General features: G+C 50.5%; 107 protein-coding genes (2 of these 107 only partly in view). 65 read left to right on the forward strand and 42 right to left on the reverse strand.

Features of this window, described 5'->3' with window-relative positions:
- Both AC2D8L_RS10790 and AC2D8L_RS10795 read right to left on the reverse strand, forming a co-directional pair.
- Positions 1 to 285: the start of an efflux RND transporter permease subunit gene (locus AC2D8L_RS10790; protein ID WP_484685487.1), read on the reverse strand. Its footprint begins 2832 nt before the window's first position; 285 of the gene's 3117 nt are visible here — the first part of the coding sequence; it begins with the start codon at positions 283 to 285; the stop codon falls past the left edge of the window.
- Between the two features lie 3 nt (positions 286 to 288).
- Entirely contained in the window at positions 289 to 1437 is a 1149-nt protein-coding gene (locus tag AC2D8L_RS10795) for an efflux RND transporter periplasmic adaptor subunit (RefSeq protein ID WP_484685488.1), read from the reverse strand.
- 482 nt (positions 1438 to 1919) lie between these two features.
- Here AC2D8L_RS10795 and AC2D8L_RS10800 point away from each other — a divergent pair, with 482 nt between their 5' ends.
- On the forward strand, positions 1920 to 3545 hold the full coding sequence (locus tag AC2D8L_RS10800; protein ID WP_484685489.1) for a GGDEF domain-containing protein: 1626 nt from the start codon (positions 1920 to 1922) through the stop codon (positions 3543 to 3545).
- A gap of 35 nt (positions 3546 to 3580) precedes the next feature.
- Here the strand turns inward: AC2D8L_RS10800 and AC2D8L_RS10805 are convergent, their stop codons facing one another.
- Together AC2D8L_RS10805 and AC2D8L_RS10810 are read right to left on the reverse strand one after the other, a co-directional pair.
- A complete protein-coding gene (locus AC2D8L_RS10805) occupies positions 3581 to 4498 on the reverse strand; it encodes an NAD(P)-dependent oxidoreductase (protein ID WP_484685490.1) in 918 nt (305 codons plus the stop codon).
- A 117-nt stretch (positions 4499 to 4615) separates the two neighbouring features.
- Positions 4616 to 5995: a CoA transferase gene (locus AC2D8L_RS10810; protein ID WP_484685491.1), complete on the reverse strand. Its 1380-nt coding sequence runs from the start codon at positions 5993 to 5995 to the stop codon at positions 4616 to 4618.
- A 73-nt stretch (positions 5996 to 6068) separates the two neighbouring features.
- Between AC2D8L_RS10810 and AC2D8L_RS10815 the strand changes: the two genes are divergently transcribed.
- Entirely contained in the window at positions 6069 to 7226 is a 1158-nt protein-coding gene (locus tag AC2D8L_RS10815; protein WP_484685492.1) for a citrate synthase, read from the forward strand.
- A gap of 61 nt (positions 7227 to 7287) precedes the next feature.
- Here AC2D8L_RS10815 and AC2D8L_RS10820 read toward each other — a convergent pair whose 3' ends face one another.
- Positions 7288 to 7662, reverse strand: coding sequence for a hypothetical protein (locus AC2D8L_RS10820; protein ID WP_484685493.1), 375 nt, complete (start codon positions 7660 to 7662; stop codon positions 7288 to 7290).
- Positions 7663 to 8124: 462 nt separating this feature from the next.
- Between AC2D8L_RS10820 and AC2D8L_RS10825 the strand changes: the two genes are divergently transcribed.
- The 5 genes from AC2D8L_RS10825 to AC2D8L_RS10845 are packed head-to-tail and all read left to right on the forward strand — an operon-like array spanning position 8125 to position 13386.
- Positions 8125 to 9726 (forward strand): ABC transporter substrate-binding protein, encoded by a 1602-nt coding sequence (locus AC2D8L_RS10825; protein WP_484685494.1) that lies wholly within the window; start codon positions 8125 to 8127, stop codon positions 9724 to 9726.
- A 17-nt stretch (positions 9727 to 9743) separates the two neighbouring features.
- On the forward strand, positions 9744 to 10808 hold the full coding sequence (locus AC2D8L_RS10830) for an ABC transporter permease (RefSeq protein ID WP_484685495.1): 1065 nt from the start codon (positions 9744 to 9746) through the stop codon (positions 10806 to 10808).
- A gap of 12 nt (positions 10809 to 10820) precedes the next feature.
- Positions 10821 to 11759: a nickel transporter permease gene (gene nikC, locus AC2D8L_RS10835; RefSeq protein ID WP_484685496.1), complete on the forward strand. Its 939-nt coding sequence runs from the start codon at positions 10821 to 10823 to the stop codon at positions 11757 to 11759.
- The gene (locus tag AC2D8L_RS10840; RefSeq protein ID WP_484685497.1) at positions 11756 to 12613 is read left to right on the forward strand and encodes an ABC transporter ATP-binding protein; all 858 of its coding nucleotides are present in this window, start codon (positions 11756 to 11758) and stop codon (positions 12611 to 12613) included. Before nikC ends, AC2D8L_RS10840 begins: the two co-directional genes overlap by 4 nt.
- The gene (locus AC2D8L_RS10845) at positions 12610 to 13386 is read left to right on the forward strand and encodes an ABC transporter ATP-binding protein (protein WP_484685498.1); all 777 of its coding nucleotides are present in this window, start codon (positions 12610 to 12612) and stop codon (positions 13384 to 13386) included. Before AC2D8L_RS10840 ends, AC2D8L_RS10845 begins: the two co-directional genes overlap by 4 nt.
- 10 nt (positions 13387 to 13396) lie before the next feature.
- On the opposite strand, the gene AC2D8L_RS10850 is transcribed toward AC2D8L_RS10845, so the two are convergent.
- The gene (locus tag AC2D8L_RS10850; protein WP_484685499.1) at positions 13397 to 13849 is read right to left on the reverse strand and encodes a MaoC/PaaZ C-terminal domain-containing protein; all 453 of its coding nucleotides are present in this window, start codon (positions 13847 to 13849) and stop codon (positions 13397 to 13399) included.
- A gap of 7 nt (positions 13850 to 13856) precedes the next feature.
- A complete protein-coding gene (locus tag AC2D8L_RS10855) occupies positions 13857 to 14753 on the reverse strand; it encodes a LysR family transcriptional regulator (RefSeq protein WP_484685500.1) in 897 nt (298 codons plus the stop codon).
- 136 nt (positions 14754 to 14889) lie between these two features.
- On the opposite strand from AC2D8L_RS10855, the gene AC2D8L_RS10860 reads away from it, so the two are divergent.
- From AC2D8L_RS10860 to AC2D8L_RS10895, 8 genes are read left to right on the forward strand one after another with little or no spacing between them, the layout of a single operon-like run.
- Positions 14890 to 16029 carry an acyl-CoA dehydrogenase family protein gene (locus AC2D8L_RS10860; protein ID WP_484685501.1) on the forward strand — a complete coding sequence of 380 codons (1140 nt, stop codon included), beginning with the start codon at positions 14890 to 14892 and terminating at the stop codon, positions 16027 to 16029.
- Positions 16030 to 16031: 2 nt separating this feature from the next.
- Complete coding sequence (locus AC2D8L_RS10865; RefSeq protein ID WP_484685502.1) at positions 16032 to 17069, forward strand: enoyl-CoA hydratase/isomerase family protein; 1038 nt, start codon at positions 16032 to 16034, stop codon at positions 17067 to 17069.
- A gap of 18 nt (positions 17070 to 17087) precedes the next feature.
- Positions 17088 to 17975, forward strand: a complete 888-nt coding sequence (gene mmsB, locus AC2D8L_RS10870; RefSeq protein ID WP_484685503.1) for a 3-hydroxyisobutyrate dehydrogenase — start codon at positions 17088 to 17090, stop codon at positions 17973 to 17975.
- A gap of 36 nt (positions 17976 to 18011) precedes the next feature.
- Positions 18012 to 18782 carry an enoyl-CoA hydratase gene (locus tag AC2D8L_RS10875; RefSeq protein ID WP_484685504.1) on the forward strand — a complete coding sequence of 257 codons (771 nt, stop codon included), beginning with the start codon at positions 18012 to 18014 and terminating at the stop codon, positions 18780 to 18782.
- A gap of 11 nt (positions 18783 to 18793) precedes the next feature.
- Positions 18794 to 19564 (forward strand): SDR family NAD(P)-dependent oxidoreductase, encoded by a 771-nt coding sequence (locus tag AC2D8L_RS10880; protein WP_484685505.1) that lies wholly within the window; start codon positions 18794 to 18796, stop codon positions 19562 to 19564.
- A gap of 9 nt (positions 19565 to 19573) precedes the next feature.
- A complete protein-coding gene (locus AC2D8L_RS10885) occupies positions 19574 to 20758 on the forward strand; it encodes an acetyl-CoA C-acyltransferase (protein ID WP_484685506.1) in 1185 nt (394 codons plus the stop codon).
- Positions 20759 to 20787: 29 nt separating this feature from the next.
- Positions 20788 to 21537, forward strand: a complete 750-nt coding sequence (locus AC2D8L_RS10890) for an electron transfer flavoprotein subunit beta/FixA family protein (protein ID WP_484685507.1) — start codon at positions 20788 to 20790, stop codon at positions 21535 to 21537.
- On the forward strand, positions 21537 to 22466 hold the full coding sequence (locus tag AC2D8L_RS10895; protein WP_484685508.1) for an electron transfer flavoprotein subunit alpha/FixB family protein: 930 nt from the start codon (positions 21537 to 21539) through the stop codon (positions 22464 to 22466). The genes AC2D8L_RS10890 and AC2D8L_RS10895 overlap by 1 nt, the downstream gene beginning before the upstream one ends.
- 55 nt (positions 22467 to 22521) lie before the next feature.
- Here the strand turns inward: AC2D8L_RS10895 and AC2D8L_RS10900 are convergent, their stop codons facing one another.
- The 6 genes from AC2D8L_RS10900 to AC2D8L_RS10925 form a co-directional block, all read right to left on the reverse strand.
- On the reverse strand, positions 22522 to 23307 hold the full coding sequence (locus tag AC2D8L_RS10900) for a crotonase/enoyl-CoA hydratase family protein (RefSeq protein ID WP_484685509.1): 786 nt from the start codon (positions 23305 to 23307) through the stop codon (positions 22522 to 22524).
- A 3-nt stretch (positions 23308 to 23310) separates the two neighbouring features.
- Complete coding sequence (locus tag AC2D8L_RS10905) at positions 23311 to 24162, reverse strand: hydroxymethylglutaryl-CoA lyase (protein WP_484685510.1); 852 nt, start codon at positions 24160 to 24162, stop codon at positions 23311 to 23313.
- Entirely contained in the window at positions 24155 to 26137 is a 1983-nt protein-coding gene (locus tag AC2D8L_RS10910; protein ID WP_484685511.1) for an acetyl/propionyl/methylcrotonyl-CoA carboxylase subunit alpha, read from the reverse strand. The genes AC2D8L_RS10905 and AC2D8L_RS10910 overlap by 8 nt, the downstream gene beginning before the upstream one ends.
- Positions 26138 to 26480: 343 nt before the next feature.
- The gene (locus AC2D8L_RS10915) at positions 26481 to 28088 is read right to left on the reverse strand and encodes a carboxyl transferase domain-containing protein (RefSeq protein ID WP_484685512.1); all 1608 of its coding nucleotides are present in this window, start codon (positions 28086 to 28088) and stop codon (positions 26481 to 26483) included.
- A 21-nt stretch (positions 28089 to 28109) separates the two neighbouring features.
- Entirely contained in the window at positions 28110 to 29258 is a 1149-nt protein-coding gene (locus tag AC2D8L_RS10920; RefSeq protein WP_484686392.1) for an isovaleryl-CoA dehydrogenase, read from the reverse strand.
- 17 nt (positions 29259 to 29275) lie between these two features.
- The gene (locus AC2D8L_RS10925) at positions 29276 to 29884 is read right to left on the reverse strand and encodes a TetR/AcrR family transcriptional regulator (protein ID WP_484685513.1); all 609 of its coding nucleotides are present in this window, start codon (positions 29882 to 29884) and stop codon (positions 29276 to 29278) included.
- A gap of 251 nt (positions 29885 to 30135) precedes the next feature.
- On the opposite strand from AC2D8L_RS10925, the gene AC2D8L_RS10930 reads away from it, so the two are divergent.
- A complete protein-coding gene (locus AC2D8L_RS10930) occupies positions 30136 to 30831 on the forward strand; it encodes a methyl-accepting chemotaxis protein (protein ID WP_484685514.1) in 696 nt (231 codons plus the stop codon).
- Between the two features lie 67 nt (positions 30832 to 30898).
- Here the strand turns inward: AC2D8L_RS10930 and AC2D8L_RS10935 are convergent, their stop codons facing one another.
- A complete protein-coding gene (locus AC2D8L_RS10935) occupies positions 30899 to 32740 on the reverse strand; it encodes a hypothetical protein (protein WP_484685515.1) in 1842 nt (613 codons plus the stop codon).
- A gap of 350 nt (positions 32741 to 33090) precedes the next feature.
- Between AC2D8L_RS10935 and AC2D8L_RS10940 the strand changes: the two genes are divergently transcribed.
- Genes AC2D8L_RS10940 through AC2D8L_RS10950 form a run of 3 tightly spaced genes read left to right on the forward strand, consistent with a single transcriptional unit; the run spans position 33091 to position 34393 of the window.
- On the forward strand, positions 33091 to 33477 hold the full coding sequence (locus tag AC2D8L_RS10940; RefSeq protein WP_484685516.1) for an ArsR/SmtB family transcription factor: 387 nt from the start codon (positions 33091 to 33093) through the stop codon (positions 33475 to 33477).
- Positions 33467 to 33922, forward strand: coding sequence for an SRPBCC domain-containing protein (locus AC2D8L_RS10945; protein ID WP_484685517.1), 456 nt, complete (start codon positions 33467 to 33469; stop codon positions 33920 to 33922). The genes AC2D8L_RS10940 and AC2D8L_RS10945 overlap by 11 nt, the downstream gene beginning before the upstream one ends.
- A gap of 57 nt (positions 33923 to 33979) precedes the next feature.
- Positions 33980 to 34393, forward strand: a complete 414-nt coding sequence (locus tag AC2D8L_RS10950; RefSeq protein WP_484685518.1) for a DUF1761 domain-containing protein — start codon at positions 33980 to 33982, stop codon at positions 34391 to 34393.
- 64 nt (positions 34394 to 34457) lie between these two features.
- Here the strand turns inward: AC2D8L_RS10950 and AC2D8L_RS10955 are convergent, their stop codons facing one another.
- On the reverse strand, positions 34458 to 34919 hold the full coding sequence (locus AC2D8L_RS10955) for an Lrp/AsnC family transcriptional regulator (RefSeq protein WP_484685519.1): 462 nt from the start codon (positions 34917 to 34919) through the stop codon (positions 34458 to 34460).
- A 130-nt stretch (positions 34920 to 35049) separates the two neighbouring features.
- On the opposite strand from AC2D8L_RS10955, the gene AC2D8L_RS10960 reads away from it, so the two are divergent.
- The 9 genes from AC2D8L_RS10960 (at position 35050) to ade (ending at position 46306) form a co-directional block, all read left to right on the forward strand.
- On the forward strand, positions 35050 to 36318 hold the full coding sequence (locus AC2D8L_RS10960; protein ID WP_484685520.1) for a thiamine pyrophosphate-dependent enzyme: 1269 nt from the start codon (positions 35050 to 35052) through the stop codon (positions 36316 to 36318).
- Between the two features lie 3 nt (positions 36319 to 36321).
- Positions 36322 to 37353, forward strand: a complete 1032-nt coding sequence (locus tag AC2D8L_RS10965) for an alpha-ketoacid dehydrogenase subunit beta (RefSeq protein WP_484685521.1) — start codon at positions 36322 to 36324, stop codon at positions 37351 to 37353.
- Positions 37353 to 38600, forward strand: coding sequence for a dihydrolipoamide acetyltransferase family protein (locus tag AC2D8L_RS10970; protein ID WP_484685522.1), 1248 nt, complete (start codon positions 37353 to 37355; stop codon positions 38598 to 38600). Before AC2D8L_RS10965 ends, AC2D8L_RS10970 begins: the two co-directional genes overlap by 1 nt.
- Before the next feature lie 102 nt (positions 38601 to 38702).
- Positions 38703 to 39599 carry a methyl-accepting chemotaxis protein gene (locus AC2D8L_RS10975; protein WP_484685523.1) on the forward strand — a complete coding sequence of 299 codons (897 nt, stop codon included), beginning with the start codon at positions 38703 to 38705 and terminating at the stop codon, positions 39597 to 39599.
- 164 nt (positions 39600 to 39763) lie between these two features.
- Complete coding sequence (locus AC2D8L_RS10980) at positions 39764 to 41287, forward strand: ABC transporter ATP-binding protein (protein ID WP_484685524.1); 1524 nt, start codon at positions 39764 to 39766, stop codon at positions 41285 to 41287.
- A 41-nt stretch (positions 41288 to 41328) separates the two neighbouring features.
- Complete coding sequence (locus AC2D8L_RS10985; protein ID WP_484685525.1) at positions 41329 to 42420, forward strand: ABC transporter permease; 1092 nt, start codon at positions 41329 to 41331, stop codon at positions 42418 to 42420.
- A complete protein-coding gene (locus AC2D8L_RS10990) occupies positions 42420 to 43340 on the forward strand; it encodes an ABC transporter permease (RefSeq protein WP_484685526.1) in 921 nt (306 codons plus the stop codon). Before AC2D8L_RS10985 ends, AC2D8L_RS10990 begins: the two co-directional genes overlap by 1 nt.
- Before the next feature lie 45 nt (positions 43341 to 43385).
- Positions 43386 to 44456, forward strand: a complete 1071-nt coding sequence (locus AC2D8L_RS10995; protein WP_484685527.1) for a BMP family ABC transporter substrate-binding protein — start codon at positions 43386 to 43388, stop codon at positions 44454 to 44456.
- A gap of 128 nt (positions 44457 to 44584) precedes the next feature.
- Positions 44585 to 46306, forward strand: a complete 1722-nt coding sequence (gene ade / locus AC2D8L_RS11000) for an adenine deaminase (protein WP_484685528.1) — start codon at positions 44585 to 44587, stop codon at positions 46304 to 46306.
- A gap of 3 nt (positions 46307 to 46309) precedes the next feature.
- On the opposite strand, the gene guaD is transcribed toward ade, so the two are convergent.
- The 6 genes from guaD to uraH are packed head-to-tail and all read right to left on the reverse strand — an operon-like array spanning position 46310 to position 53852.
- Positions 46310 to 47617 (reverse strand): guanine deaminase, encoded by a 1308-nt coding sequence (guaD, locus tag AC2D8L_RS11005; RefSeq protein ID WP_484685529.1) that lies wholly within the window; start codon positions 47615 to 47617, stop codon positions 46310 to 46312.
- 1 nt (position 47618) lies between these two features.
- Entirely contained in the window at positions 47619 to 48848 is a 1230-nt protein-coding gene (locus AC2D8L_RS11010) for a urate hydroxylase PuuD (protein WP_484685530.1), read from the reverse strand.
- Entirely contained in the window at positions 48838 to 49680 is an 843-nt protein-coding gene (xdhC, locus tag AC2D8L_RS11015; RefSeq protein ID WP_484685531.1) for a xanthine dehydrogenase accessory protein XdhC, read from the reverse strand. The genes AC2D8L_RS11010 and xdhC overlap by 11 nt, the downstream gene beginning before the upstream one ends.
- A gap of 3 nt (positions 49681 to 49683) precedes the next feature.
- On the reverse strand, positions 49684 to 51993 hold the full coding sequence (xdhB, locus tag AC2D8L_RS11020) for a xanthine dehydrogenase molybdopterin binding subunit (protein WP_484685532.1): 2310 nt from the start codon (positions 51991 to 51993) through the stop codon (positions 49684 to 49686).
- The gene (xdhA, locus tag AC2D8L_RS11025) at positions 51990 to 53477 is read right to left on the reverse strand and encodes a xanthine dehydrogenase small subunit (RefSeq protein ID WP_484685533.1); all 1488 of its coding nucleotides are present in this window, start codon (positions 53475 to 53477) and stop codon (positions 51990 to 51992) included. Before xdhA ends, xdhB begins: the two co-directional genes overlap by 4 nt.
- 3 nt (positions 53478 to 53480) lie before the next feature.
- Positions 53481 to 53852 carry a hydroxyisourate hydrolase gene (gene uraH / locus AC2D8L_RS11030; protein ID WP_484685534.1) on the reverse strand — a complete coding sequence of 124 codons (372 nt, stop codon included), beginning with the start codon at positions 53850 to 53852 and terminating at the stop codon, positions 53481 to 53483.
- Between the two features lie 212 nt (positions 53853 to 54064).
- On the opposite strand from uraH, the gene puuE reads away from it, so the two are divergent.
- Genes puuE through AC2D8L_RS11045 form a run of 3 tightly spaced genes read left to right on the forward strand, consistent with a single transcriptional unit; the run spans position 54065 to position 56833 of the window.
- Positions 54065 to 55486, forward strand: a complete 1422-nt coding sequence (gene puuE, locus AC2D8L_RS11035) for an allantoinase PuuE (protein ID WP_484686393.1) — start codon at positions 54065 to 54067, stop codon at positions 55484 to 55486.
- Between the two features lie 2 nt (positions 55487 to 55488).
- Entirely contained in the window at positions 55489 to 56319 is an 831-nt protein-coding gene (locus AC2D8L_RS11040; RefSeq protein ID WP_484685535.1) for a bifunctional allantoicase/(S)-ureidoglycine aminohydrolase, read from the forward strand.
- Between the two features lie 4 nt (positions 56320 to 56323).
- Positions 56324 to 56833: an ureidoglycolate lyase gene (locus AC2D8L_RS11045; RefSeq protein WP_484685536.1), complete on the forward strand. Its 510-nt coding sequence runs from the start codon at positions 56324 to 56326 to the stop codon at positions 56831 to 56833.
- A 66-nt stretch (positions 56834 to 56899) separates the two neighbouring features.
- Here the strand turns inward: AC2D8L_RS11045 and AC2D8L_RS11050 are convergent, their stop codons facing one another.
- Complete coding sequence (locus tag AC2D8L_RS11050) at positions 56900 to 57346, reverse strand: Lrp/AsnC family transcriptional regulator (RefSeq protein WP_484685537.1); 447 nt, start codon at positions 57344 to 57346, stop codon at positions 56900 to 56902.
- A 235-nt stretch (positions 57347 to 57581) separates the two neighbouring features.
- Between AC2D8L_RS11050 and AC2D8L_RS11055 the strand changes: the two genes are divergently transcribed.
- The 10 genes from AC2D8L_RS11055 to AC2D8L_RS11100 all read left to right on the forward strand — a co-directional run bounded on the left by AC2D8L_RS11055 (position 57582) and on the right by AC2D8L_RS11100 (position 66325).
- On the forward strand, positions 57582 to 58697 hold the full coding sequence (locus AC2D8L_RS11055; RefSeq protein WP_484685538.1) for a saccharopine dehydrogenase family protein: 1116 nt from the start codon (positions 57582 to 57584) through the stop codon (positions 58695 to 58697).
- A gap of 451 nt (positions 58698 to 59148) precedes the next feature.
- Positions 59149 to 59940 (forward strand): ABC transporter ATP-binding protein, encoded by a 792-nt coding sequence (locus AC2D8L_RS11060; RefSeq protein ID WP_484685539.1) that lies wholly within the window; start codon positions 59149 to 59151, stop codon positions 59938 to 59940.
- A gap of 49 nt (positions 59941 to 59989) precedes the next feature.
- Entirely contained in the window at positions 59990 to 60712 is a 723-nt protein-coding gene (locus AC2D8L_RS11065) for a transporter substrate-binding domain-containing protein (protein ID WP_484685540.1), read from the forward strand.
- A gap of 63 nt (positions 60713 to 60775) precedes the next feature.
- Positions 60776 to 61660, forward strand: coding sequence for an ABC transporter permease (locus tag AC2D8L_RS11070; protein WP_484685541.1), 885 nt, complete (start codon positions 60776 to 60778; stop codon positions 61658 to 61660).
- Positions 61657 to 62499, forward strand: coding sequence for an ABC transporter permease (locus AC2D8L_RS11075; protein WP_484685542.1), 843 nt, complete (start codon positions 61657 to 61659; stop codon positions 62497 to 62499). The genes AC2D8L_RS11070 and AC2D8L_RS11075 overlap by 4 nt, the downstream gene beginning before the upstream one ends.
- A 234-nt stretch (positions 62500 to 62733) precedes the next feature.
- A complete protein-coding gene (locus tag AC2D8L_RS11080; RefSeq protein WP_484685543.1) occupies positions 62734 to 63372 on the forward strand; it encodes a TetR/AcrR family transcriptional regulator in 639 nt (212 codons plus the stop codon).
- Positions 63369 to 63785 carry a hypothetical protein gene (locus AC2D8L_RS11085; protein ID WP_484685544.1) on the forward strand — a complete coding sequence of 139 codons (417 nt, stop codon included), beginning with the start codon at positions 63369 to 63371 and terminating at the stop codon, positions 63783 to 63785. The genes AC2D8L_RS11080 and AC2D8L_RS11085 overlap by 4 nt, the downstream gene beginning before the upstream one ends.
- The gene (locus AC2D8L_RS11090; protein WP_484685545.1) at positions 63785 to 64132 is read left to right on the forward strand and encodes a hypothetical protein; all 348 of its coding nucleotides are present in this window, start codon (positions 63785 to 63787) and stop codon (positions 64130 to 64132) included. Before AC2D8L_RS11085 ends, AC2D8L_RS11090 begins: the two co-directional genes overlap by 1 nt.
- Positions 64133 to 64228: 96 nt before the next feature.
- Entirely contained in the window at positions 64229 to 65116 is an 888-nt protein-coding gene (locus tag AC2D8L_RS11095; RefSeq protein WP_484685546.1) for a LysR family transcriptional regulator, read from the forward strand.
- 180 nt (positions 65117 to 65296) lie between these two features.
- Positions 65297 to 66325: a zinc-binding dehydrogenase gene (locus AC2D8L_RS11100; RefSeq protein ID WP_484685547.1), complete on the forward strand. Its 1029-nt coding sequence runs from the start codon at positions 65297 to 65299 to the stop codon at positions 66323 to 66325.
- Positions 66326 to 66466: 141 nt separating this feature from the next.
- On the opposite strand, the gene AC2D8L_RS11105 is transcribed toward AC2D8L_RS11100, so the two are convergent.
- Both AC2D8L_RS11105 and amaB read right to left on the reverse strand, forming a co-directional pair.
- A complete protein-coding gene (locus tag AC2D8L_RS11105; RefSeq protein ID WP_484685548.1) occupies positions 66467 to 67696 on the reverse strand; it encodes a pyridoxal phosphate-dependent aminotransferase in 1230 nt (409 codons plus the stop codon).
- A gap of 44 nt (positions 67697 to 67740) precedes the next feature.
- Positions 67741 to 69255: an L-piperidine-6-carboxylate dehydrogenase gene (amaB, locus tag AC2D8L_RS11110; RefSeq protein ID WP_484685549.1), complete on the reverse strand. Its 1515-nt coding sequence runs from the start codon at positions 69253 to 69255 to the stop codon at positions 67741 to 67743.
- Between amaB and AC2D8L_RS11115 the strand changes: the two genes are divergently transcribed.
- Positions 69254 to 69508, forward strand: a complete 255-nt coding sequence (locus tag AC2D8L_RS11115; RefSeq protein ID WP_484685550.1) for a hypothetical protein — start codon at positions 69254 to 69256, stop codon at positions 69506 to 69508. The genes amaB and AC2D8L_RS11115 overlap by 2 nt on opposite strands.
- On the forward strand, positions 69456 to 70373 hold the full coding sequence (locus tag AC2D8L_RS11120) for a LysR family transcriptional regulator (protein WP_484685551.1): 918 nt from the start codon (positions 69456 to 69458) through the stop codon (positions 70371 to 70373). Before AC2D8L_RS11115 ends, AC2D8L_RS11120 begins: the two co-directional genes overlap by 53 nt.
- A 35-nt stretch (positions 70374 to 70408) precedes the next feature.
- Here AC2D8L_RS11120 and AC2D8L_RS11125 read toward each other — a convergent pair whose 3' ends face one another.
- Both AC2D8L_RS11125 and AC2D8L_RS11130 read right to left on the reverse strand, forming a co-directional pair.
- Positions 70409 to 70777: a hypothetical protein gene (locus tag AC2D8L_RS11125; RefSeq protein ID WP_484685552.1), complete on the reverse strand. Its 369-nt coding sequence runs from the start codon at positions 70775 to 70777 to the stop codon at positions 70409 to 70411.
- A gap of 73 nt (positions 70778 to 70850) precedes the next feature.
- Entirely contained in the window at positions 70851 to 71444 is a 594-nt protein-coding gene (locus AC2D8L_RS11130) for a LuxR C-terminal-related transcriptional regulator (RefSeq protein WP_484685553.1), read from the reverse strand.
- Between the two features lie 81 nt (positions 71445 to 71525).
- Here AC2D8L_RS11130 and AC2D8L_RS11135 point away from each other — a divergent pair, with 81 nt between their 5' ends.
- Genes AC2D8L_RS11135 through AC2D8L_RS11145 form a run of 3 tightly spaced genes read left to right on the forward strand, consistent with a single transcriptional unit; the run spans position 71526 to position 74061 of the window.
- A complete protein-coding gene (locus AC2D8L_RS11135) occupies positions 71526 to 72704 on the forward strand; it encodes an acetyl-CoA C-acetyltransferase (RefSeq protein WP_484685554.1) in 1179 nt (392 codons plus the stop codon).
- 30 nt (positions 72705 to 72734) lie between these two features.
- Complete coding sequence (locus AC2D8L_RS11140; protein ID WP_484685555.1) at positions 72735 to 73430, forward strand: CoA transferase subunit A; 696 nt, start codon at positions 72735 to 72737, stop codon at positions 73428 to 73430.
- Between the two features lies 1 nt (position 73431).
- Entirely contained in the window at positions 73432 to 74061 is a 630-nt protein-coding gene (locus AC2D8L_RS11145) for a 3-oxoacid CoA-transferase subunit B (protein ID WP_484685556.1), read from the forward strand.
- Between the two features lie 253 nt (positions 74062 to 74314).
- Here the strand turns inward: AC2D8L_RS11145 and AC2D8L_RS11150 are convergent, their stop codons facing one another.
- Positions 74315 to 75409 carry a M24 family metallopeptidase gene (locus AC2D8L_RS11150; RefSeq protein ID WP_484685557.1) on the reverse strand — a complete coding sequence of 365 codons (1095 nt, stop codon included), beginning with the start codon at positions 75407 to 75409 and terminating at the stop codon, positions 74315 to 74317.
- 192 nt (positions 75410 to 75601) lie between these two features.
- Between AC2D8L_RS11150 and AC2D8L_RS11155 the strand changes: the two genes are divergently transcribed.
- Positions 75602 to 75787: a hypothetical protein gene (locus AC2D8L_RS11155; RefSeq protein WP_484685558.1), complete on the forward strand. Its 186-nt coding sequence runs from the start codon at positions 75602 to 75604 to the stop codon at positions 75785 to 75787.
- Between the two features lie 10 nt (positions 75788 to 75797).
- Here AC2D8L_RS11155 and AC2D8L_RS11160 read toward each other — a convergent pair whose 3' ends face one another.
- From AC2D8L_RS11160 to hutI, 5 genes are all read right to left on the reverse strand, one after another.
- Positions 75798 to 78236, reverse strand: a complete 2439-nt coding sequence (locus tag AC2D8L_RS11160; protein ID WP_484685559.1) for a hypothetical protein — start codon at positions 78234 to 78236, stop codon at positions 75798 to 75800.
- 138 nt (positions 78237 to 78374) lie between these two features.
- Positions 78375 to 80045: a urocanate hydratase gene (gene hutU / locus AC2D8L_RS11165; protein ID WP_484685560.1), complete on the reverse strand. Its 1671-nt coding sequence runs from the start codon at positions 80043 to 80045 to the stop codon at positions 78375 to 78377.
- Complete coding sequence (hutG, locus tag AC2D8L_RS11170; protein WP_484685561.1) at positions 80038 to 80871, reverse strand: N-formylglutamate deformylase; 834 nt, start codon at positions 80869 to 80871, stop codon at positions 80038 to 80040. Before hutG ends, hutU begins: the two co-directional genes overlap by 8 nt.
- The gene (gene hutH, locus AC2D8L_RS11175) at positions 80871 to 82400 is read right to left on the reverse strand and encodes a histidine ammonia-lyase (protein WP_484686394.1); all 1530 of its coding nucleotides are present in this window, start codon (positions 82398 to 82400) and stop codon (positions 80871 to 80873) included. The genes hutG and hutH overlap by 1 nt, the downstream gene beginning before the upstream one ends.
- A complete protein-coding gene (gene hutI / locus AC2D8L_RS11180; RefSeq protein ID WP_484685562.1) occupies positions 82397 to 83623 on the reverse strand; it encodes an imidazolonepropionase in 1227 nt (408 codons plus the stop codon). The genes hutH and hutI overlap by 4 nt, the downstream gene beginning before the upstream one ends.
- A gap of 109 nt (positions 83624 to 83732) precedes the next feature.
- Here hutI and AC2D8L_RS11185 point away from each other — a divergent pair, with 109 nt between their 5' ends.
- From AC2D8L_RS11185 to AC2D8L_RS11210, 6 genes are all read left to right on the forward strand, one after another.
- Positions 83733 to 85103, forward strand: coding sequence for a formimidoylglutamate deiminase (locus AC2D8L_RS11185; protein WP_484685563.1), 1371 nt, complete (start codon positions 83733 to 83735; stop codon positions 85101 to 85103).
- 1 nt (position 85104) lies between these two features.
- Positions 85105 to 85830, forward strand: a complete 726-nt coding sequence (locus AC2D8L_RS11190) for a UTRA domain-containing protein (RefSeq protein WP_484685564.1) — start codon at positions 85105 to 85107, stop codon at positions 85828 to 85830.
- A 93-nt stretch (positions 85831 to 85923) separates the two neighbouring features.
- A complete protein-coding gene (locus AC2D8L_RS11195) occupies positions 85924 to 86541 on the forward strand; it encodes a hypothetical protein (RefSeq protein WP_484685565.1) in 618 nt (205 codons plus the stop codon).
- A gap of 100 nt (positions 86542 to 86641) precedes the next feature.
- Entirely contained in the window at positions 86642 to 88792 is a 2151-nt protein-coding gene (locus tag AC2D8L_RS11200; RefSeq protein WP_484685566.1) for a methyl-accepting chemotaxis protein, read from the forward strand.
- Positions 88793 to 88915: 123 nt separating this feature from the next.
- Positions 88916 to 90088 carry an MFS transporter gene (locus AC2D8L_RS11205; protein ID WP_484685567.1) on the forward strand — a complete coding sequence of 391 codons (1173 nt, stop codon included), beginning with the start codon at positions 88916 to 88918 and terminating at the stop codon, positions 90086 to 90088.
- Positions 90085 to 90564, forward strand: a complete 480-nt coding sequence (locus tag AC2D8L_RS11210; RefSeq protein WP_484685568.1) for an MmcB family DNA repair protein — start codon at positions 90085 to 90087, stop codon at positions 90562 to 90564. Before AC2D8L_RS11205 ends, AC2D8L_RS11210 begins: the two co-directional genes overlap by 4 nt.
- Here AC2D8L_RS11210 and AC2D8L_RS11215 read toward each other — a convergent pair.
- From AC2D8L_RS11215 to AC2D8L_RS11225, 3 genes are all read right to left on the reverse strand, one after another.
- On the reverse strand, positions 90561 to 92150 hold the full coding sequence (locus AC2D8L_RS11215) for an MBL fold metallo-hydrolase (protein ID WP_484685569.1): 1590 nt from the start codon (positions 92148 to 92150) through the stop codon (positions 90561 to 90563). The two genes, AC2D8L_RS11210 and AC2D8L_RS11215, sit on opposite strands and share 4 nt — an antisense overlap.
- A 112-nt stretch (positions 92151 to 92262) precedes the next feature.
- Entirely contained in the window at positions 92263 to 92817 is a 555-nt protein-coding gene (locus AC2D8L_RS11220; protein WP_484685570.1) for an ActR/PrrA/RegA family redox response regulator transcription factor, read from the reverse strand.
- A gap of 52 nt (positions 92818 to 92869) precedes the next feature.
- Positions 92870 to 94207, reverse strand: coding sequence for an ActS/PrrB/RegB family redox-sensitive histidine kinase (locus AC2D8L_RS11225; protein ID WP_484685571.1), 1338 nt, complete (start codon positions 94205 to 94207; stop codon positions 92870 to 92872).
- 188 nt (positions 94208 to 94395) lie between these two features.
- Between AC2D8L_RS11225 and AC2D8L_RS11230 the strand changes: the two genes are divergently transcribed.
- From AC2D8L_RS11230 to AC2D8L_RS11245, 4 genes are all read left to right on the forward strand, one after another.
- Positions 94396 to 94851 (forward strand): DUF2852 domain-containing protein, encoded by a 456-nt coding sequence (locus AC2D8L_RS11230; protein ID WP_484685572.1) that lies wholly within the window; start codon positions 94396 to 94398, stop codon positions 94849 to 94851.
- Positions 94852 to 95016: 165 nt separating this feature from the next.
- Positions 95017 to 95748 (forward strand): M48 family metallopeptidase, encoded by a 732-nt coding sequence (locus tag AC2D8L_RS11235; RefSeq protein WP_484685573.1) that lies wholly within the window; start codon positions 95017 to 95019, stop codon positions 95746 to 95748.
- Between the two features lie 264 nt (positions 95749 to 96012).
- Positions 96013 to 96558 (forward strand): TetR/AcrR family transcriptional regulator, encoded by a 546-nt coding sequence (locus AC2D8L_RS11240; RefSeq protein ID WP_484685574.1) that lies wholly within the window; start codon positions 96013 to 96015, stop codon positions 96556 to 96558.
- Positions 96559 to 97248, forward strand: coding sequence for a DUF1295 domain-containing protein (locus AC2D8L_RS11245; protein WP_484685575.1), 690 nt, complete (start codon positions 96559 to 96561; stop codon positions 97246 to 97248).
- 2 nt (positions 97249 to 97250) lie between these two features.
- On the opposite strand, the gene AC2D8L_RS11250 is transcribed toward AC2D8L_RS11245, so the two are convergent.
- A complete protein-coding gene (locus AC2D8L_RS11250; protein ID WP_484685576.1) occupies positions 97251 to 99311 on the reverse strand; it encodes a transglycosylase domain-containing protein in 2061 nt (686 codons plus the stop codon).
- 631 nt (positions 99312 to 99942) lie between these two features.
- Here AC2D8L_RS11250 and AC2D8L_RS11255 point away from each other — a divergent pair.
- The gene (locus AC2D8L_RS11255; RefSeq protein ID WP_484685577.1) at positions 99943 to 100410 is read left to right on the forward strand and encodes a GNAT family N-acetyltransferase; all 468 of its coding nucleotides are present in this window, start codon (positions 99943 to 99945) and stop codon (positions 100408 to 100410) included.
- A 446-nt stretch (positions 100411 to 100856) separates the two neighbouring features.
- Here the strand turns inward: AC2D8L_RS11255 and gyrB are convergent, their stop codons facing one another.
- From gyrB to dnaN, 3 genes are all read right to left on the reverse strand, one after another.
- Entirely contained in the window at positions 100857 to 103286 is a 2430-nt protein-coding gene (gyrB, locus tag AC2D8L_RS11260; RefSeq protein WP_484685578.1) for a DNA topoisomerase (ATP-hydrolyzing) subunit B, read from the reverse strand.
- Positions 103287 to 103404: 118 nt separating this feature from the next.
- Complete coding sequence (gene recF / locus AC2D8L_RS11265) at positions 103405 to 104544, reverse strand: DNA replication/repair protein RecF (RefSeq protein ID WP_484685579.1); 1140 nt, start codon at positions 104542 to 104544, stop codon at positions 103405 to 103407.
- Positions 104545 to 104564: 20 nt separating this feature from the next.
- Complete coding sequence (dnaN, locus tag AC2D8L_RS11270) at positions 104565 to 105686, reverse strand: DNA polymerase III subunit beta (protein WP_484685580.1); 1122 nt, start codon at positions 105684 to 105686, stop codon at positions 104565 to 104567.
- Between the two features lie 228 nt (positions 105687 to 105914).
- Between dnaN and AC2D8L_RS11275 the strand changes: the two genes are divergently transcribed.
- Positions 105915 to 106796: an SPFH domain-containing protein gene (locus AC2D8L_RS11275; protein ID WP_484685581.1), complete on the forward strand. Its 882-nt coding sequence runs from the start codon at positions 105915 to 105917 to the stop codon at positions 106794 to 106796.
- Between the two features lie 9 nt (positions 106797 to 106805).
- On the forward strand, positions 106806 to 107000 hold the full coding sequence (locus AC2D8L_RS11280; RefSeq protein WP_484685582.1) for a type II toxin-antitoxin system antitoxin: 195 nt from the start codon (positions 106806 to 106808) through the stop codon (positions 106998 to 107000).
- A 63-nt stretch (positions 107001 to 107063) separates the two neighbouring features.
- Here AC2D8L_RS11280 and dnaA read toward each other — a convergent pair whose 3' ends face one another.
- The 3 genes from dnaA to mutM all read right to left on the reverse strand — a co-directional run bounded on the left by dnaA (position 107064) and on the right by mutM (position 110735).
- The gene (dnaA, locus tag AC2D8L_RS11285) at positions 107064 to 108500 is read right to left on the reverse strand and encodes a chromosomal replication initiator protein DnaA (protein WP_484686395.1); all 1437 of its coding nucleotides are present in this window, start codon (positions 108498 to 108500) and stop codon (positions 107064 to 107066) included.
- A gap of 896 nt (positions 108501 to 109396) precedes the next feature.
- A complete protein-coding gene (gene rpsT, locus AC2D8L_RS11290) occupies positions 109397 to 109663 on the reverse strand; it encodes a 30S ribosomal protein S20 (protein WP_484685583.1) in 267 nt (88 codons plus the stop codon).
- Between the two features lie 190 nt (positions 109664 to 109853).
- Positions 109854 to 110735: a bifunctional DNA-formamidopyrimidine glycosylase/DNA-(apurinic or apyrimidinic site) lyase gene (mutM, locus tag AC2D8L_RS11295; RefSeq protein ID WP_484686396.1), complete on the reverse strand. Its 882-nt coding sequence runs from the start codon at positions 110733 to 110735 to the stop codon at positions 109854 to 109856.
- 157 nt (positions 110736 to 110892) lie between these two features.
- On the opposite strand from mutM, the gene ubiE reads away from it, so the two are divergent.
- The 5 genes in view from ubiE to AC2D8L_RS11320 are tightly spaced (at most 50 nt apart) and all read left to right on the forward strand, a layout consistent with a single transcriptional unit that may run on beyond the window.
- Positions 110893 to 111660, forward strand: a complete 768-nt coding sequence (gene ubiE / locus AC2D8L_RS11300; RefSeq protein ID WP_484685584.1) for a bifunctional demethylmenaquinone methyltransferase/2-methoxy-6-polyprenyl-1,4-benzoquinol methylase UbiE — start codon at positions 110893 to 110895, stop codon at positions 111658 to 111660.
- Positions 111661 to 111669: 9 nt separating this feature from the next.
- Complete coding sequence (ubiB, locus tag AC2D8L_RS11305; protein ID WP_484685585.1) at positions 111670 to 113205, forward strand: 2-polyprenylphenol 6-hydroxylase; 1536 nt, start codon at positions 111670 to 111672, stop codon at positions 113203 to 113205.
- A 50-nt stretch (positions 113206 to 113255) separates the two neighbouring features.
- A complete protein-coding gene (gene coaBC / locus AC2D8L_RS11310; protein ID WP_484685586.1) occupies positions 113256 to 114476 on the forward strand; it encodes a bifunctional phosphopantothenoylcysteine decarboxylase/phosphopantothenate--cysteine ligase CoaBC in 1221 nt (406 codons plus the stop codon).
- Positions 114477 to 114479: 3 nt separating this feature from the next.
- The gene (dut, locus tag AC2D8L_RS11315; protein WP_484685587.1) at positions 114480 to 114944 is read left to right on the forward strand and encodes a dUTP diphosphatase; all 465 of its coding nucleotides are present in this window, start codon (positions 114480 to 114482) and stop codon (positions 114942 to 114944) included.
- A gap of 17 nt (positions 114945 to 114961) precedes the next feature.
- On the forward strand, positions 114962 to 115343 hold the 5' portion of the coding sequence (locus tag AC2D8L_RS11320; protein WP_484685588.1) for a DUF2259 domain-containing protein. 344 nt of this gene lie beyond the right edge of the window; the window shows 382 of its 726 coding nt (coding positions 1–382); its start codon is at positions 114962 to 114964; its stop codon lies beyond the right edge, outside the window.

Genomic DNA, 115343 nt, shown 5'->3' on the forward strand with positions numbered 1-115343 from the left:
GCGTACGGCGATGTGCGCATAGCCGTTTCCAGACTGGGCGCTAACCGACTTCACGCCTCTTAGCCCTTCAAGGGCCTGTTCAACCTTTTGCGTAACAAGTTCGTCGACCTGCTTTGCGGTAGCGCCAGGATATTCAATCGTAATTTGTACATTTTCAGCCGGGATGCGCGGAAACCCCTCAATACGCATCGAAAATACTGTTTGAATGCCCAAAAAGAGGACTAAAACCATCAGCAAGTTTGCGGCAACTGGGTTTCTAATGAACCACGCGGTAAGAGTGTGCATGACTTAGTCTTCCCGCTGCTTTGGTGAAACCGCCTGCCCGGGCAAGAACGATGCAAGCGGGGTCTTGACGATGCTTATGGGTCCATCAAACAGGGGCGGCTTAATTGAAATTTTGCCGTTGTGTCTGAATAGGATTGTTGGCTGCTCGCGCAACAGGCGATCATTGATATCGACAAACCAAATATCGCCTGACCGGGTTAAAACGGATTCGGGCACGGTCAATACATTGTCAAAGATGCGGCCGCTCAACTCGACACGCAAGTAATCCCCGGTCATCAACTCATGTTTGGGGTTTGTCATATCGAGAAAAATTTGTACTTGGCGTGTCTTGGGATTTAGAAAACCGCCGCCATGTCTAATTTTTGCCGTCCCGATGCTTTCCCCGCTTCGATGGAAAACTTGAGCAGAACGGCCGGCGACTGGAAGTTCCAATAGGTTCCAATCTGCCTCGCTCAACGCAACCTGAAGCTCAAATTGCGTGTCATCAGAAAGCGCCACCAATGGCTCACCCGCGGAAATGGTTTGGCCCAGACTAGCCAGGCGTGCGGTCACATAACCCGAAAACGGCGCTTTGACGATTGTATCGTCAAGTAGTTGCTGTGACGCAGCGAGCTGCGCTTGTGCAGCCGTTACCGCGTGCGTGGCAATGTGCAGTTCGGGCAAATGAACAGCAAGATCACTTGGTGCGACCACGCCATCTTGCTCAAATTGACGGCGCGTGATTTGAACTTTGTGTTCCGCGCGACGTTCAGCAAGACGAGCTTGCTCAAGGGCAAGCTGAGCACTTGCCACATCACTTTCATACCGCGCGCGCTCAATTTCAAATAGAGGGGTATTTTTGGCCACACGACTGCCTGCCAATGCGGCGTCATGCACTTTCAGAATACGGCCAGAAACCGACGCTTTAATTTCCGCATTCCAGCGGGCCTTGAGTTCCGAGAAAACAGATATCTGTGCTTTGGTGGATTGTTTGGACACGTTTAGCACGGTTACCGGTTGAGCTAGAGGTTTGGTTTTTGTCGGCTTCACATCTACCGTGTCCTCAGCCAACAACACCACACCAATACAGATTGCTAAAGCGGAAACGGCCGCAAATATCCATAGCCAACGTCTTTTTGGCATTTCGCTACCCGCTGTTTTGCTATCCGACATTGCAACCTCTTAGTTCTCTTAGAATGAGCAAATCACCCCCTTGGGCGACAAAGCTTCGTACATATATAAAGAGAATGATCGTTCTATCAATAGAGAATTGATATTTAATGAAGACGCCAACAGCGCAGCTTTAGGTGGAGCATTGCGATTTGGAACGAAAAATGAAGAGCCGCAGCGACTTGTGAAGTCTATGCAACCTGATGGGGCAAAGCGAAGCGGTGACTCAGGGTTCAACTGTCTTTTGCAACGGCGATAGCGCACAAATCTCTAGTTGCACTGGCATTGTATCGCGGATGCCCAATGGCACGGATGCTTGGTTCGATGGGGAAATTTTGTTAATTTTCCGGACGCCGTAACCCGGAGATTTGAACCCCATATTTGGGTAAAGACATACGTAAATCATGCAGAATTTGGCCACATACCATTAACCAAATTTCGCTAGACTGCCGAAATTGTTGGGTCCACATGACATTGGATACTTAATGTCGACACGGGAAAAAATTGAATCCTTGATGAATGACGCATACCAATTTTATTTGGGTGCTGAGTTCAAAAAGGCGCTTCAGCACAATTTGAAGGCGTTGGAATTAGCTAAAGGGCTAGGCCACGCCCAATTGATTGCGCGTGCTGAAGTTTCAGTGTCCCGCTCTTACCGCTGGATGCATAAACCACAATTGGCGCTGGAACACATTCACAATGGATTGGCCCTTTTCGCTCAATTCAAAGACGCCAAATTATTGGCATTTGCCCGCCTCATCCACGGTCGTATTCTAAACCAACTCGGTCTATCCGATGATTCTTACAATGAACTCGTCAAAGTCCTCGAATGGGCCGAAAAGAATGGCGAATATGAGTTGGTTGCTCGAGCGCTTGATTGGCAGGCCATGCTTTTTGTTCGGGCTGCCAATTTTGAAAAAGCGCAAGAAATGCTTGAGCAAGCAAATGCGCTACAAGACGAACATGACTTCCCTTCATTGCGTTCCGTGTTGCCACTTCATCGCGGCTTTTTCCATACAAGGGCCGGTGATCATGCATTTGAGCAGGGCGACAAGCAGGCTCATTTGGATCATTTCCAAATCGGCCTCATCTGGACGGAAATCGCAATAAAGGCGGCAGTTGAAAGTGGTGACGCTTGGCATCAGTTCATCGGGAATTGCAATGCAGCTGAATGCGCTGCTGTGCTCGAACAGTTTGAGATGGCAGACCGGTTTTTAGCCCAAGCTGACGAATTGCCATCTGGGGTCCTGGAGGTTGGTGCAGTGCATTACCTTTATACAAAAAGTGAGGTCGCAAACCGACGTGGCAACAGTGAAATTGCGATCCAGTACGGACTTGATGCCCTAGATGCTTGCGAAGCCAATCCAGACGCCGACAATGTCATGAATGCCCATCGGCGCGTTGCAGAGGCATACGAAACAGCCGAGCAATTTGAAAACGCATTGAAGGCATATAAAGAATATCACGCCCAATATCGAAACTCTCTCGCACGAAAAGCCTATCTGCAAGACAGAATGGCTGCATATAAGGCGAAGGTGAAGGACATGCGTGACCAGCTTGAACAAGCCAATGTACACGCGGAACGCATGACCGAAGAAGCGTATAAGGATGCGTTGACCGGCCTTTGCAACCGCCGAGCATTTGATCAGGCATTGATGCAATATGATGCTGACCGAAATGCCAAATATGCAATTGCCGTCCTAGATTTGGACCACTTCAAAAAGATCAATGACAATTATTCCCATTTGGTGGGGGATGATGTGTTGCGATTTGTGGCCGACATTATGGAAGAACACACCCGTTCAACGGATATTGTTGCGCGTATTGGCGGTGAAGAATTTGCCATTCTAATGCCCAACACAAACCAAGATGCAGCTATAATTGTGTGCGAGCGCATTCGCAAACATATCAAATCTTGGGATTGGCAATCTATCGAGCCAGACCTAAAGGTTTCCACAAGCGGTGGCATCGCTTTATCGCACGAAGGTCGCGGGTCGCACGATGTATATGCGATCGCGGATACGAGACTGTATCACGCCAAAACACATGGCCGAAATCAAGTGGAAGCCTATGCGCTATCCGCTGGAAGTACTGCAACACACTGGTCCTAAGCCAAAACCGCAGGCCGGCCACTATTCAGCGGCAACTACTTATCTCTTGTAAGACGACGCATCAGGCTAGAGGTATCCCAACGGTTTCCGCCCATGCCTTGCACATCTTTGTAGAATTGATCGACCAACGCCGTCATTGGCAGCGAAGCATTGTTTTGATCCGCCTCAGCCAGGCACATGCCCAAATCCTTACGCATCCAGTCAACCGCAAATCCGAACTCAAATTCGTCCGCGAGCATTGTTTTGCCGCGGTTTTCCATCTGCCAAGACCCCGCCGCACCTTTCGAGATCACGTCAAGCACCGCTTCCCCGTCGAGCCCTGCACGTTGGGCAAAATTCATGCCTTCGGCCAGACCTTGAACGACACCCGCGATACAGATTTGATTGACCATTTTCGTCAGTTGGCCAGCGCCAGCTGGACCCAATAATTTGCAGGAACGGGCGAAGGCATCAATGAGCGGCAGTGATTGATCAAAGACATCCTGATCGCCACCACACATCACCGTTAGGATGCCGTTTTCTGCGCCCGCTTGGCCACCGGATACAGGCGCATCTATGAACCCGATTTCTAGTGACTTTGCATTTTCATAAAGCTCACGGGCAACGCTTGCACTAGCTGTTGTGTGATCAACAAAGATCGCGCCCTTCGGCATTGATTGGAACGCACCATTTTCACCGATGGTTACCGCGCGCAAATCATCATCATTGCCGACACAGGCAAATACAAAATCGCAATCCTTTGCGGCCTCAGCTGGCGTTGTCGCAAACTCACCGCCGTTGGCATCGACCCAGTTTTGAGCACGCGAAATTGTCCGATTGTAGACCGTAACATCATGCCCAGCCTTTTTCAGGTACGCAGCCATTGGAGCGCCCATGACGCCCAAGCCAATCCATGCAATTTTGCTCATAAAAACCCCTCGCGCACGCACAAACTTGCGTGGATCATCTATCATTTCAATTTGAAAAGAAGGCAGGAACAGCCCGCACTCTGCTTCGCATTTTTCGAACCATCTCATTTTCGCTGAAAGAGGTCAAACCACTATTTGTCATGTGCAAACATCAATTGATGATCAAATTTCTGGCCAATTTGGTGGGGCTGCTCGCAACGGCCCTGCCTGTTTTTCCCAAGAAAAATCGACACCATTTATTTTTAACGGAAACCTCAATCGCTTCGCAGCGCCAAGGTGGGTTTGCTCTCGCCGGGTAGTAAAATCTTCGTCGGCGAGCTGGGCAATGCCACCACCAATATGATGACGACTAGTTCGGGCGAGCAAAAGGGCGACGCGTGCGAGGGAAAGACGTGCCGAATAGGCGTGGCCGTCCAATTTGGATTGGGCTAGGGCCGATAAAACAGAAGCTGCGACCAAGTATCCGGTCGCATGGTCCAGCGCCTGCACCGGCAATGGCGTCGGCTTAGCGTGACGTGCCATCTTCATGCCAAAATCCGCGATACCGGTGCTCATTTGAACCAAGCTGTCAAAACCTCGTCTGTTCGCCCACGGTCCGGTCCACCCAAACGCATTGTGGGCGACATCGATCAGGGCAGGGTTTAATTCTCGAAGTTGTTCAGTTGAAAATCCAAGCTTTTCCAATGCATCTGCACGTAATCCATAAACAAGGACATCTGCCCTTCTCAAAAGGGCTGTGAATTGGTCGCGGCCTCTGCGTTGAGAAAGATCAAGGTGCGCGCATGTTTTGCCAATCGTCATTTCCTCATAAAGACCGGGTTCGTCCCACCAAATCGGGTCTATGCGCAATATTGTCGCCCCAAGCCCCGCGAGCGTTCTTGTGGCCACTGGACCGGCAATCACGCGGGTGAGATCAAGCACTTTGAGGCCTTTCAGGGGTCTTTTGGAATTCTGCAGCGTGAAATTTAAAGGTTGCGATGTCTTGTGTTTTTCCCAAGCTACTAAAGGTTCTGAACTGAGGGCAATCCCTTGTGGACGCATCGCCCAATCATCCAAAGATCGCATTTGTGCAGCGCACCCACCAGCCCCCACAATTGCTGTTTCAAGCGCCAATGCATCCCAGTTTTGAACTGCATTTTCAACTTTCTCTCTAGTCCCTTCGACGCCCAGCACCTGTAGGGCCACCTTTTTATGGTGAGGTGCATTTGTGTGAAGTCTGATCCACCCTGTTTTTGCGTGATAATCCCCTGCGACTTCATCCCAAACCTCAGGTTGTTCGTTATCCGTCAGGTATAGGCTTTGGGCAAACCAATGTGAGGCAAGGCGTTGATCTACACTCATTGTGGGGGCCAACTCACCAAGATGTGTTGACATGAATGATCTCAACGCCTCGCCAACGCCGAGGAACGAAGCTGACGCGAGGCCGGATACATCAAACCAACTTGGCAGTTCCTCTCGATTTTGAAGCATGCGATCCAGTTGCCCCGCACCGGCGCCAAGGCGAAGGCTTGAAATAATTTCAGGTAAAAATGGATTGGTCATTGCACATACTCCAGTGTTGGTCGGAGAAAATCAGTGCTTTACGTCGCGGTCAATCTTGATCAAGGTAATCAATATGAAAATCCATGACGATGAAAAACAATATTCTGCCGACGCAATGACGGTTTGTCAGCAGGTCGGCATTTCAGCGGATACACTTTATGCCTATGTAAGTCGGGGTCTCATTCGAAAAATCCCCCACCCTCAAGATGGTCGGAAAAGCTTATATCATCAGGGTGATCTAGAGATTCTAAGAACTCGAAAAACCAAAGGCCGTTCGCGCAAAGATGTGGCTGCTTCCACCATTAATTGGGGAGAGCCTGTGTTGCAGTCTGCCATCACGGAAATCCGGGACCAGCAAATATTTTACCGTGGGCACAATTCCACTATCCTTTCCAAAAACCACAAATTTGAAGATGTTTTTGAATTGCTGGTTGGGGAGAAGTTTCGGGGTGCAGCACCGACGGCTCAAGTAGGCGATCCAACATTCTACAATAACGAGACACCAATCCAGCGCCTCATCATGATGCTCGCCTTAGAATGCGGGAAAGTGGGCTCTAAGGGCGGTTTACAGACCGCTCGGCGCTTGTTACGTCAGGCCGCCTTGGTTATCGCCAACGTCGACAAGGATGACGAACGGCACTCAATTGCTCAGATTGTCTCAGGCACTTGGAGTTCACACTCTGAAGCAACAAACATTATTCAACAGGCCCTCATTCTTTGCGCGGACCACGAATTGAACGCCTCAACTTATGCAGCCCGCGTCGCCGCTTCTGCCGGCGCAAATCTCCCTGCCGCCTTGCTCGCTGGGGCAACCACATTGTCTGGCAACGCCCATGGTGGCATGACGAATAGCACGCGTGATTGGGTAGAGCAATTTACTTCAGCGGCGCAAATAGAACGCGTCAATTTAGTGCCAGACAATATTGCACCACCCGGATTTGGGCACCCATTTTACACAAATGGAGACCCCCGCGCGTTGGCCCTCATTAAGGCTTGTGACATACCCGACAGCTGGGCAAATGTCGCAAACTTTGTTCAAGACAGAACAGGCACTACCCCGACGTTGGATTTTGGATTGGCGATGGTTGAGGAACACCTAGATCTGCCGCGCGGTTCCGGTTTGGGCATTTTTGCACTTGGTCGAATAGCAGGTTGGATTGCTCATATATTTGAGCAACGTAAAAAGGGAAAACTCATACGCCCACGCGCTGTGTTTTCTGGTCAAAAATAGTCGTCCTAAAACCGAGTGCAATTGGGCATACTTGATGTTGGTGAATTGACCCAGTGCATTGTCAACTTTGACGATTGCGGTGAACCCACAATAATACACTGATGACGGTTGGTATGATGAAGCCGCGCAACAAAGATGGATCAAAACCAGAAGTTGGTACCATTTCCGTCGATCCCACATATTGCAGAACAACTAATCCGACAATTGATCCCCACATTGCCCAAATAGCGTGCGACATACCTTTGATGAGCGCGAAAAGGCTAGCAACAATTGCCAAACGCAACAGCGATTGACCATGTGTGGGGACACTCAAACCTTGGGCGCCAAAATATAGACTGACCAATTTTGACATGTGATAGAGGATCAAAAATCCCGCAAGCCCAAAGATTATCAGTTTGATTGGCGACTTCAGGAAAGATGAAATTTTGTGTCGCATGAAAGCTCTTTCCAATCCCGTAATTCTTCAAATTACTGCAAAAATTATTGCTCAAATACCTGATCGCAAACCCCTAGCGACCGAACGTTGATCAAACGGTTGAGATGATCAAAATGTGCAAAACGCAATTAACCTGATCTGGCCTATGCGAGCAAGCACAGTGTTGTTGTCATAGCGCACACGTATATCATATCCAAAAAATCACATTTGTTTTAATGTTTTATTTCAATAACTTAGCAAGTTATCTTTCAAACAATTCTCCAAATTACGCAGTGTCAGACTATTTGCGATTGACAAATTGTTGGAACCAACAGCACACTTAGTAAAAAAATTATGATGGACTTTGGGGATACGTAAACAGCTCTAGTTTTTCGACCATGATGGTCGCAAATTCATCACTGCGCGAAAAGACAAAAATTGTGGTGGCGAACTAACAATTGTAAAACCTTGAGGGAGGGAATGATGAAATTCAACCATTCAATCAAAGGGCTAACGCTTGCAGCGGCGCTCTTAGCTTCAACCGCGATACCGGTTTTTGCCGACACGCCGGGTGATACATTTGTAATTGCCCGAAACACGGCTGACGTTATTACGCTTGATCCTGCCGAGACTTTTGAGTTTACGGGCGGCCGCATTGTTGCCAATGTTTACGAACGCGTGATGATGTTTGAGCCTGACGATTTGACCAAATTGGTTGGCGGCGCGACAGACAGCTATTCGTTTTCTGACGATGGAAAAATGATCACGCTTAAACTGCGTGAAGGCATGACATTCCACTCCGGCAACCCTGTGACGGCCGCTGACGTGGCATATTCACTTGGACGTGTGATCAAGCTGAACAAAACGCCGTCCTTTATCTTCAAGCAAATCGGCTGGACAGAAGAAAATGTTGATGGTGCCGTACGGGCCATCGATGATTTGACCGTTGAAATCGATATTTTGGCAGACCTATCGCCTGCATTGGTGCTTAATCTTTTGTCGGCCAATGTCGGCTCCGTTGTTGATATGAAATTGGTTCAAGAGCACGAAGTTGATGGGGATATGGGCTATGGATGGCTCAAAGATCACTCTGCAGGTTCTGGCCCCTATATGCTGAAATCCTGGAAGGCTAACGAGCTGATTATGCTTGAAGCCAATGCAAATGATCGCCATGGCGCGCCGAGTATGAAACGTGTGGTAATCCGGCACGTTCCTGAAGCTTCAGCCCAAAGATTGTTGCTGGAAAAAGGCGATGTTGATGCGGCGATGGATTTGACAACCGATCAAATCAAAGGTCTCGCGGGCAAAGATGGTGTTGAAATTGATACCTATCCGCAAGGCACGGTGATGTATCTTGCCACCAACATGGATAACGCAATTCTGTCCGATCCAAATGTCAGCCAAGCACTGCGTTATGTTGTAGATTATGAAGGTATGGCTGGCTCATTCCTTGATGGCCAGTTTAAGGTTCATCAATCATTCTGGCCAACAGGCATGTGGGCTGCAAGCGCAGAAATCCCGTTCACCCGTGACATTGCAAAAGCCAAGGAATTGGTTGCCAAAGCTGGTTTGGCACCTGACGCCAAGATAACCATCGACACATTGAACCAATCGCCGTTCAAAGAAGTTGCACAATCTGTGCAAGCTGGTTTGAGCGAAATTGGCATCAATTCAGAAATCGTGTTGTCGGACGGTGCCACTTTATGGCCAAAATACCGGGCACGTAAACACGATCTAATTGTCGCTTATTGGGGACCAGATTATTCTGATCCACACTCAAATGCTGACGCATTTGCCCACAACCCGGACAATAGCTTTGAAAGTCAACTAACGGGTAAGCTGACGTGGCGGAATGCATGGGACGCTGGCGACCTCACCGCGTTGACCAATGCGGCGGCTGCGGAATCCGATCCTGAAAAACGCTATGAGATCTATCAGGAACTGCAAAAACATGTACGTGAAGACTCTCCATTCACCGTCATGTTCCAAGGCATTGGGCAGTTGGGTCGCCGTGATAACATTGTTGGCTTCATCAATGGCGTTACGTCCGATCAAGCGTTCTACCGCACTGTTGTCAAAAAATAACCAACAGGACAGTTTGAATGTCTGAAACGTCTCAAACAGCTAAGCGGGCGGCCAGTGATTGGTCGCCCCTTTGGCATAGATTAGGCCAAGTTGGCGGTGTGCTGGCGATGCTCGCACTCACCATAGTGGGCCTAACCGCGGTTACATTTGTCATTGGCCGCATAATGCCCAATGATCCCGTGATTGCCATTGTTGGCCAACGCGCGTCCCAAGACGTTTATGACGCAATGTTTTTGCAGCTAGGGCTCGATAAGCCAATTTGGCAGCAATATTTCATTTTCCTAGGCGATATTCTTCAGGGCAATTTTGGCACCTCAGTGATGACATCACGCCCGGTGATGGAAGATATTTTGCGCTTCTTCCCCGCCACGTTGGAATTGGCAACGATCGGCACAATAAGTGGTATTCTCTTGGGCGTTCCAATGGGAGTTCTGGCTGCAGTTAATCAAGGCAAATGGATCGACCATGTGGTTCGTGTGGTTGGATTGCTCGGCCATTCAATCCCCGTATTTTGGTTAGGCATGGTTGCCCTTTTGGTGTTCTACGCCAAGCTAGATTGGCTCCCCGGCCCTGGGCGACTTGATTTCTATTTTGATGGCATCGTCGAACCAATCACCGGCATCATTATGATCGATGCAATTATTGCAGGGGAATGGGATGTCTTTAGCAACGCTTTCAGCCACACCATATTGCCTGCCTCCATGCTCACCGTTTATTCGCTGGCATATTTATCGCGCATGACCCGTTCCTTCATGCTGGATCAGCTTAATCAAGAATATATTTTGACCGCACGGGTTAAAGGATTGAGTGAGGGCGAAGTGATCTGGTCACACGCGTTTAGAAACGTTCTTGTGCAACTGATCACCATCATTGGTCTGACCTATGCAAGTCTTTTGGAAGGCTCCGTGCTAACGGAAACCATTTTCGCTTGGCCCGGCATTGGCCAATATATCACCAACTCGCTGTTCAATGCAGACATGAATGCGGTGATCGGTGGAACACTGGTGATTGGGATCAGTTTTGTGGGGATCAATATGCTGTCCGATCTTTTATATCGACTTGTCGATCCACGTGCGAAATAGGGGAAAGAAAATATGAGCGAGAATTCGTCTTCCCCAACCGCTACGCCACAAGGATTGCGCGCATGGCTATTGTCAGACCGCCCCGATAGCGCATTTCAAGCGCGATGCCAACGTGCCTACATTGGCTGGTTGAGCTTTAAGACCAACCCCATTGCAATGCTCGGGCTGATCATCGTTGCCAGCCTAATTTTGATTGCAGCGTTTGCGCCGATTATCACATCTGACGACGGGTCCACACAAAATTTGGCCAACCGACTGAAACCGCCGACGTGGGAACATTGGTTCGGCACCGACGAGTTGGGCCGTGATGTTTTTGACCGGATCATTTGGGGATCCCAAGTCACTCTTTATATCGTGTTCTTAGTGTCAGTCATTGTAATGCCCATTGGTTTGATTATTGGCACCACTGCCGGGCTTTTCGGTGGTTGGATTGATCGCATCTTGATGCGCATTACCGATATCTTCTTAGCCTTCCCGCGTTTAATTCTGGCACTCGCCTTTGTCGCGGTTTTGGGGCCGGGTTTAGAAAACGCCGTGCTCGCCATCGCAATGACGTCATGGTCTCCCTATGCGCGGCTTGCCCGGGCTGAAACGCTAACGGTGCGCAATTCAGAATACATTATGGCGGCTGAAATTCAGGGGGCGTCCAAGTTTCGCATTCTGATGTCTCACGTCATGCCCATGTGCCTATCCTCGACCGTCGTCCGGCTGACTTTGGATATGGCTGGCATTATTCTAACCGCTGCTGGCCTTGGCTTTTTAGGCCTTGGCGCGCAACCGCCCCTAGCGGAGTGGGGAGCGATGATCTCAACTGGGCGCGATTTCTTGCTCGATCAGTGGTGGGTGCCAACCATTCCTGGCGTTGCCATTTTGGTCGTGTCCCTCGGCTTCAACCTATTGGGTGACGGGTTGCGCGATGTATTAGACCCACGCAGTGGAGGCGGTGAATGAGCGAAGAACCTCTAATTTCCGTCCAGAACCTAAATGTACATTTCTCGACACCGCGCGGCGATGTCCATGCGGTTAAAAATGTCAGCTTTGATTTGAAGCGTGAACGGTTAGGCATTGTTGGTGAAAGTGGGTCCGGCAAATCCCAAACTGGCCGCGCGCTGTTGCGCCTTACCGCGGGGAACGGCCGAATTAGCGCTGACAAGATGATGTTCGGCGACAAAGACTTGATGACCGCTTCAACCCGCGAGATGCGCAAGATACGCGGCAGTCAAATCTCGATGATTATGCAGGATCCGAAATATTCGCTGAACCCAGTGGTATGTGTCGGCAAGCAAATAGCTGAAGCATGTCGGGTACATGAGAAAATTTCTAAATCTGAAGCCCAACAACGCGCCCTGAAAATGCTAGATGTGGTTCGCATTCGCGAGCCAGAAAAAGTCTATAGTCTTTATCCCCACCAAGTATCTGGTGGCATGGGTCAACGCATTATGATCGCGATGATGCTGATCACCGACCCAGAAGTCATGATCGCCGACGAACCGACTTCGGCGCTTGATGTGACCGTGCAAATGCAGGTGCTCGCATTGCTAGACGATATGGTGCGCGAACGGGGCATGGGCCTTGTGTTAATCAGCCATGACTTGAACCTTGTCTCTTCATTCTGCGACCGCGTTTTGGTGATGTATGGCGGGCGGATTTTGGAGATCTTGGACGCCAAAGACTTACACAATGCCAAGCATCCTTACACTAAGGGGTTATTGAATTGCTTGCCAAAAATGGATGGACACCATGGCGAGTTACCCATTCTGAACCGTGATCCGAATTGGCTGAATGAAGGTGGAATATTGTCATGATCAAGGTTGATGATCTCAATATCCATTTTGGCAGCAAGGGCAGCGCCATCCATGCTGTGAAATCTGTGTCGTTTGATGTCGTGGAAGGCGAGAGTTACGGTCTTGTTGGCGAAAGTGGTTCCGGTAAATCAACGGTTTTGCGGGCCATTGTTGGCTTGGTGCCAGACTGGACCGGCAAAATTGAAGTTGATGGTACGACCATTGTTGGCAAACGCAGCAAAAGCCAACGCAAAATGATGCAGATGGTTTTTCAGGACCCATATGGCTCCTTGCACCCGCGCCGCACTGTGAATGACACGCTTAGAGAACCACTGGCTATCCACGGCTTTGATAACCAAGAACAGCGCATAATTGATGCTTTGGACGAGGTTGGGCTTGGCGCCGAGTTTCGTTTTCGCTATCCGCATCAAGTTTCTGGCGGACAACGACAAAGGGTGGCGATAGCGCGTGCGCTTATTTTGGAGCCAAAAATCATTTTGTTGGATGAGCCAACATCTGCGCTAGATGTTTCCGTTCAAGCCGAAATTCTGAACTTGCTGGGCCGCATCCAAAAATCACGCGGACTGACCTACATTATGGTCAGTCATGATTTGGCCGTTGTCGGGCACCTATGCAGTCGAATTGCGGTTATGAACCGTGGTGTGATCATAGAAGAAATAACTGACGGCCAATTGCGCTCCGGCGAGGTTGGGCACGCTTATACCAAACAGCTTTGGACCGCGTCAAAAGGCTATGACCGAGCAGCATTGGAACAGTTTGAGGAATTCACTTAAAACTGGAACTTCACGCAGATCTACAGGGCAGCAGGCAGGTCCATTTTTGGGTGACGACCAGCTCATCATTTTGTTCCAATTTCGTCTCTAGCCGAATGCCAACATAGCCGCGCTCGCCATTGCGTGATTTCTTGAGGTCGATGACTTCGGCGTCAACAAAAACTGCTGTATTTGGATATACCGGTTTGGCGAATTTCAACTCATCTATTCGCATACCGATCAACGGGTTCTCGCCGAACGGCTTTTCAAGCGCCATCAAACGCATGGTGGCGCCAAGGGTTTGCCAACCCGAAGCAATAATCCCGCCAAATGGGCCGTCTTTTGCGCCCTCTTCGTCTATATGAATGAATTGCGGATCATAGATTGAAGCGAATTCATCAATGTTTTTTGTTGTCAGTTCAAATGTTCCGGTACGGAATTTTTCACCAACCGATAAATCTTCAAAAAATCGCGTTTTACTCATGCTGTCCTCATATGCTGGCGATTGCTTTTAAACGCGACACAATATCTTGGGTGATGAAATCAGCGACTGATTTTATGCGCGTTAGGTGTGCAATGTCTTCATGGATGGTCAGCCAGAGGTCCCGTGTCAACTTCACCTCATCGGCCAAAACTGGAACCAATGTAGGATGATCCCGCGCGACATAATCGGGCAATATGCAAACGCCCGCGCCGCCCAATGCCATTTGCAATTGCACATGCAGACTATTGGACGTCAGGTGCGCTTTAAGGCTTGGATCCACACTTGGGATGTAATCCAACTCTTTATCAAAAATCATATCAGGAATGTAACCGATGCCCCGTACCTTCCGTAGGTCTTTGCAGCTTTTGATGGGTGCTTGCCCTTCCAAATATGAAGCCGCGCCATAAATGTGGAGCACATAGGAAGCAATTTTTTTTATCTTTACGCGACCAGATTGAGGGCGCGATCCCGTGATGACGAAATCTGCTTCACGTTTGGATAGGCTGAAAGATCGTGGCACCGTGAGAAGCTGGACTTCAAGCAGTGGATGCTTTCGGCAAATCTGCGCCGCCCCCTCTGCGAGCAAAAATGAGGCAACACCCTCATGGGCTCCGATACATACCGGGCCCGATAAATCAGCATGGTGATCGCTAAGCTCGTCAATGGCGCGCATCGCATCGCTTTCCACCTGCTCGGCAATTGGCATCATTTTATGCCCAGCGTCGGTGAGTGCATACCCTTGGGGTGAACGATTAAACAACGCTGTGCCAAGACTTTCTTCTAACGCCGTGATCCGCCGACCAACGGTGGCGTGGTCAACACCAATATGATTGCCAGCCCCTGACAATGTGCCGTGGCGTGCTACTGCAAGAAAATATCGAAAATCATCCCAATTGGTGCGCATGAGGATATTTATAGCGAATTATGCTAACATAAGACTAGTGCAATATTGCACAATAGTTTTGCTTATTCGATTATTGATATTGCGTTTGTGCACAATATGATGTGCGATAAATCATGCTGATATTGGAGCGACGGGAATGGATTTTGCGCTAAGTGAAGAACAAGCCGCCATTTTTGAAATGGCGCGCGAATTTTCGATGGAAAACATTACGCCCCATGCTGTGGAGTGGGACCAAACTAGGCACTTCCCATTAGATGTGATCAAACAGACCGCAGAACTGGGCATGGCAGGCATCTACACACGTGATGATATTGGCGGATCAGATTTAACGCGGCTTGATGCCGCTTTGATTTTTGAAGCCTTGTCGCATGGCTGCCCGGCAACCGCTTCGTTCCTATCAATCCACAATATGTGCTCTTGGATGATTGATCGATTTGGGTCTGAGGAACTGCGCCAGCATTGGGGACCAAAGCTAACAAGCATGGAAAGCGTTGCAAGTTATTGCCTTACAGAACCCGGTTCTGGATCGGACGCGGCGGCACTTCAAACCGTCGCCAAGCGTGATGGCGACAATTACATATTAAAGGGCACGAAGAGCTTTATCTCAGGCGGCGGCATTTCAGATCTTTATATCGTGATGGCACGTACTGGCGCGCCAGGCCCAAAGGGCATCTCAGCATTCCTTGTTGAAAAAGGCACAGCGGGCCTTTCATTTGGTGCAAACGAAAAGAAAATGGGCTGGCATATTCAGCCGACCACCGAAGTCATCTTCGACGATGTGATTATCCCTACATCAAACCTTCTCGGGAAAGAAGGCGATGGCTTCAAGTATGCCATGAAAGGCCTTGATGGCGGGCGATTAAACATTGCCGCAAGCGCATTGGGCGCAGCCCAAGCCGCACTTGATAAAACGCTAAATTATATGGCGGAGCGTAAAGCTTTCGGCAAATCCATCAACCAATTCCAAGCCTTGCAATTCCGTCTTGCAGATATGGAAATCGAACTGCAAGCCGCACGGGTGTTTTTGTATAAAGCCGCATGGACCTATGATCAGGGATTGCCGGACGCAACAAAATATTGCGCGATGGCGAAACGATTTGTGACCGATACGGCATTCGACGTCGCCAACCAAGCCCTGCAATTGCACGGTGGATACGGTTATTTAGCGGATTATGGCATTGAGAAAATTGTACGCGATTTGCGGGTGCACCAGATTTTGGAAGGCACCAACGAGATCATGCGCCTCATTGTTTCACGCCAATTATTGAGTGATTGAACATGAACGACTTAATAGTTCAAAAACATGGTGACGTGGGCGTTATCACTCTAAATCGTCCAAAAAGCTTGAATGCACTTAGCCATGAAATGGTGAATGGCATGCGCGACGCGCTCGCCGATTGGGCAAAGGGCGATAGCATTCGGTGTGTGCTTATCGAGGGCGCTGGCGATCGTGCGTTTTGTGCAGGCGGCGATATCCAAACGATATACGAGAACGGCCCCAAAGATCCCGTTGGCTCACTCAAGTTCTGGCGCGACGAATATCAACTCAACGCCATGATCGCGAACTATGAAAAACCATACATCGCACTTATGCATGGGTTCACCATGGGTGGCGGCGTTGGTGTTTCAGCGCATGGCTCACATCGCATAGTTACGGATGGCTCAACCGTATCAATGCCCGAAGTTGGCATTGGGTTTTTGCCCGATGTTGGCGGCACGTGGTTGCTGAGCAAGGCGCCAAAGGGCGTGGGCGCATATTATGGCATTTCAGGTGCACGGATGGACCCAGACGATGCGATATTCATGGGCTTTGCAGATGTATATGTGCCGAAAGAGGCCTTTAGCAAACTCAAAGACCGTTTGATCGGCGGCGCGGACATTGACGATTTGCTTGCCCAAATTTCAGCAAAACCGATACAGGGCAAAGCCCGAACTCACGCGCGCCAAATTGCTAATTGGTTTAGTGGCGAAACCGTCGAGCGAGTGATGACCAATATTGAAGCCGATGAAAGTGAATTCGCCCAAGGTGCGCTGAAACTATTGAAGCGGCAATGCCCTTTGAGCGTCAAATCTACCTTTTACGCATTGGGCGAAGTCGAACAGTTTTCCCGCGTTGAGCAAAGCTTGCAACTAGAACTCAGATTTTGTGCCGCAAGTCTAAAAGGCAAGAACTTTTACGAAGGTATACGAGCCGCGGTGATCGACAAAGACCGCAACCCAAAATGGGAGCCTGATACTTTGGCTGCCGTGAGCGATCAGATGGCCAAAGACATGTTCACGCCACTGGGCGACGATGAACTTACATTTGCAGGCTAGATCAAAAAGGAATTCGATATGGATATTTCATTTATCGGGCTTGGTAACATGGGTGGTCCCATGGCCGCTAATCTGGTTAAGGCGGGTCACAATGTTCTCGGGTTTGATCTTTCCAAAGAGAATGCCGACAAGGCGAAAGCGAACAACGTGAAGCTGGCGGCGAGTGCTGAAGAAGCCGTTGCCAATGCTGAAGCTGTGATCACCATGTTGCCCAACGGGCAAATTGTGCTTTCTGTGTTTGAGCAACTGCTCAATAAAGCCCCAAAAGGATGCGTGTTTGTTGATTGCTCAACAATCGATGTAGCAAGTGCCCGCATGGCGCACGAGATGGCGCAAGCCAATAACATGCTCAGTTTGGACGCGCCGGTCTCTGGCGGCGTGGGCGGCGCAGCTGCTGGCACGTTGACCTTTATGGTCGGGGGCAGCGATGCGGCGTTTGAGAAAATCGAGCCCCTATTTGACATTATGGGGCAAAAAGCCGTGCATTGTGGCGCAGATGGTGCGGGGCAAGCTGCGAAGATTTGCAACAACATGTTGTTGGGCATTTCAATGATCGGCACCGCCGAAGCGTTCAATTTAGCCGATGCATTAGGTCTCGATAAATCCGCATTATTTGATGTTGTTTCGACATCAAGTGGGTCTTGTTGGTCTGTAAACACCTATTGCCCAGTGACGGGCGTAGGGCCGCAAAGCCCTGCTGACAATGGTTATTTGCCTGGTTTCGACGCCGCGCTTATGCTCAAAGATCTAAAATTGTCTCAAGACGCGGCTGACCAATCTGGCGCGCTGACCCCTCTTGGCGAACACGCCACAAAGTTGTATGACGCCTATGTCGAGAAGAATGGCGTGGGGCACGACTTTTCAGACATCATAAATGAACTTAAAGAGCGTTCCCGCTCTTCATGAATGAACGATCGTGCCCAAACTAAAAGGCCATTCAGTATGACAAAGAACATTCTGGTCGAAAAAATCGGCCGCGTGGTCCATATCACCCTTAATCGCCCCGAAGCGCTTAACGCGCTCAATCTGGCGATTATGGATGAGGTGACCATAACCCTTGAACAATATGACGCAGACCCCGACGTTGGGTGTTTTGTCATTTCTGGATCACCAAAAGCGTTTGCGGCAGGTGCCGACATCAAAGAAATGCAATCCCAAACCTATACCGACATGGCCAAAGCCAATTGGTTTGCTGGTTGGGACAAGTTGAGTGCAACGCGCACGCCAATATTGGCGGCTGTTAATGGTTATGCCCTTGGCGGCGGGTGCGAATTGGCGATGATGTGTGATGTGATTTATGCAGGTGATCGCGCTAAATTCGGCCAACCTGAAATTAAGCTCGGCGTTATTCCCGGTATGGGCGGATCGCAGCGCCTCACCAAACTGGTTGGCAAATCTAAAGCGATGGATATGGTCCTGACAGGCCGAATGATGGACGCTGAGGAGGCTGAACGCTCCGGCCTAGCAGCGCGGATTTTTCCGACTGACGAGTTGGTCGATGAAGTGCTCAAAATCGCTGCGGAGATTGCAGGCTTTGGCAAGCTGGCGACCCAAACAGCAAAAGAGGCTGTAAACCAAGCCGAAGAGCTGAGCATTAGCCAAGGTGTTCTCTTTGAGCGCCGCACTTTCCATTCGTTATTTGGCACCCATGACCAGCAAGAGGGCATGGCAGCCTTCAGTGAAAAACGCGACCCAAAATTTAAAGGCGAATAGGACCTCATTTCATGCAAATTAATTCTGAATTGTCTGCTGTGATTACAGGTGGTGCATCTGGTTTAGGCGAAGGCGTTGCAAGGCATTTGGCAGCAAAGGGCGTCAAGGTTGGCCTTTTCGATCTGAACGAAGAACGCGGCGAAACGATTGCCACAGAACTGGGCGGCACATTCGCTAAAGTTGACGTTTCCGATGCGACCAGTGTCGCAGCGGGCTTTGAAAAAGTACGTACTGCAAATGGTCAAGAACGTGTTGTAGTCAATTGCGCGGGCATTGCGCCGGGCGCGAAAACGATTGACCGCGAAGGCAACCCACACGACCCTGCAATGTTTGCCAAAACCATTGGCGTCAATTTAATTGGAACGTTCCACTGTGCCTCCATGGGTGCAGCTGGAATGGCGAAACTTGACACGGTAAGTGATGATCTTGAGCGCGGGCTGATCATCAACACCGCATCTGTCGCCGCCTATGAGGGGCAAGTGGGGCAAATCGCCTATTCCGCTTCAAAAGGCGGCGTTGTCGGCATGATGTTGCCGATGGCGCGTGACCTGGCGCGGGACGGTATTCGTGTGGTCACCATCGCGCCAGGTATCTTCATGACGCCGATGATGGCAGGCTTTAGCGAAGAGGTGCAAGATTCTTTGGCCGCAAATACACCATTCCCTAAACGGTTGGGCACCCCGGCTGATTATGCTTCCCTCGCTGAAGAGATCATCACCAACTCGATGATCAATGGCGAAACCATCCGCATAGATGGCGCTGTACGTTTGCAGCCACGATAGGAGACATTTATGAGCAATGACCCAATTGTAATTGTTGGCGCTGCCCGCACCCCGATGGGTGGGTTCCAAGGTGAACTGGGCGCTGTCGCTGCACCAGCACTTGGTGCAACTGCAATTAAGGCGGCACTGAATGGTGCCGGAATTGGCGGCCAAGATGTATCCGAAGTTTTGATGGGCAATGTATTGTCCGCTGGGCTCGGGCAAGCCCCCGCTCGACAGGCAACGCTTGGCGCCGACTTGCCGCTTGGCACACCGTCCACAACCATATCAAAAGTCTGTGGTTCCGGCATGAAGGCGGTGATGATGGCCCATGATCAGCTTAAGGCTGGCAATGGTGACATCTTGGTGGCTGGTGGCATGGAAAGCATGACCAACGCGCCATATCTGTTGCCCAAAATGCGCGGCGGTGCACGTATGGGGCACGCAGAAACGCTTGACCATATGTTCTTTGACGGCTTGCAAAACGCCTATGACGGCCACGAACTGATGGGCAATTTTGCCGAAAACTGCGCCGGGAAATATGAATTTTCTCGTGAAGCGCAAGATGAGTTTGCAATTGGCTCACTCAACAAGGCACTTAAGGCGCAAAGTTCGGGTGCTTTTGAAGCTGAAATCGCGCCGGTGACGATAAAGTCCCGTAAGGGCGAAATTGTGATTTCTGAAGACGAGCAACCCAAAAATGCACGGCCTGATAAAATCCCAACTCTACGCCCAGCATTTGCCAAAGACGGCACGGTAACCGCTGCCAATGCATCCTCCATTTCGGACGGTGCTGCCGCTTTGGTTTTGATGCGGGAAAGCAATGCGAACGCAAAAGGCCTAAACATCCGCGCGCGCATTGTGGGCCATCAAAGCCATGCCCATGAACCAGGCTGGTTCACGACTGCACCTGTTCCAGCCATGCAAAGGTTGGTCGACAAAATCGGTTGGAACATTGCCGATGTCGACCTTTGGGAAATCAATGAAGCGTTTGCTGTCGTCACCATGGCCGCTCAAAAAGCCCTGAATATTGATGCTGAGAAAATCAACATTCATGGCGGCGCGTGCGCTCTAGGTCATCCAATTGGCGCGTCGGGTGCACGAATTTTAGTGACCCTGTTGCATGCGCTTGAACGCACCTCTAAAACACGTGGTATCGCATCACTTTGTATTGGTGGCGGAGAAGCCACCGCTATCGCGATTGAGATCGCTTAGACTATTCCATTTCAGGAGTTGATTGGAACATGAAAATCCTCGTCCCCGTTAAACGGGTAGTTGACTATAACGTCAAAATTCGCGTGAAGGCCGATGGCTCTGGCGTTGATCTAAACAACGTCAAAATGAGCATGAATCCATTTGACGAAATCGCGGTGGAAGAAGCACTTAAGCTCAAAGAAGCGGGCAATGCTGAAGAAGTGATTGTCGTTTCAATTGGCCCGGACAAAGCGCAGGAAACTTTGCGTACCGGCCTCGCCATGGGTGCTGACCGCGCGATCCACGTCAAACATGACGACATTGTCGAGCCGCTTGATGTGGCAAAAATCCTTAAAGGTGTTGTTGAAGCTGAAGAGCCACAGTTGGTGATTTTGGGCAAGCAAGCCATTGATGATGATGCCAACCAAACCGGGCAGATGCTAGGCGCATTGCTTGGTTGGGGCCAAGGCACATTCGCCTTTAAAGTTGAACTCAGCGAAGATACTGTTGATGTGACCCGCGAGGTCGACGGCGGCCTGCAAACGGTCCAGCTAAACCTGCCTGCAATCATTACAACTGATCTTCGGTTGAACCAGCCGCGTTACGCGTCTTTGCCCAATATTATGAAGGCAAAGAAGAAGCCATTGGACACCAAGACCCCTGGCGATTTTGGGGTTGAAGTGAATAATCGATTGACCGTTTTGGAGACAACGGAGCCCGCTCCGCGTGCCGCAGGCATTAAAGTTGGCTCGGTGGCTGAATTGGTCGACAAATTGAAAAACGAAGCAGGAGCGATCTAATGAGCACACTTCTTCTTGCAGAACATGATAATGAAAATTTGAATGAGGCGACATTGCGCGCTGCGAATGCGGCGAGCCAGTTGGGCGCTGAAATACACGTGTTGGTCGCCGGTCAAGACTGCGCCAGCGTTGGCGAAGCGGCTGCAAAAATTTCGGGTATCTCAAAAGTGCTCGTCGCTGATGATGCCGCTTTTGCAAACCAATTGGCTGAGCCTGTGGCGGATCTAATCGTTTCGTTGGCTGACCAATATGACGCCTTCGTTGCGCCTGCCACATCAAACGGTAAAAACACCATGCCGCGGATTGCGGCATTGTTAGACGTGATGCAAATTTCTGACGTCACCGAAGTGGTTTCAGGTGACACATTTGTTCGCCCTATTTATGCGGGCAATGCTTTTCAGAAAGTGCAAACATCAGACGTCAAAAAGGTACTGACCGTGCGCACCACAACATTTGATGCGGTTGGCCTTGATGGCGCGGCAAGTGTTGAACCTCTTGGCCAAAGCGTTGGCAATGGACTGTCTAGCTTTGTCGGTGCTGAACTCGCGGGCGGAGACCGCGTTGAACTTGCGTCAGCGAAAATCGTTATTTCTGGCGGACGGGCGCTTGGTTCGATGGAAAAGTTCAACGAGCTACTTGAACCACTTGCTGATAAACTCGGTGCTGCGCTCGGCGCGTCACGCGCTGCAGTTGATGCGGGCTATGCGCCAAACGATTGGCAAGTTGGGCAGACGGGCAAAGTGGTGGCACCAGACCTATATATCGCAGTTGGTATTTCGGGAGCGATCCAGCATTTGGCGGGCATGAAAGACAGCACAACCATCGTTGCGATCAATACCGATGAAGACGCGCCAATTTTCCAGATTGCGGATTATGGCTTGGTCGCCGATCTGTTTGAAGCGGTGCCGGAACTTACGGCATCTGTCTAGAGAATTGGAGGTCGCGGCTTTAAAAAAACCGCGACCTTATTCGTTTCGTTATTTGCTACTCAACCCAACTCGGATTTCGCTTCTCAAAGAAGGCCGAGATGCCTTCATGTGCTTCGGGATTTTCCCAACAATCTGCAAGTTGATTGACGGTAAAATCAATCACGCCTTCATCAATTGTAGGACCTAAGGAACGGACCAACTGTTTCGCGCGGGTCACTGCGCCCGGAGCGGTTTGCAAATAGGGTGCAACTTGTTGTTCAACCGCATCAGAAAGCTGGTCGGCGGTCACAAGAATTGACACCAAATTAAGAGACACCGCTTCCTGCGCACCAAACCCCCGCCCGGACATAAACACACGCCGCGCCTTGTCCTCGCCCATTCGCGCAAGCACATAGGGGCTGATGGTTGCCGGGATCAGACCCAGCTTTGTTTCCGTCAAACCAAACTTCGCGCCTTGAACGGCAACAACAACATCACATACCGACATGAGGCCAACGCCGCCGCCGAATGCATTGCCCTGCACTTTGCCGATCAGCGGTTTTTCCAGCGTGTTGAGGGCAAACAGCATGTTGGCAAGTCGTTTAGCCTCAGCAATGCGCACATCACGCGTGGCGTTAAATTGCTGGCGCATCCAGTTGAGATCGCCGCCAGCACAAAAACTCTTCCCGTTCGCGGCCAGCACAACAGCTCGGATGGATTTGTCTTTATTGATCGCTGCGACGGCTAAGCTAATCTCATCACACATCTCAGCATTGAGCGCATTATGCTTGTCCGCGTGCTCCAAAGTCAGGGTCGCGACGCCACGATCATCTGTTTCAAGGCGAATATATTGATAGGCCATCTTCTATCCCTTCAAACTCAGCGCAAAGGCGCTGGCAGTTGCCAGCATATTTTGGTCGATACCTGCTTCAAATCCCAAATCATGCAATTTAGCCACGACACTTTCAGTTGCGACATTGCCTTTTGCGCCGGGTGCGTAGGGGCAGCCGCCCAACCCACCGACTGACGCATCAAAGGTGCGCAATCCGTGGTCTAGACAGACACCAATATTATCCAGCGCACGGCCTTTTGTGTCGTGAAAATGCCCAGCCAATTTCCCCGATGGCACCGCACTTAACACGGCTTCGAGCATAGCCAATGTCGTTTCTGGCGTCGCGGCGCCAATAGTGTCGCCTAGGCTGATTTCATAACATCCCAAATCAGATAATTGTGCAGCCACTTTCGCCACAGATGCTGGTGCCATCGGGCCATCATAGGGGCAATCTGTGATACAGGACACATATCCGCGCACCGGGACGCCATCCGATTTGGCTACTTCCAGCAAAGGTTTAAACCGCTCGATGCTCTCTTTAATCGAACAGTTTATGTTCTTCTGGCTGAAGCCTTCTGACGCGGAAGCAAAGATCGCGACTTCGTCGGCGCTTGCAGCGCGCGCACCTTCATAGCCGCGCAAGTTAGGTGTTAGCGCTGCATAGGCAATACCATCGCGCCGATCTATACCGCCAAGAACTTCTCGCGCATCGGCCATTTGTGGCACCCATTTTGGTGACACAAAACTGGTCGCTTCAATTTTTGCAAATCCACAATCTGAGAGCAGATTGATCAGTTTAATTTTGTCTGCCGTAGCAATTTGTTGCTTTTCATTTTGCAACCCGTCCCGAGGCCCAACTTCGAAAATTGTGACGTGATCAGTCATCTAGCGGCTCCAATTGAATCAGCAAACCGCCATCTTCTACTTGATCTCCAAGACTAACAAACACCGCTTCAATCACTCCATCACGCGGCGCCAGCAATGCGTGTTCCATTTTCATGGCTTCAACCGCAACAAGCTTATCGCCTTGGCTGACCTTGTCGCCAACCTTCGCACTAAGCGCCACAACAGCGCCGGGCATCGGTGAAAGAACAGCGTCGCTGGACTGCTCTGCATCACCAGCTAGAACCAATTTCACACGGTCGAAGGTGAAGGTTTCAACGCCAGTGAAAATCGCAATGAAGTCTTCATTCGCAGAGAAGCGCAGTTGATGTCGCTGGCCATCTATGAAAAGCGCAATTTCGCTTTCGCTAAACGTCAGCAACTCAGCTTCCAATTTCATATCATCGTCAGAAATGAAAAAGCTTCGACCAGCGCCGAGCTTCACTTCAAATTTTAACCGATTGCCATCGTGATCAAACTCGATATTGTCAGACTCTCCGGGCCACGCGCGCCAACCGGGCAAGTGATCCCAAGGATCGTCAGAAGTGTCAAAGCGAGCCAAATCCAACCCGATCAAAACAGCTGCCGCGATTGCCGAATTGGTTGGTTTTGGCACCCCAACAAGTTGGTCTAAATCTCGCTCGATGAGGCCAGTATCAACGTCTCCATTGGCAAATGTTTGATGGTCGCAAAGTGCTTTCAGGAACGCACGGTTCGTCACCGAGCCCGAGATTTCGGCTTTCCCCAATGCTGACGCAAGTGCATTCAATGCTTCATTTCGGGTCTCACCATGAACCGTAATCTTGGCGATCATCGGATCGTAAAACGGCGAAATGACATCGCCTTCAACCACCCCGGAATCAATACGGGCGCAATCTTGTGGCAATTTCAGATGCGCGAGGGTGCCAGTTGCGGGCAAAAATCCTTTTGGCACATCCTCTGCATATAACCGCGCTTCAAATGCCCAGCCATTGATCGCCAATTGGGTTTGGGTTTTCGGCAATGTTCCGCCACTCGCCACCCGCAATTGCCATGCCACCAGATCTTGCCCGGTAACCATTTCTGTGACCGGGTGCTCAACCTGCAGTCGCGTGTTCATTTCCATAAAGTAAAACCCGTTTGGGTTTAACCCATTCGCAGCATCAACAATGAATTCGATGGTGCCAGCACCCGAATAATTGATCGCTTTCGCAGCCTTTACCGCCGCTTCGCCCATGGACTTGCGCATCTCTTGAGTCATGCCGGGCGCGGGGGCTTCTTCGATCACCTTTTGATGGCGACGTTGCAAGGAGCAATCGCGCTCGAACAAATGCACCACATTACCGTGGTCATCACCGAACACCTGAATTTCGATGTGGCGCGGGGTAGTGATATATTTTTCGATCAATATCTGCCCGTCGCCAAAACTCGACAGTCCCTCGCGAGACGCACTTTCCAATGCTGACTTAAACTCGGCTGGATCATCTACGCGGCGCATGCCTTTGCCACCGCCGCCAGCCCGCGCTTTGATCAAGACGGGGTAGCCGATTTCAGCGGCCTGATTGGCCAGAAATTCTGCATCTTGATTGTCGCCGTGATAGCCCGGCACCACCGGTACATTGGCTTTTTCCATCAGCGCTTTGGCCGCATCTTTAAGTCCCATCGCTCGGATGGCGTCTGCAGATGGGCCGATAAAGCGAACGCCCACCTTGTCGAGTTCATCAACAAAGTCTGGATTTTCAGAAAGGAAGCCATAGCCCGGATGCACAGCTTCGGCACCAGACAATTTAATCGCCTCAAGGATTTTATCGACCCGCAAATAACTCTCAGCAACAGGTGCAGGGCCAAGCCGATACGCTTCGTCTGCCATCTTAACGTGCTGCGCATTCGCATCAGCGTCCGAGTATACAGCGACACATTTCACGCCCAAGGATTGCGCCGTGCGCATGATCCGGCAGGCGATTTCACCACGATTGGCAATGAGGATTTTCTTGAACATTATTCGACCCTACTCAATCCGGTTTCGCGTTGTAACGAGGTCATAGATTTTCCTCCTCCACCCATTGATCACGCAATCCTATTGCGTCTACATCGCTTTTGTTCCAGTCAACGCAGATTGATCCGTATGCGGGTACGGGGTGCCCTGTCAGACAACTCCGATGTGAAACTACATTGCCATCGGTTGAGTTGCGTCCGAGTTCGATGATTTTCCGGATTTCCCCAAAAAAACTCACATGCATACCGATCTTCGGCAGTCCTTCAATTTTGATTAGCGATAGAACTAGGCCCTTGCGCTCAAGGAGCATAAAGGCGTCTTGAATTTGCCCGCGAAATCGCATGATTTACATCCTGAAGATGCCGAATTGCGTGTCAGCAATTGAGGCGTTTAGGGTTGCGGATAATGACAGGCCAAGTTGATCCCGGGTGCGGGCTGGATGGATGATGCCATCGTCCCAAAGCCGCGCGGACGCATATAGCGGGTGCGATTGAGTTTCGAATTGATCGATGATTGGTTGTTTGAAGGCGGTCTCATCTTTTTGGGACCAGTTCTCGCCTTTGCGCTCGTAGCCATCGCGTTTAACTGTAGCGAGCACGCCAGCCGCTTGTTCGCCACCCATCACTGAAATGCGTGAATTTGGCCATGTCCACAAAAAACGCGGCGAGTATGCGCGGCCGCACATGCCATAATTTCCAGCGCCAAAGGAGCCGCCTACCAGCACGGTAATTTTTGGCACAGACGTTGTTGCGACGGCGGTGACCAGCTTAGCGCCATGTTTGGCGATGCCTTCATTTTCGTATTTTTTGCCCACCATGAAGCCGGTGATGTTTTGCAAAAACACCAATGGGATTTTGCGTTGCGAGCACAGTTCAACAAAGTGAGCGCCTTTTTGCGCACTTTCGGAAAATAGGACGCCATTGTTGGCGATAATGCCCACCGGCATGCCGTGAATGTGGGCGAACCCGCATACGAGCGTTACGCCGAACCGAGCCTTAAATTCTTCAAATCGCGACCCGTCGACCACCCGGGCGATCACTTCGCGGATGTCATATGGTGTTTTTAAATCGCCCGGCACAACGCCAATGATCTCATCTGGGTCATAAAGTGGTGCTTCTGATGGTTGCATGAGCAACTGGTTGGGTTTTTGACGGTTGAGGTGCGCGACGGCTTTGCGTGCTAGTTCCAGCGCATGTTGATCGTTTTCAGCCAAATGGTCTGCAACGCCTGATAGTCTTGTGTGAACATCGCCGCCACCCAAATCTTGCGCACTTACTACTTCGCCTGTAGCCGCTTTAACTAATGGCGGGCCGGCTAGAAAAATTGTGCCCTGCTCTTTGACGATGATCGTTTCGTCCGACATGGCGGGCACATAAGCGCCGCCTGCAGTGCATGATCCCATCACGACCGCGATCTGTGGAATGCCACGTGCCGACATATTGGCTTGATTGAAAAAGATCCGCCCAAAATGATCGCGATCAGCAAAGACCTCGTCTTGATTGGGCAAGTTCGCCCCGCCACTATCCACCAGATAGACGCAGGGCAAATTGTTCTCCAATGCAATCTCTTGCGCGCGAAGGTGTTTTTTCACCGTCATCGGATAGTAGGTGCCGCCCTTAACCGTGGCGTCATTGCACACCACCATCACTTCTTGGCCCTCAACCCGTCCGATTCCAGTGATCAAACCTGCGCCCGGTGCCGCCCCGTCATAAAGACCGTGCGCGGCGGTTGGGCCGACTTCCAAAAATGGTGAACCTGGGTCCAACAGTTTTGTTACCCGATCTCTAGGTAAGAGTTTGCCGCGCGAAAGATGTCGTTTTCGCGAGCGTTCGCCGCCACCCAGCCGCGCCATTTCTGTCGCAGCGGCAATATCAGCCATTTGGCTTTCCAACGCTTGTTTGTTGGCAACGAACTGATCTGATTTTGTCGATATTTGCGACTTGATGACAGGCATTGGATGCTCCTTGGCAATCAGCTATTTGGTTTCGCCGAACATTTCGCGACCGATCAACATGCGGCGGATTTCGCTGGTTCCAGCACCAATTTCGTATAGCTTCGCGTCCCGCAACAAACGACCGGTTGGATATTCGTTGATGTAGCCATTACCCCCCAGCAGCTGGATGCCGTCTAGCGCGCATTGAGTCGCTTTTTCGGCAGAATATAGAATGCAACCAGCAGCATCTTTTCGTGTTGTTTCACCACGGTCACATGCTTGCGCCACTGCGTAGACATAAGCACGCGAAGCGTTCATCGTTGTGTAAATGTCAGCGAGTTTACCCTGCACCAATTGGAATTCGCCAATGGCTTGTCCGAACTGTTTTCGCTCATGCACATAGGGCACGACAACATCCAATACGGCATGCATGATACCGACAGGGCCAGCGGCGAGCACAACACGCTCATAGTCCAAACCAGACATTAAAACCCGCACGCCCTTGCCGACTTCGCCGAGCACATTTTCTTCCGGGACGAAACAATTTTCAAACACCAACTCGCAGGTGTTGGAGCCCCGCATGCCCAGTTTGTCGAGTTTTTGCGCAGTTGAGAAACCATCATAGTCTTTTTGAACAATAAAGGCTGTCATGCCTTTTGATCCGGCATCCGGGTCCGTTTTTGCATAGACGACCAATGTGTCAGCGTCTGGCCCATTGGTGATCCACATCTTATTGCCGTTGAGCAGATACCCGCCCTGTGCAGCCTCTGCTTTGAGTTGCATTGAAACTACATCAGACCCAGCGCCAGGCTCAGACATGGCCAGCGCACCAACATGTTCGCCAGAGATAAGTTTGGGCAAATATTTTGCTTTTTGTTCATCGTTACCGTTGCGGAAAATTTGGTTCACGCACAGATTAGAGTGAGCGCCATATGAAAGACCGACTGAGGCTGATGCACGGCTAAGTTCTTCAACAATGATACATTGGGCGAGATAGCCCATATTTGCCCCGCCATATTGCTCTGAAACGGTCACCCCCAAAAGGCCAAGCTCGCCAAACTCGGACCAAAGTTCATTTGGAAATTGGTTGGTCTCGTCAATTTGAGCCGCCATCGGCGCAATGCGGTCCTGGGCAAACCGATGCACCATATCGCGCAACGCTTCTAAATCTTCGCCAAGGGTAAAATTCATTCCGGTGGTGAACATGGCTAAATTTCCTTCGATGGTTGTACGCCAACGCTTTGGCACACAAGCTGAATGTAAATGTCTTCGATCTTTGATTGGCTGAGCCGTCCTTTGGCACGGTACCAAGTGGTCACCCCGGTTAGTTGCGCCAAAATGGCCATGGCGGTGACGTGAACGTCGGCAATATTGAAACTCTTGTCCTTTTGCCCACGCTCAAGAATTGACTTTAGTTCTGCCTCATATTGGTGACGCAGGCGTTCAATTTTCTTGAAATTTTCCGGCTCAAGGTTGCGCAACTCCATATAGGAGATGAACACATGATCAGGTCGCGACACGTGATAGCGAATGTGGAACAAGACGAAAGCCTCAAGAGCTTTGCGGGGCGACAGCTTGTCCGCCTTTTCTTTACCCCAAGCCAATAGTAACTCATCCATGTGCTCGCTCATCAGGCGGGCGAGCAGGTCCTGTTTGTTGGGGCTGTAATTATAGAGCGCACCAGCTTGCACGCCGACTTCTTTGCCGATTTCACGCATGGAGACGGCGGCATAGCCTTTTTGGGCGAAGAGGCTCAGCGCTACATCGTCAATACGTGATGCCGTTTCTTGCCCGTTTGAACCCGCAGTTCGCGCCATATTAGATCAACACCCTTTTGTAACAAGATAGAATTAAATGAACGTTCGTTTATTTAACGCAAATGGTCAGCCTCGTCAAATTTCTCTCTCGCTGCATTCTGCCTGCACCATGCTTCAATTTCCCCTGGGTTCAGTAACGATAAACCCGTCACTGGAAAAACTCTGGTTAACGAAAAATAAAGACGAATTGGCCAACCTGAACCAAATGTGGATGTGCCGGCGCGTTAATCTCGGAAGAGTTTCAGCCAAAAATGGCAATCGCCAACATCCAACTCAAAGCTTCAACCCGCATGGGGGCACTGCGATATATGACACTGGATGATGTCGATCATATAGCATTCACCGCGGTAGGGCCCTGTCGAATAGCGGCCCTGTCTTTCGCTGCATTGGCGCGCTGTCCTGACCAATCCGAAATCGACCACGAAATTGTTGAGACCTCAATCTCGCGCACCAACAGCGCCGTGCAAATGTTGGATATGGAAATATTGGAAATGCTGGAAAAATGTTCTTTCCCGCTACCTGAGCAGCTTGAAACGCTACGAAAAGATGCACTTGATGTGCTTTTGCCCATCAGTCAAGAAATTCAACAAAATGCCGACGCAACGTTGAAACATTTCAAGGCCAAACCAGACTTAATTGATCACTGCCTCTATAATGTTGGCGGGCCCGTAACAAAATTTTTAGACAGATTGGGCGAGGTTCTAAAGCAAGAACAAACAGCTCGGATCCAGGAACATCAATCCAAGATATTGGATGTGGTAGGCAAGGTAGACACGGTTGGGCGTCACATTCAATTGGTGTCAATAAACGCTTCAATTGAAGCTGCGCGGGCAGGCGAAAAAGGTCGCGAATTCGCCGCCATTGCCGTTGAAATCCAAGAACTGTCAAAGAAGACACAGGATTTCTTGCAAGAAGTCGGACAGCTAATGGGCCAAGACCGACACTAATTTGAAAAATTTTAGGTGAGAAAAGTCGCCAACCACCCCCAAATAGGGGGTGGTTGACCTTTTTGAGTTACTGAGCGCTTGCTTCAATATCTACCAACTCAAGAACTTGAGTTGGGTCAGCTTGCAATGCCATTGCTTGGGGCATGCCAACACCACTTGCAGATTTCGAAGTGACTTTGATGCTCACCTCTTTAGCATCACCAGAAAGGAAGCCAGAGACTGCCTCGCCAAGATCAACTGCTTGATCAACACCGCCAAGCAAGCCAACGATCATGCCTTTTGCAAGCGCAGAGACTTGAGTTTGGAATGCATCAACAGGCGCGCCCTGCTCCGCAGCAGCTTGTGCAAGAGCAATATCAAGGAACCCTTGGTTGTCCATATTGATGTCCAACTCGGTAATGCCAAGACCCATTGCTGCAATCATTGCCATTTGAGGATCAGTTGCGAACAACTCTTTGCTTGCGCCGACCAATTCGCCAGACACATCAATTGTACCCAGTTGCTCACCAGTGATCATAAGCCTTGCTAGGTCGATAACCTCAGTTGCCTCATCCCAGCTTAGCGTGAAATCGTAACCTAAGTTAAGACGTTCAATGCCCAAAGCGCGAAGTTGCTGAACACCTGGCTCGCTTGAGTTTTCCGGCAGATCGGCTTGCACACCTGATGCAGAAAGCGAAATATCCGCAGGAATACCATTCACATAATTGCCTAGGCTTACGTCAAAGTCCGCCATTTCGACAACCATTTGCTCGCCTGAATCTTTGTCTGGGACGCCTGCGAAGAAGCCTGAGATAGAGAAACCTTCAAATGCAGGGATGAATGAACGGAAGTTTTCCGCAAACCATTCTTCGTCAATTGCAGTGATGTCTTCAATGGCTTCGTATGCCGCAACGGTTGGTGCGAAATCAATCTGCTTGATGGTGAAGTTGCCAAGCTTGAAATCAACGTTTTCTTCGCCTGAAACTTTCACTTCAAGATCGCTAATTGAGATCTCAGGATAAATGCCATCACCCATGGCGCCCATCACAGTTTCACCCAATTTGATGTCGACTGCCGTGCCATCTTTTTCGCCAGCACATGTCAAACCATCAAAAGTTATTGGTGAAGATTCGAATGCATAAAGCATGTCTGCATAGAAATCTAAGAGTTTCACAACTTGGCTAGGTGATGGCTCGCCATTGCTGGTTTCCATTTCCGTTGCCAATGCCATAAGTTCTGGATAGGACACTTTCATGGCCCGCGCACGGTATTCACCAGACTGGTATTTGCCGATGTCGCAATGGAGTGGCCCCGCATCCAATGTGCCGCCAGCAACAATATAGTCTTGGTATACAGTGACCATTTCATTGCTGCTTGGGGTAATTAGACCATAAGCATTAAGCAGGGCGCCAAGATTGAATTGCGTGATCGTTGACTGGCCAAAACTAAATTTGACCTCTTCGCCCATACCATTTTCCATGCCAGCTTTTGTTGGTTCAATCGTACCCAAAACTGTTTCCATGGAAGCTGTTTGTGCCACACCGTCTTTGATGTTTGTTAGTGCGATATTCTTAAAGGTGAAAACGCTGTTTGTCGCTTCGCCATCAACTTCAACTTCATAAGTCAGTTTGATTTCTGGAATGAAGATGCTCTTTGCGGTCAAACCCGCCAAAGCTTGTGCATTTTCAACCAATTCACCTGAAATCACATTGCGAATTGTAAGCGCGTCAACGTTTGACTCAACAGCGTCAATTGCGCCAACTTCAAGGTTGAACTTTATTGCCGAAGAGGAAACTGTTTCCATTTCCGTCGTTGTCGACGTGGCACTATCTTGCGCCAAAGTAACATTTGCCCCCAGAGCTAGGGTTGCAACCCCGGCCAGCAGGATGGTTTTGAGCCCACGGGCCCCGCGAGTTTTAGTATTTTGCATGATTTACGGCTTCCCAAATTCAAATTGCGCTGGCGATGTTAAAAGACCAAACGACTTGACCGTGTTTAGATCAGCGCTTCCTAACAATCAATTGTGACAAATAGTTGGCGGATCTGATCGCTTGAACAGTTGCAAAGATTATGTGGCATTGTGGGGGTAAGAGTCAATTTTCTCTCACGGTCCGCTACGCATAATTCTGATACTGTATTGGTGTGTTATATATGCACTACACCTATCAATTCAAGCAAAATCTACAATTTTCTGAAAATCATGTTCCTACCTCGCCCGCAAGACGCTTGACATGTTCAGGTAAGTTGGTAACTTCAAAGTAACGGTAACTTTGAAATTACGTGACATCATCCACCAAATCGGACCATTTGCTCACCATGCCAAATGCCATACCTCAGCACAAAACAGCTCAAACACTTGCATTGGACGCCATTGGAAACCCCGTACGGCGGGAGATTATTGAGATGCTGCTGGCCCAACCACACACGGCGGGCGACCTTGCAAAACAACTCCCAATCAGCCGCCCGGCAGTGTCAAAACATTTGAGGTTACTCAAGGATGCGGGCCTAGTGATTTATGAAACCAAGGGCGCGCAGAACATCTATCAACTTGACGCAACGGGTTTTGAGCATGCCCATCTTTGGCTAGATCGCTTTTGGACAGAAGCCCTTGGTCGGTTTCGAATGGTCGCAGAAAATCTTCATAAAACGGACAATCATGAGCAATAAAAATTTTGAAAAAACAGTTCACATTAACTGTCCGGTTGAACATGCATTTGATGTATTTACCACTTTTGTCGATATGTGGTGGCCACCAAGTCACAAGCGATTTCCAAATTCAAAACTGCAACTCGAGGCCCATGTGGGCGGACGGTTTTTTGAACGAAGTGAAACCGGCGACGAAGCGATTTTGGGTGAAGTTCTTGCCTACCAGCCACCCAATTGCATTCGCTACACTTGGAACCCGGGCAAAATTAGCGCGCCGACCATGGTTGAGGTGAATTTTGTCGCGAACGGCGAACAAACCGTAGTGAACGTTATTCACTCAGAAGCAGATAGTGCCTTGGGCGACAAGTGGCCTGAAAAGGTCGCGCTTTTTGAGCGCGGCTGGAATGCGGTGTTCACAGCTTTTGAGAATTATTTGAACGAAAACAGCGAGATAGATTCGCCATAAATCCGCGCCGCTAGCCTAGTTAGGCGCCAAATCAAACTTTTATCTAGAGGAATTCTAATGGACTTCAATCTAACAAATTTAAACTGGTTCGCAATTTTGGCATGTATTGTCGTTGGGCAGGCGTTTTTGACCGTGTGGTTTCTTGTGCTTTTTGGCGAGCCTTGGGCCCGCGCCTATGGCGTTGCTGACAAGCAGCAACATGCAAAAGAAATTCCAGGCTATACATATGGCATCGGACTGGTCTGCGTTATTGGCCTCACGTTAGGCCTTGCCACCTTGCAGCGTAGCCTTGGTATTAACTCACTTACAGGCGGCCTTCAATTTGGCATTTTCATCGCCGCATTTTTCTGTATTGCCACAGCCTTGCCGGGCTATGCCTTTTTGCGCCGCTGGTCGGCAGCAAGCATGGCTATTGGCAGTCAAGCAACCCTCATCGTCATCCTTTCCGTGATTTTGGCGCTTTGGCAGTAGGCTGCAATCCAAACAATTTTTTCATGTCAGCTGTCACCGAATAGCTGGCATGGCCCATAGCGTATCAGGAGACGACAGGTAGCCGGTTGCGTTTAACGATCCGGCGAAGGGCAAAGCGAGACCTGATCATCCGAATGCCGGGCACCCTCGTCAGTTTGTCCTGCAAAAACTGCTCATATGATGCGAGATCTGCGGCGACCACCCGCATCAAAAAATCTTGCGAACCGGTCATGATGAAACATTCCATCACTTCTTCAAACGAAACCACTTCGCTCTCAAATTTCGCCAGCGCGTCAGCCCCCTGATTTTCAAGCTCCACCGACACAAAAATCGAAATTGGAAGTCCCAACCGGTCTTGATTGACGGTCGCCGTATAGCCGGTGATGACGCCTTCTTCTTCAAGTTTGACGACCCGGCGCGCGCACGGTGTTGGGGAAAGACCAACCTTTTGTGCCAAATCAATCGTGCGAATCCGCCCCTCCTGCTGAAGAATAGAGATTATCTTTCTATCAAGCTCATCCAGCATAGATTTATTCCTGTTTTATGGGCCAATATTAGTGATTATACCCAAAAATGGCCATTTGTCTGCTGAACTTTAGTGGAAAAACGCTTTCGCACTGCGCGATAATGCATTTGTGGCAGTCTTGGAGGGAATAATGGCGGATCACGACGATAAGGGGGCTAAAGGCCCACTCAGCATTCACATACCCGAACCTCCGGGGCGTCCGGGTGACAAACCTGACTTCTCTCATATTCACATTCCACGCGCCGGGGAAACGCGATGCCCCAACATTGACACAGATGCTGAAGATATGCGCGACATGGCTTACTCCATTGTCCGCGTGCTGGACCGGAATGGTGCCGCCGTTGGACCTTGGGCAGACTATCTGGGCGATGATCTAACTGATGAAAACCTTATGCGTGGCTTAAAAGACATGATGATCACCCGCGCATTTGACCAACGAATGCAAACTGCGCAACGGCAGGGCAAGACGTCTTTTTACGTGCAATGTACCGGCGAAGAAGCCATCGCCACCGGGTTCCAACGTATGTTGAAACCCGGCGACATGAACTTCCCAACATACCGACAACAAGGCCTGCTGATTGCAGCTGAGGCACCCATGTTTGACATGATGTGCCAAATCTACTCGAACGAAAAAGATGGGTTGGATGGCCATCAATTGCCCGGTCTTTATTCGTTTAAGGAACATGGGTTTTTCACCATTTCGGGCAATTTGGGCACCCAATATATTCAAGCAGTGGGCTGGGCTATGGCGTCTGCTATTTCAGGCGACGACAAAATCGCTTCCGCTTGGATTGGCGACGGTTCAACCGCAGAAACAGACTTTCACTCGGGCATGTTGTTTGCCTCGGTTTACAAGCCACCGGTTGTACTAAACGTTGTAAACAACCAATGGGCGATCTCTTCCTCCAACTCGATTGCCGGCAGTCAAAACACCACCTTTGCCGCCCGCGCACTTGGTTATGGCTTCCCCTCCATTCGAGTTGATGGCAACGATTATTTGGCCGTGCTGGCCGCTTCAAAATGGGCCACTGAACGCGCCCGCAAAAATCTTGGACCGACCTTAATCGAATGGGTGACTTATCGAGTTGCCGCACACTCAACCTCAGATGACCCTAGCGCCTACAGACCGCAAACAGAGTCAGACGCTTGGCCATTGGGCGATCCGATTGAACGGCTAAAACTTCATCTGATTGAAAACTCAGATTGGACAGAAGAACGCTTTGTGCAAGCTCAGGCCGAGATTGAAAGCGAAATCATCAAGATCCAGAAGGAAGCCGAAAAATACGGCACGCTCCACAAGGGGCAAGGACCTGATCCTGAGAAAATGTTTGAGGGCGTTTATAAAACCATGCCCGAACATCTGGTGCGCCAGCGCATTGAATTTGAAAGGCAGGGCTAGATCATGGCACGCATGACAATGATTGAAGCCATCCGCGATGCGATGGATGTCAAAATGGACCAAGACCAAGATGTCGTGGTTTTCGGCGAAGATGTTGGATATTTCGGCGGCGTGTTCCGCTGCACCCAAGGATTGCAAGAAAAATACGGCAAAGAACGGTGCTTCGACGCCCCAATTAATGAAAGCGCCATTGTCGGCGCCGGCATTGGCATGGCGACCTATGGCAAACGCCCCTGCATTGAAATCCAATTCGCCGACTATGTTTTACCCGCTTATGATCAAATTGTGTCCGAAGCTGCCCGCATGCGACACCGCTCAAACGGCGAGTTTACCTGCCCGATGGTTATACGCATGCCAACTGGCGGCGGCATTTTTGGCGGGCAAACCCACTCGCAAAGCCCTGAGGCGATTTTCACCCATGTCAGTGGATTAAAAACCGTTATCCCTTCAAACCCATTTGATGCCAAAGGCATGTTGATCGCGGCGATTGAAGATGATGATCCTGTAATCTTTTTGGAACCGAAACGGCTTTATAATGGCCCGTTTGATGGCCACCACGAAGAAGCCGTCACCCCTTGGACCAAGCATGAAATGGGCGAAGTGCCTGAAGGGCACTACAGCGTGCCAATCGGCAAGGCAAATGTTGTAAAGTCTGGAACGGACGTCACCATTTTGACTTATGGCACCATGGTCTTTGTTGCGGAAGCGGCGGCCAAAGAACAAGATATCAATGCAGAAATCATCGATCTGCGCAGCCTTTTGCCGCTCGACCTTGAGACCATCAAAATGTCCGTCGAAAAAACCGGTCGCTGTGTTGTCGTACACGAAGCGACGCTGACCTCAGGCTTTGGCGCTGAACTTTGTGCCCTTGTGCAACAGCATTGTTTTTATTCGCTTGAAGCACCCGTTAAACGGGTTGCGGGGTGGGACACGCCCTATCCTCACGCCCAAGAGTGGGATTATTTCCCCGGACCCGATCGCGTCGGTAAGGCGCTTAAAGCAACACTAAATGCAGAAACTGGGGAGGCAAAATAATGGGCACACATGTTATTAAATTGCCTGACGTGGGCGAAGGTGTTGCAGAAGCTGAGTTGGTTGAATGGAATGTTGAAGTTGGCGATGTCATCGCCGAAGACGATGTGATCGGTGCGGTGATGACCGACAAGGCCACGGTCGAAATTCCCTCTCCCGTGCAAGGCACGATTTCATGGCTAGGGGCTCAAACCGGGGATACGGTTATGGTGGGTGCTGATCTCATCAAAATTACTGTTCTTGGTGACGACAACGGTGAAGCGACAGAACCTGAGGTTCAACCTGAAGCCAAAACAGAAGAAGATGAGATTGTCATCATCGACGACAAGGACGAAGCAGCGATTTCGCGTGCTAGCGAAATTTCTACTCCAACAGGAAAGTTTCTGGCTTCGCCTGCTGTGCGCAAACGCGGCACATTTTTGAACATTGATCTTTCAACGCTTAATGGCTCTGGCCCAAATGGGATCGTCACACACGAAGATCTTGATCGACATTTGCTGGGTCTGCAATCAACCAGCGCTTTGGCACCTGTGCCCTACAACAAGCCAACTGACGCCAAAACCAATGAAGTTAAGGTCATCGGCCTGAGGCGAAAAATCGCCGAACAGATGAGCATCGCCAAATCTCGCATTCCCCATATCACCTATGTGGAAGAGATTGATGTGACGGAGCTGGAATCCCTGCGCCAAAATCTGAATGGTTCGCGTGAAGAACATCAAGAAAAGCTCAGTCTGTTGCCGTTTCTCATGCGGGCCATGGTGTTGGCCATTGAAGACCAGCCCGGGTTAAACGCGCATTATGATGATGAAAATGGGATTATCCATCAGCATCATGGGGTCAATATTGGCATCGCGGCCCAAACGGACAATGGATTGATGGTGCCGGTGGTGAAAGACGCCCAGTCGCTGGGACTTTGGGCAAGTGCAAGCGAAGTTTCACGGCTCGCGCAGGCCGCGCGAGACAATAGCGCTAAGCGCGAGGAACTCACGGGATCAACGATCACCATCACTTCGCTTGGCAAAATGGGTGGCGTGGTGACAACGCCAGTGATTAATCATCCAGAAGTCGCGATCATCGGCGTCAACAAGATGGAAATCAAACCCCACTGGGATGGCGACAAATTTGTGCCACGCAACAAAATGAATCTGTCATCCAGTTTTGACCACCGTGTGGTGGATGGTTGGGACGCGGCGGTGTTCATCCAACGCATCAAATCGCTCTTAGAAAAGCCTTTGATGATCTTTTCTTGAGGTATTCAACGATCGTGATGGGAAAATCCGGTCCCATTTCAAAACGTAAACGATTTATTACCTATATTGGGACACTGTCCGACAAAGGTTGGAGAACCCAGTATGCAAAACCGTCTATCCCAAGATCAAGATGACCGCGCGAACGACAAATTCGGCGCGCTAAATATGCACGCATCTCGGCTGAACGCACAAGTTGGCGAGGTGAAGGCGAGCATCGGCGATCTGGGCGAAATTGGGAAAGCACAGACCAAGCACATGCGTGCAGCTGTTGAAGCGTCGCGCCATATTGACCAAACCAACCAGAAACTTACGTCTTGCATGGCTGAAACAAAACAGTCTGCGCAAGAAGCCCGCGATATCTTGTCTGATAGCGGCGAGAGAATTTCATCCTGCGTCGACTCTAGCGCCGAAAAGTTGGGCCAACTCAGCAAAAATGCCCTTGGGTTCAAAGATACGCTGAGTTCAATCGATGAAACCGTGAAAAAAGTGCAAGTGACGTCCGTTTCGATATCGCAAATTGCGCGGGAAACTCAATTGCTGTCGCTAAATGCTAGTGTTGAAGCCGCACGGGCCGGCGAAAAGGGCAAAGGTTTTGCCATTATCGCGACCGCGGTGAAAACACTTGCCGATGAAATCCAAGGCTTTGCAGCGCAAAACTCTGAAAATCTTGAAACGCTTGCGGAAATTCTAACCAATCTGGAAGCCAGTAGTGGCGAAAGTGGAGAGCTGGCAAAGCGCGTCATGGACGATCGCGAACAAACAACCAATACCAGCGCGCAATTGAACGCATTGGTCCGCACGGTCAGCAAATTGGTCAAAGATATTGAGACCATGGACGCTCCTGTTGCGCAAAACCAGCAGGCCGCGCAGTCCGTCAGCAGCGAATTATCAAACTTGAACTCTTCAATGAAGTCGAGCCAGGAGCAGCTAGAACTTGCCCACCACCGCTCGAACAACATCTTAGGTACGAGCAACGAATTGCTCAATATGTGTCGCTAACATGTGCGAAATTCGCCAAACTTCAAGTATACAGATCTCTTGAAAAGTTAAAATTTTTGACTTTTTGATAAAAAAGTCTTGCTTGAACGCTAAACTTCCCTTGCTACTTTAAATCATTGCCGACATACTTTACCTCATATTCGGGAGGAATGTGGAGTACTGCTTTGGCTGAGGGGGAGGTCCTTCTAAATCTAGAAGGCATTTCAAAATACTACGGATCATTTAAGGCTAATGACCAAATTTCACTGGCGATCGAAGCCGGTGAAATTCACGCCCTATTGGGGGAAAATGGCGCGGGGAAATCCACGCTGGTTAAGATGCTTTATGGCAGTCTACAGCCTGATGAAGGCCGTGTTGTTTGGCAAGGAAAAGCCGTGCATATTCCAAACCCAGCCGCTGCGCGGGATTTGGGCATTGGCATGGTGTTTCAGCATTTTTCTTTGTTCGATGCGCTAACCGTTGCGGAAAATGTGGCATTGGCATTGCCACCGGGCAAGTCCTTGCGCCAAGTCAGCAAAGAGCTCGAAGAAATATCAGCATCGTATGGCCTACCGCTTAAGGCCGATGCACGCATTCACGATCTGTCGGTTGGCGAGCGCCAGCGAGTTGAAATTGTGCGTTGCCTTTTGCAACAGCCCAAATTGATCATCATGGATGAGCCAACTTCCGTTCTGACACCGCAAGAAGCCGAAGACCTGTTCAAGGTGCTGCGTCGTTTATCGGATGAAGGCAAAGCGATCCTTTATATCTCACACAAATTGGCCGAAGTGCAGGCTCTTTGCCAGAACGCAACTATTTTGCGCCACGGCAAGGTCGTTGGTGAATGTGCGCCAGCGGATGAAACCCCGATCAGTCTTGCCAAAATGATGGTTGGTTCCGACATTCATGAAATCTCGCCACGCGACGTTGCCGTGGCGAACGGCGAGGTCATGCTTCAGGTGAAAAAGCTTAACCTTGCGGGTTTCACAGGATTTGAAACCGACCTCAAAGACATCAACCTCATGCTGCATGCCGGTGAAATATCCGGTATCGCGGGGATTGCGGGGAATGGGCAAAACGAACTTTTTGACGCCATATCCGGCGAACGACTGAGCTTACCCGAAAATGTCCTCATCAAAGGCGAAGAAGTCGGCGATATTGGCATTCAAAACCGCCGCAAAATGGGCGCCATGTATATATCCGAGGAACGGCTGGGCCATGCCGCTGTTCCAGAGTTTTCGTTGAGTGAAAATGTCATTCTAACCCGCCATGGGTTACAGAAAAATTTGAACAATGGGCCCTTCGTGTCCCGCGGCAAAGCACGCAAAGTCAAAGATGAAATTGTCGCGCATTTTGACGTGCGCAAAGGATCTGCAGACCCGGCAGCGCAGTCACTATCTGGTGGGAATTTGCAAAAATTCGTCTTGGGCCGCGAAGTGATGGGCATCGCCGAAATCATCGTGGTCAACCAGCCCACATGGGGTGTTGACGCTGGCTCGGCTGCGCATATTCGCCAGACCTTGGTCGACTTAGCCGCAAAGGGCGCGGCGGTTTTGGTGATCTCACAAGATTTGGACGAGCTTTTTGAAGTGTCCGACGCCATTGCAACGCTAAGCGAAGGCAAATTATCGCCGTTTGTGCCGACACGTTCGACAGACCGACACAAAATTGGACTACAAATGACAGGTGGAGAGCTGGAACCGGCCTAGCAAAAAGGCCAACGGCATTTCATTGAGGGGAAGGGAATAAGTTGAGGCTGGAACTTACAAAGCGAAGCGCACCATCGCGCTTGATGACTTATCTATCGCCGCTAATCGGGCTCGCGCTAGCGTTGGTTGCTGGGGCGATTATGTTTTCAATTCTTGGCAAGCCGCCTTTGCAAGCGCTTTACGCCTATTTCATTGAACCCATCAGCGAAATGTGGAGCGTGCATGAATTGTTGATCAAAGCCGCGCCGCTCATATTGATGGGGGCCGGGCTTTGCATTTGCTATCAGTCCAACAATTGGAACATTGGCGCTGAAGGGCAAATGATCATTGGCGGTATGGCCGGATCAATTCTGCCGGTGATGCTACCGCAATTTTCCGGCCCTTTTGTTCTGCCTTTAATGATCATCATGGGCGCTTTGGGGGGTATGGCATATGCAGGCATTCCTGCATTGCTCAAAACCAAATTTAAGACCAACGAAATTCTGACCAGCTTGATGTTGGTCTATATCGCGCAGCTGTTTCTTGATTGGATGGTACGCGGCCCATGGCGCAATCCTGAAGGTCTAAACTTTCCCGAAACCCGGCGATTTGATGCCTTTGCCCGTATCCCAGAAATGATCCCCGCGGATGGTCGCGCAAACTTTGGCTTTGTCATTGCCATCATCGTCGCGCTCATCATTTGGGTGATGATGGCGAAAACCATGAAGGGCTTTCAAGTCAAGGTTATTGGTGCAAGCCCACGGGCCGCGCGTTTTGCTGGGTTTGACGCCAACAAAATGGTGTTCTTTGCGTTTTTGGTTGCTGGGGCCACCGCAGGCCTTGCCGGGATCGTTGAAGTTGCCGGCGCAACGGGGCAATTGCGGCCCACCATATCGCCGGGCTATGGCTTTACAGCCATCATTGTTGCTTTTCTTGGTCGCTTGAACCCAATTGGTGCGATCATAGCGGGGTTGGTCCTTGCGCTCACATTTCTTGGCGGCGAAGCGGCGCAAATTTCCCTTGGGGTTTCGGATAAGGTGGCTCGGGTGTTTCAGGGGTTAATCCTGTTCTTCGTGCTCGCTTGTGACACGCTCATCCTTTACCGCATTCGACTGATCGGCGCGAAACCCACTCCAGCAAAAGGAGCCGCATGATGGATATTACAACTGCTATCATTTTCACGATCGCAACCGCGGCCACACCACTTTTGATTGCCGCTATTGGCGAGCTGGTTGTCGAGCGTTCCGGCGTTTTGAACCTTGGGGTTGAGGGCATGATGATCATGGGTGCGGTCGGCGGATTTGCTGCGGCAAACCTTACAGGCAATCCATGGTTGGGCATATTGGCGGCCATTGCCTTTGGCGCGATAACATCGTTGGCCTTTGCAGTGCTCACCTTGTCCCTAGCGGCCAATCAGGTCGCAACAGGCTTGGCGCTGACGATTTTGGGCCTTGGGCTTTCAGGGCTTTTGGGCGAACCGTTCGTTGGGCAAGCAGGCGTTAAACTGACAAACATCTCGATCCCAGGTCTGTCCGAACTGCCATTTGTTGGGCCATTATTGTTTGGGCAAGATCCAATTTTTTACATGTCCATAATTTTGGTTGTCGCGGTGAGTTGGTTTTTGTTTAACAGTCGCGCGGGGCTAACGTTGCGTTCAATTGGCGACAATCACATCTCCGCCCATGCCTTGGGCATTCCAGTATTGCGGTATCGTTATTTGGCAGTGATGTTTGGCGGCGCATGTGCGGGTCTGGCAGGCGGGCACTTATCTCTGGTTTATGTACCGCAATGGACGGAAAATATGAGTGCGGGGCGGGGCTGGATCGCGCTAGCCTTGGTGGTGTTTGCTTCTTGGCGACCAGCGCGAGTTTTGGCTGGGGCTTATTTGTTTGGCGCCGTTTCCATTGGCCAGCTCCATGCCCAAGCGCTGGGTGTTGCCGTTCCGCCGCAGCTTTTGACTGCGCTGCCTTATATCGCGACGATTGTGGTGCTTGTGCTGATTTCTCAGAATACGCGCCTCACACTAATCAATACGCCAGCCATGCTGGGTAGACCATTTGTACCAGACCGATAGAATCGTCTATTGGCTAAAGAAAATATCTAACAGGAGAGAAAAGTCATGAAAAAACTAATGATCGGGCTTGCTGGCGTTGCAGCAATGACCGTTGGCATGGCCTCCGCCGCTTTTGCTGACGCAACCAAAGTTTGCTTTGTTTATGTTGGTTCAAAGACGGATGGTGGCTGGACACAAGCACACGACATTGGCCGCCAAGAGCTTCAAACCCATTTTGGCGACAAGATCGAAACACCATTTATCGAGAACGTAGCTGAAGGTCCTCAGGCCACAGCGGTTATCGAGCGTTTCGCACGTTCTGGCTGTAAGATGATCTTTACGACAAGCTTTGGCTTTATGGACCCAACAATCGAAGTCGCGGCCAAATTCCCAGACGTAAAATTTGAACACGCAACGGGCTACAAAACATCAGAAAACGTAACGAGCTATAATTCACGTTTCTATCAGGGCCGTTACATTCAAGGCCAAATCGCTGCGAAGATGTCTGAAAAAGGCGTTGCAGGCTATATCGCCTCATTCCCAATTCCAGAAGTTGTGCAGGGCATTAACGCCTTCACATTGGGGGCTCAAAGCGTAAACCCGGACTTCAAACTAAAAGTTGTTTGGGTGAATTCATGGTTTGATGCGGGTAAAGAAGCTGATGCTGCAAAAGCGCTGATCGACCAAGGTGTTGACATTTTGACACAGCACACCGACTCCACTGGCCCAATGCAAGTTGCAGAAGAACGCGGCATCAAAGCATTTGGTCAAGCCTCCGATATGATTTCTGCAGGTCCTAAAACCCAATTGACCGCGATCATCGATACTTGGGGCGCTTACTATATCAAGCGTACACAAGATTTAATGGACGGCACTTGGGCAACCCAATCGACTTGGGATGGTCTGGAAGAAGGCATCTTGCAGATGGCTGAATATACCAATATGCCAGATGATGTGAAAGATATGGCGATCGCAACGGAAGCGGCTGTAAGTTCAGGCGAGCTTCACCCGTTCACAGGCCCAGTTATGAAACAAGACGGTTCTGTTTGGCTGACCGACGGCGAAATTGCTGAAGATGGCGTATTGCTCGGTTTGAACTTCTATGTTGAAGGCGTAGACGATCAATTGCCACAATAAGCAAATCAAATTTTTAAGTTAAGGCGGTCTTCAGGCCGCCTTTTCTTTTGCCCAAATTATTTGATTAAACGGTCAAGAGCCTTGGTCTAGACTCTAGAAATTGATCCGCATTCAGTTTATATTTGCGCATGACAAATTCATTGATTGATAAAGCCACCCTTTCCCGCATGATTAAAGCCGGCGCGAACAAAGTGCCCGCTGATCTCGTCATCAAAAATGTGCGTCTTTTGGACGTCATGACCGGGGAAATCGCAACATCCGATATTGCCATCGTCGCTGACCGCATTGTGGGCACACACTCGACCTATGAGGGCGAAAAAGAGATTGATGGGGTGGGGCGGTTTTGCGTGCCTGGATTTATCGACACCCACTTGCATATTGAAAGTTCGCTCGTCACACCGCTAGAGTTTGATCGTTGCGTTTTGCCCTATGGGGTGACCACCGCGATCTGTGATCCACATGAAATCGCGAACGTACTGGGCAAAGAGGGCATCGAATATTTCCTCGCCAGTTCCGAGCGAAGCGTGATGGATATCAAAATCAATCTTTCTTCATGCGTGCCTGCGACAGCGTTTGAAACGTCTGGCGCGGAATTGCTGATCGAAGATTTACTGCCCTACCGCGATCATCCAAGCGTTATTGGGCTAGCCGAATTTATGAACTTTCCCGGCGTTCTCGCTACGGCACCTGAAGTGATCGACAAACTGCACGCATTCCAAGATGGCCACATCGACGGACATGCACCGCTTTTATCGGGCGATGACCTTAATGGCTATTTGGCGGCTGCCATCCGCACAGACCATGAAGCGACCAGCGCGACTGAAGCCCGCGAGAAACTGAAAAAGGGTATGGCGATTTTGATCCGTGAAGGATCCGTTTCCAAAGACCTTAATGCCCTCGCCGAAGTGCTCGACGAGAACACGTCCAGCTTCATGGCGCTTTGCACCGATGATCGCAATCCGCTCGATATTCACGAAGAAGGCCATTTGGACAGTCTTATCCGACGCCTCATCGCCAATGGTTGCCCGGCCCACCATGTCTATCGCGCCGCAAGCACGTCAGCTGCCCGTATCTTCGGTCTCAAGGATAGAGGCATGGTCGCACCGGGGTGGAAAGCCGATTTTGCACTATTGGACAATTTGGAAACCTGCGCGGTTTCCGACGTGATCATGTCCGGCGCGTTAGTGACAGAAGAACGTTTTGCACAGCGTGGGCATGTCGAGCCAGTCGGATTGCAATCCATGAAAGCTCAACGCCAATCCGCTGAAAATTTCAAAGTGCCGGTTAAGCCAGGGCGCAATCTCACCCCGATGATGGGCGTAAAGCCGGGCTTGATCTTAACCTTCCGCGAAGAAGGGGTTTTGCCCGTTGAGAACGGCGTTCTTTTCCCTGATGTGAAGCAGGATGCAGTGCAGGTGTCCGTTGTGGAGCGGCATGGCAAAAACGGCAATATCGGGCATGGGTTTGTAAAAGGCTTTGGTCTTCAACGGGGCGCAATAGGCTCTTCGGTTGGCCATGACAGCCATAATATCACCGTGATCGGTGCAACCCACGAAGACATGGCTGTTGCCACCAACCGGATAATTGAAATGCGCGGCGGTTTTGTTGTTGCCGACAAGGGCGAAGTGATCGCCGAATTGGCACTCCCCATTGCCGGATTGATGAGCGAACTCGCATTTGAAGATGTGGCCCATGAACTGGAAAAACTACGCACTGCCGCCCATGATCTTGGCTGCGTATTGCCCGAACCATTTCTGCAAGTGGCCTTCCTCGCCCTCCCCGTGATCCCCCATCTCAAGATGACAGATCGCGGTCTGTTTGACGTGGACGCGTTTGACTTTGTGGATTAGCTATTAGAGCGCCGACTTCATGGCCTCACCGGCCACATATGTCTCTACAATTGCCCGATCGTCGCCCACCGTCTGCATGAGGAACAGTTCCTCTTCCAAGGTCGTGACGGTTTCCATTCGAACTTGCATTGCGGGTGTTGCATTGGCGTTGAGCACCACAATGTCTGCATCGGTGCCCACATCCAAAGTACCAATTTGGTCTTGCAGCGAAACCGCGCGGGCATTGCCCAATGTGATTTGATAGAAAGACGTGAGCGGGTTCATGCGTTGGCCCTGCAAGTTGAGGATTTTATAACCCTCATCGAGCGTTCTAAGCATTGAATAATTGGTGCCGCCACCAACGTCTGTTGCGAGGGCAATACGCCCTATGCCCTCAGGTCCAGCCACCCGCTCCCAATCAAAAAGACCCGAGCCGATGAACAGGTTTGATGTCGGGCAGAATACTGCTACTGAACCTGTTTCACTCATCGCGTCCCGCTCTCGGTCTTCAAGGTGAATGCAGTGCCCAAACAGCGACTTTTCACCCGCCAGCCCATAGTGCTGATAAATACCGAAATAGTCACCAGCATCCGGGTAAAGCGAATTGGTGAATTCAATCTCTGCTTTGTTTTCGCTCAAATGGGTTTGGATATGCAGGTCAGGATGCTCGCCTGCCAATGCTTGCGCCATTTCCATTTGGGCGGGCGTTGAGGTGATGGCAAATCGGGGGGTGATCGCATAGTGCGCGCGGCCTTTGCCGTGCCATTTTTCGATCAGTTCTTTCGTGTCATCATAGCTTGATTGCGGGGTATCAGTCAGCAGCTCCGGCGCTTCGCGATCCATCATCACCTTGCCGCCAATCATCAACATATTGCGCTTTTCTGCTTCTTCAAAAAACGCATCTACTGACTGCGGATGAACCGAACAATAGGCGGCAGCGCTTGTTGTGCCGTGACGTACCAATTCATCATAAAAACTCGCGCCAATTTTGCGGGCATGAGCAAGGTCGCCGAACCGTTGCTCTTCGACGAATGTGTAGGTGTTTAGCCATTCCAAAAGCGAGCCCGCATAGGACGCCAACACCTGCATTTGCGGAAAATGAATGTGCGTGTCGATGAAGCCCGCCATCAATATATATGGACGATGATCGATGATTTCGACGTCGGTTGCAGCGCCATTTCTAACGTCGGCAAATTCGCCACGGGCAGTAATTTTGCCATGCTCAATCAGCAAGGCGCCATCTTCAATATAGGTGTAGCAATCTTTGTCATCGCGCGCTTTTGGCGCGTCGTTGAAGCTCAAGACGCGGCCACGCAAAATTCTTGCTGTCATTTTAAGTGCCCTTATTTGCGCTTTCAAACCAAGTAACAAGCAATTGGCGTTCTTCTTGGCTAATATCGGTTACATTGCCCGGCGGCATAGCGTGGGAGCGCCCGGCCTGAATGTAAATCTCATGGGCGTTGGCTGCGATGGCAATATCGCTGTCGAGCAGCACATTTTTTGGCGCTTGGTTTAAGCCCTCCCAAACCGGTTCGACCGTATGGCACATGGAACAACGTCCCATCACCGTGTCTCGCGCCTCTTCAAAATGTGCTGAGGCCATATGAATTTGTGCTTCCGCACTTGCCACATCACCTTCAGACATGCCGCCAACTTTTGGACTTGTGGAAAGCCACATGATCATGATGAAGAGAACTGCAGACAAAAACCAGGGCCACAAAAGGCTTTCGCCTTTTAGGTGCTTGGTGTTGAAGTGATGCCGGATTAGCACGCCGATCAAGAAAATCAGTGCAGCGATCACCCAATTGTATTCGGTGGCAAACGCGAGCGGATAATGGGTGGAGAGCATCAAGAACAGAACCGGCAATGTCAGGTAATTGTTGTGCACTGAGCGCTGTTTGGATTGCAAGCCCAAAGCCGGGTCTGGCGACTTTCCTGCCTTTAAGTCAGCAACGATGATTTTTTGGTTCGGAATGATGATGAAGAACACGTTTGCCGACATAATCGTCGCGGTGAACGCACCTAAATGCAACAAAGCCGCACGGCCGGTGAACAGTTGGGTGTAGCCCCAGGCCATCGCCACCAAGGTGATGAACAAAAACACCATCAAGCCGATATCAGATTTGCCCAATTTTGATTTACAGAGCTGATCGTAAATCAGCCAACCAAGGCCAATCGAAGCGACTGAAATGGCGATGCCGACGGGAGCAGAGACGTCCAAGACATTGCGGTCGATCAGATAAAGGTCAGCGCCGACATAATAGACAATGGCGAGCATGGCAAAACCTGAAAGCCACGTCGTGTAGGCTTCCCATTTAAACCAAATGAGATGTTCGGGCATATTAGCCGGCGCGACCATATATTTTTGAATATGGTAGAAGCCGCCGCCATGCACTTGCCATTCTTCACCCTGCACGCCTTTGGGCAATTGATCATGCTTGCGCAACCCCAAATCAAGCGCAATGAAATAAAAGCTAGAACCGATCCAGGCGATACCAGTGATGACGTGCAGCCACCGAACACCAAAGCTGAGCCATTCAAACATAATCGCGCTATTTGGCATGTTGCGCTCCCTCTAATTCAATTTGCTTGCCGGATTTCGCATACGCATCCAATGAACTCAAAACTTCGGCCACCACGTGTGCGGCAATCACTTCTGGTCGTTTGTCTTTCGACGCACTTCCACCAATCGGACAGGTCAACCCATCTGCCAAGATGCTGGCATCATATGCATCACGCAACCAATTTGAAAAGACTGCACGTTTTGTCTTTGAACCAATCATGCCCACATAGGCAAAGTCGCCACTTGCCAGTGCCTCACCAGATATCAAAAAGTCCAGCGCATGATCATGGGTCAACACGACAATTGCGCTTCCCGGCTTTGCGCTACGAATTTCAGCTTCGGGCAATGGGGAAAGTCGAGTTTCGACGTTCTCGTAACTTGGCAGCTCGTGCGCTCGTTGATCGATGAGGATTGGTTTTACCGGGAGAAGCGCCAATGCCTTGGCCAGCGCTTTGCCCACATGACCTGCGCCGAAAATCAGTACCTCAGGTTCGCAAGCTTGTTCACTTTCAAGCCGTGCAAGAACGCTATTTTCATCTAAGACTTGTGATAGAGACAATTCAACTTGTCCGCCACAGCACTGACCAATTTCAGGCCCCAATGGCACCGTCAGCGTCTTTTGAGAAGTATGGTGACGCAGCATTTTTCGCGCTTCATCGATCATCATGTATTCGAGCTGACCACCGCCGATGGTCCCGACCATCGCACTTTCGTTCACCAGCATCCACGCACCAATTTCGCGTGGCGTGGAACCTTTAACGTTCGCAATTTGAACGTCAATCGAGGGTCCATCTTGGATGAAGCTCTGTATTTGATCGGTGGTTAGGCGCATTTACTACGCACCTTTGAGCCGTTGCACGGCCATCAACACGCGTTCAGGAGTTGCTGGCGCATCAAGCCTTGGGCATGTCTTGTAATCCGCAACTGATGCCACCGCCATCGACAGCGCTTCGAGCACCGAGATCGCCAACATAAAGGGCGGTTCGCCCACGGCTTTAGAGCGCCGAATGGTGCGTGCTTTGTTCTCTGACCAATTGACCAGATTGACGTTGAACTGGCGCGGCCGGTCTGAGGCGAGTGGAATTTTATATGTCGATGGTGCGTGGGTTTTCAACTGACCATCTTTTGACCACCAGAGTTCTTCGGTCGTGAGCCAGCCCATGCCTTGCACGAACGCGCCTTCAACTTGGCCTTTATCTATGGCTTCATTGATCGAGCGCCCCACATCATGCAACACATCCACCCGCTCGACGAAATATTCACCCGTTAGGGTATCAATCACGACTTCCGAAACAGCTGCCCCATAGGCGAAATAATAGAAAGGCTTGCCTTTGCCTTCATCACGGTTCCAGTGAATTTCTGGCGTTTTGTAAAACCCGGCCGCTGAGAGTTGCACACGGTTCATATAGGCGTCTTTGACGAAACTATCAAAAGCGATGCGGTTTTCGCCAATCACCACATGATTGTTGTCAAAACTCACTTCGTCGGCGCTAACGCCATGTTTCTCGACAGCGAAATCTACAAATCTCTGTTTGATCTGCTGTGCGGCATTTGCGGCAGCCATTCCGTTTAAGTCAGTGCCTGACGACGCAGCGGTGGCCGACGTGTTCGGCACCTTGTCGGTACGGGTTGCCGAAACTTTTATGCGCGATAAATCGACTTGAAACTCATCGGCGACCACTTGGGCCACTTTAGTGTAAAGGCCTTGGCCCATCTCGGTGCCGCCGTGGTTGAGTTGGATCGATCCATCTGAATAAACATGCACCAATGCCCCAGCTTGGTTGTACCAAGTGGCCGTAAATGAGATGCCAAACTTAACAGGCGTCAGAGAAATGCCGCGTTTTAGAATGCGGTTGGATTTGTTGAATTCAATAGCTGCCTGGCGGCGTTCCTGATAGTCAGAACTTTCTTCAAGCTCATCAACAATCCGCTCGATAATGCTGTCATCAACGACTTGATGATAAGGCGTTAGGTTTTCGCCTTCACCACCGTAGAAATTTGCACGGCGAATTTCCAACGGGTCCTTGCCCAATGCATATGCGATTTCTTCAATCACCCGCTCGCCACCAATCATGCCCTGCGGCCCGCCAAAGCCTCGAAAGGCTGTATTGGAAACGGTGTTCGTCTTTAGCGGTTTTGATCGCAATTCAACATCTGGAATGAAATAGCAATTATCCGCATGGAACAATGCCCGGTCCGTAACTGGTCCGGACAGGTCGGCAGAAAAGCCGCAACGGGCGGCGAAATCTGCGTCGAGCGCCAGAATTTTTCCCTGTTCATCAAAGCCAACATCGTAGCTGGCAACAAAATCATGCCGCTTGCCGGTGGCCACCATATCATCGTCTCGGTCAGGGCGAATTTTGACCGCGCAATTGTGCTTTTTTGCTGCAAGCGCCGCAACGGCCGCGAACAAGCTGCCTTGGGTTTCTTTACCGCCAAAGCCACCACCCATGCGCCGTATATTCACAGTCACTGCGTTGGATGGCACGCCCAACACATGGCCGACCATATGCTGAATTTCAGTTGGGTGCTGGGTCGATGAAAACACGGTCACTTCATCATCTTCACCCGGAATGGCCATTGCAATATGGCCTTCAAGATAGAAGTGATCTTGGCCGCCGATTTCCATTTCACCCTGAATACGCAAAGGGGCGGTTTTAAGTGCTGGTTTGGGGTCGCCACGTTTCAATTTAAGTGGTTTGGTGACCATTTCCCCACCCGCTTTATCAGCGGATTTCACATCCAAATGCGCCTCAAGCGCTTCATATTGAACATCGGCTTTGTGCGCGGCACGTCGAGCTTGTTCGCGGGTTTTGGCAATCACCGCAAATATCGGTTGACCATAAAAATGGACTTTACCCTTCGCAAATACTGGCTCGTCATTCAGCCCCGTCGGGCTGACGTCATTTGTGTCAGGAATGTCATGCTCTGTTAGAACATCAACAACACCTTCCGCTGCGCGAACAGCATCTAAATCAATCGAAGTGATGTTGCCGTGCGCACAAGTTGAAAGCCCAAGATAGGCGTGTAGTGTGCCTGCCGGTTCAGCCATATCATCAAGATATTCTGCCCGGCCCGCCACGTGCTTGCGTGCTGATTCATGTTCAACAGATTGGTGGGTGCCGCCTTTAATAGTCTCACTCATAGCACTGCCTCCAAAGTCGCAGCACGCGCCAGATCGTCGAGGCTGAAAGAGTTTTCATCAGCATGTTCAACGTAAAAGCGTTCCAAAAGGTTCTGCGCAACCGAAAGGCGGTAGTCGGCGGACGCACGCCAATCTGAAAGTGGTTTGAAGTCATTTGCAAAGAACTGTTTCGCGTCCATGACGGAGCGTTCCGACCATGGTGCACCCACTAGGGCACTTTCCACCGCGCTGGCACGTTTGGGTGTTGCGGCCATCCCGCCAAAAGCGATGCGAATGTCCTTAATCCGCCCATCATCAATTGTCGCGCTGAACGCTGCGCAGACTGCAGAAATATCTTCATCCCGCCGTTTTGAAATTTTATAGGCAGCAAAAATTTGATCTTCGGCTGGGAGCGGAATTTCAATGGTGTCAACAAACTCGCCTTTTTCGCGATCTTGTTTGCCATAGTCGACAAAAAATTTCTCTAAATCAATCGTGCGGCGCTCATCGCCTTTGCGCAGCGTCACTGTCGCGCCCAACGCGATCAGTGGCGGCGGTGTGTCGCCAATCGGCGATCCATTGGCAATGTTGCCGCCGACTGTGCCCATATTGCGCACTTGTTCGCCACCAATACGGCGCCAGAATTGAGACAGTTGAGGCAGATAGTCGTCTATCGTTTCTAGCATATCTGTATAGCTTGCACCGCCGTCGATTTTGATGGACTTGTCACCAACTTCTATATTTCGGAAATCGCTGAGGCGTGACGTAAAAATCACCGGCGAAATTTCGCGCATGAGCTTGGTGACCCAAAGTCCAACGTCTGTCGATCCGGCTACAATCGTTGCTTCAGGGTTCGCGGCGTAAATGGAGGCGAATTGATCCCGTGTTGCTGGAGAGAAAAACTGCTCTTTGCCATCAGAAATTTCAACCATTTGTTTGTCTTGAATTTCAGATAGCTGCGCCGCAATGCTTTCGCGCTCTGCAACTAGATAATCATCTTCAAGCTTGCCGTTCGCTGTAATATCGAGCGCAGCATTTACGATTGGAGCGTATCCAGTGCATCGACATAGATTGCCCTGCAAGTATCGCTCCACCAGCGCCACATCTGGGTCAATTTCATTCATCCACATGGCATAAAGCGACATCACAAATCCCGGCGTGCAAAATCCGCACTGGGAACCATGATGGGTAACCATCGCTTGCTGGATTGGGTGCAGTTCACCACCTTTGCCCTTTAGGTGCTCGATCGTCACGATGTGACACCCGTCAAGCGAAGCGACAAACCGAATACACGAATTTACGCTTTCATATTTCACGCGGCCATTATCAAGCCGCCCGACAAGCACCGAACACGCCCCACAGTCGCCTTCTGCGCACCCTTCTTTGGTGCCACGCAATGTGCGTTCCAAGCGAAGATAATCGAGAAGCGTTTGGGTTGCTGGAACATTTTCAAGTTCAAGCATTTGGTCGTTGAGCAAAAACTTCAGCTGCTGGCGCGTCGTCACATCTTAGCTCCCGCGATAGGTGGAAAAGCCGTAAGGCGAGACCAAAAGTGGCACGTGATAATGAGTGGTTTCATCAGAAACGACGAACTGGATTGGCACCACATCAAGAAATTGGCCACTTTCCAACGTCACATTATGTGCTGTGAAATAGTCACTCACGTAAAACCGCAGCTCGTAGCGACCTTTACGCAAATTGCTTGCATCGCGCATGGGGCCATCACATCTACCGTCTTCATTGGTAATTGCCGTCACCAACGGCGCCGCGTCGCCCGTTTCAAGATCATATAGTTCGATTTTAAGCCCTGATGCTGGGCAGCCACGTGCTGTGTCCAAAACGTGGGTCGTCAGTTTACCACTGCCGTCTTTGTTGGTCATGAACTCCCCCTTGTTCATTCTTTTTCCTTCAAATTTGGGTTTGAAGTCAAGAAATTTTAACAAATGGTCAAAAATTTAGATTTGTAATATGCTCAACCATCTATTGCGCGATTGACCAAATCAAATGCGCGCTTCATCTTAGCAAACACAAACAGGTTTGACTCAAAATTCCTGAAACCGGAAATAACGGACGAACAGAAGTGACAAAATCAATTCGATATGACCGCGATATGGTTGGTTACGGCGCTAATCCGCCAAAGGCAAATTGGCCCAATAACGCGAAAATCGCGGTGCAATTTGTCCTCAATTACGAAGAAGGCGGCGAAAATTGCGTGCTGCATGGGGATGCTGCATCCGAAGCCTTTCTGTCTGAAATTGTTGGCGCACAACAATGGCCGAGCCAACGCCATTGGAACATGGAAAGCATCTATGAATATGGATCGCGTGCCGGATTTTGGCGGCTGCATCGCCTGTTCACAGAGCTGGAAGTCCCGGTTACCGTTTATGGTGTGGCGACAGCCCTTGCCCGTTCACCCGAACAAGTCGCCGCCATGCAAGACGCGGACTGGGAAATTGCCTCCCACGGCTTAAAATGGATTGAATATAAAGACTTCACTCGGGATGAAGAAGAGGCGCACATGCGCCGCGCAATCCAGTTGCATTATGAAGTCACGGGAGACGCGCCAAAAGGTTGGTACACGGGCCGTTGTTCATCCAACACAGTTGATCTGGCGGCACAGGTCGGCGAGTTTGCCTATGTGTCAGACAGCTATGCTGATGACCTGCCATATTGGTATGAGGGCGCAGAAAAGCCCCAACTGGTCATCCCTTATACGCTTGATACCAACGATATGCGCTTTGCCGCCATTCAAGGCTTTAATTCCGGAGACCAATTCTTTTGCTACTTAAAAGACAGTTTTGACAGTCTTTACGCGGAAGGCACTGCAGGCAGCCCAAAAATGCTCAATATCGGTTTGCATTGCCGATTGGTTGGCCGACCTGGCCGGATCGCGGCGCTAAAACGGTTCATTGAATATGTGCTAAGCCATGATGATGTTTGGATCGCCAAACGCATTGAAATTGCAGAACATTGGGCAAAAGCCCACCCCTTCCAACATGAAACAAACCGTCCTTCAATCTTGACCAAACCAAAGTTCGTTGAGCAGTTTGGTGGCGTGTTTGAACATTCGCCTTGGATTGCGGAACGTGCGTTTGAGCGTGAAATGGGCCCAGCGCACGATGGCGCAGTTGGTGTTCATTCGTTGCTCGCCGCTGAGTTTAGAAAAGCCAGCGAAAATGAGCGGTTGGGCGTCTTAAACGCCCACCCGGACTTGGCCGGAAAACTTGCCGCCGCGAAGCGGCTGACAAAAGAATCAACTGCCGAACAGGCTTCAGCGGGGCTGGACGCGCTCACCGATGAAGAACGTGCACGCTTCAGCGAGTTGAATAAGGCCTATGTTGAAAAACACGGGTTCCCGTTCATCATCGCGGTGAAGGGGTTGAGCAAGGATCAAATTCTTGCGCAGTTCGAAGCGCGTATTCACAATGAACGTAGCATTGAGTTTACAACAGCCTGCAAACAAGTGGAGCGCATTGCGTTTTTACGGCTCAAAGACATGTTGGATGAGGAGTGAGCATGCCAAACAGCACTTATTATGCACCTACCGGTGGTTTGCCGCCTCAAAACCAACTAATGACCGGTCGGGCCATTTTCACTGACGCATACGCCGTCATTCCTAGGGGCGTGATGGGAGATATTGTCACGTCCTATTTGCCCCATTGGGCCGGAACACGCGCTTGGATCATCGCGCGTCCTTTATCTGGATTTGCCGAGACATTTTCCCAATATATCGTTGAGGTCGCACCAGGTGGTGGGTCGGACAGCCCAGAACCTGATGCACACGCGCAAGGCGTGTTGTTTGTCGTGGAAGGCGAATTGGATATCGAATTGGATGGCCAACCGCATCGTATGGCAGAAGGTGGCTATGCCTATATCGCAGCGTCCACAGCTTGGACCGCGCATAACCGCACCGACCATCCCGTAAAATTCCATTGGATCCGAAAACAATATGAAGCTGTGGAAGGTGTTGAGCACCCAACTTCGTTTGTAACCAACGAAAAACTTACGCCCGAAAACCCGATGCCAGACACAGACGGGGCATGGGCCACAACGCGTTTTGTGCAGCCCGATGATTTACGCCACGACATGCATGTCAACATCGTTACCTTTCAGCCGGGCGGCGTAATCCCGTTTGAAGAAACTCATGTGATGGAACACGGGCTTTACGTGCTTGAGGGCAAAGCGGTTTATAAACTCAACAGCGACTGGGTCGAGGTGGAAGCTGGCGACTTTATGTGGCTCAGGGCGTTCTGTCCGCAAGCCTGTTATGCGGGTGGGCCGGGCAAGTTCCGCTATCTGCTCTATAAGGACGTCAATCGACACCCCAAACTTCATATTGGGCGCTAGACAGATGAATATCCACGAATTGGAACGTATTGATATTGTTCCACTAACGGCCACAGCATTTGCGCCATTTGGCGAAATAATTGACCTCGCAGAGGCAGAAAAATTCCCGATTAATAACGGCATGTGTACCCGTTTCAACGACCTGGCGACCGTCGAGTTGGATGGCGAAGGTGCCCGTCCGCTCGTTAATATTTTTCGCGGCAAACCATATGATTTACCGCTCCACCTGAAAATGGTCGAACGTCACCCATTGGGCTCACAAGCCTTCATCCCGATGTCAAAACGCCCCTTTTTGGTAATTGTCGCTCCAGACAATGACGGCGTGCCCCACTCGCCAAAAGCGTTCCTGACCCGCACAGGCCAAGGCATCAATATCGGCCAAAATATCTGGCACGGCGTACTGACAACGTTAGGTGAGGTTAGCGATTTTGTTGTGGTTGATCGGGGTGGGGCGGGCAATAATCTGCAAGAGCATTTCTTTGATGAGGGCTATATTGTCGACTTTCCGGGATGACGGTTTTTCACGGGTCGCAAATTCAAACTACAAAACCGCAAGAGCACTTTTGTTGAACTTGCTAAGTTACCGCCGGTCCAGTTTCCGCCCTAAAACCAAAGATGTCTGCGTTCGGCGCACGCCCGGGATCAGCGCGATTTCATCGATCACAGCATCTATATCTTCAAGTTGCGGTGCCTCTACTGAGACGAGCAAATCAAACTCGCCGCTGATCGCCAAACTCAACTTTACCTCTGGGAAACTGGCAAGCTTTTCGTTTATTTGCTTGTTTTGCTGTTGCAGCACCTCGATCAACACAAATGCCTCAACCGTTTGCTGGCCGGGATCCTGGGCCAGCCGAACCGTATAGCCTGTCACATAACCAATACGCTCAAGCCGCGTGATACGCTCGTGCACCGTCGTGCGGGCAATGCCCAGTTTCTTGGCAATTTCAGACGTTTGGGCGCGCGCATTTGATTTGAGTAACGCCACTAATTCCCGGTCCAGATCATCTCGCAATGGTCGATCAACCATGTTTTCTCCCGGCTCTATGTGTCAGTATTCCGACATTTTGTCGAAACATCAATAGGATAAGTTGTTAGCAATTGAAACTGGTTATCTCTATCTTGGCCGTACACTCCGTCATTTCAACGGATTTTTGACCCCAAATTCGTCATAATGACGGCAATTCTGCTTTTCCGTCGCTATTTTCCGACAAGGCCTTCAGGCACAATTCTAACAACATGAAATTTTTGTCTGAGGAAAGAATATGAACTGGGAAGTTTTGGTTGTTGGCGGCGGCAAAATTGGCCGTATGGTTGCGGTCATTTTGCAAAATGCTGCAGAGTTTAATGTCACCATCGCAGATGCTGACGATAAAATGCTGGAAGAAGTGTCAGCCCTTGGCATTGCCACTCGCAAAGTTGACGTCACCAGCGAAGCTGAACTTTTGAGCGCATTGGACGGCAAAAATGCCGTTTTGAGTGCAGCACCATATTTCCTAACACCTGCCATTGCGACGGCGGCGAAGAAATCTGGCGCGCATTATTTCGACCTCACCGAAGATGTTAAATCGACAAAATTCGTGATGGATTTGGCCAAAGATGCCAAGTCAGCCTTCATGCCTCAGTGTGGCTTAGCACCGGGTTTTGTTGGCATTGCTGGCTATCATTTGGCCAAGCAATTTGACAGCATAGAAGACTTGTCCATGCGCGTTGGCGCGCTGCCGCGTTACCCAACAAACGCACTAAAATACAACCTCACATGGTCAACGGAAGGCTTGGTCAACGAGTATTGCAATCCGTGCGAAGCACTTGTTGACGGCAAACTCAAAGAAGTTGCGCCACTTGAAAACTTGGAAAACTTCTCACTGGATGGCGTTGATTATGAAGCATTCAACACGTCTGGTGGCCTTGGCACCTTGTGCGACACGCTAGCCGGCCGCGCACAAAATGTTTCATATCGCTCAATCCGCTATCCCGGTCACCGCGATATATTGAACATCTTGCTCAACGATTTGAAGCTGAACAAACGCCAAGACTTGATGTGTGAAATCTTTGAAAATGGCTTGCCGCGCACCCGGCAGGACCAAGTCACCGTGTTCTGCACAGCAACAGGCATGATTGATGGGCAATTTGAAGAACGTTCTTTTGTAAATGTTTCGACCGCCATGGAAGTTGCCGGACGGGATTGGAGCGCCATTCAAATCACGACAGCAGCAGGGGTTACCGCAGCCATGGATTTGATGCGTCAGGACCGTTTGCCTCAGACGGGGTTTGTCGCTCAGGAGCAGATCGACCTAGATGAGTTTTTAACCAACCGATTTGGTGCTCTATATTTGGGTAAGCCGTTTGAAGTTCAAGCATCCACACCCAAGGCCGCCTAAAGAGAATTGGATTTAGCATTACAATATGCATATTGTTGTTAGACAAAATGCAAAATGAAGGGTGAATTTTGATCAATTTTGTGACTATTCAAAAGATGGATCGCCCTGCATAATCAAACATTGCAATGCCGGGCACCCGGCATTACAGCGGCTATTCGGGAATAGCTGGATTTCATGTTGGAGGATATGGAATCATGGTGACCTTGCAAATGTTAAAAAGCGAGGCGCCTTAAGGGGAGGAATATGACGTATTTTGGTTTCCCAACATGGGTAAACGTGCCCAATTTGGTGGCGCGAGGTGAGCTGCGCGTCTATTTGGCTATTGCATTTGCGTTTTCACCACACCAAATTTTTCGGAAAAATGCGTTTTTTTCGCCGCGAAAGCGCGTTAAGTCTTTGCACGTGCACAAAAATATGCCTACTCTTTGGCCGATGAGTACAGAAAGTAATTATGTCGAATAATCCAGCTCCCGTCCAAGCCCCAGTCATTGAGATACGCGATCTGCACAAGAGCTACGGCGCTCTTGAAGTGCTAAAGGGCGTAGATTTGGTCGCCAATAAGGGCGACGTTGTTAGTCTGATTGGGTCTTCGGGCTCAGGCAAGTCAACTTTGCTGCGTTGCGCCAATCTGTTGGAAGATAGCCAGCAGGGTGAAATTTTATTTGATGGACATCCGGTTAAATGGCGTGGCGAAGGTCACAATCGTCAACCGGCGGACAAAAATCAAATAATCGCTATTCGCACCAACCTTTCAATGGTGTTCCAGCAGTTCAACCTATGGGCACACATGTCCATTTTGCAAAATGTAATGGAAGCCCCGTTGACCGTCTTGAAACAAGATCCGGTCGAGGTTGAAGCCCGTGCACGGATGTTGCTGGATAAAGTTGGCATTGGCGATAAATGCGAAATGTTCCCAGCTCAGCTTTCTGGCGGCCAACAACAGCGCGCGGCCATTGCTCGGGCTTTGGCAATGGAACCTGAAGCCCTATTATTCGACGAACCAACATCAGCACTTGATCCTGAATTGGAGCAAGAAGTGGTGAAGGTGATCAAAGATTTAGCCAAAGAAGGCCGCACCATGCTGCTCGTGACGCACGATATGCGTTTGGCGGCAGATGTTTCTGACAATGTTGTGTTTTTGCATCTTGGCAAAATCTTAGAACAAGGCGCGCCAGACGATCTATTTGGCAACCCCAAATCAGAACGGCTGAAAAAATTCCTTAGTGCAGGGTCGGCAGACTGATCTGCACTAAGGCAATCACAAAACCAAAAAAACTCAAAGGGAGACCACAATGAAAAAAGTACTGATTTCAATTGCCGCTTTGGCATTGAGTGCAAACTTTGCAATGGCGGACACTGTTCGCATGGGCACAGAGGGTGCATATCCTCCATATAACTTCATCAATGATGCTGGTGAAGTAGACGGCTTTGAGCGTGAGTTGGGCGATGAGCTTTGCAAACGCGCAGGTTTGACATGTGAGTGGGTCGTGAACGACTGGGATTCAATTATCCCGAACTTGGTATCAGGCAACTATGACACCATTATTGCTGGTATGTCGATTACAGACGAGCGTGATGAAGTTATCGATTTCACTCAAAACTACACACCTCCTTCACCGTCAATCTTTGTTGCAGCATCGGCTGATGTTGATGTGACAACCGGCGTTATTGCTGCGCAAACATCAACAATCCAATCAGGTCACGTTGCTTCTTCTGGCGCGACATTGGTTGAATTTGCAACACCTGACGAAACGCTAGCTGCTGTTAAGAACGGCGAAGCTGATGCTGTTCTTGCGGATGTGGACTTCTTGCGCCCTGTTGCTGAAGAATCAAATGGCGAACTGGTTGTTGTTGGTGAACCTGTGTTCCTTGGCGGCGGTGTTGGCCTTGGTGTGCGTGAGTCTGACGGCGAACTTCGTGGCAAGTTTGATGCGGCCATCCAGTCTATGAAAGACGATGGTACATTGAACACCATGATCACAAAATGGTTCGGTGCCGACGCTTACACATTCTAAGCAGATCACTATTTTTTGACGGGGCGCCTTGCGCCCCGTCTTTCTTCATAAAGTCAAAAGCCAATGTTTCCATTTTGCGCTGAACCCAAAACCCTTGAAGGGCTACAATGGTTTTCCTGTTACATAACAACAGGCAAGCATTTCGCCTTTTATTCATCATTTGGCACGGTCATGCTGTTGTTGCTCATCACAGCACCGGTCGCCCTTTTGTTCGGTTTTGGCGGCGCTACCGCAGCACGTTCCACCATTGCGCCATTGCGCTGGTTCGGCAAAGGCTACACGGCCATTGTGCGCGGCATTCCAGACATTGCATTCTTCATGTTTTTCGTGATCGCACTCGATCAAGCTTTCGAATATGTGCGCCACAAAGTCCTTTGTCCTGAATGGACAGAACCTGTGCGCCAGGGCAACGATTTTGTTGTCTGTTCGGCTGCCAAATTACCCCTTTCATCGTCACCTCAATGGATGCACGAAACCTATGGCTTCCTGCTTGCTGTGTTGACATTTGCCATCGTGTTTGGCGCTTTTGCCGCCAACGTTTTATATGGCGGCATGCGTGCGGTACCGCGCGGCCAATTGGAAACCGGAGAAGCCTATGGCATGTCCCGCCGACAGGTTTTTTGGCGCATTCTGATGCCGCAAATGTGGGTTTACGCTCTGCCCGGTCTTTCCAACCTTTGGATGATTTTGATCAAAGCGACACCTTTGCTGTTCCTATTGGGTGTTGAAGACATCGTATATTGGGCCCGCGAGTTGGGCAGTTCCAAAACCCAAGTCTTCTCCTACCCGCACGCTGATTGGCGTCTTTATTACTTCCTTGGCTTGTTGGTGTTCTATCTTTCGCTCACCAAGGTCAGCGAAATCGTATTGAATAAGTTGATGGCGAAACTGACGAACGGCCAAGCCACAATGGGTGGCGAAGCACAACGGAAGGCGGCAACATCATGAATGCTTGTCTTCAAACCATCACAGATTATGGATTGCGCTCAATCGGCATTGGCAAGAGATTGCTGCCCAAAGCAGATTTCACCCTGTGCGAACAGTTCACCCTTATCGGCTCGGGCATGATTTGGAACATCTATTTTGGTGTCTTGGCCCTGCTTACCGGGTTTTTGCTGGCAACAGCGATTGCGGTGGCCAAAAACTCAGACCGCTATTGGGTGCGCAAGCCAGCAGAATGGTTCATCTTTCTGTTCCGTGGCTCGCCATTGTTTATCCAATTTTTCCTCGCCTATGAGATTTTTGTCCAACTGCCCAAATGGGGCGTCGACATCAATCTGGGCTTTACTGAAATTACCGCTGAAACACGCTGGTTGACCAAAGCTTGGCTGGGTGCTGTCATCGTTTTGTTCTTGAACACTGCTGCCTATTCCGGCGAAATCTTTTATGGCGCATTGCGCTCTGTGCCAAAGGGCGACCTTGAAGCCGCTGACGCCTACGGCCTAAGCGGTTGGCCGCGTTTTAGAAAAATTGTGTGGCCGACAATGCTACGCCTTGCATGGCCTGCTTATACCAATGAAGCGATCTTCTTGTTCCACGCGACAACCCTTGTATTTTTCTCCGGTTTCCCCGCTTGGCAACAACGGGGCGACGCACTTTATTATGCAAGTTATTTCGCAGACAAAACATTCAACCCGTTTATCCCCTATCCGATATTGGGCATGTATTTCATTCTGCTGACACTGTGCGTGATAAGCGTTTACGGGTTTTTCAACACGCGGCTCAACAAACACCTGCCTGAAAATCAACGCCAACGGATTAAGGTTCGGCCGCAAATTATTCGCTAGGATTGGTCAGAGGGTTTTGATACTGCCCTGGCGCTAGGTTCTTTTCTCATGCCGCCGTCGCAGGCTTCGCCTGCTACCCCGGCACCCCCGAACATTTTCTCGCCGCCGTCGCAGGCTTCGCCTGCTACCCCGGCACCCCCGCCAGTTGGTGCACGACATTGAGGCATACTGTGTGAAAAGCAGAAAGTGGGGCAAAAGCTTGCTTTTTAAATTAATAAGCGCTAATTAAATAACATGACTGAACCAATCAAGCCAAAACGCGGGCGTCCGCTACAATCGGGCGGCCCAGAAACACGAGACCGCATTCTGGACGCGGCATTGGAAGTTTTCTCTGAACGTGGTTTTGAAGGCGCGACCGTGCGCCAGATTGCGGCAAAAGTTGGCGTGAGCGATCCCGCGCTATATGCCCATTTCAAAAGCAAACAAGAAATCTTTGAAACGCTATTGAAATTAGCCGGGCCCGATCTGCTCTCAAACGCGGGCATTGATCCCACATCCGATAAGATTCCGATGGAAATCGCAATCCCGAAAATATTCGGAGAAATCGTTGCGACTTGGACCACCCCGCGTGCCAGATCTTTTGCTTCGCTTGTTTTGAGGATGGGGCCAGATGGGCTTGGCCATGCCTTGCAGGACGTATCCGAACGATTGCAGCCGATCTTTAGTTTTTGGCAAGCCCGTGGAGAATTGCGCGCCGACATGCCAGCTGACGTCGCAATATGGCAAGTCATTGGCCCGCTTGCCGGGCTCCGCATCACTTACCTGCACGCCAAAGCAACTAAAGCAGAGATTGAACACGCCAAGTCGCTGGCCGCCATTCATCTAAAACTCATCACACAAAGTCTTAGCCAAACGAGGAACCGGGAAGCATGACCCAACAGGAACACATCCTTCAGATCGTTGGTCCAAAAAACAAGTTCCCCAAAGTGTCGTTAATGGACCCCACCCAATCTGGCTACCTCATGCTGGCGGCAGAGGTGGACCATCGTCCCCCGATTGGCTTCTTTGTGGAGAGCAGCCGCAAGAAGAAAATGCTCAGCACGCTCAAAACCATGGCACAGACATTGGCGAAAAATAATGCGGTGCTGGACGCCGCGGTCTTTAAAGCCCTCATCATTCCGCCTGGACGTGGCGCGTTCCTGAAAAAGCGACCTGACGTCAAAATTGCGCGATTTGATATCGTGATGCTTGTAGAATTCACCAGTGTTGAAGCCGCGCGAGATTATCAAAAATCGGCGGAATGGCCGCAACTTTGGCCGACACCACAACAACTGCACGTAGTGTAATGACCGTAGCCGCGTCCAACACGCGCCGGATTGGCCCTGTTGATCACACCAGGAATGGCGTTTTCCTGTTTAACTACTTCTATGCGGATAGCTTGGATATCAACTTGCAGGTTTGGAATTACACCGCGGGCTGGTTTCAAGACCAAACCGGTCTTGATAATTCTACTGTTCTTTTGCCGGATGAGGCGAGTGAAGTGCCCTATAAGATTATCAACCATTGCCGCTGGGACAGCCTAAGAAACATTTTGCCAGCACTGCTGTTCAACAGAACATTCAAACCATTCGTTCTGGACAATTTTGAGCAAAACAATACGGCCGCCATTCCCATTCTATATCAGTTGGCTTAGCGACAACGAAGACTGACGTCCACCTATACGTTTTTCGTTAGTAAACTGCGCATAGATGTTGGTTTTGTATGCGAAAATTTGTGGTATGTTTAGTTCATGAAATGGAACTCGATATCATTCGACTGGAACCAAGCCCGATCATTCCTTGCTGTTGCCGAAGAGCGTTCTCTTTCCGCCGCGGCTAAAGCTCTAGGGGTGACGCAGCCTACAATTACACGGCAGATTGCGGCTCTTGAAAAAGACTTGGAAGTTGTCTTGTTTGAACGTAGCGGGCGCTCCGTGGCACTCACTCCAGTTGGGTTGAATCTCCTGGATCACGTTCGCACCATGGCCGACGGTGCGAACATGATGACGCTGTCGGCAACGGGCCAATCCCAAACGATCGACGGGCTCGTTCGCATATCGGCGACGGACGTCACCGCGGCATACATATTGCCGCCAATGCTAGATCAGCTCAAGGCTGTCGCCCCTCGCTTGGAGCTCGACATCCTCGCAGACAATCAACTCAGTGACCTTCTCTTGCGTGAAGCCGACATCGCAATCCGCCATGTTCGCCCGGAGCAGCCAAACCTCATCGCCAAACTTGTCTGTGAAGATCAGACGCGGTTTTACGCCGTCGACAAGTATATTGAGCAATATGGCCAACCCAAGTTGAACGAAGACCATTCGCAACACCAATTTGTCAGCTTTGGGGATGTTGAGGGCATGCTTGCCCACTTTCAAACAATGGGGCTTAAGCTGACAAAACAAAATTTCAAATATGTCTCGCGCTCGCAGATCGTAGAGTGGCAGATTGCGCGTCAGGGACATGGCATTGCCATCATGACGGACCGAATTGCCGCAAAATTCCCTGAATTTAAACCCGTGCTAACCGAAATCGGGCCCTTCATTATACCAACATGGTTGGTTGCCCATCGCGAGCTGCACACCAGCCGCCGAATACGGTTGGTATTCGATCTTCTAACAAACTGCCTTTCGCCCTAACGGCTTTTTGCGCCGCGCTTTTTTCACGCTGATTGAGATTACTGAAGAACTAAAACCGTCAAGGCACAAGCCCTGACACCGCATCTTCGTGCCGTGAAGGACGCGATCATTCGGGTTTTTGAACAGGATAGCCCTCTCTGCGAACAGCCAAATTTTCATCAAAAATCAAGGAAAACTGACATGAAATCCACCAAAAATCATCGCATTGTTGTTCAGCGCCGCGGCGCGCCAAACGTATTGTCTTGGATGTCGGCTCAGGTGCCTACGCCCGCAGCAGATGAGGTGTTTATCCGCGTTGAGGCGGCCGGGGTATCAGGTTATGATCTAATGCTACGCGGCCACTGGTTTTTCGGTTTTCCAAAAACCCCATACACGCCCGGCGAGGATGTCGTGGGCATTGTGGAAGCAATCGGACAGGATGTGAAAAAGTTTAAAGTCGGCCAAAGAGTTGCTGGCTGGACCTTTGGGCAAGGCGGCGGATATTCAGAATTGGTCACCCGGCCGGCCGATACGCTTGTTCCCGTTCCTAATGGGCTTGACCCGGTGGTGGCAGCGGCGATCATAACCAACTATCTAACGGCCTCACTGACGCTGCACAAAACGGTCGAAGTGCAATCGGGTGAGCAGGTTTTGGTTCACGGCGCGGCTGGCGGCGTTGGCTCAGCGCTTTTGCAATTGGGTAAACTGGCCAAGCTCGAAATGTATGGCACCGGCAGCGGTAAATCTACTGAATTCATTGCAGATAATGGCGCAGTTCCAATCAACTATCGAACAGAGAACTTCGTCGGCCGTATCCGCGCATTGACCCAAGACGGGGTGGACGTAGTGGTTGATGTTGTTGGCGGTCCCAAACAACTCTGGCGGTCCTCCCGATGCCTAAAGCGTGGTGGACGGTTGATGATGCTGGGAATGGCTTCCGTCAAAAAATCCGGCATTTCTGTCATTCCCCTAAGTTTGATGGCACTTGGCCTCATCGCGCTCTGGCCAAATGGCATAAGTCTGCCCATGTCACCCAGCATGCTCAGTTATCCGGCGAAAAATCCGAACTGGTATAGCGACACGTTGGCGGATTTGCTGGCTAAAGCCGCAGCAGGCGACTTGCAACCCGCCATTGCCGCCCAAATCCCCATGCGGGATGCAGCGCGGGCCCATCAGATGCTCGAAGAAGGCGGGTTGATCGGCAAAGTGGTTTTGACCAATTCCGGCTGACATCGCTGTTCTGGTCGCCAGTTCTGCTTTACACAGCCAACAACATTACAAACTGGGGGCGGCAGGGGCGATTTGCTCGATGGGCATTGGTGCCGACGAAGCGAAGCGGCTCTGTCGGCCAATCAATCCTTAGCGTTAGTGCTAAGCCAGCGCTCCACACGCCTTTTGAATTCGCGCTATTGCTTCTTCCAAATCATATTTCGCAGCAGCGTATGAAATGCGGAAGTAGGGGGATAGACCGAAGGCCGAGCCAGGCACAATAGCCACATGGGCGGTTTCTAGGATGTAGCGACAAAAATCGCTATCGCTTTGAATTTTCTCGCCACCCGGTGTTGTTTTGCCAATTAAGCCTTCGCATGACGAAAAAGTATAAAACGCCCCCTCAGGCGTGCGGCACTCAACGCCGTCAATAGCGTTTAGGCCGGTGACAACCATGTCGCGACGCTCTTGGAACGAGGCGGCGCGGTCTTTCAGAAAACTCTCGTCGCCGTCCAATGCTTCAATGGCGGCTGCTTGTGAAATCGAGGAGGGGCACGACGTCGCTTGGCTTTGAATAACTGCCATTGCGCGGATCAATTCGACAGGGCCAGCGCCAAACCCAAGCCGCCAGCCAGTCATTGCGTGGGACTTGGACACGCCATTGATGATCAAGGCGCGGTCTTTAAGCTTTGGTTCCACTTGAACAGGTGTGACGAATTGAAAATCATCATAAATGATGTGTTCGTAAATATCGTCGCTCATCAACCAGACATGGGGGTGTGCGAGCAGCACATCTGCCAACGCTTGCAACTCATGGGCATTGTACGCGGCGCCAGTAGGGTTAGATGGCGAGTTGAGCAAAAGCCAGCGGGTTTTGTCGGTGATCGCTGCTTCAAGCTGCGCGGGTTGCAATTTGAACCCTGCATCGCCCGGGCATTGAACCAGCACCGGCACGCTGCCGCAAATCCGGATAATATCCGCATAGGTGGTCCAAAACGGGGTTGGGATGATGACTTCATCGCCCTCGTTCAGGGTCGCCATAAAGGCGTTGTAGAGCACCTGTTTTGCGCCAGCAGAAACCGAAATATTTTTCGGCTCATATTTCAGGCCATTACCGCGTGCCAGTTTTCGGCACACGGCTTCTTTCATTTCCAGCGTTCCATCGAGCGGGGTATATTTGGTTTGCCCCGCATCAATGGCCCTATGTGCTGCATCTTTAACATGGGTTGGCGTGTCAAAATCTGGCTCACCAGCGCCCAAGATAATCACCGGCTTGCCCTCAGCCTTCAGCTCCCGCGCACGGGTGCTGATTTTAATGATTTCTGAAACCGAAATATCAGAAATGCGATTGGCTCGGACAAATGTTGACGGCGAAATAGTTTGGGCGTTCATATTGTGATGCTCTTTGATTTTGGTCAGTGACTAGGGCCTAGACCCTAGTCAATATCGAAACTTACGCCCTGGGCCAATGGCAATTCGGTGCCATAATTCACGGTATTGGTTGCGCGGCGCATGTAAGCCTTCCACGCATCCGATCCACTTTCGCGGCCGCCGCCGGTTTCTTTTTCGCCGCCAAACGCGCCGCCAATTTCCGCACCCGATGTGCCGATATTGACGTTGGCGATGCCGCAATCAGAACCAGAAGCCGACAAGAACTTTTCAGCCTCGCGCACATTCAATGTGAAGATCATCGAAGAAAGACCAGCGCCAACGGCATTTTGCATGTCGATGGCATCGTCTAGGTCTGAATATTTCACCACATAGAGAATTGGTGCGAATGTTTCTTCAAACATGGGGCCAGACTGTTCAGGCATTTCAACAACAGCTGGGCGATAGTAATAAGCGCCTTCATTGCCTTCAACGTCTACACGTTCACCGCCGACAATTGAACCACCTGCAGCCTTCGCAGCGGCGAGTGCTTTTTCCATATTGTTGGCGGCGTCTTTGTCGATCAACGGACCAACCAACGCATCAGAAGTTAATGGGTTGCCAATTGAAACGCCCTGATATGCTTTTTGCAGCTGAGGCACCAATTTGTCATACACACTTTCGTGCACAAACAAGCGGCGGGTTGAAGTACAACGTTGACCTGCGGTGCCCATCGCGCCAAACGCAATGGCGCGTACTGCCATATCAAGATCAGCCGATGGACAAACGATGCCCGCATTATTGCCGCCCAATTCCAAAATCGAACGTGCGAAACGTTTTGCCAAACGTGGCCCAACTTCTCGGCCCATCCGGGTTGAACCGGTTGCAGAAACCAATGCAACATTTTCATGGTCAACCATCACTTCACCGCCAACACGATCTGCGATGAACATTGTTGCAAGTCCTTCAGGTGCATCGCCGAACTTGGCAAGTGCTTTATCCATAATCGCTTGGCAAGCCAATGCGGTCAGAGGTGTCTTTTCCGATGGCTTCCAGATGGTCGCGTTGCCGCAAACAAGGGCTAGAGCCGCATTCCATGACCAAACAGCAACCGGGAAGTTAAAGGCGGAGATGATGCCAACAACGCCAAGCGGGTGCCATGTTTCCATCATGCGGTGCTCAGCGCGCTCTGTCGCAATCGTAAGACCGTAAAGTTGACGAGATAGACCAACGGCAAAGTCGCAAATGTCGATCATCTCTTGGACTTCGCCCAACCCTTCGGATGGGATCTTACCCGCTTCGATTGAAACCAAACGGCCGAGCTCATCCTTATGGGCCCGCAGCTCTTCGCCAAGTAGACGCACCAATTCGCCACGACGTGGGGCTGGAACATTACGCCAAGCTTTAAACGCAACTTGAGCCTTATCGATTTGGCTAGAAATCTGATCAGCAGTTGCAAGCTTTACACTGGCAATTTTTTCGCCGGTTGTCGGGCTGTTTACCGCTAGGTCGCCGCCTTCAAGGGCTGCGACGTCAACGCCAAGTTTTTGCAACAGGTCGTTCGTTTGGGTTTTGACGCTCATGGATGGCTCCAAATATGTGGTTCTGCACTTGCCCGGCTGGGCCAAGCTGCAGTCTTTGTTGAAACGGATTGGCAAAACGCGGCGATTGTCCGAGAGGACGAGTTGGCGCGAACTGGCCTTTAAAATTCGTAATTCTCATGATAAAGCAATGAAATGCCCTGAAGAAGCAATGATTTTTCATTACTTGATGAGGAAAACTTATGCATACCAGCCGCCGCAATTTCCCTTCGATCAATACATTGAGCGCTTTTGAATGCGCCGCAAGGCACCTCAATTTCACCCGCGCAGCAGAAGAAATGAACCTCACACAGAGCGCCATTTCACGCCAAATCCGAGATTTGGAACTGCAACTTGGGGTAACCCTTTTCGAGCGCATTCGCAAACGGGTTGTGCTGACGGAAGCTGGCGCGCGGTTTTTGGTCGATGCGAAATATTTAATTGAGCAAACCGAAGGGCTTGTTTATCGCACGATGGCATCGGCAAAGGCAGATGCGACTTTATCGGTGGCGACATTACCCACGTTTGGTTCCCATTGGTTGGCACCGCGACTTCCGGCGTTCTTGCAAAATCACCCGAAACTGGCGGTTAATTTAGAAAGTCGCTGGACGCCATTTTCGCTGCAGGAACAGTTCTTTGACGTCGCCATCCATTTTGGTCGACCCATTTGGGCCGGCGCTTCCTGCCAACCTTTGTGCGACGAATATATGTTGCCGGTTGCATCGCCTGCTTTAATAAGCGAACTCAATATTACCGGTGCTAAGGATTTGCCTCACACGCCATTATTACACCTTCAATCACGACCCACCGCTTGGCGCGATTGGTTTGAACAGCAAAAAATCGGGAATGATGAACCGTTTCGCGGCCACCGGTTTGACCAGTTTTCAATGATCATTGAAGCATGTGTTGCTGGGTTGGGCGTAGGGCTGTTGCCGCAATATTTGATTGAGACCCAAATCGAACTTGGGCGGCTAGCCGTGGTCGATTCGCGTGCATTGCGCACAGAAGACGCCTACTTTTTAGCGATACCAGACGACAAGGCCGAAAAGGCCGGGGTGATCGAATTCACCAAATGGATCCGCTCACAAATTAGCCAGCCGATAGGTGAAGCGAACGATTAGTCACCCGCTTCACCCTTCATCATTGCTGAACGATATTAGTCGAAATAAATCTCATTATCGCCGAGATAGACATTGGTCGCTTGGCAGATATCGATGGAAATTGGTTCATCCATGACTTCAGAACCGTCACCACCTAGCCATCCAACTTGGAATAGTTGGTCGCATGACCCAGTCTGGGCGAAGAATTCTGCCGATGCGGTTTGACCTGGGTCCATGGCCTGACCTAGCCAGTTGTCGCTCCAACCATTGCCGTCATTGGTGTAAAAACCGACAACAATATTGCCCTCAGTCATATTGTGGATGGTGAATGCACCGCCGGAGCCTGACTGGGCGAATGCCGCGCCCATAAACAGTGCTGCCACCGCCGTGCAGATCAGCGCAAAGCGCATCGATAGATTTTTCATTTTGTTCCTCCCTCAAGAAATTTGAAACTACGCAATTTCTGAATGTTCATCAAGTGGAGGTCTGCTTCAAAGATCAGCCAAACTCATTTTCGGATGAAAACCAAGCCACCAATTCAGCAGCATTCTTTACCCCAATAGATTTCATCGTGCGAGCCCGATGGGCCTCAATTGTGCGTTTGGACAAGCCGATTTCATCCGCTATTTGCGCATTGGTTTTACCCTGCGCGACGAGTGTCAAAATTTGTTTTTGTCGATCCGTCAAGATTTCAGCGGTGGGGCGCACGGCTCGGTTGATTGGCTCAAAACAATAAACGGCCTGGGCAAATGGATCACTTGGTTTCATGGAGCGGCCGCGCACCTTGCACCAGAATTCACTTTGATCCGCGCGTCGCATCACCCGCTCATCATAATAGGTCAAACCACCTGCAAAATTTACCTTCCACATTTCCCCGGTGCGGACGAAATCTGCAAATTTGGGATAAAGCAAATGAAAGCTCGTGTTGCGCAATTCCTCCGCTGCGTAGCCGAAAATCGATGCAAATTCGATGTTACATTGCTTGATGATACGATGTTCTGCCAGCACTAATGGCACCGGCATTTCGGCTAAAGAGAACTGATTCAGGTGATTATTGGTGGCATTTTGGCCTTGGGTTTCAATTGCATCCATAGCGTATAAATACGACTAAACAATTGCCTCTTGCAAGATCTACCCTTTATTATCTTCTTCAGAGTTAAAGCAGGTAACGCCATGTCGATCAAAGATCTTGTCATTCTGGGCGCGAAACGAACACCCATCGGCGCTCTAACTGGAACCCTTGCCAATCACAGCGCGGCTGAGTTGGGTACTATCGCTATTAAGTCCGCCCTTGACCAATCCGGCGTCAATTATGACGCAGTGGATGAGGTATTTATGGGCCAAGTGCTAACGGCAGGCGCGGGCATGAACCCGGCACGCCAAGCATCACGCAATGCGGGCTTGCCCGACCATGCACCGGCGATAAGCGTCAACCAGGTGTGTGGCTCAGGACTCCGCGCTATTATGCTTGGCGCACAGCAAATTCAAACTGGCGTCGCCAATTATGTCGTAGCCGGTGGGCAAGAAAGCATGACCAACGCGCCCCATATTGCCCAAATTAGACAGGGCAAAAAAGCAGGAGACCTGCAACTTGTCGACAGTATGATGTTTGATGCGCTCACAGACGCATTTCATAATTATCCGATGGGCAATACGGCTGAAAATATCGCGAGGAAACATGATCTTTCGCGTCAAGAGCAGGATGAATTTGCCACCAACTCGCATCATAAAGCGGCAGCGGCGCAGGCAAGTGGTTTCTTTGAAAAGGAAATCATCCCTATCACCATCAAAACGCGCAAAAGCGAGATTGTTTTTAACGCAGACGAAACCATCCGCGCAGATACGAGCCTTGAATTGATGGGCAAATTGCGGCCCATTTTTGATAAAGAAGGCACGGTGACAGCGGCCAATTCGTCCAGCATTAATGATGGAGCAGCGGCACTGGTTGTCGCTGGGGCAGAACAAGCGAAATCAGATGGACTAACGCCCTTGGCGAACATTCGCGCCTACGCGCATACCGGCCTTGACCCGGCCTATATGGGCCTTGGGCCTGTTTCGGCCTCTCGCTTGGCGGCCGAACGCGCTGGTTGGTCGTTAGATCAAGTGGATCTATTTGAGTTTAACGAAGCCTTTGCGGCCCAAAGTCTAGGTGTTGTCAAAGAATTGGACGTGGACGCGAAAAAGGTCAACATTCACGGTGGGGCAATCGCACTGGGTCATCCCGTGGGCATGTCCGGCGCGCGGGTACTTGGCACATTGATTTATGCCTTGCAGGCACAGGGCGGTGGACGCGGCATTGCAAGTCTTTGCATTGGCGGGGGCATGGGTATTGCTATGGCGGTTGAAGTTTAGGGACCGCAAAGCGGTTTTTGGGAGAAGAAAATGAACAAAGTCTATAACTCACCTGAAGAGGCCCTTAAAGGGCTGCTTCATGATGATATGTTAATCGCCGCTGGCGGCTTCGGCCTTTGCGGCATTCCGGAATTGTTGCTGAGTGCGATCAAGAAAGATGGCAGCAAGGACCTAACATTTGCCTCCAACAATGCTGGTGTTGATGATTTTGGCATTGGCATTTTGTTGCACACCAAACAGGTCAAAAAAATGATCTCCTCTTATGTGGGCGAAAATGCTGAATTTATGCGCCAATATCTTTCAGGCGAACTAGAACTTGAATTTAACCCGCAGGGCACATTGGCTGAGCGTATGCGGGCCGGCGGCGCGGGTATTCCCGGTTTTTACACCAAAACGGGCGTCGGCACGATCATTGCCGAAGGCAAAGACCACAAAGATTTCCGGGGCGAGACCTACATTATGGAAGAAGGCATTTTTGCCGACCTTTCGATCGTTAAGGCATGGAAAGCGGATGAAACGGGCAATGCGATTTTCAGAAAAACCGCCCGCAATTTCAACCTGCCAGCAGCGACCTGCGGCAAAGTCTGTGTGATGGAAGTGGAAGAAATTGTGCCCGTCGGATCGCTTGATCCAGACAATATACATCTGCCGGGCATATATGTGCACCGCATCGTGCAGGGTGAACATGAAAAACGGATTGAACAACGCACCGTGAGGGAGGCATAACATGGGCTGGACAAGAGATCAGATGGCTGCCCGTGCAGCCCAAGAGTTGCAAGACGGTACCTATGTGAATTTAGGCATCGGCATTCCCACCATGGTTGCGAACTACATTCCAGATGGGGTCAATGTAACGTTACAGTCTGAAAATGGCATGCTGGGCATGGGCCCCTTTCCGACCGAAGATGAAATTGACGCTGACCTGATTAATGCAGGCAAGCAAACCATCACCGAACTGCCCCAAACCGCCTATTTTGATAGTGCCACATCCTTCGGCATGATCCGGGGCGGCAAAATCGCCATGGCCATTTTGGGCGCCATGGAAGTGGCAGAAAATGGTGATCTAGCGAATTGGATGATTCCAGGCAAATTGGTCAAAGGCATGGGCGGCGCGATGGACTTGGTTGCTGGTGTTGGACGCGTTGTGGTCGTGATGGATCATACCAACAAGCATGGTGCTTCAAAGATTTTGAAAGAGTGTACGCTCCCGCTCACCGGTAAAGCCGTTGTTGATCGGATCATCACCGACATGGGCGTGTTCGATGTCAAATCAGACGGTTTAGAAATCGTTGAAACAGCCCCCGGCATTTCACGGGATGACATTCTCAAGGCAACCGAGGCCAAGATCATCAACTAATTGGGTTTTGATTGGATGTTGGCCATATCGAAACGCTACATCCACCCTACCCGTAATCCCTCCCCATCGAGGGGAGGGAAATTGAGTGCGACTTTAGCGTTTTGGCCCAGCTACTAAATCCTACCCGCTACTGAATGTGAGCATTCTTCACCTTCAAAGATGAGATTATGAGTTTGCCAATCAGCATTCCCTCCCCTAGATGGGGAGGGATTTAGGGTGGGGTGAGACCAAGCAACCAAAGTTGGCTAGCGTTTTAAACCACCACCAAATCACGCGGACGGTCAGACAAGATTTCAGGCCCGTCTGCACGCAAAATCACAATCTCTTCTAGCCGCACGCCAAATCGACCCGGTAGATAAATCCCCGGCTCAATTGAAAACACCATCCCTTCATCCAAAATCACTTTTGAAGATGACGAGATATAGGGCGGCTCATGTATTTCAATGCCCAGTCCGTGACCAGCCCGGTGGGTGAAATATTCGCCGTAACCAGCTTCGGTAATCACGTTACGCGCTGCCGCATCAACGTCAGATGCAACAACACCGGGCTTTGCAGCTTTAAGTGCCGCTTGCACGGCTGCTTCAACAACCGCATGGACTTTATGATATTCTTCGCTTGGTTCGCCAATGGCCACCATACGGGTAATGTCACTTGGATAACCTTTTTTGAAGCCGCCAATATCAACCACAAGCACGTCACCCTGCTCGATCAGCCGACCACTCGTGTGATGGTGAGGAAATGCGCCATTTTCGTTGGCCCCTACAATATCAAAGGCTGGTTGAGCGCCTTGGGAGATGAAGAATTCTTTCACCGCTTCAGCAATATCATTTTCAGTCACACCGACCTTCGCAGCGTCGGCGGCAGCTTGTTGTGCACCGTCAGCAATCTGTGCATTCATTTTGAGCAATTTATATTCTTCGTCACCCTTGCGCATGCGCAGGGCGCCAATTGTTTCTTCGGTGAAACAATGTTTTGCCCCTGGAAGCACCGCCAAAAGATTTAGCGCGAAATCGGCGCGCATGGTTTCATCCAACGACACATTGGTGACCTTGCCATTGGTGACATCCTGAAGAGCACCTTCAAGCGCTTTTGATGGACCGTCTGCATCGGCCCAATTAAAGAACTTAATGTTTGTATGTTCGCGCACCGCATCGGCGTTCAAAACCGGCATAACAAAAGCTTCGGACGACGGACCAATGAGCAGCAAACACATGCGCTCATCTGGATAGGGGTGATAGTCGAGCAACCATTGGGTATGCGCACCCGGGCCAAGTGCGACCAGATCCACATTCTGCTCTGTCATGCGTGCGCGTAGACGCGCCAAACGATTTTGAACTTTGTCGTTCATTTATCCCCTCCTGCCGACAGCCTGTCGGGTTCTGCATTTTTGCATTTCGCTCATCGAAACTTGCTTACTAAAATTTGTTTTAGTCCTAGCAATATTTATTTACTGAACTTATCAGCGCTATTTGATGTTGGTCAATGCATGATGTTTGGCGTAGACGCAATCTCTTCTCAATTATTTTGAGGAGAGATTGCGATGAAGCTCACAGCTGTATTGTGGATTATTATTGGATCAATGTTAGCGGGTATCGCCGTTATCGGCGTGCTCGTTGCGCCAAGCTTGCCAATGTCAGACGGAATAGCGATTTCGGTCGCCGGGATAGCGGGCTATCTCGTTGCCATCCCAGCTGCGTTTTTTGTCGCCAAGAAGCTGGCGATTTAGTTTTTTACGACTAATTCGCTGTGCAGTTATAATCCGGCCCATTGCCGCCACGCATAACCAATTGCTGGTTTGAAATGGACGCACTAATGTTGCCCCAAATATCTTGGGTTCGACCGGAGACTTTTGCGCGATGGACTGCATAGCGACCATCTATAATGGCGAAGCCATGATTTGGCGCGACCACAACTTGAACCTGTCTGCCGCCGCATTGGTAGCTTTTGGCAAACGCATCTGGGTCCGCCCGGTTCATATTCTGCTTGATTAAGAACTCCACATTTTTACGCGGCGACACAAAGGCCGTCACACAGCCACCATTTCGGCGACGAATTTCCCATGCTTGGCCCTGCGGCGCATCAACGGACAGCTTTGCGCCGGACGGGATGTCTCGCACGCGAATACGTTGACCATTTGGCGCGATCTGAAATAAATCGACGGCGCTGGCACTCTGATTGATAAAAGCAGAATTTACATTTCCGCCGCCTAATGCACTTGGCAAATTGATGTCCGAACAGATCATACTTGGATTATCGCGATATTGTTGTAACGCCCGTTTTGCAGCTGAGTTCGAGCTTTCAATTTCGATTTGTACGGCACCGTCGGTACGATCCGAAATCCCATTGAAAATATCAATGATTGAATTGAGCACCTCATCTTCCCGAGTTGGCTGATCGGGTGTTAGCGGCTGCTGAGGTTCAGGCTCGGGAATATATTGACGACAGGCGGCGACAAATTGGCGAACTGGTTTTGAACTTCCCTTAAGCGAGTATGTCGCCATCCGACGTCCATCCATGGCGATATGTACAATATTGCCCGCAGCAAGGCTGCCCCATAACGAATCATTCATGTCCATTCTGGCAATTGGCACACTGCCCCAATCAATGTTGCTGACATTGCGCGTTCGCGCTGTCAGCTTGTCTTGATTGCCCACCGTGTCCCAGAACAATTCTACATTCGTGCGCTCAGCAAGGTCTGTTGGCGCGGAAGCAAACATGACCTCCGCAAAGCCTTGGCCCTCTTCGCACCGGGCATCCAAACCAATGCGATCTGTGCCCAAATCACCAAACACCAAACGATGTCCACCGTTGGACTGTTGCGTCTTGGTCCATTTTAGGCTGGCATCTCCAGTGACGTCACCACTAACAGATGGGCCATAAAATTGCTGATTGCAGGCACGTACAAAATCGCGTACCGGCGCTGCACTTCCTTTAAGTGAAATACGCAACCGATGTCCGTCATCCGCGATCAAAGTATACGCACTACCGGCAATCAGCCCGTTCCAAAGCCCATTTTTGGTGGAAAGGGTAAATGAAGGTCCGCTCAAATTATTGCCAACTGGCGAACGGCCAATGCGTACGCTGCGCGTATCTTTGAAGCGACCAGCCCAGCTTTGCAGGCTGAAACGACTACCCAGACCAGCCGAGGCTGGAAAGCCTGTAATGTATGCGGTTGCACTGCGCGAGCCGGGTTCACACACTGCAACAAACCCTTTTCGGCCATTGTGTGAGAATTGCTCGACGACCGCCAAATCATTGGCGTCTTTTGGCGCGATAAAGCGCCACGCAAATGAGGCGGACATATTTGTATCTGTTTCGTATTGTGGCGTCGGGGTCAGTGTGACGTCAAAATTTTCCGCACAGATATCCATGGTGCCAGCAGCCTTCGCGCCCGAAGCAAAGTCAACTTCCAGTTTGGCGTCACACTTAAAGCTATCCGCGCCAGCGGCCAGCCGCGTGCGCACGCCATTGGTAATCCAACGCAAAATTGGAACCTTGCGCCCATCCACACGCACCAGCGAAATGCGGTCATCTTTAGTGGTCGAGCGAATGGTCAAAACTTCGAAATATTCACGTTCCGGTTCTAGGTCGAGCACAACTTCATTATTGTTGGCACAAAGATCAACTTGGCTTTTATAGCGATCTCCGTTCGACAAAAGCGCTTCCAATTCCGTGCTGCATTTATACCCTGATGGGCCGCGGCGCAGGGTGAATTCAACCCGGTTCGAATCAATGAACGCGGTAAAGCTTTGCGGCTTGCCGTCAAGGGACAGCGAGAAGATCCGCACCTCAGCGTCAGACGGCACAATTGAGATTTGCTTTTTGGATGTGCCCGTTCCGTCATCGGCAAAGTTTATATTGATCTGCCAAACTTCTTCGCACAGATCATATTTCTTGCGCAAAAACCGGCCATTCTGCGCGATAACCGAAAGCGCATATTTGCACCGAAAATCATTTACGTCCGCGCGAAGTTCGATGAAGGAATATCCGGCCTGGCTTGAAATGATTTTTGCGCGTTGCCCGTCAACAAATACCGACTGCAATTCGATATTCTCCGGCGCCGTTTTGATGGTCAGCACCCGAGTTGAGATTTGTGCAAATGCACTCGAAAGACCACCGACTAAAATGAAGCAGGCGATCAATAGTCTATGAATAACGGGCATGGCGCGACGCATTGTGAATTCCCTCAACTGATCAGCGCCCCCCGCGCTAAAATCAATTATACTCAATCCCGCCAATATGTCTAAATTGTGAGCGCACCCCATCATCCCACCAAGCAGGAACCAAAGATTGGCCGCGTTTTTTGTCGACTCTTATAAAATCCCGGGTAAGTTCAACCCCTTCTCTTGGGCGCAATCCAGGGCGATGTCGTAGCCCGCATCCGCATGGCGCATGACGCCAGTTGCGGGGTCGTTCCATAAAACCCGCTTCAGACGCTTGGATGCTTCGGGGGTGCCATCGGCAACAATCACCACTCCAGAATGCTGGGAAAAGCCCATGCCAACACCACCACCATGGTGGAGCGAAACCCAAGTTGCACCAGATGCTGTGTTCAGCAACGCATTGAGCAATGGCCAATCTGACACCGCGTCGGACCCATCCTTCATGCTTTCAGTTTCTCTATTTGGGGAAGCGACGGAGCCGCTATCCAAATGGTCGCGTCCAATAACAACCGGCGCATCCAATTCCCCATTGGCGACCATTTCATTAAACGCCATCCCAAGCCTATGTCTGTCGCCCAACCCGACCCAGCAAATACGCGCGGGGAGGCCTTGGAATTCGATCCGCTCGCGAGCCATATCAAGCCAATTGTGCAAGTGCTTATTGTCCGGCAGTAGCTCTTTGACTTTTTGATCCGTCTTGTAAATATCTTCAGGATTCCCCGACAAAGCGGCCCAACGGAACGGCCCAATACCCTGACAGAAAAGCGGTCGAATATAGGCAGGCACGAAGCCGGGAAAATCAAACGCGTTTTCAAGCCCCTCATCTTTTGCCACTTGGCGGATATTGTTGCCATAATCAACCGTCGGGATGCCTTGTGCGTGGAAGTCCAACATAGCTTGCACTTGCACCCGCATAGAGGCGCGGGCTGCTTTTTCAACGGCTTTGGGATCGCTTTCGCGCTTGTCGCGCCACTCAGCCATGCTCCAGCCGATGGGCAAATAGCCGTTGGTGGGATCGTGAGCTGAAGTTTGGTCTGTTACGATATCGGGCCGCACCCCGCGTTTGACCAATTCAGGGAAGATATCTGCTGCATTGCCCAACAAGCCCACCGACTTGGCTTCGCCGGCATTTGTCCAGCACTCGATCATTTCCAGCGCTTCATCTAAACTGTCGGTTTTCTCGTCGATATAGCGTGTGCGCAATCTGAAATCGATCGAATCTGGATTACACTCAACCGCCAAGCAAGACGCACCGGCCATTACCGCAGCAAGCGGCTGCGCGCCGCCCATGCCGCCAAGCCCACCTGTCAAAATCCATTTGCCCTTTAAGCTGCCGCCATAATGTTGACGACCGGCTTCGGCAAAAGTTTCATAAGTGCCCTGCACGATACCTTGGGACCCAATATAGATCCATGATCCCGCGGTCATTTGGCCGTACATGGCCAATCCCTTTTTGTCCAATTCGTTGAAATGGTCCCAATTGGCCCAATGGGGCACGAGATTTGAATTGGCGATCAAAACCCGGGGCGCTTCAGAATGGGTTTTAAACACGCCAGCCGGCTTGCCGGATTGCACAAGCAATGTCTCATCGGTCTTCAGCGTTTTAAGCGTATCAACGATTTTATCAAAATCTGCCCAGGTCCGCGCCGCGCGGCCTATGCCACCATAGACCACAAGTTCGTGCGGGTTTTCCGCAACATCGGGGTCTAGATTGTTCATCAACATGCGCATGGGTGCTTCGGTTGTCCAATCGCCACATATCAGATCTTGACCGATGGGTGAGCGCACGGTGCGTGCATTTTTTCTTGGGTTATCAGTCATTATTTTCTCCCTTTTGGGGTGCGCCGTTTTGTTTGGAACTTTCCAGCGCTAAATTTTCCATCATTTCCAAAAGCAACTTGAGTGTGGGGCGTAATTTTTCAGCCTTTGGCTCATCATAATTCCAGGGCGCATGTTCGTTGGTGAGATAGGCGCTCTGCGCCGTTTCCATTTGAAATGCATGCACACCATTTTCCGGATCGCCATAATGGCGGGTCGTCCAACCGCCTTTAAATCGCCCATTAACAACGGTGCTATAGCCAGAATTGGCGCAAATCTTTTTTGCCTCAATTTGAAGCAAGCTTGAACACGTTTTGCCGCTATTGGTGCCCAAATTCAGGTCGGGCAAAATGTCTGAAAACAGAAATGGCAATTCAGAGCGAATAGAATGGCAATCATAAAGCACAACGTTGAAATGAACGGCCTTTAACCGCTCAATTTGCTCCTGGAGTGCGTGATGGTAAGGCGCATGAAACGCAGCCCGCCGCGCTTGGATTTCTTCATCCGAAGGCTCATGAGGGCCAAGATATATTTTTTGGCCCTCAAAATCCTGAGTTGGGCAAAGCGTTGTTGTATTTTGCCCAGGATAAAGGGACACGCCACTTGGGTCGCGATTTGCGTCAATCACGTAACGCGAGAATGTCGCGCGAACGACGGTCACATTGGGCAACAGCCCGTCATAAAGCCGATCGATATGCCAATCTGTATCTGCAAGGCGCTGGCCACGCTTGTTCAATTTGGACATAATGGCTTCGGGTACAAATGTTCCGGTGTGCGGCATGCCCAATATGATTGGGCCGTCGCCCATTTTGACCTCGACCGGGTGCATCAGCGGGTTAGCTCCAATGGTTGCCGTGCGGTAGCCAACAAATCATCACTCAACACATATTGACCCGCTGCCACCAATTCAGGGGACATATATCGGTCCTCTTCAAGCGGAGGGATCGAGTTACGTAATTGAGCGATCAACTGCTCCAATTTGGGTGATGTTTTAAGCGGTCCACGCAATTCCACGCCTTGCACCGCGCTGAGCAATTCAATGCCCAGAATGTGCGACAGGTTGGTGTTCATTTCCAGCAAACGCCGCGCTGCATGGCAGGCCATCGAGACATGATCTTCTTGGTTGGCGCTTGTCGGTGTTGAATCAACTGAACAAGGCGAAGCCTTTTGCTTATTCTCTGACATCAATGCGGCTGAGGTCACTTCTGCGATCATGAACCCAGAGTTCAGGCCCGGATTGGGGGTCAAAAATGCCGGCAAACCAAAGGACAATGCTGGGTCAACCAGCAGCGAAATACGTCGCTGGGCAATCGCGCCGATTTCGGCAATGCCCAGTGCGATTTGGTCCGCTGCAAAGGCTACTGGTTCGGCGTGGAAGTTGCCGCCCGAGATAATGTTATCCTCGTCAATCACCAGTGGATTATCGGTTACTGCATTGGCCTCAATGTGAAGGGTCGTGGCGACTTGGCGCAATAGATCAAGGCATGCCCCCATCACTTGGGGTTGGCACCGCAGGCAATAGGGATCCTGCACCCGCTCATCATCTTCGCGATGGCTTTCGCGAATTTGCGAACCGTCCAACAATTCGCGCAATGTTTGTGCCGCGTCGATCTGGCCTTGATGGCCACGCAGCGTTTGAATTTCTTCGCGAAATGGTGCGTAAGATCCCATCGCGGCATCGGTTGATAGCGCGCCGGTCACCAGTGCGGTTTTGGCCAACCGCCAAGTGTCAAACAAAGCCGCTAAAGCCAATGCCGTTGAGGTTTGCGTGCCATTGATCAGCGCCAAACCTTCTTTAGGGCCGAGAACGATCGGGGTTAGACCGGCCGCTTCAAGCGCTTTTCGTCCGGGCATACGCTCGCCCTGATAAAAGGCCTCGCCTTCACCAATCATCACCGCGGCCAAATGCGCCAATGGTGCTAAATCACCCGAAGCGCCTACTGAGCCCTGACCCGGGATCACTGGCGTGACGTTTTTGGCCAGCATTAATTGGATGAGATCAACCGTTTCCCATTTTGTGCCTGATGCGCCGCGTCCAAGAGACAATAATTTCAGCGACATCATCAACCGTACGATATTTTGCGCCAAAGGTTCGCCAACGCCTGATGCGTGGGACAGGATCAGATTCTTTTGTAGCTGTTCGGTATCTTCAACCGCGATGCGGGTTTTCGCCAATTTGCCAAAGCCTGTATTAACCCCATAAACCGCTGCATTGCCTTGCGATGCCTTAAGGATAATTTCAGCCGCCCGCTCAATCGGTGCGCGGGCATCATCTGACAGTTTTACCGCGACGCCATCGCGATAGATCTGTTCAAGCTGGCTGAGGCTGGCAGCGCCCGGGGTTAAAACCAACACTATATTTGTCCTCCAAAGACGGATTTTTTCAACGAATTAAACCCAATGCGATAGGCCAACTCTGATGGATGTTTCACATCCCATATGGCCAAGTCGGCCCGTTTTCCCACCTCTATTGAGCCGATGGAACTTTCTAGACCAAGTGCTTTGGCCGCGTTTAATGTGACACCGAACAAAGCCTCTTCCGGTGTCATACGAAACAGGGTTGAAGCCATATTCATGGTTAGCAACAGTGATGTAAGCGGCGACGAACCCGGATTGGCGTCAGTAGCAATGGCGATGGGTACATTGTGTACCCGCAAATGTTCAAGCGGCGGCACTTGAGTTTCACGCAGCGTATAAAACGCTCCGGGCAAGATCACCGCAGCGGTGCCAGCTTCTGCCATGGCCTTAACGCCCGCCTCATCAAGATGTTCCAGATGATCGGCTGATAAAGCATTGTAGGAAGCCGCGAGGGCTGCGCCCCCGAGATTGCTAAGCTGTTCGGCGTGAAGTTTTACGGGAATGCCGAGCTCTGTTGCTTTGTCAAAAACCACGCGCATCTGATCGGGCGAAAAGGCGATGCCTTCGCAAAAACCATCAACGGCGTCCACAAGACCTTCGCTGGCCAATGTGGGCAACATCACCTTGGTGACGTGGTCGATATAGGCATCACTGTCGCCGTCAAATTCGGGCGGCGTCGCATGGGCACCCAAAAAGGTGGTTTTGATGTTGATTGAGCGCAACGTTGAGAGGCGGCGCGCCGCCAACAACATGTTGCGTTCAGCGCTTAGGTCAAGACCGTAGCCGGACTTAATCTCAATCGTGGTGACGCCTTCTGCGATCAAGGCATCAAGTCTTGGCAATGCGCTTTGCACCAATTCATCCACGCTGGCGGCGCGGGTTGCATTGACGGTTGAAAGAATGCCGCCGCCGGCACGGGCAACCTCTTCGTAGCTTGCGCCTTCAAGCCGCATTTCAAATTCGTTTGCGCGGTTGCCACCAAAAACCAAATGAGTGTGGCAATCAATTAGGCCCGGCGTGACCAGCGCGCCCTCAAGATTAATCTGCTCGAGGGTCGAATATTGCTGAGGTAATCCAGCACTTTGCCCAATCCAAGTGATCGCCTCACCCGAGACGACAATTGCGCCCGTTGCGATCAATCCACCATAACGCCCAGCACCGCGCACCATCGGCGCAATTTGAGCATTATTCAGGACGTAGTTTTGCGTGGCTTGCGAACTCATGGCTTGAATTTCTGACGATTTTGAACAAAGCAAAGCTTGTCTGTTCTATTAATATGTATATGCTTATTCATATTATGTACATGCATATTAAATTGGTCAAGTGGGATAAATGCAGCAAATATTTGTGAATTCGGCGCTCCTCGCCGACGGTTGGGCAAATGATGTCCTTATCAAAATTGAAGATGGGAAAATCACCGAGATCGAGCCGGGTGCTGCCCCCGCCAAAGATGCCATAAATCTAGGTGACCAAATATTGCTACCCGCATTAGCCAATGTGCATAGCCATTCATTTCAACGGGCCATGGCTGGCCTATCGGAGAGGCGCGGCGCGTCAACCGACAGTTTTTGGACATGGCGCGATGTGATGTACCGTTTCTTAGATAAATTGAGTGTCGATGATATCCACGCCATCGCGGCATTCACCTTCATGGAAATGGCAGAAGCCGGCTTCGCCTCGGTAGGGGAATTTCACTATGTGCATCACCAAAAGGGCGGCACGCCATATGACAACCCAGCCGAAACCAGCGTGCAGATCATTGAAGCGGCAAAACAGATTGGCTTGGGGCTTACCCATCTGCCCGTTCTTTATTGTTTTGGCGGGGTGAATGAGGAGCCGCTGAAAGGCGGGCAATTGCGGTTCGGTAGTAATTTTGACCTATTCACGCAAATTGTCGACGGGTCAAACAAGGCACTTGGCGATGCACCAGCTGACTATTCACTCGGTGTTGCGCCGCACTCCTTAAGGGCCGTGAACCCAGACTTATTGTCTCAAGTTTCAAAGCTATTGCCTGACAGACCGCTCCACATGCATATATCCGAGCAGAAAATAGAGGTGGCCGAGGTTGAGGCAAAGTTTGGCGCCCGACCAATTGAATGGCTGCTCAATAATATGCCGGTGAATGAGCGGTGGTGCCTAATCCACTGCACCCATATGACACCAAGCGAAACCGTTGGGTTGGCCAGATCCGGAGCAGTTGCAGGCCTTTGCCCAATCACTGAAGCCAATTTGGGTGACGGGATCTTTGACGGCACTCGATTTGTCGAAAATGGCGGTTCTTTCGGTATTGGTTCAGACAGTGACTTGCGTATCTCCCTGACGGAGGAGTTGCGCACGCTTGAGCATTCCCAGCGCTACGCGACGAACCAACGCACCGTTTTGGCCAACCCACATGGCTCCAACAGTCAATTTTTATTGCAGCATGCTGCTGCAGGTGGCGCGCAAGCCCTAGGTCGCCAAAGCGGCGAAATCGCGATTGGTCAGTGGGCAGATATGATGAGCATTGAACCAGACGCGTTTTTAGCGGACGGGCTGGAGCAAAGCATAGCGCTTGATTATTGGATGTTTGCTGGCCGACAGGATCGTGTAACCAACCTATGGTCAGCGGGACGTCATATTGTTAGTAATGGCGAACATAAAAATCGCGCTCAGGTTGAATATCAATTCAAAACTGTTGTGCGCAAATTGCGAGCACTCCTTTAAAATGACGTCGAGCCCGGAACCCGCATATCTCAAAATTAAAAATGAGCTGATTGGGCGCATTCGAAATGGAGAGTTGCGCCCAGGCGACAAGATCGAACATGAAGAGATCATCGCCCGGCGTCATAATTGTGCCCGCGCCACGGCCCATCGTGCAATAAGAGAACTTGCCGAAGAGGGATTTGTGTTGCGCAAACGCCGGGCAGGAACAAGGGTCGCCTCGGCGGGCACCCGCGCCACCAAAGTCACCATTCCGCTTGTGCGCCAAGAAGTTGAGGCACGGGGAAAGCGTTATCATTTCTCTATGTTGGAACATCAAGAACGAACGCCAACGGGGATTGCCGCTGCGGCGTTAGGCCTAAAACCGGGCGTTAAGGCCTTATATTTGCGGTCTGTACATTTTGCCAATGATCAACCGTTCCAACTTGAAGAGCGCTGGATCAATTTAGCGCTTGCCCCAGATGCATCAAAAATGACATTCGACGCGCTTAACCCAAACGAATGGTTGGTTGAAAACCTGCCCTATTCCGAAGCCGCACATTTCTTTTCTGCTGAAAACGCAACTGCTGATCAAGCCGCCATATTAGGCCTACGCGAAAACGATGCGATATTTGTTATCGAACGGCGGACCCATCTTGAAGGCCAAACAATCACATATGCACGCCTATTGCACCCTGGTGCCAACTACCGAATGACCGCAGAAAATTTCAGTTTCTCGACAAAAAATTAATGGTTAGCCATTACATTTATTAATATTATTTCAATTATTGGTTAATCAACGGATTTGATTGATCGGCAACAACATTGCCCAGCGAGCACATAATTGTCCTTTAATTCTGCTACAAATATGGGAGCCAACCCGAACTCTATCGCATTGATTTGCGATATTGCGACGGATTTGGGCTTCGCTTCTGTGCGACCATTTATCAGCGTAGCAGAGCTGGAAAATGATAAAAATAGCGCTCCGGTTCCGTTCTTTTTGTTCGACTATTCAGGCGATTTTGGCACAACCAAAGATCAAATCAAATCTATTCGCGAAAGCCAAGATCTAAGCATTCGGTTTGCGCCATTAATTTGTTTTGTGGAAACACCATCCGAAGACATTATTCTGGAATGCGTCGATGTGGGTTTCGACGATATTTTGACTTTACCGTGGTCGGCAGCAAAAATTCGAAAGCGGCTGGCCAAACAGATCAATGTCAAACATAACTATTTTGAGACCAACAGCTATTTTGGACCGGACCGGCGCCGCTTCAATAAAGATCACGATCATCGCACACAAAAAGCGCCAAGCCCGGGCTCAGGTTATCGGCGATATGGTTTTGTCCGCAACGATTTCTCAGGCGTGCAAATTGTGAGCGATAGAGTGGTTGGCAAACCGCCAAAGCGGCACGGGGTTTCAGCCATGGCAAGCATCCAACATCGCATGAACATCGGATAGTTTGGATTGGTTGCGCATTTATCCTTACCCCGCGTAAAACAAGTGATTAACCACAAGTCTGCAAACTGGGTTCACACTTAATCCAATTGCGGGCTCAAAAATGTTCAAATTGCCAACATTCAAAATCGCCTACCGGCTGCCATTGGCGCTGACAGGTTCAGCCCTTGCAATTGGCATCGGCCTTGGCGTCGCTAGCTTTATCATCAGCTCCGCCACGGTAGCCGAAATGACCCGTACCAAACTGGAAACAATCGTCGAAAACCGTGAAATCGCACTCGAGAACTATTTTGATGGGGTAAAGTCGGACCTTCTTACAACGGCTCAAAATCCGTTCACCGCTAGTGGCATAAAAACATTTGGGCGCGCTTGGATACGTCTTGAAGACGATCATGAAAAAAAGCTGCGCGACACCTATATATTGAATAATCCGTTCCCATTAGGCGAGCGGCACAAATTGGTGGAGGCAGAAGTTGACTTTTGGTATGATGAAATTCACGCCCAATATCATCCCTACTTCACCGCCCTCATGCAACAAATGGGCTATTACGACATATTTCTGTTCGATACCAAGGGCCAACTTTTATATAGCGTTGCCAAAGAAAGTGATTTCGCTACGAACTTTGCTGAAAATGGCGGTCCGTGGGCAACCAGCGATTTAGGTAAGGCTTTTCAGGTTGCCAATGAATTGCCGCAAGGGGAATTCACCTATCTTGATATTGCTCCTTATTCACCTTCAGACGGCGCACCCGCAAGTTTTATAGCTTCACCCGTTTTTGAGTTTGGAAAACGCATTGGCGTGCTGGCCTATCAGGTTCCCGTCGATCGGTTCACCACCATAATGCATGATAAAACGGGCCTGGGCACCACCGGCGAAACATTCATTGTTGGGGCTGATCATTTGTTCCGCAACGATTCTGAGTTTACGCCGGAAAATGATGTTCTTTCGACGAAATTGGACTATCCCGCGATTGATGCGGCGATAAATGGCGAATATGGCTACACGATTACCGACAATTATCGCGGCGAGCGGCTCAACCTTTTGAGTGTGCCCTTTAAATTTGCCGGCGTGCGCTGGGCCGTTGTGGCGGTCAAAGGTGTTGACGAAAGCAACGCTCCAATTGCCGAATTGCGCAATGCACTGACACTTGTCGCCGTGATCATATTGGCTGTGATTTCAATTTGCGGCTTTGTGTTTGCACGCACGATCACACGGCCCATTGCCAAGCTTTCTGAAACGATGGGCCTGTTGGCAAATGGTGATCTGGACGTAGATATTGTGGGCACCGATGGAAAAGATGAACTTGGCGACATGGCACGGGCGGTCGATGTTTTTAAAGAAAACGCTATCGAGCGCAGACGCTTGGTCAAAGATAGCGAGCAGGAAGCCAATATCCGGGCTCTACGCCAAACAAAAATTGAAGAACTCATTTTCCAGTTTCGCGAATCTGTTGGCGAGGCCTTGAGCACAGTTTCGCAAAATTCCAGCCAAATGACCCAAACGGCAAATGATCTTAACGGCATTGCCACAAATACGTCCGGGCAAGCAAATGAAGTGGCCACTGCTTCTCAAGAAGCGTCAGCGAATGTGAAAGCCGTCGCTGCGGCCGCCGAAGAACTCTCGGCTTCGATTGGTGAAATCTCCCGCCAAGTGAGCAAGACCAGCTCCGTCGTCAACACAGCGTCGCAAACCGCCCAATCAACAAACAACAAGGTATCCCGATTGGCAGATGGGGCGAAACGCATTGGCGATGTTGTGGCGCTAATCCAAGACATTGCGGAGCAAACAAACCTTTTGGCCCTCAACACTTCAATTGAAGCGGCAAGGGCTGGTGAAATGGGCAAAGGGTTCGCAGTGGTCGCCACGGAAGTGAAATCGCTGGCCAACCAAACAGCGGATGCAACAGAGGAAATCGCCAATCAAATTCGTGAAATTCAGGAAAGCACAACCGACGCGGTTGGGGCAATTGAAGAGATCGCACAGACAATGAGCGAAGTGACAAATTACACAACATCAATCGCATCGGCGGTCGAAGAACAAGGCGCCGCGACCGCCGAGATCAGCCAGAGCGTAAGCCAGGCAGCAAATGGGACAGAGCTGGTTGCCAGCTCGATTAATCAGGTGACGTCGTCTGCCGGGGAGACCAATCAAAGCGCGAACCAAGTGCTGGTCGCGTCAAAGGATATGGCCAAGGAGGCTCAAAGCCTGCAGTCCACGGTCGATAAGTTTTTGTCAGAGGTTACTGCGGCCTAACGCCCCCCGTTAGATCGCGGAGACTTGGCCTCCCCGTTTGGGAGGCCATTTTTTATTTGCCAAGGTGCAGTTTCTCGCCTAGCGTCACGAACTTGCACCCCTCCTCTTTTGAGCATTCAGTACATGATTAAAGCACAGCACCGCTTATACGCGATCTTCTTCCTATTTTCCTTTGGACTTGGCAGCATGCTATCGCGGCTCGCTGACATTCAGGAACAGCTCAATATCGCCGAGGGCTTGCTCGGCCTCGCCCTGATGGGCAGCTCATTTGGCATGTTGATCTTCTTAACATTTGGCGCACCGCTCATCGAGCGTATCGGTACCAAGCGCACATTTCTCATCGCAAATCTAGCAATGGCGACCCTTTATGTCGGTGTGGGCGGGCTAACCCATTATGGCTTCATGATACTTGCTATCTTTCTTGCAGGGATGAGCGTTGGCGCTATGGAAATCTCGATCAATGTGGAGGCTGACCGCCTTGAAGCGCATATCGGCCGCCGCATCATGAACCGATGCCATGGATTTTGGAGCTTTGGATTTTTTGCCGCCGCGCTGCTTGGCGGCTTTATGCGACATTTGGATGTCACGCCATTTCAGCACATGATTTTTGCACTTCCAATTGTCGTATTTGGAACGATCTTGGCGGTCTATGGCCAGACAATGGCTCCGTCTAAATCGGACGAAAATAAGGACAAGCAGGGCATTTTCGCGCGCCCCACGCCGTTCATCTTGACGTTGTGCGCCGTCTCGTTTGGCGCGCTGATTGCTGAGGGTGCTGGCATTGACTGGTCGACTATTTACATGCGCGACAGCTTTGAAATTGGCGAGTTTGCAGAAAGCACAAGCCTGATCGCCTTTACCTTTGTGATGGCCATGACCCGCTTTTATGCTGACCCGGTGGTCGAACATTTTGGCACCGTGATCATGGCTAAAATTTCGCTCGGCATCACCATAATTGGCGTTTCTTTGGTTGGTGTTGCACCCACCTTCTGGCTTGCTGTGCTGGGCTTTATGCTGTTGGGCATGGGCTCAAGCATCATCTATCCGCTTGCCGTATCGGCCGCAGCCCGCAGGGGAGACCGCCCGGCTTCAACTAATGTCGCTTCGCTCGCCCAAACCGCCTTTTTAGTGTTCTTTATCGGCCCGGCATGTCTTGGCTTTATCGCAGAGGCCTTTGGTATTCGGATGGCGTTTTTGGCCCCATTGCCGTTGTTGATCTTAGGGTTCATTTTTGCTGGTGCACTGGGTGGGGGCAGCTTTTCAGGCGCAAAGAAATCACCTAAGCTTGATGCATGAGTTCGCATTTAGACAATTTGCCGCCCATTATTGATGGAAGACAGTCCGAAACAGCTTTGCGCGTGCAACGCGGAACCATGCGATTATTGCGCGAGCGTTATGATTTCTGCTGCTTTGCGGAAGTGACATTGGCCAACGGGCGACGGGCAGATTTGCTTGGTGTTGGGCCAAAGGGCGACATTTGGATCATCGAGATCAAATCTAGTTTGCAAGATTATCAGGTGGACAATAAATGGCCTGAATATAGCCAATATTGCGACCGATTTTTCTTTGCCAAACCGCCAGAACTTGATGGAGATATATTCCCAGAAACGGAAGGCTTGATCGTTGCGGACGGGCATGGGGCAGAGATATTGCGCCCAGCCAACGAGGACAAATTGCCTGCAGCGCGACGCAAGGCGATGATGCTCAAGATTGCGCGGATGGGGGCCGACCGGATCCACCAATTAATGGACCCGGGACCAAATTCTATCTAGCTGTTTTCCAACTGCCCATGTAGCTTTTTGATTAAGGCCAAACGCTCTTTATCGTCCATATCGCCTGCCAACATCTGGTTCAACTCAATGGTGAACTGCGCATATTCAGCTGTCCAATCCACACTGAATTGTGCCGGATCGATACGTGGTGCCGTTGTATGGCTAACGCTCTTAATGCCGGAAGCTTGCAGCTCAAATATGTCATCAAGCTGAGGCGCCTGCACTTGATCGCCTTTCAATCCGGTTTTGGCCAATGCATCTTGCATGGCTTTGCGCCCTTCATCTTCACCATGGGTGAGGAAGATCGCGCCATGGGCCGGCAGGCGTTCGCCAATCCAATCCATCAATTCTGTGTGGTCCCCGTGGGCCGAATAATTACCGATCCGGCGAATATCGGCGCGAACTGTATGATTGTTGCCGTGGATACGCACTTCGGATTTACCCGATTGGATCACGTGCCCCAATGTGCCTGGCGCTTGATAGCCAACAAATAAAACCGTCGATTTTGGATCGGAAATATTATTACGCAAATGGTGCTTGATCCGCCCAGCATCGCACATGCCCGATGCGGCCATGATGATCGCGCCGCCATTGATTTTGTTAATGTCCTTTGACTCTTCCACCGATTCAACAATGCGGAAGCGTGGATCGGCAAACAATTCTTCTGCACTGAGTTCCATGTCCTGCAGGGCGGCCGCATGCTCTTTAAATACGGTGGTGACTTTGCGGGCCAATGGCGAATCTAAGAACACAACTTGGGGGTTGATGTCTCCTTTTTTGATCAGCAAGCCAATATCGTGCAACAGCTCTTGGCTGCGTTCCACCGCGAAAGCCGGGATCACCAAATTGCCGCCTTTATCCAAGGCGCGGTTGATCTCGTTTTTGAATGCTTCTCGACGCTGATCAAGCGAATAATCATCACGGTCGCGACCGCCATAAGTGCTCTCGCATAAAATGTAATCGAACCCAGCCGGGGCATCTGGCTCGAGGTAGAATACTTTTTCGTCCGGTCCGATGTCGCCGGAGAACAAGATATGAATAGGTTTTCCATCTTCATCCATCACCTGCACTTCAATGGACGACGAGCCCAAAATATGACCCGCATTCCAGAACCGTGCTTTCACACCGGGGCCAGGTTCAAACCAGCTTTGATAATCATATCCCTTGGCACGATCTAATGCCTCTTGCGCATCATCTCTTGAATAAAGCGGCTCAACCGGTTCTTGCCCTTTGCGGGCCCGGCGGCGATTTTGCCGTTCTGCCTCGAACTCTTGAATGCCTGCACTGTCGGGCAGCAAATAGCCCATCAGACCTGTAGTCGCTTCTGTTGCGTGAATGGGACCTTTAAAACCGTGTTTGACCAATTTCGGGATCAACCCCGCATGGTCAATATGCGCATGGGTGAGCAACATGAAGTCCAAATCAGCTGGGCTAAATGGGAAAGGCTTAAGGTTCAAAGCTCGTACGGTTTTGTTGCCTTGAAACAGGCCACAATCAACAAGGAACTGCCCTTTTGGGTGCGTTACCCGATAGCTTGAACCAGTGACAGTGCCTGCAGCACCATGAAATGAAAGAGTAACAGTCATATTCGCCCTATTATTTGTCGGCCTGAGTGGAATTAGCCCACGCTAACAGGCTGCTGGGTTTTCTCAAACCGTCAGTTGCTCAGCTCACGCGAAGTTTAGCAGCCCCGTTTAATTATCTCGGTGCGCGTTTTGCCAGAATGCGCTGCAATGTTCTGCGGTGCATATTCAAACGCCGCGCCGTTTCAGAAACGTTGCGGTCGCATAATTCGTAAACCCGTTGAATATGTTCCCAACGGACCCGATCGGCGGACATTGGGTTTTCTGGTGGGTCGGCCTTTATTTCATCATCCGCCGCCATCAGGGCTTTAAACACATCGTCCGCGTCGGCTGGCTTTGCCAGATAATCCACAGCACCCAATTTCACCGCCGTCACAGCGGTGGCAATATTGCCGTACCCTGTCAGCACAACTGCACGTGCATCTGGACGCAATTCATTGAGGGTCGAAACTACCTGTAGCCCATTGCCGTCTTCCAGCCGCATATCAACAACCGCATAGGCGGGCGGATTAGATTTGACCTGCGCCATGCCAGCAGCAACGCTGTCAGCAACCCGCACGTCAAATCCGCGTTTTTGCATCGCCCGTTCAAGCCGTGTCAAAAATGGCTTGTCATCATCAACGAGCAACAAAGACAGATCTTTATCCATCAGTTCTTGTACACTGGTCATATATCTACCTCGCAATCACAAACTAAATCGCACTTTGTCGCGCGGCAATAGTTCATCTCATCTCCCCAGCCGGGAGCATATCGGACTTTTGGATTTCAATCACCTCTCGGGGCCAGTGTATATTGACGCAGGCATGTCCCTTTGCCGTCAAATTGGCAAACGCGATGTTAGCCCCTGCACGTTCAAGCAGTGTTTTCGCAATAAATACACCCAAACCTAACCCACCCGGTTCGGTTGGATCATGATCCACCAGTTCATCTTTGGGTCGTGTGGTCAAAAATGGTTCTCCTAAACGCGAAAGCATCTCCGGGGCAAAACCAGGTCCATCATCTTGAATGTTAATCGAAATTTGCTGGGCAGACCAATCAAGGTCAATTGTGACCTTTTGATCTGCAAAGTCGACGGCGTTTTCGATGAAATTACCCAGCCCATATATAAGGCCTGCATTGCGTGCAATATTGGGCTCATCACCCTTGCCCAATTTGTTCAGTTGAATATCAATGCCGAAAAATCGATGCGGCTCTGCAACTTCAGCCAGCAAATCCGACAAAGTGAGTTCGCTGAACGGGTTTTCCCCCGCATTTAAATTGCGCAATTTTTGCAAAATCGACCGGCAGCGCGCCGCTTGCTCAGAGATCAGTTCGAGATCCTTTTTCACCGATTCTGGATCATTAAGATCAGATAGTGCTTCTTTTCCCGCCAATGCGATTGTCGCCAATGGCGTGCCCAATTCGTGAGCGGCTGCGGCGGCCAATCCATCCAACGCGGTAATATGAGTTTCGCGGGCCAGCACCAGTTCGGTTGCGCTCAATGCATCTGCAAGCTGCCGGGCTTCGTGGGCAACTCTGTTGGTATAGGCTGAAATGAAAGCAACGCCGCAAACAATGCCAACCCAAATGCCAAATGTATATAATTCAGGGAACTGGATGGGGACCTGCGCATCCCAAGGCAACGCATAGTGAAAAAACCCCAAGATCGTCGCAATGATGACAGCTAATGCACTTAGGGCAACTGTCCATCTGAAACTCAATGTGGTGGCAGAGACCGAAATTGGTGCCAACAACAAAATTGAAAACGGGTTGGATAAGCCGCCCGTCAAATATAGTAGGCCGCCCAATTGAATTGAATCATAGGCCAACAGCGCGGCGGCATAGACCGAGCGAACGCGGAAGTTCGCAGGATATCTGATCAGCAAAATGACATTGAGCCATGCGGATAAGGCGATCAGTGTTAGGCACGCGCCCAAAGGCAAGCTGTAATTAAAGACGAAGGCAACAACCAGCACCCCGGCTGATTGACCAATGACCGCCAACCAGCGCAGACGGACGAGTGTTTCCAGGCGAAGACGGTGATGAGAGCCAATATTTTTGGCTGCGAGATTGTTCAGCATTGTAAATTTTCAACCAATTTTGGCCCATCAATACGCAATTGGCCCCATAATTCCTATGATATTTATACGAATGCGCGCCCGATTGGTTCAATTTTTGCGCATTTCAAGAGGTAATTTTCATTTTTTTGACGCTTGAAGCATGGGAGTTCGCCACCAAATATTGTGTATCGTTGATGAAGGAAGAAAAAATGAGCACAGCAGTTATTAAACCCCATTGGTCTCCACTTAACATTGCCCTAATGGTTTTGGGTTTTGTTTTCTTCTGGCCGCTTGGCCTTGCAATGCTTGCCTACATATTGTGGGGCGAACATTACGGTGGCTCTAGCGAAAAGGCAGAAAAGTGGATGAAAAACCAAAAATGTAAAATGAAAAGCCGTGGTGGTCGCGGTCGTGGTCGTTACAATGCGACAGGCAACGCAGCTTTTGACGAATATCGTGAAGCTGAAATCCGTCGCCTTGAAGAAGAGCGTATGCGTCTTGAGCAAGAACGCGCTGACTTCGAAGAGTTTTTGACCAGCCTACATATGGCACGTGACCGCGAAGAGTTCGATCGCTTTAAATCTGCACACAAAACAAAAAGCTTTGATGATGAGGCAGAGGCCGAAAAGCCTAAAAAGAAAAAGCGTGACGCGGACGACGAGTAAGCTTTAACCACCGCGCACTGGTGCGGTGGTCCTGTTTCTCCCCCGTCAGTTTCCCCTGACACCCCCGAAGGGCATCTGTCTTCACATAAGACAGGTGCCTTTTTTGTGCTCGCATATGATTGATTATGCCTTGCGTTTATGGGTTGTATTTCGCAAAATCCCCCCATGATCCTACACCAAATTCTCAATCCAATTCCTGACCAAACGCGCATCGAGGTTGAGGGCGTTGTTCATGAAATCGCTGTTCGCAAGAATCCCCGCGCCCGACGATATAGGATCACATTGGACAGCCGACATGGCATTGTCCTAACGGTGCCAAAATCTGGAAATTGGAAGGATGCAGAAGCCTTTTTGCAAAGCCAACACAATTGGCTGGCTGCCCGTCAGCACCATATTGTTGCGGCAAAATCCATCGAGGCGGGAATGACAATTCCACTACGGGGTACGGACACGCTTATTCAGAGCACCGGCAAATTGCGCGGCGTACCCAGCGTTGAGTTAGGTGACGCATTTCAAATTCTACATATGCCTGGCGATCCTGCCCATATTGGGCGGCGCACCAAAAATTGGCTGAAAAGCGAAGCCAAATCCGATCTGAGCGAACGTTCTTCTTTTCACGCACAGCAATTGGGTGTTCAATTCAAGTCCATTTCCATGCGCGATCAATCTACCCGTTGGGGATCTTGTTCCTCCAAAGGCAATCTCAACTACAATTGGCGGCTAATTCTGGCCCCCCAGTTCGTTCTTGATTATGTCGCAGCCCATGAAGTTGCGCATCTGATTGAAATGAACCACAGCCAAGCTTTTTGGGACCAAGTCCGGCGGACGCTACCCGATATGGAACGCGGCCGCGCTTGGTTGAAGGCCCATGGGCGAACATTGTTCGCATATCATTAGTCGCTTGCCGAATTATTGGTCGAAGAGTTTCAATCATCCTCACCACGCTGGGCTAATGCGCGCTAATCGCTCCACGCCTCGTTGCTCCAATCTATTGAACTAATCTCCAAAATTCTTCCGTTTGGTCGTTGACAATCGCTTCGATCAACTCTACATACCGATCGGTCGGTCTATACCATTGTCATTTTGTTGATTGCGGACGATGGAGGTGGATGCGGGTGGCGAGGCTGCGAAAACAACCACAAAATGGTGGAGAAGACGAAGATGGAATTTGAGGAAAAAATGAACGCGAGGCAGCGGCTGATGTTTGCCGCGTTTCAACTTTTCTTAAGAAGAGGCGTAGATGGTACTGGCGTTGAGGAAATCTTGAAACTTGCGGAAACCTCTCGGGGTGCACTTTACCATCACTTCGCCTCCAAAGACGCATTGTATGAAGCTGTCCTAGCGCATTACTTCTTGCAAAACTTCTCAGCATTTGACCACCACGCATTTGGCCAGCTCTCATTCGAGGATCAAAAAACAGCACTGATCGAAATGTTGGGCGCATTTCTTGTCGATTTCACGCGACAAAATGAGATCGAACTGTCTCGCTACTTCGCCTTATTTTTCGACAGTTTAAGTCGCTCTGCTACCTTCAAACGCACTATTCGCCAACATTACAAAAACCTCGCCGACGCACTAGGTCAACAAGCGCCAAGCCAAGAAACGGCTCGTGCCTTTCTGCGACAAATTGAAGGCGAAATCTATCTCTCAACGGTTTTTGATCGTGCGCCTGATTTTACAGCCAATTTGCCACATGGGGACAAGTAAATGGAACTTTATGCAAAAAAGGGAACATCTCATCCGCAGAAGGTCGCGATAACACTGTTTGAAATTGGACTTATTGGGGTTTCATATTTCCTCATGTTTGGCGGCGGTGATCAGTATATATCAAGCTATTTTGGTTGGCCCTTCTTGGAGCAAGCTCCTGAACGGCGCTGGATCATCCTAATTTTCTCGCTAGTCGTTTTGGTGCGAATGGCGGTCATGAAATTTTCGTTCTTGAAACGTCAAATGCCGTGGGCGGAAGTGTTTAGCGTGCCGATTGCCTATGCGATCTACTATGTTGGGTTTGCAATTTTGACCCTGCCAAATGCCGCCCCTCTGGGCATTGTCGACTGGATCGGCGTCGGTATCTTTTTGCTTGGAAGTATTTTGAATTCAACATCCGAATGGCAACGACATATCTTTAAAAATGACCCCGTAAACAAAGGCAAACTCTATACGAACGGCCTATTTAGTCTGTCGATGCACATCAATTTCTTCGGTGATGTTTTGTGGGTGCTGGGATACGCCATAATTGCTGGCCACTTTATTGGATATGGTGTTGCACTATTGCTTTTGGTGTTTTTTATGTTTTTCAACATCCCCAAATTGGACACTTATTTGCGCGAACGCTATGGCGAACCCTTTAAGGCCTATGAGGCCGACACAAAGAAGTTGATCCCATTCATTTGGTAAGGCTAGCGGTTGAATATGTCCGACAGGAGATCGCCAATTGATCGGCGCTGTGGCTGTTGCTGATTGTTTGCTTGTTGACCAATTTCCTGCAGCGGCGTTCGATCAAATCGGCCGTCGCCTCCCGGCAATTGGGCAACCGCCCAATTGGAGTGGGCCTTTTCCATAAAATCGCGCCAAATTTCCACAGGGAACGAACTGCCGCCCACTTTGTCTGTGGGGCTGCCATCATCATTCCCGAGCCAAACGCCGGTGACCAGCCGCGCCGAATATCCAACAAAAAGTGCGTCACGGTTTTTCTGCGACGTGCCTGTTTTGCCCCCAAGCGGCCAACTGCCAAAGGCGGCTTTTCGACCCGTGCCGACTTCGATGGCGTGGGACAGCATATCATTCATTTTGCCGACTGAATCTTGAGACATGACCGGCCCGGGCCCTGCGGGAATGTGCGAATAAAGCAATCTGCCGTCAGCCGTTTCGATGCGTGAGATCACATGGGCAATAACACCCTGACCGCCGTTGGAGAACGGCGCATAGGCGGCGGTCAGCTCCAACAATGAAATTTCAGGCGTGCCCAACGCAATGGAAGGCAAGGCTTGAAGGTTTGAAGAGATACCAAGTTTATAGGCGGTATTGACCACATTTTGAGGCCCCAATTCTATGGCGAGCTTTGCCGCTACAAGGTTTGAAGACTGGGCCAGTGCATCGCGCAACTGCATGCGCCCTTTGGCCTTGCCAGACGAATTTTCTGGGCTCCAGCCTTTGTAGGTGAAGGGCGTATCTTCAACGATGGTGTTGGGGGTATAGCCATTTTCCACCGCCGTTAGATAAACGAAGGGCTTGAAAGCAGAGCCCGGCTGGCGTTTTGCTGTCACTGCACGGTTATATTGGCTTTTTGTATAATCAGTGCCCCCAACAACGGATTGCACAGCCCCATCTGGGCGCATGGCGACCAAGGCGCCTTGGGAGAAATTGCGTTCTTCGCCATTTTTGCGAATGACCTCTTTGATCAAAAACTCTGCTTCTTTTTGCAGTTCCCAATCAATAGTGGTGTGCACCACAACGTCTTCTGTCACCGTACCCAGATAAGAATCCATCAAGGCTTCTACCCAATCGGCAACATAATATTCTGTGCCTGTTATCCGCGTGCGGATACGACGGTTTGGATCGATGGCAGCTGCTTCAGCCTCTTTTTGCGAGATGAATTCTTCTCGTGCCATCGCGTTCAAAACAAGACGCGCTCGTGCAGCGGCACCATCTGAATTTTTGTTCGGCGCCAGCCGCGAAGGGGCTTTGAGCACACCAGCAAGAATCGCCGCTTCGCCCAGAGATAGATTGCGGGCAGATTTGCCGAAATAGCGCTGGGTGGCGGCTTCGATGCCATAGGTCCCAGAACCAAAATACATTCGATTGAGATAGAGCTCCAAAATCTCTGTTTTGGAATAATTGTTCTCCAGCCAAATCGCGAGAAGCACTTCTTGGATTTTGCGGCCCGCTGTTTGATCAGGCGTTAGAAACAAGTTTTTTGCCACCTGTTGGGTAATGGTAGACCCACCATGACCGGAAAGCGGCATGCGGCCAGCGGACACGTTGATCCGCATGGCACCCAAAATGCCGATTGGGTCGAAACCCGGGTGATCATAAAAGCGCCGGTCCTCAATCGCCAAAACAGCGTTGGGGACATAGTGTGGCAATTCATGAATGGCGACGGCTTCGCCGCCCATTTTGCCCCGGTTTGAGATCAAACGGCCATCGGCTGCGACAATGCGAATGTTAGCCGGACGGTCCGGAATGGCCCAGGTATCGGCGGCCGGCAATTTCATACCGTAGTAAGCAACAATACCCGCGACAGCTATAATGCCCCAAACAGCCATCACACTGCCCCAATAAAACAGTTTGCCAAACAACCACCAAAAACCACGTTTCTGTTGTTTTTTGCGGGTTGGCTTTTTCCGTGCGGCAGTTCTTGGCTTCGCGGCCTTTGCTTTGGAGACCTTTGCCTTAGATTTTTTGGCCGCACTGCTGCGTGGCTTCTTCTTGCCACCGCCCACACGATCTTGCTGGGTCAAGCGTATGTCTGAATTTTTGTTGGTGGGTCGCTTTGCCAAGTTCATCGCTCACATAGTTTGGGTGGCTCTATATCCAACTTAAATGTGGCCGGTTTATGTGGCGTAAATTTTGACATGATTTTACGGCCAGCGGCCCAAGCCACTCGCCCAATTTTAAGTTTTCGGAGCGCGGAGCCGATTTTTGCTCAAAACGCGAAAGAATGTGGGGTGGGAGCGCAAAACGACCCCGCGCCATTGACCAAAGCCATATTGCTCAAGTGCCCCGGGGTGCTGAACCCTTCTATCCCCTTTGCATGCGCTCCATCAAAGCTGTTTAGTCAGCGGTTGGCTGACCATTCGATGATAATGAGAAACAGCTCCCATTAAGCGGCTTACAGATGCCTTCGGTGTCGGACTGGACAATTAAGCAATATGTGCTGCTGCAATGCGACCATCACAGCCAAGCCAAACTTTCACGACATCAAAGAATAATGTTCCACTGCCCGTCGGCAGCCGGTGGAATGTGAAAGCGCTTTGAGTATACAGGAAAAGTTTTGGGTGAGGATAAGTATTGTTTGATCGGGCCTTGCGCGCGTCGTTGAGCGCTCTATATTCCCCGAAAAGGCACCAACCACAGACGAGAAATTTCGATATGAGCGTTCAAATTCGACCCGCACGGGAAGATGACAGTGATCAAATATTGGAGGTGATGAACTCCACATTCAACCATACATGGCTGCCGGCATTGTCTGAAAAAGGCAAAGAGCACGCCAAGGGAATGGACGAGCGCCAACGTGAATATGTCGCAAACTATTGGGCTGACTTTTATGTCGCCGAGATCAACAATCAGGTCATCGGGATGGCCCATTGGTATGATAATTTTTTAGAAGCATTGCACGTATCGCACGCCCACCAAGGCGCAGGCGCGGGTGGCAAGTTGCTGGCACTCGCCGTCGGAGAAATTTCAAAATCTTATGATGAAGCGCGGCTAGAAACGGACACGTTTAACACCCAAGCACGTGGGTTTTACAAGAAACACGGGTTTGAGGAAGTGGACACTTATCCGGATGAAGAATGGCATAGCGGTTTTACGACGGTGCTGATGGTGCGGGCGTTGTAATTGTTGTGTACTTGCTCCGGCTGACTACGAATTCCAAATAGTCGACCTCTCCCTCCCTTCGTCACCCTCGGGCTTGACCCGAGGGTCCATGATGGTTTTCGGCTTTGTAGGACGACCGTGCCCCACGCAGATGTTGCGGAAAATTGACGTGCAGTATGGATCCTCGGGTCAAGCCCGAGGACGACGAGGAATGTAAAAAAGACTTTCAATCAAATCCAACTGCGGCACAACTTCTTGTTAGGCCATGCCCTGAGCGGAGCCGCGCGATGACTTTTTTCACGCCGCCGTAGCAAGCTAAGCTTGCTTCCCCGGCACCCCGTGCCAGCGCCAGCGAAAAATTCGCGCGACGTTTCGCGCGTCCCATCGGAGGGGCAGGATTTTGAATAGCACGGACACACTAGTGTGTAGTGCGTCATTCAAAATCCGGTGCGCCCCGCGAGATAAAACTAAGCGTCGATATTAGTGGCGCTTAGGGCGTTATTTTGGATGAACTCGCGGCGTGGTTCCACCAGATCACCCATCAGGCGGCTAAAGGTTTCGTCAGCAACGTCGCTTTCTTTAATATGCACTTGCAAGAGCGAGCGCACATTTGGATCAAGCGTTGTTTCCCAAAGCTGTTCTGGGTTCATTTCGCCCAAGCCCTTATAACGCTGCATGGTGATGCCTTTGCGCCCAAAGCTGGTGATCGCTTCGTAAAGCGAGAAGGGGCCGTAAATTTCTTCGCCATTGCCCTTGCGCTCAAACTTGGCGACGCCGACAAAAACATCAGCCACATCAGTGGCCAGTCGTTCTAGGTTTCGCGCATCTAGCGAATTGATCAATGACGGATCAAGGGTGTGGCGTTCTTCAACGCCGCGCACGATGCGGGCGAAGCTATAGCCGATCTGATCATCAAACGTGCCGGTCCAGCCTTTTTCGGTTTCTGCTGAAACCAAATTGAGACGTTCTGCCACTTCTTGAGCCATTGCGTTGGCTTTGGCTGGATCTTCCAATACGGCTTGGGCTAAAGCCCCGGTAATGGTGCATTGCTCAACTATTTGCCGGTTGTAGCGGGCGTTAAGCGCGTTGATGATATGCACCATATCGCGCGATTTCGAAACGATTTCGGCCAAGTCGTTGCCGCCCCTAGCAGCGCCTGCGCCAGTGGTCAGCACTGAATCTTCAAGCCCAACGGTCAGCAAATATTCTTCGCGTGCCCGTTCGTCTTTCAAATATTGTTCTGACTGTCCACGCCGCACTTTGTAAAGTGGGGGTTGGGCGATGTAGATATGACCGCGTTCCACCAATTCAGGCATTTGACGATAAAAGAAGGTCAGCAGCAAAGTTCGAATGTGAGAACCATCCACGTCCGCATCTGTCATGATGATGATTTTGTGGTAGCGAAGCTTTTCGATGTTAAATTCTTCGCGGCCGATTGAGGTGCCAAGCGCCATCACCAAATTGCCAATTTCTTGGCTGGATAGCATTTTATCGAACCGGGCACGTTCCACGTTCAAGATTTTACCACGCAAAGGCAAAACCGCTTGTGTGCCACGATCACGACCTTGGGACGCTGAGCCGCCCGCCGAATCACCCTCCACCAGGAAGAGTTCTGAAAGGGCGGGGTCTTTTTCCGAGCAATCTTTGAGTTTGCCAGCGAGATAAGACACATCAAGCGATGATTTACGGCGCGTTAGCTCGCGTGCCTTGCGTGCTGCCTCGCGTGCGGCAGCGGCTTCGGCCACTTTTGAAACAATTTGTTTGGCTTCTGCGGGATGTTCTTCAAACCACTGGTTTAGCCGCTCATTGACCACTGATTCAACAACTGGCCGGACTTCGGACGAAACAAGCTTGTCTTTGGTCTGGGATGAGAATTTAGGGTCCGGCACTTTCACTGAAAGAACGCAAGTTAGGCCTTCGCGAGTATCATCGCCGGTTGGCTGCACTTTTTCTTTTTTGAGGATGCCGCTTCTATCCGCATAGCCAATGACTTGGCGCGTTAGTCCGCCGCGCAAACCAGCAAGGTGGGTGCCGCCATCCCGCTGGGGGATATTGTTGGTGAAGCATAGGACATTTTCGTGGTAGCTATCGTTCCACCAAAAGGCCAATTCTACAGTAATGTCGTCTTTTTCGGCGGTAATATAGATCGGCGCTGCGATCATCGATTGCTTGGCTTTATCCAAGTAGCGCACGAACTCTTGCAAGCCGCCATCATAGTGAAGTTCTTGGGTCAATTCTTCAGGGTGGCGCTTGTCCGTTAGAATAATACGTACACCCGAATTCAAAAACGCCAGCTCGCGCAATCGATGCTCAAGCGTTGCATAGTCGAACTCAACCATGGTGAAGGTTTCGGACGACGGCATAAAGGTGATTTTTGTGCCTTTTTCGCCGCCAGAATCGCCGACTTTGGCCAGCGGCGCATCAGGTACGCCATGGGTAAAGCGCATCCGGTGATGTTCGCCATCGCGCTTAATGTCCATTTCAAGCCAAACCGAAAGCGCGTTAACAACGGAAACGCCCACGCCGTGCAAACCGCCAGAAACTTTATAGGAGTTGCTATCGAACTTACCACCAGCGTGCAGCTGGGTCATGATCAGTTCAGCGGCTGAAACGCCTTCTTCTTCATGAATACCAGTTGGGATGCCGCGGCCGTTATCGGTTACTGAAACCGAACCGTCTGCATTAATGGTGACCGTTACATAATCTGCATGACCAGCCAGTGCTTCATCAATCGCGTTGTCGACAACTTCGTACACCATATGATGCAATCCGGACCCGTCGTCCGTATCGCCAATATACATGCCAGGTCGCTTGCGCACCGCATCTAGGCCTTTAAGAACCTTAATGCTATCCGCACCATAATCGCCATTTTCAGGAACTGTGTTTTCGTCGCTCATTTGCACCGAATCATTTTCAATTAAACTTACCTATTTCTAGACTTTTTTTGCCTGAAACCAAAGCGTTCAGCGCTCATTTCACCAATTGGACAGCTAAACAGACCCATTGCAGCTAAGATCAGGGATTAATGGGGGTTAAAAGGGCCTCATCGACCCGAAAAAACTGCGCATCTCCGGCTAAAGCGTCAAACAGAATTTGGTCTGTGCCAGTCATCCAACATTGTGTGCCCAACGCATTGAGCAGTGAAAAGAGCGAAGCCCGTCGATCAGCGTCCAAATGGGCCGCAATTTCGTCCAGCAACAGCAGCGGCGAAATACCTGTCATTTGCTTCACAAGACGCGCCTGCGCCATTATGAGGCCCACAAGAAGCGCTTTTTGCTCGCCCGTTGAGCAAATGCTCGCGGGCACTTGCTTGTCCGTGTTGGTGATCAAAATATCGGTGCGATGGGGCCCGACGGTTGTGCGCCCGGCGGCGCGGTCGAGATGTCGCCTCTGGCGCCATAACTCAATATAGGCTTCTTCGAGTTCTGTTGAGGTTTGAAATTCGCCAACTGCTTCTTGGCTCTCAATTTCTAGATGGGCTGAGGGGAAACCAGTATCACCTTCTAAACGCAGCAATTCGTTGAGATGGGCAATTGTATCAAGGCGCGAAAAATGCATCGCGGACGCATGGGCGGCCATCTGTACTTCAATAGCTGACGCCCAAGCGGGGTCACCATTTTCGTCCAACAATTTGTTGCGTTGCCGCATTGCCTTTTCGAATTGGGAAACCTCAGCCCCGTGACCAGGGATCAGGGCCAAAACTAAGCGATCAAAAAACCGGCGACGATCTGCGGCAGGACCAGTGAACAGACCATCTTGAGCCGGCGTTAGCCAAAGAATGCGCAAATATTCGCCAAGTTGATCGACGGTTTTTGCTGCAGCGCCATTTATCTTTACCCGGCGACCAGAATTACTTTCAGCTTCCAAACCTGTACCCAAATCAACCGTGCCGTAAACGGTTTCTACGCTCGCCGCCACCGCCCAACTGCCAATGCCATTATGCAATGCCAATGTATCAAAACTTGCGCGACGCAAACCGCGTCCGGGCGCAAGCAGTGAAATCGCTTCAAGGAGATTGGTTTTCCCCGCGCCATTTGGCCCCGTCAGCACCACATGGCTGTCGTTCGGGTCCAAAGCAGCACTGGCATAATTGCGAAAATTTGAAAGCCGCAACCGGGAAATAAAGTGGCTTGGCGTTTGGCGTATACCCGCCATGAACAACGACCCCTTTGGCGCTAAACACGCATCGGCATCAGAACATAGAGCGCGTCATCGTCATTTTCCGATTGAACGATGGTTGGCGATCCTGCATCTGAAAGCATGAAGATCGCTGTTTCCGAACGCACCTGATCGATAATATCCAAAAGGTAACGGGCATTAAAGCCGATTTCAAATCCATCATCTTCAAATTCGATAGGCAGTTCTTCGCGAGCCGTGCCGTGATCTGGATTTGTTACGCTCATTTCCAACAGGCCATTGCCAATGGCCAACTTTACAGCCTTGCCACCCCGGTCTGACGCAATGGTCGACACGCGATCAACCGCCTGTTTGAAAGTTCCCGTATCGACGGTTAGGCGCTTATCGTTGTTTTGAGGGATAACCCGCTCATAATCTGGGAACGTGCCTTCGATCAATTTGGACAGAAGAACAACGCCACCAACCTCGATCCGAATTTTGGTTTCCGACAGTTCAATGGCCACATCTTCATCATCGCCAGACAAGAGCTTTTGCACTTCAGCAACTGTTTTGCGCGGCACAATGATCGAAGGCATGCCTTGTGACCCATCAGGCGCTGAAACTTGAGCGCGGGCCAATCGGTGACCGTCTGTTGCGACAGCCCGCATGATCACGGCTCCACCATCATCCATGGTGTGAAAGAAAATGCCGTTTAGATAATATCGGGTTTCTTCGCTCGAAATGGCGAACTGTGTGCAATCGATCAGTTGGCGCAGCGCGCCTGATTTAATTGCGAATTTGTGTGAGAAATCGCCGGACTTTAAGTCCGGGAACCCGTCCGCACCCAAACAGGTCAAATTAAACTTTGAACGACCCGATGTGATGGCCATCTGCTCGCCAGCACCATCAACTTCAATATTGACTTCTGCGCCATCTGAGAGCTTGCGGACAATTTCATAGAGCGTATGGGCGGGCACTGTCGTGGTGCCGGGCGTGCCCACCATTGCAGGCACCGATTCGGTGACTTCAATGTCCAAATCCGTTGCGCGTAGTTGCAAGCTGCCATCGCTAGCATTGAGCAGAACATTTGAAAGAATTGGGTAGGTTGTGCGGCGCTCAACAACACGATGCACATGGCCGAGTGATTTCAAAAGGTGATTTCTCTCAAGCGTAACTTTCATTGATGTCTACTCCCGGTATCTCTTCGCTGCTTTTGGTGCAGCTTATACGTCTCACACCCAATGCGGGGACAAGGAAAATGACCTTTTGCAGACCAAAAGGCAAGGAAAAAGGGCCCGATATTCGCGATTATGAACCAGCTATTTCATTATCTTATCAATAGCCGACTTGTAAAGCGAAGCATTGATCCTATATTGATATCAATATGATATCAGTTTTGGAGTTTTACAATGAATGAAAAAGAAGCATGGTCAATTTCCGGCTATCCAATGATCGGCGTGTTAGCGCTTTGGGTTGCGGGCGCATTTTATGCCTTTGTCAATGGCATTGTTACTGACGGTGGTCCCCTATTTGTTGTCCCGCCATTGATTTTGGGTGTTGTCGTTTCCGCAATTATTATTGCTGGTTTCGTGATGGTGCAGCCAAAAGAGTCTCGCGTTATTGTGTTGTTTGGGGCCTATAATGGCACATTGAAAAAACAAGGTCTGAGGTGGATCGTCCCGTTTTGCCATCCGCGTATCCCCGTATCGTTGCGCCTGCGCAATTTTGAAAGCGGCAAAAACAAGGTCAATGACGCCAACGGCAACCCAATCGAGATCGCTGCAATCGTTGTTTGGCGCGTTACGGACACGGCTGAGGCGACCTTTGAAGTGGATAATTACAAAGACTTCGTTGCCGTTCAATCAGAAGCAGCGGTGCGCACGCTTGCGAGTAGATACGCCTATGATTTGAAGGATAGTGAGGAGAATGACGTCGTCTCTCTCAGAGCGAACCCGACTGAGGTGGCAGAAATGCTGCAACATGAAATTCAGGATCGTTTGCAAAAGGCTGGGGTTGAAGTGGTGGAAGCGCGGATTTCCCATTTGGCTTACGCACAAGAAATTGCCGCCGCCATGTTGCAACGTCAGCAGGCCAGCGCCATTGTTGATGCGCGTGAAAAGATTGTTGAGGGCGCGGTTGGCATGGTGGAAATGGCGCTTCATCAACTAAGCGAACGCGAGGTGGTGGAATTGGATGATGAACGCAAGGCAGCGATGGTTTCCAACCTATTGGTTGTTCTGTGCGGTCAACACGACGCTCAGCCCGTGGTCAATACAGGCAGCCTTTACTAGGGGATCGAAATGCCGTCAAAAAAAGCATTCGCTTTAAGGGTTTCACCTCAAGTAATGGATGCGATGCAGCGATGGGCCGATGACGATCTGCGTAGTTTAAACGCGCAGATCGAATATGTATTGCGCGATGCCTTGGTGAAATCTGGACGCGTTAAGTTGGTGCAGCGCACCATCACCGAAGTTGTTGAAGCCAAAAAAGATTAAACAAAAGCCCCTTTGTCATGAAGACAAAGGGGCTAGATATCTACGCATTGAAGGATGCTGTTATCAGTCTTCAATCATGCGCTTAAGCAATTCAACTTCTTGGGCGAACCCATTGTCCTCAGACATAAGCTGTTCGACCTTACGCACAGCGTGCAATACCGTTGTGTGATCACGATTGCCAAACCGGCGGCCGATCTCTGGCAATGACCGTGATGTCAGCATTTTTGACAAATACATTGCGATTTGACGAGGACGTACCACGGAACGAGACCGGCGCGACGATAGCAAATCTGGCTTGGACACTTTGAAGTGTTTGGCGACCATTATTTGGATTTCATCGATCTTGATACGACGGCTATCGCGAGCCCTCATTAAGTCGTGCAAGGCCTTTTCTGCCAATTCAACTGTTACTGGTTCACCCGTAAGTTGGTTCGCCGCCACAAGGCGATTTACGGACCCATCAAGGTCGCGGCCATGGGAGATGACTTTGCGGGCGACATAGTCCAAAACTTGGGGAGGAATATGTAGACCAGGATATTTGGCGATTGCTTGTTCGGCGCGTTTTTGAACGATCGCCCGACGCAAATCTTCGTCCAATGAACGGATCGGCACAACAAGTCCACCAGACAGGCGAGAGCGCAGACGCTCGTCAAGCATGTCCAGACCACTTGGCGGCGCGTCACCGGCAACAACAACTTGTTTCGCACCGGTCAATAGAGCGCTCAGCGCCTGACCAAATTCGGTAACGGATTTACCCTGCAGGAACTGCATGTCGTCGATCAATAGAACGTCGATACCGCGCAGCCATTCTTTAAAACTAATGGCCGATTGGCGCTGAACCGCTGAGATAAAATGATACATGAAATGATCGGCTGTAAGATAAACCACATTACGTGATTTATCCGCACCGCCAGCTGCCCAAGCAATCGCGTTGAGCAGGTGAGACTTGCCCAACCCAACAGACGAGTGAAGATAGACCGGATTAAAGGTCACCGTGTTTTGCGCCACGGCTTGCGCAACTTGCTTTGCCGCAGCCAATGCCATCTCGTTGGCAGCACCAGCCACAAATGTATCAAATGTTAGTTTGGGGTCCAATGCAGAGCCGGACAACGCATCGCCCTGTTTTACCCGTGCATTATGTTTGGCCCCTGTTCGGATGGTCGCAGAGACCGAAGGCCGTGTATTTTGTTCTTCTGGGGTATCTTCGGGTTTAGCAGCTGATTTGCTTTCGACCTTACCATTGACGCGCACTGTAATTTGCAGCGTTTGAATGGGCTGATTTTCGCCCTGGAAAGCCTCAATAATTCGGTCTTGGTAATTTGATAAAATCCACGAGCAAAGAAACCGAGTGGGGACAGAGAGATGTGCGAGTTCGCCGTCAATTTCGACCAATTCTAATCGTGCAAACCAAGAATTAAAGACATCTTCGCCAACGCCCGCCCAAAGACGTTTTTTTACACGTGCCCACAATTGAGCGTGGTCGCCCCCGTTATTCGCCATAAATTCAACGCCCCGATTTTTTGCTGTCGCAGCCAGATGTTTCTCATCATCATTTTTTTCTCGCGCCAGCATTGTTGTTTGATCCATTTTTGCCTCTTTTTAATTGATCAACGCACGACCGCATTTATGCGCGTTGATCAGCTGATCATTTCAATCAGACAAACCCCTAGCGTCCGCTGAAATACTTCAGCGTGTGCTATACTACTTTTACTTTGAGAATGACGCAGAGCGCGTCGGTCTACTTAACTGCCGAACTTACAATAAATCTGGCTAGCTTTGACTTGGTGCAGGTCTAGAATGGAAACTTGTATAAAATTGGCGCTCGCGCCCGTTCCATGTCGCACTCATAGTCATTGCCCCCGTTTCATTTAAGCGACGATTGTTTCAAGAAACGTTCGCCGCCAGTACTCTTATCAACAGGGTCATTTTAGACCTATTGGGAGCGCGGTTTCAACAGGGGAATCATGGAAAAAGTCCCTTGACTCTGGTGCTCAGTTTTGGGTTGGCGGCTTGGCGAGAATCTGTGCTTTCTTAAGAGATTGGATTTGTTGAATGATTCAAATTTCAAGTGAAAAATGTGCGAATAAAAAAAATTTACTTTTTGTTAAGGATCAGCCGACTTTGCCTCGTTTGGAGCAAAAATCGCGACTTCCTGCGAATGCCATAACCGTTTGAAATACAAATACTATTTAACACCTCGTTTCAATGATGTGTCAATTTTATGAATGGTTTCAAAGGGTTCAATATTTGCCTACTCGCGGCAGTCGACCATAAAAAATTTCGCAACAATCAAACTAGATATTCGAACAAGCTCAGCAAACGATGTGCGCTAAAACACAAAAAAACCGCCCATAAAGGGCGGCTTTAAAACTTTTCAATCGAACCAGCTAAACCGCTTACGCGCTTATCGCTTTAATCCGATTTGAAAGGCGTGAGATTTTGCGCGAAGCATTGTTCTTATGAAGAATGCCTTTTTGCGCAGCACGCATGATTTCTGGCTGGGCAGCCTGCAAAGCTGTTTTTGCTTCATCGCCGTTACCAGCGCTGATTGCTTCTTCAACTTTACGGATAAATGTGCGCATGCGCGAACGACGTGTTTTGTTCACTTCGGTGCGGCGCTCAATTTTGCGAACGGCTTTTTTTGCCGATGGAGTATTGGCCATGTGGTCCTCTTTAATGCCTATTCACATCCATGTCCGTTGACATCATGTGAAATAAAAGCGGCGGCACCTAAGGCCGCCAGAAACTACGTTGGGCGGTTTATAGGTCGAACTTTAGTTTTGGTCAATAGGAAATGAGCGCGAAATTGCCCGCAAAACCCTTGTGGAAGAGTCTTTTGCGCCTACTCCCTAACTAATGTTGGCAGTTAGGGCAATAAAAGGTGGAGCGACCCGATTGAGTGATGCGCGAAATGGTTCCATTACAGTCTGGCTTTAAGCATGATTCACCCTCTCGCCCATAGGTTTTGAACCTGTGCTGAAAATAGCCCAACTCGCCATCCGCGTGTTTAAAATCTCTCAACGTCGACCCGCCTGCCAATATGGCTTGGTTCAAGACGTCAACGATGGCAACGGCCAGCAATTCCAACGGCTTTTTAGGATCCCCATTTTTGCCCACGAGAATACCGACGGGCCGTTTTGGATCGATCTGCGCCATATATAGAGCCTCGCAAACATATATATTGCCCAAGCCCGCGACATTTTTTTGATCCAGCAACGCGGATTTTATCGGCGTCTTCTTGTTTTGAAATCTTTGGGCGAGATGTTTTGCGCTGAATTGATTGCCTAAAGGTTCAGGGCCCATATTCGCGAAATGGGGGCAGGATTCTTCTTCGGCAAACAGGTCCATATAGCCGAAACGACGTGGGTCATTATATATAATGTCTACGCGACCCTTTTGCGGATGCTCAATTTCTAGAATCACATGGTCATGTTTTTGGGCGGCGAGTGGCACGTATTTTCGACTGCCGCCTTCGATCAATTCAGCATTGATTTTAAAACTGCCGCTCATGCCCAAATGGGCCAGCATATTCTGACCGGAGGCAAGCGGCACGATGAGGTATTTTGCGCGACGTCGAAGTTGACCGATAACTTGCCCTTCCAGCTTTGATTGAAATTGATCTGGAAACGGAAACCGTAAATTTGGGCGATTAAGGGTCACGCGCGAAATCAGGCCGCCATCCATAAAGGGGGCAAGACCATTTTTGACCGTTTCGACTTCGGGCAGTTCGGGCAAAGTTCTATTTCCTTTAGTGGTCGTTAGGCTGACAAGCCCAGTAATTAATGTCGCACCTTCAACCATGGAAATGATTTAGCGCATGGGATAAGGTGCGCCAACATTGCTGATTTGCAAATGCCAATAAAGAAGTGTCCATAGATAAGTGACCAAAAAGATGAGCGAAGCGCAACAAACAACCCACTTTGGTGAACGCGAAGTCCCGTTGGAAGAAAAACAGGGGCTGGTGAATGACGTCTTTCATAAAGTCGCTGATCGCTATGACTTGATGAATGATTTGATGAGCGGTGGTTTGCACCGGGTTTGGAAAGACGCATTTGTCGCCAAGCTCGCGCCCCCCAAAAGCGGAAACCGCCCCTATGCGGTGCTCGATATGGCTGGCGGCACTGGTGATATTGCCCAGCGGATCAAAAATGCCTCGCATGGTTATGCCCAAATCACCGTCTCAGACATCAATTCAGACATGTTGCGGGTTGGTGCAGAACGGGCAAAAAATTGGCGCTATCAAGATGGGGTTGAGTTTATTGAGGCAAATGCCGAGGAATTGCCGTTCGAAGACAGCCAATTTGATGCCTACACCATTGCATTTGGCATTCGCAACGTACCGCAAATCGACAAAGCATTGCGTGAAGCACATCGCGTTCTAAAACGCGGCGGTCGATTGATGGTTCTCGAGTTTTCCGAAGTTGATGTTCCTGGCCTTGATAAGGTCTATGATTTATTTTCTGACCATGTGATTCCGCCGGTTGGCGAAGTGGTCACCGGCGATGCACAACCCTACCAATATTTGGTGGAGAGCATTCGCAAGTTCCCAAAACCTGATCAGTTCTGTTCGATGATTGAAGGCGCAGCGTTTTCCCGGGTTACTCACCATCCGCTCACCGGCAATATCGCCTGCATCCATTCTGGCTGGAAAATCAAATAGGCGGGTTTTATGAAGCTTTTTGCTTATCTCCGCTTGGTGCGGGCTGGATATGTTTTGGCGCGGGAAGGCGCTTTGTCTCTAACTGAAGGACAAGGCATTACTGGACCTGCGGCAAATGCAATTTGGTTTGCTCGTTTGATCGAGCGGCGCTCGGTGCGCAAAACGGGTCGGGTTGAACGGCTTTCTGCCGCCTTGCAAAAGCTGGGACCAACCTACGTCAAACTTGGCCAAGTGCTGGCGACCCGCCCAGACATTGTTGGCGCAGCGGCTTCTGGCGATCTGTCCAACCTGCAAGACAAAATGCCACCATTTGACCAAAAACTAGTCCCGGACATGTTGGCAGAAGCCTTGGGCGATAGCGCTGCAACGCTAACCGAGTTGTCCGGCCCAATCGCAGCGGCCTCAATAGCGCAAGTCCATCAAGCGCAAATGACTAAGCCGAACGGTCGCAAGGAACTGGTAGCGGTAAAGCTATTACGTCCTGATGTGGAGCGCCGGTTCAAGAAAGATCTAGAATCGCTGAAAGCAGCCGCTGGTTTTTTTGAACGATTTAGCTCGAAGGCGAAAAGGCTTCGCCCAAAGGATATTGTGGCAACCCTAGAGCGTTCCGCGCTGTTGGAAATGAATTTGCGCATGGAAGCAGCGGCCATTTCTGAACTGGCCGACAATATTAAAGACGACGAGGGATTTGAAATCCCCACCGTTCATTGGGCGCAAACCGGCCGTACCGTGATGACCACCACATGGATGAATGGCATTCCAATCCGCGACCATGAGGCGATTGAGAAGGCTGGGATTGACCGGAAAAAAGTCGCTAAAGAGCTAATGCAGCACTTTTTGCGCCATGCCATCCGAGATGGGTTTTTCCATGCGGACATGCATCCGGGCAACCTGTTTGTTGATCCCAAAAGTGGCAATGTCCGGGCTGTCGATTTTGGCATTATGGGACGTATCGGCAAACAGGAGCAAAAGTTTCTCGCGGAAATCCTTTATGGATTTATCACCCGTGACTATCACCGAATTGCCCAATTGCACTTTGACATTGGCTATGTGCCCAACACCCAATCTGTTGATGATTTTGCTCAAGCGCTTCGCGCAATTGGCGAACCATTGGTTGGACGGCCTGCCAGCGAAATTTCGATGGCCAAGGTATTGACCCAGCTTTTGGACACGACTGAGCTGTTTGATATGCAAACCCGCACTGAGTTGGTGATGTTGCAAAAAAATATGGTGCTTGTTGAGGGCGTCGCGCGGACTTTGGACCCGGAACTGAACATGTGGGAAGTTTCCGAACCTATTGTGAGCAAATGGGTGAAGCGCAATCTTGGGCCTATTGGCATTGCAGAAGAGGCGCGAGAAACCGGGTTGGCGCTTTGGGGTGCTGCGAAAAAAGTGCCTGACCTGATTGAGCGATATGAAACATTGCTGGATGAAGCCGAACAACAGCGAGAGCAAACACCATTTTTCATGAAAAGATGGTTTGGCGTTTTGGTTGTGGTGCTGATGCTTTCTATTGGCGCTGCGGCGATAAAGACGCTATTTTGAAGCAGGTTATTTTAGCTCGGGTCTGAGAACCTATCCAAATGGAGTATGCCATGCTGACCGGCCGTAAAATTCTATTGATTATCACCGGGGGCATCGCTGCGTTTAAGGCGATTGACTTAATGCGGATGATCAAAAAGGCCGGTGGCGATGTGCAACCGATCTTGACAAAATCAGCGCTCGAATTTGTGACGCCTCTCACAGCAGGAACTGTTGCCGGCAATCCAGCGCTTAGTGAGTTGTTTGACTTAGGGCGCGAAGCAGAAATCAATCATATCGAATTGGTGCGCGACGCGGACCTGATTGTTGTTGCGCCAGCCACCGGTGATTTTATGGCGAAAATGGCCCATGGGTTTGCCGACGACCTCGCTTCAACCGCAATTTTAGCTCGAGACAAACATGTGATCGTCGCGCCATCGATGAATGTGCGCATGTGGGAAGCGGCTGCGACCCAGCGCAATTTCCAAACGCTAATTGAGGATGGCATGAGCTTTGTCGGCCCAGACGAAGGCGAAATGGCATGTGGCGAATTTGGGCCCGGACGTTTAGCCGAACCGGACGTTATTTTTGCCGCGATCAAGGACTATTTTTTCACCTATGGCGACAACTTACCGCTCAAGGGCAAACGGGTTTTAGTGACCTCCGGCGCGACGTGCGAGCCGCTTGATCCGGTGCGTTTTTTGACTAATGCCTCATCTGGCAAACAAGGCACTGCCATCGCACGCGCCCTTCGTGCCGCTGGCGCTGAAGTTGAATTTATCACCGGCGCGGCAGATGTGCCGCCGCCCGATGGGGTAAATGTCACCAAGATTACGACCGCGCAAGATATGTATGACGCGGTACATGAAGCACTGCCGTGTGACGTTGCGATTTTTTGCGCCGCTGTTTCAGATTGGCGGCCCAAAGAGGTCGGAGCTGAGAAAATCAAAAAGAACGGTGATGGCGAAGCGCCAAGCCTTGAGATGGTGCTGAACCCGGACATTTTGCATTCTGTTGCCCAGTTGGAACCCGGCGATCGCCCGCTATTGGTGATCGGTTTTGCCGCCGAAACAAACGACATTGTGCACCACGCAGAAGCGAAACGTTTGCGCAAAGGCTGTGATTGGCTGCTTGCCAATGATGTGAGCGCAGGCAGTGGCACCTTTGGCGGTGATCAGAACACGATTGTGTTTTTCAATGATCAGGGCCATCAGGAATGGGCGCAAATGAGCAAAGACGAAGTGGGCAAAAAGCTCACCAATCAAATTACATCTCACCTAAAGCAACCGGATTGAGTTATGAGTGCCATTGAAGTTCCTTTTACGGTTTTAGAGCATGGCAAAGGATTGCCCGTTCCGTTTCAAGCGACGGCAGGGGCTGCTGGGTTGGATTTGAGTGCTGCTGTGCCACAGGGTGAGCCGATGGTGATCGCGCCTGGGGACCATGATATAGTGCCAACGGGCTTCGCGCTTGGATTGCCCGAAGGCTATGAGGCTCAAATCCGTCCGCGATCTGGTTTGGCGGCGAAGCACGCTGTAACCACTTTGAATGCGCCGGGAACTGTTGATGCTGACTATCGGGGTGAAGTGCGGGTGATATTGATCAATCACGGCAAAACTGATTTCATCATCAATCGGGGTGACCGCATTGCGCAAATGGTAATTGCGCCGGTGCCGCGCATTGCCATGATCGAAACACAAACGCTTGATAATACAGAACGTGGGGCGGGTGGTTTTGGTTCAACAGGCGTGAAAAACGCCTAAATTGGGGGAGAAGACCCATGCTCAAACACCTAGTCGTTTCTATATTTGCACTATTTTTGGTTTCCAGCACTGCCATCAGCGCGGAGCGGGCTGAGCTTGATCTCATCGGCTATTCTGACGATGGCCGCTATTTCGCATTTGAGGAATATGGCGTTCAAGACGGATCAGGATTTACCTATTCGACCATCTTTGTCATCGATCTAACCAACGACAGTTGGGTTGGAGACTCGCCGTTTCGGGTGAGGGCCGAAGATGAAGAGCAGACGCTGCACGAAACGCGCTCGGCAGCTTTTGGCGATGCGGCGGACCTGTTGCAAGAACTTGGCGTGCAGCGCCCTGCCCGATTGATTGCCCACAAAGCAGATGGCGAGCTGGGGGATGAACTTACCCTCAAGTTCG

This window comes from Maritalea sp. YIW29, from assembly GCF_057219265.1.

Bases quoted from the DNA above. Each gene is read 5' to 3' on its own strand.
- AC2D8L_RS10955 (WP_484685519.1), bottom strand. From the start codon at position 34,919: ATGCTGGATGAGCTTGATAGAAAGATAATCTCTATTCTTCAGCAGGAG.
- AC2D8L_RS11140 (WP_484685555.1), top strand. From the start codon at position 72,735: ATGAACAAAGTCTATAACTCACCTGAAGAGGCCCTTAAAGGGCTGCTT.
- AC2D8L_RS11155 (WP_484685558.1), top strand. From the start codon at position 75,602: ATGAAGCTCACAGCTGTATTGTGGATTATTATTGGATCAATGTTAGCG.
- AC2D8L_RS10880 (WP_484685505.1), top strand. From the start codon at position 18,794: ATGCAAATTAATTCTGAATTGTCTGCTGTGATTACAGGTGGTGCATCT.
- AC2D8L_RS10825 (WP_484685494.1), top strand. From the start codon at position 8,125: ATGAAATTCAACCATTCAATCAAAGGGCTAACGCTTGCAGCGGCGCTC.
- hutG (WP_484685561.1), bottom strand. From the start codon at position 80,871: ATGCACCCGGTCGAGGTCAAAATGGGCGACGGCCCAATCATATTGGGC.
- AC2D8L_RS10795 (WP_484685488.1), bottom strand. From the start codon at position 1,437: ATGTCGGATAGCAAAACAGCGGGTAGCGAAATGCCAAAAAGACGTTGG.
- AC2D8L_RS11160 (WP_484685559.1), bottom strand. From the start codon at position 78,236: ATGCGTCGCGCCATGCCCGTTATTCATAGACTATTGATCGCCTGCTTC.
- AC2D8L_RS10805 (WP_484685490.1), bottom strand. From the start codon at position 4,498: ATGATAGATGATCCACGCAAGTTTGTGCGTGCGCGAGGGGTTTTTATG.
- AC2D8L_RS11095 (WP_484685546.1), top strand. From the start codon at position 64,229: ATGAAATGGAACTCGATATCATTCGACTGGAACCAAGCCCGATCATTC.
- AC2D8L_RS10860 (WP_484685501.1), top strand. From the start codon at position 14,890: ATGGATTTTGCGCTAAGTGAAGAACAAGCCGCCATTTTTGAAATGGCG.
- AC2D8L_RS11105 (WP_484685548.1), bottom strand. From the start codon at position 67,696: ATGAACGCCCAAACTATTTCGCCGTCAACATTTGTCCGAGCCAATCGC.
- AC2D8L_RS10960 (WP_484685520.1), top strand. From the start codon at position 35,050: ATGGCGGATCACGACGATAAGGGGGCTAAAGGCCCACTCAGCATTCAC.
- AC2D8L_RS10910 (WP_484685511.1), bottom strand. From the start codon at position 26,137: ATGTTCAAGAAAATCCTCATTGCCAATCGTGGTGAAATCGCCTGCCGG.
- AC2D8L_RS11125 (WP_484685552.1), bottom strand. From the start codon at position 70,777: ATGAAAAATCTATCGATGCGCTTTGCGCTGATCTGCACGGCGGTGGCA.
- AC2D8L_RS11080 (WP_484685543.1), top strand. From the start codon at position 62,734: ATGACTGAACCAATCAAGCCAAAACGCGGGCGTCCGCTACAATCGGGC.
- AC2D8L_RS11130 (WP_484685553.1), bottom strand. From the start codon at position 71,444: ATGGATGCAATTGAAACCCAAGGCCAAAATGCCACCAATAATCACCTG.
- AC2D8L_RS11225 (WP_484685571.1), bottom strand. From the start codon at position 94,207: ATGCTGAACAATCTCGCAGCCAAAAATATTGGCTCTCATCACCGTCTT.
- AC2D8L_RS11050 (WP_484685537.1), bottom strand. From the start codon at position 57,346: ATGGTTGATCGACCATTGCGAGATGATCTGGACCGGGAATTAGTGGCG.
- AC2D8L_RS10895 (WP_484685508.1), top strand. From the start codon at position 21,537: ATGAGCACACTTCTTCTTGCAGAACATGATAATGAAAATTTGAATGAG.
- nikC (WP_484685496.1), top strand. From the start codon at position 10,821: ATGAGCGAGAATTCGTCTTCCCCAACCGCTACGCCACAAGGATTGCGC.
- dnaA (WP_484686395.1), bottom strand. From the start codon at position 108,500: ATGGCGAATAACGGGGGCGACCACGCTCAATTGTGGGCACGTGTAAAA.
- uraH (WP_484685534.1), bottom strand. From the start codon at position 53,852: ATGACCAACAAAGACGGCAGTGGTAAACTGACGACCCACGTTTTGGAC.
- AC2D8L_RS11085 (WP_484685544.1), top strand. From the start codon at position 63,369: ATGACCCAACAGGAACACATCCTTCAGATCGTTGGTCCAAAAAACAAG.
- AC2D8L_RS10920 (WP_484686392.1), bottom strand. From the start codon at position 29,258: ATGAATTTTACCCTTGGCGAAGATTTAGAAGCGTTGCGCGATATGGTG.
- AC2D8L_RS10810 (WP_484685491.1), bottom strand. From the start codon at position 5,995: ATGACCAATCCATTTTTACCTGAAATTATTTCAAGCCTTCGCCTTGGC.
- AC2D8L_RS11275 (WP_484685581.1), top strand. From the start codon at position 105,915: ATGAATGAAAAAGAAGCATGGTCAATTTCCGGCTATCCAATGATCGGC.
- AC2D8L_RS11205 (WP_484685567.1), top strand. From the start codon at position 88,916: ATGATTAAAGCACAGCACCGCTTATACGCGATCTTCTTCCTATTTTCC.
- ubiB (WP_484685585.1), top strand. From the start codon at position 111,670: ATGAAGCTTTTTGCTTATCTCCGCTTGGTGCGGGCTGGATATGTTTTG.
- AC2D8L_RS11060 (WP_484685539.1), top strand. From the start codon at position 59,149: ATGTCGAATAATCCAGCTCCCGTCCAAGCCCCAGTCATTGAGATACGC.
- AC2D8L_RS10975 (WP_484685523.1), top strand. From the start codon at position 38,703: ATGCAAAACCGTCTATCCCAAGATCAAGATGACCGCGCGAACGACAAA.
- hutI (WP_484685562.1), bottom strand. From the start codon at position 83,623: ATGAGTTCGCAAGCCACGCAAAACTACGTCCTGAATAATGCTCAAATT.
- AC2D8L_RS10865 (WP_484685502.1), top strand. From the start codon at position 16,032: ATGAACGACTTAATAGTTCAAAAACATGGTGACGTGGGCGTTATCACT.
- AC2D8L_RS10830 (WP_484685495.1), top strand. From the start codon at position 9,744: ATGTCTGAAACGTCTCAAACAGCTAAGCGGGCGGCCAGTGATTGGTCG.
- AC2D8L_RS11210 (WP_484685568.1), top strand. From the start codon at position 90,085: ATGAGTTCGCATTTAGACAATTTGCCGCCCATTATTGATGGAAGACAG.
- coaBC (WP_484685586.1), top strand. From the start codon at position 113,256: ATGCTGACCGGCCGTAAAATTCTATTGATTATCACCGGGGGCATCGCT.
- AC2D8L_RS11055 (WP_484685538.1), top strand. From the start codon at position 57,582: ATGAACTGGGAAGTTTTGGTTGTTGGCGGCGGCAAAATTGGCCGTATG.
- AC2D8L_RS11040 (WP_484685535.1), top strand. From the start codon at position 55,489: ATGCCAAACAGCACTTATTATGCACCTACCGGTGGTTTGCCGCCTCAA.
- AC2D8L_RS10950 (WP_484685518.1), top strand. From the start codon at position 33,980: ATGGACTTCAATCTAACAAATTTAAACTGGTTCGCAATTTTGGCATGT.
- AC2D8L_RS11240 (WP_484685574.1), top strand. From the start codon at position 96,013: ATGGAATTTGAGGAAAAAATGAACGCGAGGCAGCGGCTGATGTTTGCC.
- AC2D8L_RS11045 (WP_484685536.1), top strand. From the start codon at position 56,324: ATGAATATCCACGAATTGGAACGTATTGATATTGTTCCACTAACGGCC.
- AC2D8L_RS10945 (WP_484685517.1), top strand. From the start codon at position 33,467: ATGAGCAATAAAAATTTTGAAAAAACAGTTCACATTAACTGTCCGGTT.
- AC2D8L_RS10990 (WP_484685526.1), top strand. From the start codon at position 42,420: ATGGATATTACAACTGCTATCATTTTCACGATCGCAACCGCGGCCACA.
- AC2D8L_RS10930 (WP_484685514.1), top strand. From the start codon at position 30,136: ATGGCAATCGCCAACATCCAACTCAAAGCTTCAACCCGCATGGGGGCA.
- AC2D8L_RS10965 (WP_484685521.1), top strand. From the start codon at position 36,322: ATGGCACGCATGACAATGATTGAAGCCATCCGCGATGCGATGGATGTC.
- amaB (WP_484685549.1), bottom strand. From the start codon at position 69,255: ATGAGCGTCAAAACCCAAACGAACGACCTGTTGCAAAAACTTGGCGTT.
- AC2D8L_RS10970 (WP_484685522.1), top strand. From the start codon at position 37,353: ATGGGCACACATGTTATTAAATTGCCTGACGTGGGCGAAGGTGTTGCA.
- AC2D8L_RS10925 (WP_484685513.1), bottom strand. From the start codon at position 29,884: ATGGCGCGAACTGCGGGTTCAAACGGGCAAGAAACGGCATCACGTATT.
- AC2D8L_RS11150 (WP_484685557.1), bottom strand. From the start codon at position 75,409: ATGAACGACAAAGTTCAAAATCGTTTGGCGCGTCTACGCGCACGCATG.
- AC2D8L_RS11185 (WP_484685563.1), top strand. From the start codon at position 83,733: ATGCAGCAAATATTTGTGAATTCGGCGCTCCTCGCCGACGGTTGGGCA.
- xdhB (WP_484685532.1), bottom strand. From the start codon at position 51,993: ATGAGTGAGACTATTAAAGGCGGCACCCACCAATCTGTTGAACATGAA.
- AC2D8L_RS11070 (WP_484685541.1), top strand. From the start codon at position 60,776: ATGTTTCCATTTTGCGCTGAACCCAAAACCCTTGAAGGGCTACAATGG.
- dnaN (WP_484685580.1), bottom strand. From the start codon at position 105,686: ATGAAAGTTACGCTTGAGAGAAATCACCTTTTGAAATCACTCGGCCAT.
- AC2D8L_RS10800 (WP_484685489.1), top strand. From the start codon at position 1,920: ATGTCGACACGGGAAAAAATTGAATCCTTGATGAATGACGCATACCAA.
- rpsT (WP_484685583.1), bottom strand. From the start codon at position 109,663: ATGGCCAATACTCCATCGGCAAAAAAAGCCGTTCGCAAAATTGAGCGC.
- ade (WP_484685528.1), top strand. From the start codon at position 44,585: ATGACAAATTCATTGATTGATAAAGCCACCCTTTCCCGCATGATTAAA.
- AC2D8L_RS10935 (WP_484685515.1), bottom strand. From the start codon at position 32,740: ATGCAAAATACTAAAACTCGCGGGGCCCGTGGGCTCAAAACCATCCTG.
- AC2D8L_RS10840 (WP_484685497.1), top strand. From the start codon at position 11,756: ATGAGCGAAGAACCTCTAATTTCCGTCCAGAACCTAAATGTACATTTC.
- AC2D8L_RS11255 (WP_484685577.1), top strand. From the start codon at position 99,943: ATGAGCGTTCAAATTCGACCCGCACGGGAAGATGACAGTGATCAAATA.
- hutU (WP_484685560.1), bottom strand. From the start codon at position 80,045: ATGACTGATAACCCAAGAAAAAATGCACGCACCGTGCGCTCACCCATC.
- recF (WP_484685579.1), bottom strand. From the start codon at position 104,544: ATGGCGGGTATACGCCAAACGCCAAGCCACTTTATTTCCCGGTTGCGG.
- AC2D8L_RS11090 (WP_484685545.1), top strand. From the start codon at position 63,785: ATGACCGTAGCCGCGTCCAACACGCGCCGGATTGGCCCTGTTGATCAC.
- AC2D8L_RS10815 (WP_484685492.1), top strand. From the start codon at position 6,069: ATGAAAATCCATGACGATGAAAAACAATATTCTGCCGACGCAATGACG.
- AC2D8L_RS10900 (WP_484685509.1), bottom strand. From the start codon at position 23,307: ATGGCCTATCAATATATTCGCCTTGAAACAGATGATCGTGGCGTCGCG.
- xdhC (WP_484685531.1), bottom strand. From the start codon at position 49,680: ATGCGCCTAACCACCGATCAAATACAGAGCTTCATCCAAGATGGACCC.
- AC2D8L_RS10845 (WP_484685498.1), top strand. From the start codon at position 12,610: ATGATCAAGGTTGATGATCTCAATATCCATTTTGGCAGCAAGGGCAGC.
- AC2D8L_RS11010 (WP_484685530.1), bottom strand. From the start codon at position 48,848: ATGCCAAATAGCGCGATTATGTTTGAATGGCTCAGCTTTGGTGTTCGG.
- AC2D8L_RS11190 (WP_484685564.1), top strand. From the start codon at position 85,105: ATGACGTCGAGCCCGGAACCCGCATATCTCAAAATTAAAAATGAGCTG.
- AC2D8L_RS11245 (WP_484685575.1), top strand. From the start codon at position 96,559: ATGGAACTTTATGCAAAAAAGGGAACATCTCATCCGCAGAAGGTCGCG.
- AC2D8L_RS11115 (WP_484685550.1), top strand. From the start codon at position 69,254: ATGGATGGCTCCAAATATGTGGTTCTGCACTTGCCCGGCTGGGCCAAG.
- AC2D8L_RS11100 (WP_484685547.1), top strand. From the start codon at position 65,297: ATGAAATCCACCAAAAATCATCGCATTGTTGTTCAGCGCCGCGGCGCG.
- AC2D8L_RS11230 (WP_484685572.1), top strand. From the start codon at position 94,396: ATGAGCACAGCAGTTATTAAACCCCATTGGTCTCCACTTAACATTGCC.
- AC2D8L_RS11120 (WP_484685551.1), top strand. From the start codon at position 69,456: ATGCATACCAGCCGCCGCAATTTCCCTTCGATCAATACATTGAGCGCT.
- AC2D8L_RS11280 (WP_484685582.1), top strand. From the start codon at position 106,806: ATGCCGTCAAAAAAAGCATTCGCTTTAAGGGTTTCACCTCAAGTAATG.
- AC2D8L_RS10820 (WP_484685493.1), bottom strand. From the start codon at position 7,662: ATGCGACACAAAATTTCATCTTTCCTGAAGTCGCCAATCAAACTGATA.
- AC2D8L_RS10885 (WP_484685506.1), top strand. From the start codon at position 19,574: ATGAGCAATGACCCAATTGTAATTGTTGGCGCTGCCCGCACCCCGATG.
- AC2D8L_RS11220 (WP_484685570.1), bottom strand. From the start codon at position 92,817: ATGACCAGTGTACAAGAACTGATGGATAAAGATCTGTCTTTGTTGCTC.
- AC2D8L_RS10850 (WP_484685499.1), bottom strand. From the start codon at position 13,849: ATGAGTAAAACGCGATTTTTTGAAGATTTATCGGTTGGTGAAAAATTC.
- AC2D8L_RS11075 (WP_484685542.1), top strand. From the start codon at position 61,657: ATGAATGCTTGTCTTCAAACCATCACAGATTATGGATTGCGCTCAATC.
- AC2D8L_RS10905 (WP_484685510.1), bottom strand. From the start codon at position 24,162: ATGACTGATCACGTCACAATTTTCGAAGTTGGGCCTCGGGACGGGTTG.
- AC2D8L_RS11235 (WP_484685573.1), top strand. From the start codon at position 95,017: ATGATCCTACACCAAATTCTCAATCCAATTCCTGACCAAACGCGCATC.
- dut (WP_484685587.1), top strand. From the start codon at position 114,480: ATGAGTGCCATTGAAGTTCCTTTTACGGTTTTAGAGCATGGCAAAGGA.
- AC2D8L_RS11200 (WP_484685566.1), top strand. From the start codon at position 86,642: ATGTTCAAATTGCCAACATTCAAAATCGCCTACCGGCTGCCATTGGCG.
- AC2D8L_RS11145 (WP_484685556.1), top strand. From the start codon at position 73,432: ATGGGCTGGACAAGAGATCAGATGGCTGCCCGTGCAGCCCAAGAGTTG.
- AC2D8L_RS11215 (WP_484685569.1), bottom strand. From the start codon at position 92,150: ATGACTGTTACTCTTTCATTTCATGGTGCTGCAGGCACTGTCACTGGT.
- AC2D8L_RS10995 (WP_484685527.1), top strand. From the start codon at position 43,386: ATGAAAAAACTAATGATCGGGCTTGCTGGCGTTGCAGCAATGACCGTT.
- AC2D8L_RS10915 (WP_484685512.1), bottom strand. From the start codon at position 28,088: ATGCCTGTCATCAAGTCGCAAATATCGACAAAATCAGATCAGTTCGTT.
- AC2D8L_RS10855 (WP_484685500.1), bottom strand. From the start codon at position 14,753: ATGCGCACCAATTGGGATGATTTTCGATATTTTCTTGCAGTAGCACGC.
- AC2D8L_RS11065 (WP_484685540.1), top strand. From the start codon at position 59,990: ATGAAAAAAGTACTGATTTCAATTGCCGCTTTGGCATTGAGTGCAAAC.
- AC2D8L_RS11135 (WP_484685554.1), top strand. From the start codon at position 71,526: ATGTCGATCAAAGATCTTGTCATTCTGGGCGCGAAACGAACACCCATC.
- mmsB (WP_484685503.1), top strand. From the start codon at position 17,088: ATGGATATTTCATTTATCGGGCTTGGTAACATGGGTGGTCCCATGGCC.
- ubiE (WP_484685584.1), top strand. From the start codon at position 110,893: ATGAGCGAAGCGCAACAAACAACCCACTTTGGTGAACGCGAAGTCCCG.
- AC2D8L_RS10890 (WP_484685507.1), top strand. From the start codon at position 20,788: ATGAAAATCCTCGTCCCCGTTAAACGGGTAGTTGACTATAACGTCAAA.
- AC2D8L_RS10875 (WP_484685504.1), top strand. From the start codon at position 18,012: ATGACAAAGAACATTCTGGTCGAAAAAATCGGCCGCGTGGTCCATATC.
- guaD (WP_484685529.1), bottom strand. From the start codon at position 47,617: ATGACAGCAAGAATTTTGCGTGGCCGCGTCTTGAGCTTCAACGACGCG.
- gyrB (WP_484685578.1), bottom strand. From the start codon at position 103,286: ATGAGCGACGAAAACACAGTTCCTGAAAATGGCGATTATGGTGCGGAT.